The organism is uncultured Methanobrevibacter sp., from assembly GCF_900314615.1.
Lineage (GTDB): Archaea > Methanobacteriota > Methanobacteria > Methanobacteriales > Methanobacteriaceae > Methanocatella.
Genome location: NZ_OMWA01000020.1, coordinates 1 through 86,889, shown reverse-complemented (window position 1 = coordinate 86,889; position 86,889 = coordinate 1). Strand labels below are relative to the sequence as shown.

The window sequence follows — 86,889 nt, the reverse complement described above, 5'->3', positions numbered from 1 at the left end:
AGCATCGAACCTGGAAACTACACCGTAGTTGCAACATACATGGGAGACTCAGTATTCAACACCAACACTACATCCAAAGACGTTGAAATCCTCGGACATCTCATGAAAGACACTCCAATCGACGTAGAAGTTGAAACCAATGCAAACAGAGTTACATTAACTGTTAAAGTTGATGAAAACGCTACAGGATTTGTTGAAGTCAAATCTGGCGTAAGCGTATCCAATATCGCATTAGAAAATGGTGAAGCTACATTAACAATCACCTTGCCTTACGGAAGCTACGCATTAGATGTAACTTACCTTGGTGATGCAAACTACAATAAAAACTCCACCAAAGCAGAATTCACACTTGTAGAACCTGCTAAGGAAAACACTACAATTTCATTAGATATTGATACTGTAGAAAACAATGTGACTATGACTGTTACTGTTGATGATACTGCAACCGGCCTTGTCAAATTCCAGATAACTGGTCCGGAAGAATACACTCTCTATGCAGATGTAATTAACGGTAAAGCAGTTCTTGAATATGTTCTTTTAACTGGTGATTACACTGTAGTTGCAACATATATGGGAGATGACTGGTATAATACCAACATTACTTCTGAAGATTTCACTATCGTAGGCCATATTAAGAAGGACACTCCTATTTCTGCCCGTGCTGATGTGAGCGGAAACAGAGTTACATTGACTGTGAACGTTGATGAAAACGCTACAGGATTTGTAAAACTAACTGTTGGTGGTACTGTTACCAATATTGAAGTACAAGATGGTGTCGCAACACTAACAACCGTATTGGTACCAAACAGTTACTTTGTTGATGTAACTTACCTTGGTGATAACAACTACAATATGAACAGAACCTCTGTGACATTCACTATAACAGATATTACCAAGAAAAACACTAATATCGATCTTAACATTGATGTTTATGAAGATGCTGCATTGGTAATGGTTGATGTGAATGAATCCGCAACAGGACTGGTTAAATTGTATATGGTAGGTAAAGAAAGCGGTGAAGAATATACAATGTACATGGATGTTATAAGCATCGAACCTGGAAACTACACCGTAGTTGCAACATACATGGGAGACTCAGTATTCAACACCAACACTACATCCAAAGACGTTGAAATCCTCGGACATGTAAAGAAAGATACACCAATCACAGCAGATGTTGTTGTTGATGGCAATAACGTGATGATTACAGTTACTGTTAATGAAAATGCTACAGGATTTGTTAAATTCACAACAAGTGGTAGCGACATATTTGCTGAAGTCAAAGACGGTAAAGCTATTGTAACTACTGTTCTTCCAGTCGGAAACTACACAGTCGTTGCAGCATACCTCGGTGATGAAGACTTTAATGGTAATGAAACTGTAATTTCATTTAGCGTAGCGGAGGGTGAAGAAACTGTTGTAAACATTACCGTTCCAAAAGACCTCAAGGAAGGAGATAATGCAACCGTTAAAGTTGAAATCCCTGGTGCTACAGGAAACGTTACTGTTATTGTTGACGGAAAAGAAACTGTTATTGAACTGGTTAACGGCAGTGCTGAAGTTCCTATCAGCAATGTTTCTGGTGGTGAACACGATGTTGTTGTAATTTACTCAGGCGATGATAAACACGCTTCTGCTTATCAAGCATCTACATTTAATGTTGCTAAAAAACCTGAAAAACGAGGTACTGAAATTTTAGCCAAAGACTTCACACAATATGCTTGCGAATACTATGAAGGCGAAAGAGGCAGAAATTTCACTTTCCAATTGGTTGATTTAAACGGAACCCCACTTGCAAACAAAACAATCTACATCGGTTATAATGGAGTAATATTAAACAGAACAACTGATGCAAACGGTTATGCAAGTGTCCAGATTAATCTGAAAAACGCATGCCTCTACACATTTGTACTTGTATTCTTGGATGATGATAATTACAATGCATCTTTGGCTGTACAAAAAATAACCATTAACAAGAAAACTACTTCAATAACTGCAAGTGCAAAAACATTTAAGGCAACTGCAAAAACCAAAAAATACACAGTGACTTTAAAAACCATCAAAGGAGCATCCATTGATGGAAAAACTTACTTGAAAGCAGGTAAAAAAGTCACATTGCTTATTAATGGAAGAATATACACTGCAAAAACCAATTCTAAAGGAAAAGCAACATTCAACATTAAATTGACCAAAAAAGGTAAATTCACAGCTAAAATATCATTTGCTGGCGATGTAACCTACAAAGGAACAAGCAAAAAAGTAAAAATAACAATTAAATAGAAGAAATAATACATTTCTTCTCCTTTTTTTATTTTTTAAAAAATTTTATAACAAAAATAGTTTTTAGTCATTTAAACTAAATGTAAAATGTTTAATTTTACAAACAACACTTATTTTTAACACTAAATCAGTTATCCCATTTGGAAAAATACCATTTTCCATCGATTTTTTCAAAACCCACTGTAGTATCCAGTGTCCATTTGCCCTTAATACCATAAACTTTAGCTGTTAATGTCACATCAGCGACCAAAGTCGGCCTTTCACTGTCATCCCACAAAACAGTAGGATCAATTATTTCGGATTCATAGTAGTTTAATGTGCCGTCCATGATTTCGGAAATGAATTCCTCTTTGGTCTGCCTTTTACCTGACATGTGAATCAGCTCATATTTTTCAGTAAGGATTTCATTCAGTTTGTCTTCATCCTTATCAATTAAAGCCTGCTGAAATTCTATGAATCGGTTTAAAATTTCACTGTCTTCATCTGAAAATGATTTATTGGAATTGAGTTTTACGTCTGACATACAATTAATATATAAATTAATAAGTACATATTAATTTATGTATGAACGAATAGGTTGGTGATAGTATTAGTGAAATTCCGGATATAGACTTAGAAAAAACTAAAAATACAATTGTAGATTTCATAAAAGCCAAAGTCAAACAATCCCATACCGACGGTATTGTAGTCGGTTTGAGCGGAGGAATTGACTCAACATTGGTAGCTTATCTTGCCTGTGAAGCATTGGGAAGCGATAAAGTATTTGCAATTGTAATGCCATCCACTACAACACCAACAGATGACAAACTTCATGGAATATCCATAGCACAGCAATTAGGAATCGACTATAAGGAAATAGGTATTGACAGCATTTTAAATGAATTTTTATCCATGACACAGCTTGAAGAAAATGAGCTGGCTATCGGAAATTTAAAGGCCAGAATCAGAATGTCAATCATTTATTACTATGCAAATGCTAAAAATTACCTTGTCAGCGGAACAGGTAACAAAAGCGAAATTCTGATTGGTTACTTTACCAAATACGGTGACGGTGCATGTGATATGGAACCTATTGGAGATTTATACAAAGGAGACGTTTACAGATTAAGCGAATATTTGGGCGTTCCCCAGGAGATTATTGACAAGCCTCCCCGTGCAGGATTATGGAATAATCAGACTGACGAAGAGGAAATCGGAATGTCTTATGACTTAATTGATCAAATCCTTTATCTATACACTGAAAAAGATATGAATAATGGTGAAATTCAAGAAAAATTAGATATTTCACTTGACGACGTTGATATGATTATTAATAAAATTATCAGGAGCGAACACAAAAGCAAAGTTCCTGAAAGTCCTCAAAAAACAATATTATAATGGTGATTTAGTGAGCGAAAATATTGAAAAGAAATGGCAGAAAAAATGGGCGGATGCAAAGTTATTTGAATCCAACCCAGATGAGAGAAAAAAATTATTCCTTACAGTGGCTTTCCCATATCCTAGTGGTGCAATGCACATAGGTCACGGACGTACATATACTGTACCTGATGTTTATGCAAGATTTAAAAGAATGGAAGGCTACAATGTACTGTTTCCTATGGCATGGCACGTTACCGGTGCCCCAGTTATTGGAATAGCAGACAGAATAAAAAGAAAAGACCCATGGACACTTGATTTGTATGAAAGAGTCCACGGAGTTCCAAAAGAAACCTTACCTAAACTTGAAGACCCTGAATACATCGTCAAATACTTTTCAACAGAATATCACGAAGTGATGGAAGAAATGGGTTATTCAATTGACTGGAGAAGGGAATTCAGGACAATTGACCCTACTTACAAAAAGTTCATAGAATGGCAGATTACCACATTATACGAAAAAGGACTGGTTGCAAAAGGAGAACACCCTGTAAAATACTGCCCTAACTGTGACAATCCTGTTGGAGACCACGATTTACTTGAAGGTGAAGGTGTCGGCGTTAATGAACTTACACTTCTGAAATTCAAAATTGATGATAAAGTTCTCGTGACTGCAACATTAAGGCCTGAAACCATAGTCGGTGCAACCAACATCTGGCTGAACCCTGATGAAGAGTATGTTGTTGTCAATGCCGAAGGTGAAAACTGGGTAATTTCAAAAGAGGCTCACTATAACTTATCCAATCAAATTAAAGATTTAGATATAATTGAAGAAATTGACCCTAACGACTTAATTGGAAAAATGGCTACAAATCCATTTACCGGAGATGAATTGCCAATATTCCCTGCAAGCTTTGTAAGCGCATCATACGGAAGCGGTGTTGTATTTTCAGAACCTGCTGATGCACCGGCAGACTACATTGCTCTTCAGGATTTAAAAAATAACGATGAGTTAATATCCAAATACAGTCTTGAAGGCATCATCGAAAATGTTGTACCAATTCCTGTCTGTACCCTTAAAGGCTACGGAGAAATCCCTGCTAAAGACATTATTGAAAGATTAGGAATTACAGACCAGAACGATGAAAAATTACACGAAGCAACCAATGAATTATACAAACAGCAGCACAGTAAAGGTAAAATCATCGATTCAATTCCTGGTTTTGGAGGAATGAAAGTCCGCTTTGCACGTGAAGAGTTAAAAGAAAAATTAATATCAGAAAACATGGCCACAATCATGTATGACTTTGCTGAAAGGCCTGTTGTATGCAGATGCGGAAACAACTGTGTTGTTAAAATCATGGATGACCAGTGGTTCATGAAATACGGAAACGAAGAATGGACCGAAAAAACCTTAAAACTTCTTGAAGGCGAAACCGTCATTCCAAAAGAAATCAAAAACAACTTTGAATATTACATCAACTGGTTAGACGACTGGGCATGTTCCAGAAAAGTGGGACTTGGAACAAAACTCCCGTGGGACAATCAGTGGCTTATTGAACCTTTAACAGATTCTACAATCTACATGTCATACTATTCAATTGCAAAATACCTGAGAGACATGAATCCTGATGATTTGAACAGAGCATTCTTCGACAAAGTATTTTTAAACAAGGATTCCGATGAAATCACAGTTCCTGAAGATAAAGTTAAAGAGATTCAGGATGAATTCAACTACTGGTATCCTCTTGACTGGAGATTGTCCGCCAAGGATTTAGTAGGTAACCACTTAAGTTTTTTAATGTTTACCCACAGTGCAATATATCCTGAAGAAAAATGGCCAAGAGGTACTGTAGTATTCGGAATGGGGCTTCTCGAAGGAAACAAAATGTCCTCATCAAAAGGTAACGTTATCCTTTTAAAAGATGCTATTAACGATTACACAGCAGATGTTGTAAGACTATTCCTGATGGCATCAGCTGAACCATGGCAGGACTTTGACTGGAGAGAAAAAGAAGTTCTCGGAACCAAAAGAAGACTTGAATGGTTTAGAGAATTTGCAGCAAATGTGGAAGAAATCAAAGGTTCACCTTTAGATTTAAGCAATATTGAAGAAGTTGAACTTACAAGAACCATAGACTTATGGATGATAAGCCAGCTCAATCAGCACATTAAAAATGCAACAGAAGCTTTAGAAGTCTTCCAGACAAGACAGGCTCTTCAAGATTCCCTTTTCCTTCTTAAAAAAGATGTGGATCACTACTTGTACAGAGTTAAACATTTACTTGATGCACAGGACCCTGCAATCATTTATGTCCTTTCAACCGTCCTGGAAGCATGGATTAGACTTTTAGCTCCATTTACACCACACACCTGTGAAGAACTGTGGACACAATATGGCGGAAAAGGATTTGTCAGCCAAGCAAGTTGGCCTGAAGCAGATGAAGAATGTGTAAGTGTTGAAATCGAAAAATCAGAAGAATTAGTGCAAAACATTATAAAAGACATTACACACATCAAAAAAATGGTCAAAGGAGATATCAACAAAATCCATGTTTATCTTGCACCTGACTGGAAATGGGACTTGTACAAAATTGCAGATGAAGTAGGAAAACCTGATATCGGCCAGATTATGGGCAGAGCAATCGGAGCCAACATCTACGATGATAAAAAAGAAATAGCAATGGTGGCTAAAAAAATCGGAAAGGAAATGACCAAAACAAGATACATCGGTAAAATCAACGAAGAGGAAATCTTAACCGATGCTATTGACTACATCACTGAAGAAATTGGAGATGAAGTCGTCATACACACCGATGATTCCTACGACCCACAAAATAAGGCAAGAAACGCAATGCCTTACAAACCGGCTATTTTTATGGAATAATTAACTTTATTCCACTTTTTTTATATTTTTAAATTGTAAAAACAAGAATTATTATTTTTCATGAGTTGAATTTAATCGAAAACCGTCAATTATTCTATATTCAACCGGCTTTTTAACATCATAGTGAGAACATATTCCCAGTTTATAATCTTCAACATCAAAGAGATTAAATTTAAGATTATCTTTATCGTTTTTTAATGTTATTTTATCCCCGATGCATATCTGAAAGCTGTCAAGACTTAAATTAAAGCCCAAACCAGTATATTTCATGTATGATTCCTTTAATACCCAGTAGCTGAAAAATTCATCAGCCGAATTGGATGAATTCATGATACTTTCATATTCCTCGTTGAAGAAGTAATTCTTAGCTATGTCTAAATCAATTGTAGGGTCATTTAATTCAACATCTACACCAACTTCCATATCAGATATTGCGCATGCAACCATTTTACTTGAATGACTCATGTTAAAATAGATATCTCCATAGTTGGATATATATGCTTTCTCATATTTTGAAAGTTTAAATTCAGGTTTAGTAATTCCAGCCTCAGACAAAAGCTTTTCCAAAAGAAGATATGCACCGCAGCTCAGTTTCTTATCTTTGATGAACCTGAAACGGTCAACCTTATCTTTTCTGCTTTGGGGCAATAATCTATAAGCTTTTCCCAAATCCAAATTTTCCACATTACAGTAAGCCAGTTTTATCATGTTTTATCTTTCAAAATTAATACGGTCATATCATCAAACTGTTCTGCACCATCACAGAACTCATCGATTTTATCAAAGAGCAAATCAATCTGATTATAATTATTAGTAGTGTTGAAGAACTCTATAAGATTCTCTTCACCATACATTTCACCATCAATGCTTTTTGCATCGGTTATTCCATCAGTAAAGACTACAAGTTCGCTTGAAAATGAAATTTCCTCACTGACAAATTCAAAGTCTTCCATAATTCCCAAAACCAGTCCTCTATTAACTTCCAATAAGCGGAATTCACCATTATCCTTAATCAATGGAGGATTATGTCCCGCATTTGAAAATGTTATGGTTTTTTTGTTTTTGTTATAAATTCCAACCCACAATGTTATAAACATTGTCTCGGAATTTTTCTCACATAACTGATTGTTGAGAAGATATAATACTTTTGAAGGGTTTCTTTCATTTTTGATTATCTGACTAGTCATTTCCTGAGTAATGACTGCAAGAAGTGCTGCTGGAACGCCTTTACCTGATGCATCACCTATTACAATTGCCAAATTATCATCATCCAGCATATAGTAATCGAAAAAGTCTCCCCCAACCTCTTTAGCCGGCCTGGAAGAACCTTCAACTATAAAATCATCATTCTCAATAGCTTCTGTCGGAAGCCTTGCTGCCTGAATTCTTTTAGCAATATCAAGTTCTGCCTTGATGCGCTCTTTTTCCCCTTCGATTTGAGCAATATTATCAATATAGCGATTATTATAATTAATCAAATCAGTGTAACTTCTTGCCAAAACCCCCACTTCAGTAGGTTCGTCAAGATAGTCAGAATAAACATTTACCAAACCGTCTGATTCGATTTTTTCTCCTTCCCTGACAAAATTTTCAATTTGAGAAAAGTCCAGCATAGGTCTGATAGCTCTTTTTTCAACAACCCTTAAAACTGCAAGGGAAGGTATCATAAACAGTATTAGTAAAATATCAGTAAGTATAAATGTTGAAATTACTATTTCCATAAAACTTAATGGAAGAAAATCATCAACAGCCATTATAATCACCTGATCAAATGCAAGAATGACACTGATCAGCAGCATGAAAAAGATTGAAAGCAGAAAGATATTCATAATCTTTTCCGGAATGGAATCCTCCCGTATCGGAGACATTTTTGATGTAAACGGCTCAAATAGACAAATGCATATTACAATGATATATGCAACTGTCTGAATTATACAAAAAATACTGTTATCCGAAATGCTGAAAGGAAGAAAAATGTCAAATATTGCTGAAAAAACCAGCAGATAAAATACAATTTTGAAAAATTTCTTGCTGATTCTACTTTTAGAGGTTTTAGGAGTATAGATAAAATCAATTTTCTTTGAAAGCCACATTCCAATAATTCCAACAACAAATGACGAATTGACATAGTTTAAAAAGTATCTAACACCAATTGTAGCATTTTCATAACCCATACTTGAATAAAGCAGATTATAAATATTCTGATGAATGGATGAATATAAAAATCCTGTGCCGACTACAATAGCTAAAAACAGCAAAAAGTTTGAAGTACTGTTTAATCTAGGCTTTGTTATTTGAGACCTGCCTCTGTAATCTCTATACCATAATTTAAAACCTAAATAAGATATCAAAAAACCGGTAATATTTGAAATAACAGTAAAATCAACCGGATAACCCCTAATCAAATCGGAAATCAGGTTTCCTAAAGAAGCTCCTAATGCCCCATACGGACCGAAAAGCAGACCGGAAATTAAAAGCGTACCTATATGAGCATTGATTCCCTGACTGACATTTCTGGAAGAGAACAAATAAAAAAACCCTAAATTAATCAAGACCATTAAAATAAAAGGAATCAGTATTTTTTTTATCTTATTATTCATTATTCCACTGTTTTAATAATTTTTAAGTGATTCTCGCCATTGACATACTGATAATCCAAATCATCAGCAAGCTGTTTTGATAAAAATATTCCAAGACCCCCTATACGTGCATCCTCAATGCTGTCAGGCTTTTGAGGACCTTCAGACAATGTAGGGTCAAATTCCATTCCGTTATCAACAAATTCAATTGTCAATGTCTGGTCATCATAATCAGCATTAATATGAACATAATCCGCATTAGAATAGTTAACAATATTTACAAATATCTCCTCAACTATCAAATCTACTTTAAAATCCTTTTTTTGAATGATTTTTTCTATAAACTCTTTTAATTTATAGATTTCTTTAACATCCAAATTTAGTTTTAATGAGTCCATATTATCAATGAAAAAATTTTAATTAATTTAAATATTTACTATTGAATATATTTTTTATCTATAAAATAATTTTTCAAAATATAATTTTTTAAACATTAAAATATAATAATTAAATATAGAAAAACCGTTTGGTGACATTACATGGGCAAATCATTTATTGCAAAAATCGAAGAAAAAATTTTGAAATTTACAAAACCTGATTATATGACTTCACAGGAAAAAATAGACTCCTATCTACTTGAAAAGTCAAGAAAAACTGAGGAGACTGTGAAATCCAGTTTTAAAAGTACTGACTTTAATGGAATGCAGGTATTTACCTTTGGAGAGATAGAGTCAAAAAACACCATTCTTTTCATTCACGGCGGAGCATATGTTAATGAAATAAATTATCAGCACTTCCTTTTCTGCAGTTTAATGTCAAAAAGACTTGATGCATATGTACTTGCCCCGGTATATCCTCTTGCGCCGTTGCATGAAGCAGAAGAAAGTTTTGAAAAAATTACAGAACTGTATAAACACATGCTTGGTTTTGACTCCAAAATAACATTGATGGGCGATTCTGCAGGAGGCGGATTTATTTTATCATTCTGCCAGTTTATAAAAACAATCGGGCTTCCTCAGCCGGAACACATCATTACATTTTCCCCATGGGTGGACATTTCAATGAGCAATACTCCATATGATGATGAAGATGATCCGATACTGGGAGAAATAGGCCTTAGGCAAATCGGCAAGTCATGGGCAGGAAAACTGGACACCCGTGACTATAAAGTAAGTCCCCTTTTCGGTGATGTAACCGGTCAGGCCCCAACTTTAATCTTTGCAGGAGATAACGAAATATTTTATAAGGACATCATATTATATGTTGAAAAACTTAAAAAAAGCAACGTTAACGTCAGATTCATTGCAGGTGAAGGACTGTTCCACATCTATCCTCTTTTCCCAATACCTGAGGCAAAAAAAGCGTTTAAAGAAATAAAAAAAGAGATAATGGATTAATTATCTCATATACAATACGAATTTTCCAAGTCTTGGGATTCTATAGATAATAACTGCCGCAGCATAACTGAGCACTATTAATAAAACCCAAAGAATTAAGGCTTTTACAGGTTCTGTGAACGGCAAATAAACAATGAAAGGCAATAATGGGAATCTGAATAAGTTATGTATCAGGAATACTGCAAATGAGTATTTGGATAAGAATTGAACACCCCTATACGCCCTTACTGTTTTCATTCTTGAACATAACTCAAATAATGCAAATGAACCGGTTAAAATGAATGGGAATTCATACCAGAGGAAAAAGTTATATCCTTTTAAAAATGCATAGTACTGGAACGCTACACAGATTATAAATGAAACTATAGCCAAAAGCCCCATACTTGCAGATGAATACTTCTTAAAGTATCCTTTTTTAACCAGATATCCTAAAAGAATATATATTCCGTAAACTCCTCCACTGAAACCGAGACAGTATTGAATATTTACGTTTTGAATACCGTTCATGTCCAATAATGTTGTAATAAATGGTAGCAAGAATGCTAAAAGTGCAAATACAACTGTTGCATTGTTAATAGTCTTAACATCATAATGTTTAAGAGCACTTGTTACAAACGGAATTGAAAGATACATTCCAATAATCATCGGCATATACCACATGTGAGAATAGAACAGGTTTCCGGCTTCACCTGGATTTACAACATCATAGAATACTGTAATGAACTGTAGACTGATAGCATAAAGAGCTGACCATACTACTGTAACAATTATCAAATCCCTTACGTTTTTTGTCCAGAACCTTTTAACCTTCTCATCATCATAAGTCCTGTCCAACAACAGATAACCTGTAATCATTAAAAAGAACGGAACACCAATACGTCCAATAAATAATGCAACGAATTCAAAAATCCTTGAAGTAAATGTAAAATTTAAAATAGCGTCTGAAGATATTATAAAAATCCCATCGGATGCATGAACAAACAATACAGTTAAAATTGCTATTGCACGTACCAGATCAATCCACTGAATTCTAGTTTTACTCATTAATTTTCACCAAAAAAATATTACGATAATAATATTATGTCTTTTTTAAAATAAATATTTTGAATGAAAATGCAATTTCAATATATGTTGTTTAAAAAAATAGAAGTTAGGAAAAAATCCTAATGATTAAGATAAGCAATCTTTAAAAAAATACTTAAAAAAGTTATAATTTCCTTGCAAATACAAGATAACCGCTGTGGCCGACCATACGTGTTTTCGGCCTGACACCCTGAGTTCTGACCTCAAGGCCTCTTTCGAGGATTTCAACAATGTCAATGTCATAAAATCCAAGTTTTTTAGCTATCCTATATGAGATTTCAGCCTGATCAATATATGGAGCGTAAACGCACAGCCATCCCCCAACATTCAAGGATTCTAATACATCTTCAAATATTTCAAAAGGCTTCGGCAAATCAAGAAATACCAAATCGATGTTATCTTCATCAATTCCATCCTTAATATTCTGGTTCTTAACTGTGATGTTGGTAATTCCAAATCTTTCAATGTTTTTACGGGCAACTTCAGCAAAGTCTTCCCTTATCTCATAGGTAAATACCTCACCTTCAGGACCTGCAACATTTCCAAAATTAAGAGCGATTGCACCTGCACCGGTTCCCGCATCAACTACACGTGACCCAGCTCCCAAACCAGTATGGGCCAAGACCTGTCCAATATCCTTTTGAAGAAGTATTGAACATCGTCTGTCCATTATATCAATGAAATCGTTGATGTTAGGTTTCATGATTTTAAATGTGTGGTCAAGGTGGCTTTTAACCTCATCACCTACTTTAGCGTTATCCAAAACTTCAGCTTTGACAATGCCAAGGTCACTTTGAAATTCCTCTCCAGGTTTTAAAACATATTTTTTTCCACGTTCATCTAAAATCATCTTCATATTTACACCTAATTTTCAAGTTCCGCTAATCTTTTTACTCTTTTTAGGGAATCAGGATGAGTAGAAAAGAGCTCCATGATTCCGTTTTTCTTAGAAATTTTAACATCTGAATTAGCTAATCTTCTCAGTTCTTCATCAGTTATTTTTCCATCGCCGTCAAAGTCTATCTGCTGGAAATCAGTGATATCGTTTCTTGCATTGTTTACATCATTTACAAAGAATGCCCTGTTGGTATTTACCTCATCAATTGTTTCCTTGCTGCATCTTGAAGCACCGTAGGACAATTTATACAGTGCTGATACAAGTGCTGCCGGACGGTTTCCGAACTCCACACTTGCCGCATCAGCATAGTATTCCCTTGTTCTTGAAATAAACAGCACCAGCAATTGACCGACCAAATAAAAGACATAACCTAATATACCAATTATTATTCCGCCGCCGTTTTCGCTGTCTCCTGAAAACATAAAGGACAATGCAATGTAATAACAAATCATCGGAATAACGCTGACTGCTGCAGTCACTGCCATATCATTGTGTTTGATATGACCCATTTCGTGGCCCAGTACTGCCCTAAGCTCATCATAGTCAAGCAAGCCTAAAATCGGACGAGTTATTGCAATGTGACCACTTCTGCTAGTTCTCCCATAAGCGAATGCATTTGGGATATTTATTTCTGACAATCCCACTTCAGGTTTTGGAACTCCCGCTTCCTGGGCAAGTTCTGCAACCATTTTATGAATATGAGGAGCTTCCGCTTCGGACAACGGCCTTACATTCATGGAACGTTTAACTAATGACGGACCAAACCAATACTGTAAAAATACTATTACTAAACTCACACCAGCATAAAGTCTCCAAGTACCTATTCCCAAGTATCTCGCAACAAGCATTATCAGGAAATAAATAATTGTAAACATCAGTACTGATGTCAGAATCATTCTTAACCTAAGTTTCCATGTGCCTTTCATTTTTTACACCTTAAAATAATAGTTATCAAACGCTCACTTTAACTATATATTTATTACTTTTCATATATTAAAAAAGTTAATCAAAAAATAATTTAATTACATAATACATAAATGTTACTAGTAAAAAAATGGTGATTAAATGAGCGGACCATGGGTAGAAAAATATAGACCACAAAAATTAGACGACATTGTAGGACAAAAACAAATCATTACCAGACTTGAAAAATATGTAGGCGAAGGAAGCATGCCTAATTTAATGTTTACAGGACCTGCAGGTGTTGGAAAAACAACAACCGCACTTGCACTTGCTAAATCAATCTTAGGAGAATACTGGAGAAACAATTTCCTGGAACTTAATGCATCTGATGCAAGAGGAATTGATACCGTAAGGGATCGCATTAAAAGTTTCTGCAGACTGAAACCGGTTGGTGCTCCATTTAGAATAATCTTTTTGGATGAAGTAGACAACATGACCAAAGATGCACAGCACGCACTCAGACGTGAAATGGAAATGTATACAAAAACCGCTTCATTTATACTTTCATGTAATTACTCTTCAAAAATCATTGACCCTATCCAATCAAGATGTGCAATATTCAGATTCGCTCCAATAAAAGGTGAAGAAATAACTGAAAGACTGAAATACATTTGTGAGAGTGAAGGATTCGAATATGATGAGAAAGGTATTGAAACAATAGTCTATTTCGCTGAAGGAGATATGAGAAAAGCCGTAAATGTGCTGCAGGCAACCACATCAGAAGGTGAAGCAGTCAGTGAAGAATCCGTCTATGAAGTTGTTTCAAAAGCAAAACCTCAGGAAATATCAAACATGATAAATAAAGCCCTTGTTGGAGACTTTTTAGGAGCAAGAACCCTGTTAAGAGAAACAATGGTACTGCAGGGAACCAGCGGAGAAGATATGGTTAGTCAAATCTATCAGGAAGTTTCCAAAAGAGTTGTTGAAGGTAAAATGGAACCTGATTTTTATATTGAATTAATTGAATCAATAGCAGACTGTGATTTTAGAATAAGAGAAGGAGCAAATCCAAGAATCCAGCTTGAAGCTCTTTTAACTAAATTCATTTAAGGTATGGAAATGTTATGGACTGACAAATACCGACCGCAGACTTTAGATGAAGTGGTAGGTAACAATAAAGAGAAAAAGATAATCCAGGACTGGGTTGGAAAATGGAAAAGCGGAAATCCCCAAAAGCCGCTCCTTTTAGTTGGACCACCAGGTATTGGAAAAACCACACTCGCACTCGTTATTGCAAAAGAATTTTCAGAACATATTGAGCTTAATGCAAGTGACAAGCGTTCACAGGATGCTTTAAAAAGCACAATCGGAGAGTCATCCTCTTCAAGGTCACTGTTTGGAGATGAATACAAACTGATTATAATGGACGAAGTGGACGGTATCCACGGAACAAATGACCGTGGAGGAGTAAGAGCCATAGGAGAGATTATTAAAAATTCCAAACATCCCATGATTTTGATGGCTAATGATTTCTACTCAAAACGTCTCCAATCAATCAAACCAAAATGTACTGTAATTAAAATGCCAAAAATAAGAAGTCCGAGTATCAGAAAAGCTTTAAAGGAGATTGCTCAAAAAGAAGGAATTAAAGCCAATCCTAAAGCTTTGGATTTGATTTCTAAAAAATCAAACGGAGACATGCGTTCTGCAATCAATACCCTGCAGGCCTTATCCGACAAGGACGAAGTTTTAGAGCCTAGAGATGTTGAAAATCTGCGTACCAAAGATGACAGATCAGATATTTTCAACGCAATAACCGGCGTTTTAAAAAGTAAAAATCCTGTGCATGTAAGAGAAGCTTTAAGGGTTGATGAAGACCCTACACTGGTAATGGAATATATTGCTGAAAATATTCCTAGAGAATACACCAATAAAAACGAAATCAAAAAGGCCTATGAAAATATAGCCAATGCAGATTTATACTTTGGAAGAGCCAGAAGCAGCAGGAATTACGGTTACTGGAAATATGCAAGCGATTTTATGGGAATCGGAGTAAGTTCATCTAAAAAAGAAACCTACAAGAAATTCTCAAAAATCCAGACACCAACAATTTTCACATTAATGGGACGTAACCGTGGAAAAAGGAACCTTAGAGACGGAATTGCAGAGAAAATGTCTGAAAAAATGCACATTTCACATGCCATTGCAATTTCCATGTTTCCATATCTGGAAATCATGTTCCAGAATGATGAACTTGCATGGGAGATTTCAGACTTTCTTGATTTGGAAGACAATGAAATAAAAAGATTCAGGAAAAAGAAAATACCTAAAAAAGTCGTTACCAAAATGGAAAAGCAAAAGGCTCAGATGAGAGTTGAAGAACGTGACAGAAGATTTGAAGAGCTGCAAAATCAGATAATGAATGCTCCTGAAGAGATCATCATTGAAGAAGCTGAAGAAGAGCTTCCATTTGAAATTGAGGGAACCGAAGAAGAGATTCCTGCAGAAGATGCCGGTGAAGAAAAATCTGAAGCAGAAGAGCTTCCATTTGAAATTGAGGAAAACGAAGAAGAAACCCCTGCAGAAGAAGTTAGTGAAGAAAAATCTGAAGAGAAAAAAGATAAAAAGAAAACAGATAAGCAAGTCTCACTTTTCAGTTTTTAATCATGAATGAATCTTTAGAATAACACCTCACTTAAGGAGATATTATAATGGATATTTCAGATGAAATATTAACAGAAATCAGTTATGTGAGAACTTCAACATATAGATTGAGGGCAATGAAGGCATTAAAGGGTAATTTGAAAATTCCCTCCGAGATTGCAAAGGAAACAGGAATACTGACAAACCACATGTCCAACACCCTCAGACAGCTGAAAGAACATGACCTTGCCGAATGCGTTAATCCCCAATCAAAAAAAGGCAGGCTGTACAGATTAACACCAAAAGGTGAAGAGTTAATGAGACATATCGACAGTATAATGAACCGTTAAAAGATTCAAACTTGAGATTACTCTTCTTTTGACAGCTTTTCATCAATGAACTCGGAAGCGCTGACCACATTTTCCCTGAACTGTGGTGCGACATCTTCTAAAAATTCGGAAAATGAATTCGCCAATTCATTTCCATTTTCTTTTTTAATTAAATCCTGGCCGTCCATCTCTAAAAAGGAATTGATCCATTCCAGAGAAACGTTAGCGAGAGGATAGATTTCATCAGCACTTTCAATTAACTTCAGACCTTCACCGTTGAAAATTCCTTCAAAGATTGTATTGACCTTATCATCCAGAATTAACGGATTGACCTTTAAATCATAATCCCCTTCATAAACAAGATTAACACCATATTTTCTGGTGTAAGGCTCCAATATCAGTTCACAGATAAAGTTATCCTCAGGCATCAGTATTGTTGAGTTAGGCTTGATTTCCAGTGTAAGCAATTTGGCTGATTTGGAGCATATTTTTTGAAACAGAGTATTTCTCACTATTTCGATATCAGGATACTGCTTATAAAATGTTTTTTCACGAGTTCTTGAAAACTTGGAAAACCTTAAGGAATTAATGTAGATTTTTTGAGGAGTGTATGAAATAAAACGAGTATCTACACCTATTATTTTCAAGTATTTCAGTACATCTTTTTTTGATGTTGAAAATTTTTCCTCTTCCTGAGTTAAAGCAGATATATCAAACATTAAATCCATATTATCTTCCCAAATATTGTTTTAAAGCATTTTCCATTACATCAATTGGAGGTTCACTGCCTGTCCAAATTTTAAAGCTTTCTGCTCCCTGATAAAGTAGCATTTTAATTCCGTAAACAGGTTTTGCACCTGCTTTTGCAGCCTCTTTTAAAAGTAATGTTTCATGAGGATTATAAACAGCATCAAATACAACCAGATTTTCATGCATATCATCTGATGAGGCAACAGATCCATCAACGTTGGGATGCATGCCCAAAGGAGTTGTATTGACCAGAATATCTGCATCTTTTAAGCAGCTTGAAATTTTAGAAATTGAATCTGCTTTTACATCATCTATCAAATCGGATGCCAGAATGTCACCGGCTAAACTCTGCGCCTTATCCTCATTTCTATTCAAAACTGTTATTGAACTGGCACCATACTTTGCAAGGTAAAAGGATATTGCTCTTGAAGCTCCTCCAGCACCTGCAACTATAACGTTCTTATCTTTAACAGGACTTACCGCTTCAATAGCCTTTATAGCGCCGATTCCATCTGTATTATATCCTTTCAGATTTTTAAAATCAATCGTATTTACCGCACCAATCAGTTCAGCGACCTCATCCAGTTCATCCAGATACTGCATTACTTCAATTTTGTGAGGAATAGTGACATTGAAACCTTTGATATTTAATGACTGAGCCCCTTCAATAGCTGATTTTAAATCTGAAGGATCAACATCAAATGCAACATACGCATAGTCCATATCCAAAGCTTTGAATGCAGCATTGTGCATTGGCGGCGAGAAGCTATGCTCTACAGGATGGCCTATCAAACCTACAATATTTGTACTACCTTTAATATTCATATAATAATAGTTGATTCATATTATACTAAAAACTTTTTAGTTTCCTCATCAAATTTATTATAATCTGACTTGAAGAGTTTATCCTGAACAGGTCTGAATTTTTCATATTCCAATTTAACAAACTCATCAACTTCTTTTCTTGAAATTTTTCCTTTACCTTTTAAAACTGAGTATTCATAGAACTCCAAAAACTTATCCAGTCTTTCAGCCCAATCTTTCATGCTCATTGGAATTTGACGTTCAGCCCTGTCTTCTGCATAATCAAGATACATGCTTACAACACGATTTAGAGTTTTTAACTCTTTTTCAGTTAAGTAATTTTTAGCTACTTTTGCATCCCTCAGCAATATTTTTCCGTCAGGAGCCTTAGACCAGGTAGTTAAACCCATGTGCTCTTTTTCACTGCTAGCTCTTTCATAGATTATTTCAGGAGCAGTAAGACCAACAACAGCATAATGCAACTTGTTTTGAACTTTAGAATAGAACTCTCTAGTAATTTGAGCATTTTTATTGTAATCATATGCAGTAGCAAACAGATCAGTGACTTTCTCGTACACTTTGCGTTCAGAAGATCTGATTTCACGGATTACGTCAACCAGTTCTTCAAAGTATTCCTCAGTGAACCTTCCACCATTTATCAAAAGCTCCTTATTGATTACAAAACCTTTTCTCATATATTGCTTTAAAATATCTCTAGACCATTTACGAAAGTTTGTTGCCTCTTTTGAATTGATCCTATATCCGATTGAGATAATTGCATCAAGATTATACCATATTTGAGGTCTACCTCCTTTTTTAGAGTTTTGCAAGAAATCCTTGCTAAACTCCAAATCATCTTTAAATAGCTCTTTAGAGGTTATGCTTACTTCTTTTTCTTCAAGCTCTCCTTCATTAACAATATTCCTAAAATGATCAGAAATATTTTGCCCAGTGGTTCCAAAAATCTCAGAAACAATTTTTCTACTGGTCCACATTGTATCTTCACCAATGATGAATTTTCCTTCAACTGCACCTTCTTCGCTTTGATACAAAAGCGTATCTACCAATTTATATTTTACCATAACAATCCCCATTAGAGTTTTTTAATTAAACAATTGGTTTTAATATAGTTAAACCTAATTTAAGTGCAAAAAAGCACAAAAACACATATATGAAACTGTGAAAAATCACACTTCCGAAACATATATAACAATTATACCCAAAATTACTAACAAGTTGCCTGAGAGCATCTGAGAAACAATATTCAACAAAGGTTATATAAAAGCTAAAAAACATAGTTTAATTATAATAAATTTATTCATAGGAGAGCTAAAATGGAATTTACAAGACCAAGAGGTACAAGAGATTTCCTGTTTGATGAAATGAGACAACGTAAACAAGCAGAAGCTACCTTAAGAAATGTTTTTGAAAATTATGGTTATCAGGAAATCAAAACACCTTTATTTGAAGAATTAAAATTATTTACAACAAAATCAGGAGAAGAAATTGTAAATCAGTTATACAATTTTAAAGACAAATCCGACAGAGAATTAACTTTAAGACCGGAAATTACCGCTCCTGTTGCCAGATTATACTTAAATGAACTTGAAAAAACTTCCACAAAACCAATAAAGCTTTATTATTATGGAAGCTGTTTCAGATATGAAAGACCTCAGAAAGGAAGATTCAGACAATTTTGGCAATTCGGATGCGAACTGATCGGAGCCAAAACTCCACAGGGCGAAGCTGAAGTAATTGCACTTTGTACCGATGCAATCAATGCACTCGGAATTACAACAGCAGACGTCAATGTGAACCATCTCGGAATTATCAGAGGTCTTTTCAAGCACTTTGACATCTCCCAGGAAACCCAAAGAGAAATAATGGTCGTTATCGATAAAGGAGATAAAGACCTGCTGATAGAATCATTAAGCGGTGATGAACCGGTAATCAAAAATGATGAACTGAACCAGATACTTTTAAAACTCATTGACCTGGTTGGAGACAAATCCATCATAAGCGATGTTGAAGAATTAGTAGCTCCATATGAAGAGCCAAAAGCTGCACTTGATGAGTTAAAAGAATTAATTAATCTTTTAGAATCATTTAAAGTTGACAATTATACATTAAACCTCGGTGTTGCAAGAGGGCTTGACTACTACACAGGAATCGTGTTTGAGATATATGTTCCGGAATTAGGTGCCCAAAAGCAAATCTGCGGTGGAGGATCATACAGCCTCGTCAAGTTATTCGGAGGTCAGGAAGTGGAATCAACAGGATTTGCACTTGGCTTTGACAGACTTATGAATGCAATCGAAGAGCTTACAGATGCAGAAGAACTGCCGTCACATTTAGATGTTTATGTAGCTCCAATTTCAGACAGCGTAAGACCGAAAGCATATGAAATCACCCAGGAGTTAAGAAAAAACAATGTCAAAGTGGATGTTGATTTGAACGGCAAGAAATTCAAGAAACTGATGAATTACGCAGATAAAATCAAAGTTCCGAAAATAATCATTATCGGTGAAAATGACCTGAAGGAAGGCAAAGTTACCGTTAAAGACATGGAAAGCGGAGAACAGGAACTGGTCGACATCAACAGTATTATCGAATTTATCAAAGAGGAATAATTATGGAAATTAACTTCAGACATGAAATCAACGGCGTTAAAGTCATAACAGCAGTTGCACAGGATGCAGACACAAACCAGATACTGATGCTTGCCAATATGAACAAGGAAGCGTTAATCAAAACAATACAGACAGGAAAAGCTCATTACTGGAGCACTTCAAGAAATCAGTTATGGCTCAAAGGAGAAAGTTCCGGACATTTTCAGGAAGTTAAAGAAATTTTAGTGGACTGTGACATGGATGCTGTTGTCTTAAAAATCAAACAGACCGGTGCAGCATGTCATGAAGGTTATCTTTCATGCTTTTTTAGAAAAATCAACACTGAAAATGACGTGGACATTGATGATTTGAAAGATAACGATTTAGAAATAATTTTAGAAAGACTTGTAAATCCAGAAGACGTGTATTAAGATGAAAAGTATTGTACCAGACACAAGCGCAGTAATAATAGGTGCAGTAAGTGATTTGATTGAAAACGGGGATTTTGACTATCCTGAAATTATTGTGCCTGAAGCTGTAGTTTGTGAGTTAGAACATCAGGCCAATGCCAACAGGGCAGAAGGAAGAAAAGGCCTGGAAGAGCTTAAAAAACTCCAGGAAATGCAGGATGATGGAGAACTGGCAATCAGCTTTAAAGGCAAAAGGCCTACCAATTATGATATCAGATATGCAAAAAGCGGAGAAATTGACAGCATCATCAGAGACCTTGCAAAATCAGAATTTGCAACATTAATTACAAATGACAAGGTCCAGGCAGAGGTTGCTAAAGCTCAGGGAATTCCTGTTCATTACGTTAAGCAGGCGTACAAAGAAAAGTCCCTGTCAATAGAAAGGCTTTTTGATGATGAGACAATGTCTGTTCATTTAAAGGAAAATGTTGCTCCTATGGCTAAAAAGGGAATTCCGGGACATATTAAATTTGTTAAACTGGAAAATAAACCCTCTTCATACTCACAGCTTTCATACATTGTTGAAGAGATTCTTGAAAAGGCTAAAAATGACCCTAAAACCTATCTGGAATCAGATATGGAAGGATCATTTGTTGTCCAGTCAAGAGAATACAGAATTTCCATTGCATATCCTCCATTTGCAGAGGCTTTGGAAATTACTGCAGTCAGACCTGTTGCAAATATAAGTTTGGATGAATATAACCTGTCAGATAAACTGTTGGAAAGAATTAGAACAAGTGCTGAGGGAATTTTAATTTCAGGTTCTCCGGGAGCAGGTAAATCAACATTCGTACAGGCAATTGCAAAATATTACTCAAACAAATTAAACAAGATTGTTAAAACAATGGAGTCCCCAAGGGATTTGCAGCTGCCGGATGAAATAACCCAGTACGCTCCTCTTGAAGGCAGTATGGAAAATACGGCTGATGTCCTGCTGCTTGTAAGGCCTGACTATACAATCTATGATGAGCTTAGAAAGAATACTGACTTTAACATCTTTGCAGATATGAGACTTGCAGGAGTCGGAATGATTGGAGTTGTTCATGCAACCCGTCCGATAGATGCAATTCAAAGAATCGCTTCCAGAGTTGAGCTTGGAGTAATTCCGTCAATTGTAGATACAAGCATTTACATTGAAGACGGTAAAGTAACAAGCGTTTATGAAACAAAAATGACCGTTAAAGTTCCCACAGGAATGAAGGAAGCTGATCTTGCAAGGCCGGTTATTGAAGTAAGGGACTTTGAAACCGGTGAGCTTAAAAATGAAATTTATACATATGGTGAGCAGACCATCGTAATGGATATGAATCTTGTAAACGGCACTTCCGATGGTGAAAAACACAAATCCTCAGTAGACATCATTGCAGAGGCCGAAATCTTAAGAAAAATAAAAAGAATGCTTCCGAAAAAAGCCAAAGTAGAGGTCGAAGTAATTTCACCTGACAGAGCAAACATCTACATTCCCGACAAGTACGTTCCGAAAATCATAGGTAAAAACGGAAAAAGAATTGCTGAGATTGAACGTGACATCGGAATAAGTCTTGGAGTAGAGATAATCGAAGAAAAACCTGTAGACAAAACTCCGTTTGAAGTGGACATCATTCATACCAGAAAACAGATGATTTTGGATTTAGGCAGGGAAAACGGCAGACAAAACTTCGACATTCTTATTGACGGAGAATATCTGCTTACCGCAACAACTTCCAAAAAAGGAGAAATAAAAATTAAAAATGGAATTGAACTGTCTGATTTCATCCTGGAAGCAATTGAGATAGGATTGGAAATTACAGCAGTCAGAAAGGCGTGATAATATGAAAATTGGTGCATCAACACTTGCAGGAATAGAAAACTCACTGGAAGAGACATTGGAATTTATTGAGAATCTGGGAATTGGATATGCAGAAATCGTGCATCAGTATCCTACAGAAAACATCAACATGAACATTTTAGACAGCTATAACCTCAAATACACTATCCATGCGCCGTTTATGGATATCAATATTGCTGCACTGCAATGGAAAAGCAGAAGAAATTCTCTAAAACAGACTAAGGATTCAATCAATCTGGCAAATCACATAGATGCAGAAGCAGTTGTTGTTCATCCGGGACTTGCTCCTTTTTTAGCAAAAAAATATTTCCAAAATAAAGTTTATGATACTGCAATAGATTCCATCAAACAAATAAAGCAATATTCAGATGATTTAGGCGTTTTAACCACAATTGAAAATATGCCTACCTTTGACAATATGATTTATTCCGACATCAATGATTTGAATGAAATGCTGGTTTCACTCGACATGCCTATGACACTGGACATCGGCCATGCAAATCATGCAGGATATTCTCCAGACGAGATGATTTTTGATTCAATTAAACACATACATATCCATGATAATTTTGGTGATGATGACTCACACCTTGCACTTGGTGAAGGCTCTATTGAATTAAAACGCATAGTCAATAATCTTGAGAGTAAAAATTATGATGGCATCTATATCATTGAGGTAAATGATTTCGATTCCATTGAAAAAAGTTATGAATTTATGAAAAAAAACTTTAAAATCTAATTAAAGAAGTTTTTTTTCTTTTGATTCTTTATTAAAATACAAATATTCTGATTCAACTACTTTTCTAATATTTTTAGCAGTTTTCTTACCTATACCTTCAACTTCCTGAAGTTCACTTTCAGAAGCATTCATCACCTTTTCAACACTTCCGAAATGCTGAAGCAGATTTTTAGCGTTGACAGGCCCTATATTAGGTAATGATTCAACTATGAAAAGCTGCTGTTCCCATAAGCTGACAGGTTTTTTATCTGTCCTGATTTGAATATGAGTTTTTTCACCGTTCTGTTCTCGAACAGCAATTCTTTTAATCATTGCAGCAGTATCCTCGGAGTTTCTAGTTGGAATTATACTGATTCCGAAATCAATTGCAATAGCAGCAAGAGTTCCCCTCACAGCATTGGGATGGATCATTCCATTGTAAATGTCATCCCCCTCTAAAATTAAAAGAGGTCTTTTGAACTCTTCAGACAATTCACGTGCCTGCTTGAATAATCTTTTATCAATAATTGAATCAACAAAATCCTTTGCGGTTTTTCTCTCAATTACTACCTCATCACTGACCTGATAGTCACCGACCGCCATGGACCTGACCTTAACGTCAATTTCCATTTCAGACAGATGTCTTATGACTTTGGAGTTTCCTTCCCTGGAATCTGCATAAACAAGAGGATTTGCTTTTTCAGCTTCTTTAGGCCTTTCAATTACCTTAACTCTTTTTTGATCTTCCATTCTCTCTAAAGCTGAAGCATTTAATTCCTCTAAAACATCAGGGTCTATCAGCTGATATTTCATCTTATCTTCTTTTCTAACGCTTGACCAGTAGTAAGCTTCATCCCTTGTTCCGTTTGTAATCAGAACTTTAACACGTCCTGTTCTTTTACGTCCGGTTCTTCCTCTTCTCTGAATCATACGAACTTCGGAAGGAACCGGTTCATATAAAACAACCAGATCAACTGCAGGAATATCGATTCCCTCTTCTGCAACACTTGTGGATAAAAGAACATCATATTCACCCATTCTGAATGACTTGATAATGGCTTTCTGTTCTTTTTGTGTAAGACCCTTCTGACCATCTTTTGCAGCCTGACCAAAGAATTTTGCAGATTTTATTCCTTCCTTTTCAAGTTTTTCATGTATCATTTCCAGAGTGTCTCTGTATTGTGTAAAAACAATTATTTTGGAAGATTTTTCATCCTTGCCTGTAACACGGCTGGACTGGAGTTTTGTCTGACCGTCATCAGTACCTAACTCTTTTTTAAGAATTCTGGTTACTTCCCTGAGTTTCGGATGCTCCCAGCCATGTCTTTCAGCATCACGTGCCATCTTAACAGCTCTTCCAAAGTTATCATCCCACATGAGAGATTTTGCCGCTTTGGTTTTTTTCTTACGCAGACGTGCAATATATTTGTTGAAAGTCTGAATTCCCTGTGTTTCAATAAGCTCCTGAGAATGCTGAATATTGATTACAGCGCTTAAAATGGAAATGGCCTGGAATAACTCCTTATCCGGATTGACGGACCTTGCAATTTCACCCTGAATTCTTCCTCTTGCCTTTAGAATATCGACTTTCCCGACAGAAACTGTTCTGATTATACCCATATTCTTTAAAGCTTTCAGTCTGACTTTTAAAGCTTTATCAACATATTTTTTAATTTTTTCAAGTTCACTGCTCATTTTAACTCTGACCCAGTCTATTTCAACCGGATTAAAGTATGGCCTGACGTCAGGGTCGTCTTCTGTTTTAACCACGATATTTTGAATATAAAGGTTAGCGCAGACTTCTTTGATTTTCGCTTTATCAGACCCAGGTGAAGCAGTAAGGCCCAAAATTAAATTGAAATTGGATTCCTGAACATAACGGGAAGCCAGATATACATAAGAGTAAGATCCGACACCATGATGGCATTCATCAAAAACAATGAGTGAAACACTGCTTAAATCATATCTGCCGTTTAACAAATCTGATTCTACAGTTTGAGGAGTTGCACAGACAATTCTGGACTCTTCCCACCTTTTTACTCTTTCATCGGTTTTTATTGCACCGGTTATGGAAGTGCAGGGAAGATTTAAAAATTCCTTAAAACTGTCTTCATGTTGAATGGCTAAAGGCTTTGATGGTGCAAGAACCAGCACTTTAGAATTTTTAACTTTTTGAAGCCTATCTGCAGCTACCAAAATCGCAACGATAGTTTTACCTAAAGCAGTTGGCGCTACAACCATAGTATTGCCTTTTTTTAATACATCCCCCGCTAAAACCTGCTGATACAACCTTGCTTCAATTGCATCTTTTTTTATTAAAGGATGTGAAATATAATTAGCCATAATTCAACCTTCAAATTTTTAATGAGTATGTAAAATGAGTATACCAATAACCCTTACTATGATATTATTTTTTAGCATTTATAAAAGATTAGTGAGAGCATTTGATAAGTAATGACAGTTACCAAACAGTTACTTAGTTACTGAACAGTTACGAAAACGATTTATATTCATTAAAATAAACTATAAACAACAAATTATAAGGAGATGTAAAAAATGAGCGATGTAATTAATTTTTTAAAAGAAAATCCATTAATATATTTAGCAACTAGCGGACTTGACGGAAATGCAAAAGTAAGACCAATTCTCTTTTACTTTGAAGAAGACGGAAAACCATACTTCTGTACAGCAAACACCAAACCAATGTTCAAGGAATTGGATGCAAACCCTAATTGTGAAATCACAACCGCTACACCAGAATTTGCATGGTTAAGAATTGCAGGTAAAGTGGAATTTACTGACTCTTTAGAGTTAAAACAGAAAGTAATCGATTCAAATGAACTTGTAAAATCATTATACGAAACTGCAGACAATCCAACTTTTGAAGTATTTACAGTTTCCGGAAAAGCAACTATTGCTGATTTTTCAGGAAATCCACCAAAAACTTGCGAATTATAAGTCAAAAACTATAGATTTGTATTTGGTAGCAGCTTCCCCAATAGCTATTACCATCTCACAATCTAAATTTAAAGCTTTTTTAATACCATCACGAACCTGATTTTTAGAAGCGCCTAGAGTGCCTGTCTTTTCAAAATCATCCACGTAATTTAAAAATATCCGATCATTCAGTTTAGGATTTTCAATTAATTTTTCAGAAGCTATTTTTTGTGAAGCGGTTGAAGCCGGAACGATGAATTTTGAAAACTTCAATACACTGTTGAATATGTTCAAATCACCAGTGTATCCGGATTCTGAAGATATTGTTATTACAGTTGTAAAGTCACCATGCAACTTTTTAAATTCTTTTAAAACAGTTTCCACACCTGCAGGATTGTGAGCATAATCAACAAAGATATCTTTGCCTTTCACCTCACCTACCTCTTCCATTCTTCCGCTTACACCGGTAAAACTGGCAATTGTAGGTAAAATCTTATCATAAGGCAGGTCGAGGAATTTATGAGCTGCAATGATTACACCTGTTAAATTGTAAACATTGTGAAGCCCGTCAACACCCATTTTAACTGTTAATTTTTCAGTTGGAGTGTGCAAATCAAAAGTCCTATTAGGCAAATCCACGTTAGTTGCAATGTAGTCTACCTGAGGAGTTGTTATTCCACATTTACAGAAATAATATCCGCAACCGGAGATAATCTCTTTAACTGCAATTTCCTCTCCGCAGACACATTCTTTCATACCAATTGAATCCGGAAGCTCGTCAACACCGAATGTGATAACCTCACCTTTAAAGTCAAGTTCACGTAAAAGTCCCATTATGGTCGGGTCATGACCGTTTACAATCAGCTGGCCGATTCCCAGTTCTTTTATGAATTCACCTTTAACATTTGCATAATCCATAAAACTTCCGAGATCTCTTAAATGATCCGGAGTAATGTTTGTAATTAAACCTCCTGACATTTGAGTATTTTTAACAATTCTTCCAACAGTGCCAGGTACTCCGAATGTTCCGACTTCAAGAATACCTACATCCCCGTTTAATCTTGACTGTAAAATCGGGATGAATTCGGCATTGCCCTGCATGCCTTCCAAATCATGTTCACAAGGTTTAATTCCATTATCATAAGCAATTCTTTTTAAAAGAGTGGTTGAAGTGGTTTTACCGTTAGTTCCGGTTATTCCGAACACCGGCTTTTCAGGTTTAATCATTTCAATAATGTCACATAATTCCAAAATAGGTTTATCGCAATTTTTAAGTATTTCAGAATCTTTAGGCAGACTTGCAGGAGGTATTATGTAATCTGCATCCTTAAAAAATTTTTCAGGAGTTTTGCCGTAATATACTTCAATATCGTAACCTTCCAAAGCATTAGCAAATCGGCAATCTTTTTTGAAGGATAAATCTGTTGCAATTACATCATATCCTCTTTGCTTTAAAATTCTAGCTATTAAATTACCGTTTGCACCGCAAACACCAATAACTCCAAAGGTTTTATTTTTATTCATACTTTTTACTCCCCTCTTCAAGTCCTCTCATAATTTTTTCGACAGTAGTCAGCCTGTCATATGCTATAAGCGGACCCATATGGAGAATTATATCTCCCGGTTCGGAATATCTGAATGTTTCACATGCTGCAATTTCAATGTTTTCCACAGCCACTTTTTCGATTTCAGGATTGGTTATTGCATCTAAAATCTCATTGGCGGCTTCCATTTCCACTTCCTGAGTAACTTCATTAAAACCGCTTGCAATAACTGTCTTTATGTCATATCCGCTTACCAGTTCGCCAACTTCTGCCTTATCTCTAACAGATAATGTATCAAAATGATCCAAGAACAGGACTACGCTTTCATCTTTAAAGTAGTCCAAAGTAATTTTCATACCGTCATACAAGAATGCGGAATCAAGAATAACTTTCCTTCCGTTATAGTCCCCCACATCTTCCATATGAGCAGGCAATCCTTTAAATACTGTTAACGCGTCAATAATGTCCTGCTTTTCAACACCGTATGTCAATGCAACAGCAGATGCGGCAACAGAATTTTCAAAGAAATAGCTCATCATATGAAATGGAGTTGTGAATTCCACATCTTTGGATTTTATTGTTAATGACTTGTCTCCGGCAGTTCCTTTGAAATCAACATCCTCATCCAAAGCATAGTATATTGCGTTGTCCCTGACGTTTTCTATTATGTCACGACAGGAATTGTTTGCTATAAATGTTTCGCTCATTGCTTCGAGAACCAGTTTACGCTTCTGGTATTTTTCAAGTGAGCCTCCAAACTCGGAGAGATGGTCTTCGGCAATATTTGTCAAAAGACCTATTTTAATATCCAATCTGTCAAGAAGACCGATTGTGCCGTGAGGAAGTTCAAAAATAGCAATGTCACATTCTTGCGGCTTGCCTTTAACAATACCGTCAATAATTGCTTCTGAAACAAGATTATTTACCAGGGATGAGCAGGACCATACATTGTAACCTGCCTGCTTAAACAGACTTGTTGTAATGAATGTAGTGGTGGTTTTGCCCATAGTTCCGGTGATTCCGATAATATCAACAGGAATCAAATCATTAACTGTTTGTGAGAATTCTTCATTTGTCAAGACCTTTAAATTTGAATTTTTAATTTGCTGTGCAATAGGAGCTGAATCAGGTAATGTAGGAGGCATGTAAGCTGCATCAAAACCTTCGACTGAAGGTTCTTTATTTGCTAAATCCAAGTTAACTCCTTCTTTTTCCATTTCGATTAAACTTCTTTGAAACTCGATTTTAAATTCAGACAAGTCTTTCAAATCAGTTACAGTAACATCATGGCCTAAATAATTAAGCAATCTTGCAACAGGCCTGCTTGCATTTCCGGCACCAACAATTAAATAATTCATAAAAAGTCTTCCTCACAATTTCTATTAGTTTAATTTATAGAGTTTATGTAATTTAAAGTTTTAACAAAAAATAAGCATATTAATTAAAATTAATTAAATTCGAAAAAAAAGAATTTAAAAATCTTATTCAAACCGAATAAGATTTTCTACATCATTATAAACAACATCAAGTCCGCACATTGATGGAACATAATTTGCTGCTTTTGCGGAATTTACACCGATTACTTCAAAGCCCATATCTTCGATAGGAGCAACAACCATACAGGTGTCGCATACTACGTTTCCGCCTGCTTTTTCAATGGTTTCAGTGTAGCCCATCCTGTCAGCAGTAGCTTTAACACTGACAGATGTACAAATCCACAGTTTATTTTTAATAGTTTTACCTTGTACTATTTCAGCCACTTGTTTAATTTCTTCAAGTGATGCATGAGGACATCCTAAACAAATCAAATCAGGGTCCCTGTCAGTAGTTGTTAATTTTTCACGGGTTTCATTAATTTCCTTATCGGAAATAAACATGATATCTTCAATTTCATCACTGTTTATCAAATCAGCTTCAGGAGTTACGTTTTCCACATGGTAAAGTGCAACTGAACCTGATGATGCCAGTGCCGCACCCAAGGTTTTCAAATCGTTGTTGTTAGGAGTGTTTTGAAGTTTGAAGTATGGAACTCCTCCACCAACAAATTTACCGATAATGTAACCTAATGCACCAAAATCAGCACCTTTCAATTCAGTGGAAACATTAACAACCAAATTTGCCTGTCTGTTTTCAGCCAAATGGAAACCGTATAAAGGAGTTTTACCGACAATTGCTGCTGCAAGAGCTGCAGGACCTCCTTCACGATTGGTTCTGGCCCCTATTACTGAGTTGACATATGCAACAGCAGATGATTCTGACCATGAAACATGATCTCTGAATCTTGGAACGTTACCAACCAAGTATGGTGTACAGGTACATGTTTTAGAAATTCCCAGATTTGCATATGCATCTACAATCTGATTTTGTTTGATTGCAAAATCCCTTGGAAAACCTAATTTTTCCCAATTGTCCAAATCAGTTCCCGGCGGATTGAGTGAAGCGTTTATAGTAGCTTTACCGGATCCGTCTAAAGCCAAATCTTCAAGATATTCTAAACCAGCATCCCCGATAGTTTTGTAAGAAACACCAGATACCTGTGCGGAAGTGATATCAACTAATTTAGAAGCACCATAGATATCCCCTAATGCAACAAGAATATCCATACTTTTTCTAATAGTTTCACCAAACTCTCCGTCACACATTTGTTGTTCTTCGTTTGTTAAAAACATATTATTCACCACTTAACTGATATTCAACCATTTCATCAAGTATGTGCAGGAAATTGTCTTTGCTTTCATAAGGTATCATAGCACCTGCTGCAATATCGTGGCCCCCGCCGGTTCCGCCGAAATTGTTTGAAGAGTCTTTTAAAGCTTTGCCTAAATTAACGCCTTTTTCAACCATGTCTCTTGTTGTTCTGCCTGAAATTTTAATGTCATTGTGCAGTCTTGACATTCCAATGACAGGTTTTGACTCATCAAGTATCTCAACGGACAATCCTATACTTGCAATAGTTCCCATTACAGATTTTAAAACTTTATCTTCACTATACAAATATTGTATAGAATTCAATTGCTGAGCTCCTTCTTTTTTAGCCCACTGAAGGCCTTTAACAATCTGGTCACGGTACTGGCGCTGAAATCTTAAGGCAGCATCCAAAGCCTGATCCTTTTCGCCCAAAGCAATGCTTAAACCTAAGCCCTGTTTTTTATTTTTGCCGCATGCATCAAGAATGTAGGAGAATTCTTCCAAATCCCTAAGCATAGGTACCTGTTTAGGTACAGTGTAACAGTCACCGAAAATATCAGGGTTTATGTTAATAAGTGCATCTTTAAGCAAATCTTTTTCTTCATCTTCCATATCTGTGAATTTGATACCGTAGGACAAATTCATCCTCTCTAAAAATTCACGGGCACCATCCAAATCACCGCTGATTCCAGGAAGAGGCGGTGAAAATGTATAAGCAAGGGATTTGAAAATCGGTTCGGTTGATTTTGAAACAATCTTTAAACCTTCATGAATTTCCAGATTTCCGCTTTCAAGTGCATCATCAAGGATTAATCTGTTAACACCTGTAAAGCCGCTTTGTCCCTGCATATCTCCAAATGCACCGACAAGTGCATAGTATGCCAAATGTTTTTTGTCCAAATCACGAATGGTCAAATAAGCAGAACCTGCACCACATAAATCCCTGCTTCCGTCAACACCGAAAAGGTGAGGATTGACGTGGACGACATTGCTTTCGCTTTCTGTGTCATCCACCTGGTGGTGGTCTGCTACAATAACATCATGCTTATAGGTGTTAAATTCCTTAATGAAAGGACTTCCCATGTCTGTGAAAATAAATAAATCATATTTTTCACTTCTGAGATGATTAACATCTTCTTCTTTTAGACGTGGGATGCTGGAAGTATGAAACTGTACATCTTCTTCAGCCAAAGCATTTGCTATAACAGCAGCTGCTGAAATTCCATCAGCATCGTTATGAGAAATTAATCTTATAACTGAATCATTTTCCATATGCTCTTTGAGCATACTTGTAGCTTCACTAGCTCTATTTAACAAGGAGTGCTGCTTCTCTTGGATTATATCTCCAACCTTCTGGTAATCTACCTTCACTTACGTAGTAGGAAGCTAATCTTCTGATTCTGGATTCAATGATAGTTAATCCTCTTTTTGAGTGTAAGTCTTTTGGGTTTTCTTCTAAGTGATCTCTGATGTTTACTGCTCTTCTGATTAAGTTCATTAAGTCTTCCGGATATTCTCCAGCCTGACCGTTTCTTCTTAAGATTTCAGTAATTCTTTCACCAGTTACATCTTTAACTGAAGGGATTCCGTATTGGTCTCTTAATACAATACCGATTTCGGAAGTACTTTTACCTTCTCTGTTAAATTTTAAAATCATTTCTTCAATTTCTTCATCACTGTAAGTTACCCATTCTGGTCTTGCCATAATATAAACCTCTTTAAATTTTTTAAATCTTAAATAAGCCCAATTATATACTATTCTCTAGAAGAATACCATTTAATGAATTGTTCTAAAGAATTTTTTCTATGTGAAAATTGGTTTTTTTCATCAGTTGTAAGTTCTCCAAAAGTCTTATCCAGACTAGGAACATAGAAAATCGGATCAAAAGCAAATCCTAAATCTCCTCTTTCTTCAACTGCGATTTCACCTGACACCTTGCCTAAAAAAGTCTTGGGCTCAGAATTGGGGGCACAGTACCCAATAACTGACCTGAATTCGGCATAACGGTCATTTGAATCTGCTAATAACTTTAAAATTCCCTGATTTCCTAAAGTATCCTGAACATAATGAGAATATGTTCCCGGAAATCCGTTTAAAGCTTTAATGAATAAACCAGCATCTTCAACAATCACAGGACAGTCAAGTTCATGACAAGCATATTTTGCGCCTGATATAGCCACTTCCTCAAGAGTTCCCTGAGGTTCTTCGTAACCTAAATCAATATGCTTCAAGTTTATGTCATAATCTTTGAAAATGTTCTCTGCTTCTTTAACTTTATGTTCGTTACCAGTTATAAATGTTATCATATTTTTAAATATGATGGTGATTTTTATTATATGTGATGGTTGAATATAATTTGGGTCGATATGAGTTATTTAATTTTAACAAAATTTGATTAACAGTTGACAATTATCACTCGATTAATGAGTGTATCTTCCACGGGATTCAATCTCTTCAATATGATTGGCCACTTTATCATTGCCGTATCCTTTCAAAACCAAATCAAAGTATTTAACCGCTAAATTATAATCTATACTTTGCAGTGATTTCTTTAACACAAGCAAATCAACAGCCTTATCCTCATCAAGAGGAGAATGTCTTCCTAGCCCGAAATCAATGAAAACCAGCTGGTCGCCCCTAAGCATTATATTTGAAGTGGTAATGTCCCCGTGAATAATGTCACCGCTGTGAAGCTTGGATATTTCCACACCGATTTTAAAGGCCAAGTCATCATCAATAATGTCTTTTACCATTACACCGTCAATTTCTTCCATCAGAATTGATTTGTCCTGAAGATTGACATCATATAATACAGGAGTGACTACTCCCACTCTTTTAGCATCAGATAGGAGTTTTGCTTCAAGCTTGCACCTTGATTTTCTGATCTTATTGTCAATTTCAGGAATCCTGTACTTTTTGGAGATTCTATCTTTCAGAACTGCTTTTTCACCAAGATAATCAGCTTTGACGATATTTGACTCGGCACCTTTTGCTATGAGTTCGTCAGGTAAAGTCAGATAACTTTTGGAATTGTCAATCCAAGGAATGTCAACTTCATCAGTTCTGAATTTCTGGATGATGCCAGTATCCTTCAAATCCATAGGTCCGAACTCATTACACATCAAAAGCCCAAGCCATGCAATCATAACTCCATTGTCACCGCACAGCTTCATCTCAGGCATGTAGAATTTGGCTCCATGCTCTTCAGACATTGTCTTGAGCATTTCCCTTAAACGTGAATTTGCAGAAACCCCTCCGCAAAGCATTACTTCATCCTTTTGAGTGTGGGAAAGTGCACGTTCGGTAACTTCTACAAGCATTGAAAATGCAGTTTCCTGCAGTGAAAAACAAATATCCTCCATCGGAGTTCCTTTTTTATGTTCACGCAATGCTGCAGAAAGCAGTCCTGAAAATGAAAAGTCCATACCCTTTACAACATAAGGCAAATCAATATATGATCCTTTTTTTGCAAGTTTTTCAATGACCGGTCCGCCGGGATGACCCAGACCGCTTTCACGACCGAAATGATCAAGGCAGTTACCGATTGCAATATCCAAGGTTTCACCGAATATCCGGTATCTTCCGCTTTCATAGGCAATGACCTGACTGTTACCGCCACTTACATAAAGTGATACAGGATTGACTGCACCGGTGTCCAGTTTTCCAACTTCAACATGACCTATACAGTGGTTAACGCCTATTATAGGTTTTTTTAAAGACAGCGCCAATGTTCTTGCTGATGTTGCAACTATCCTTAATGCAGGTCCCAAACCCGGACCCTGTGAAAAAGAAACTAAATCAATGTCATCATATGAAATACCTGCCTGGTCAACTGCTTCAGGTATCAGTTTAGGAATCCATTTTGCATGATGTTCTGCAGCTAATCTCGGATGAATTCCGCCTTCTTCTGGAAATAGCTGTTTTCCAGCCATAGCTAAAATATTTCCGTCACTATCTACAATTCCCACACCGGTTTTTTCTGCAGTTCCTTCAATTCCTAAACTTATCAAAATAATCACTTAAAATAACATTTTATATTTATTATATAATTTTTATCAATATAAACTTATAACGAATATAATGAATCAAGCTTTTTAGAAATTATCTCTTCAATTTCTTTTTTCTTACTAATATTTAAGAAAACATCATTACCATGCTTAGTTTTCTTAAAACTAATTAATTTAAGTTTATATAAGTTTTTTAATTCCTTTTGATGTATTTACAGGGAATTTGAGATAATTTGTTACAAATATTGACAATTGGAGTGTGGCGCTTGTTGAAATATTTGTCATGGTACAAAAAGAACAATATTTCCTCTTGAATAATGGTGTTGGTTTTCACAAAAACACCCCTTTTCAATCGATATATTCATCTAAAAGATTTTTTAAATCTTTAGCTGTTTTTTTACTAATTACCAATTGTAAATTTGATTCATTAATTATTTTAAATCCATTATCATTACATACTAATTTTTTATCGCAGACGATTATCCTAATTTCATCACTAGACCCGCCTAATCCAAAAGAAGATGCATGTACAACTTTAGAATTTTCATTTATTTTAACTTCTTCATCATATGGTATATCAGATATTTTTTTCATGATTTCACCCCAACAAGATTAAATCAAATGGTTTTTTTGCAGAATTATCCCCTGAAAATGTATAAAATTCTCTTGATTCGATTTCAAATTCCAATTTATCTAAATCAACTTCATCAGGAATGTCACTTAACATTTCATCTAATTCTTTATCAGAATATTCTAAAAATTTCTCTTCAGGAAGATTTGATTGTGTTTCGATCTCAATTTGCACAAGTTTCTTATTTATTTCATAAAACTCTTTTATAAATACAGATTTAGAATTAACAATATATTTTGATCCCTTTTTACACAATAGACCATATTCAAGAAAATCTTCAATGAACCTATCTAATGTGGACCTTGATATTTCAGAACCTACAGCCAACTGCTGTTTAGTCATTTCATGAAACGGACAGGATAACATATAGTCAATTACTTTAATTTGAGGATGTTTTCCCAAAATATCCACTAACATTATATCACCTATGTACAATAATTAGACATTTAATTTATAAATACTTTACTAATGTATCAAAATTAGACAAATTCATATATGAAAAATATTTTTAATTAGAGATACATAAGTAAAAACATGGGATTTTATAGTGCTAATACTCTTGAGCAGAAAAGAGTAAAACAATTAACTGGAGACATCAACATTCATGATATGTTCAAAAACGAATGTAATGCCAGAGGAATACCAATTTATAACGCATACAACATTCAGAAAAGATTAATTCATGAAGTAGAGCAGGAACAGCTTGTCGGCGTTGACAATGTGGATGAAAGACTGATGGAATTATTGGAAGAGCGAGGAAAGAACAAGGTTACACACAGATATGTGGATTTTATCTCTAGAGAAGACAGCGCATCTAGAGGAGTAATTCCAAAAATGCCGAAAGAAGAAAATAAGCTTCCTCCAAAAGAGCAGATTAGAATTCCGCCAAGAGCAAGAGACGGGAAGACATTTAAAACCGATGATGAACTTCCGGAAATGGAAATGTTAAAGAAAATTATGCTTCAAAATAAAAAGATTATTAATCAGAATAAAATCATTATTGATTTGTTGAAAAAACAAGGTGAAAAAGATGATTGATGGAATAAAAACCTACGGATCAGATGAATTAACCAGAAAATTACAGGAATGTGACGATCCGGTATTTTTACTTACAATTGGAACAACTGAAACATCATTGATTGATGGAATTTCAGGTGCAGGCCCTTCAGCTGATTTAACAGAATATACTCCCGCTTCAGATGTAGAATTTATGGTTTTGGGAGAAGTGAGATGCTGTGATGCTCCAGCTGAAACCGTAGTGGGAGATGAAGCTGCACCTACACCAGCAAGACTGACAAAAGCGGCACTTCAACTTTCAAACATCCCATTCGTTATTGTTGATGCAGGTTCCAAAATCAAACCCGATGTGGAATACGTAAACCTTGGAAAAGACTATGGAAGAGATATAAGAACCGGAAAAGGTGTTTTAAATCCACTGGAAATATTTGAAAATGCAAAGGATTTAGGTGCCGAATTATCAAGAAGACATGAAATGCTTTTGATTGGTGAAAGTATTGCTGCAGGAACTACAACCGCTTTGGGAGTCCTGAGGGCACTCGGATATGACGCAAATGAAAAAGTAAGCGGAAGCATGCCTCACAATCCTCATGACATGAAAAGCAAAGTCGTTGATGAGGGACTTAAAAATGCGGGACTTGACCCTAAAACTGATGATATTGATGCAATGCAGGCAATCGGTGCAGTAGGTGATCCTACACTGCCGGCAATAGCAGGAATTGTATTGGGTTCAGACATTCCAATTATTTTAGCGGGTGGAACTCAGATGGCCGCAGCATGCGCTATTATAAAATCCGTACAGCCTACATTTGATTTTTCAAGAATTAATCTTGCAACCACAGTTTATGTGGCAGGTGATGAAACCGCAGATTTATTCGGAATATTAAAACAGATTGACGGCAACATTACCGTTAACGTGGTTGATCCGAAATTTGAAGAATCCGAACATGGCGGACTTAAAAATTACCTCAAAGGATTTGTTAAAGAAGGTGCAGGCGCCGGTGGAGCAATGTACAGTGCACTTGCTTTAGGAAATTCCGTTGAAAAACTTAGAAAAAAAATAGAAAAAGTTTGCAGATAGAGATTTCATTCTCTAACACTTTTTTTATTAGAATCACACCAAATTTTAAATCACCCCTCCATTTCACATCATCGAAATTTTTTAGATATCTTTATTAATTTATTTTTATAAACTACTATCAATAAGAACGTTTTTACATATGGAGGAAAAAATGAATAAACGATGTAAACAAATTTCACTACTTTTAGTAATTTTGTCAATTATAACAACAATAAGTTGTGTCAGTGCTGTAGACGATTTTAACACTACAGTTACCAGTTCTGATACATTTGAAGTGCACATTTCACCTGAAGGTGATGATGATTCAGGAGACGGAAGTCAAAAAAATCCTTTTAAAAGCTTAAGATATGCTATAGATTATACATCGAATGATACTACAGTATACCTGAATGAAGGCAGATATGCAGGTGAAAACAACAGAAACCTCACAGTGGACAAGTCAGTAGAACTTATCGGCAAATCCAAAGAAAATACAGTAATAGACTGCGAATCTCTTGGAAGATTATTTACAATGAATTCAAACAGCAAATTAACTTTAATTAATCTTACTTTAACAAACGGGAATTTGGATGACAACGGAGGACTGATTCATAATGAAGGCGGAGAAATTATAATTAAAAATTGTATTTTAAGCAATTCCCGAGGATATAAAAACGGAGGAGCAATATACAATAACCTCGGAACTTTAAATATTGAAAATACTTGTTTTATAAACAACAGCGCTCACCAATATGGAGGCGTCCTTTACACATATGGAAAAACCAATATTAAAAATTCCAATTTTACCGGAAACTATCTGACTGCAAAGGAAAGTGTAGGAGGATGTATTGCAACAAATGGAATAATTAACCTGGACGGATGCATATTTTCAAAGAATTTTGCAGTATACTCAGCAGCAGCCATGTTAAACCTTGGAAATGCAACAATCAACAACTGCAGATTCGAATATCTGACTACAAACTACACCGCAGGAGGAATAAGCAACCATAATTATGCCCTCATTAACAACAGTTATTTCGGATACAATGATGTTCAATATTATGCGGCTGCAATTCTAGCACCTCCAAGCGGCCAGCATGTTATAACAAAAGTTTACAACACCATTTTTGAACAGAATCATGCAGGATACCACGGAGTAGTGACCAACAATTTCAAAGACACTGAGCTTATAATGGAGAACTGTGCAATTGTGGGAAACTATATGATAAAAGGAAGATCCTACGGAGACATTTCCTTAGATGACAATGCAACTGTACTTTACTGCTGGTGGGGGCAAAACAACATAAGCCCATATTATTACTCTCCACATGACGGAGACCACAGACCGGATAAGATAAATGCTTCCAGATGGCTGGTTATGACATTTTCGGCAAATGACGGCGTTGTTTATATGAATAAAAATAATGTCCTGACTGTAGATTTGAATTATTACTATGACAACGAAACAAAAGAAATCCGCAAATTAGACGGAAGCGTTAATCTACCGCTGGAAGTAACGGTATATACCACTTCAACAAGAATTACGAAAAAACTGGAAAACGGCGTTGCAACTTTCAATATTAAGCCTGAAAGTTATGATGAGTTAGTTTATGCAAAAATAGACAATCAGAAAATGGAATTGGCAGTTAATTCAAAATATTCCACATTGATTGTAAATGATTTTAACAAATATTACAAAAGCGGCAAAAAGCTGTCTGTTAAACTGGTGAACTGTTATAATAAGGCCATAAAGGGTCAAAAAGTTTCCATCAAAATGGCAGGAAAAACATATACCGCAACTACCAACAGCAACGGAATTGCCAGCTTTCAGATTAAGGACACTGTTAAAACTTTCAATGTTAAAGTTACCTACAAGGGAAACAAATATTATACCGGAAGTGAAAAAACCATTAAAGTTAAAGTAGTCAAACCTACTATAAAGGCTTCAAAAACAACAGTCCGTAAAAATAAACAGTTTGTTGTTACTTTTAAAGATGCGAATAAAAAAGCAATAAATAATGTTAAGGTTAAATTTAAAATTAACGGAAAAACAATTTACAAAACAACAAACAGCAAAGGACAGGCAAAACTTACTGTTAACTTAAAAGCAAACAAAAAATATACCGTTAAAGTAGGTTTCAAGTCAACTAAAACTTACGGAACCACCACTTTAACTAAAAAAATTAAAGTAATTAAATAATCAATTATCATATGATAATTGATTTATTTTTTTTTAGAATAAATGAGCGATTGAGCCCATAAATACGATTATACCAACTGCCCAGCAGTAGTATGAAAATATATCCAAACTCTTGTTTTGAATTAAATCCAACATCCATCTAATAGCCATATATCCGGCAATTATTGCTGCAATAAAACCAAGAATTACAGGTAAAAAGTTTACATCCAATGCAGAACCGATATCTTTAGCCTGTACAAGGAAAGCTCCTAATATTGCAGGAATTGCTAATATGAAACTGAATTTTGCAGCAAATTCCTTATCAAGACCTATTGAAAGACCTGCAGCAATTGTAGTACCTGAACGTGAAAGACCCGGCAATATTGCGCATGCCTGACCTAATCCCATCCAAAGCGCTTCTTTTTTAGAGAGGTTATTCATGTCAATGTGACCGCTGGCCATTCTTTGTGACAAGTACAGGATTGTACCGGTTACAAATAAAAAGAATGCCGGAACATACAATGCACCTGAGAATAATGAATCAATCGCATCTTCGAAAAATACTCCTACAATACCTACAGGAATTGTTGCCATTATCACATACCATGCCAGTCTCTTGTAAGGATCTGAATAAAATCCTTCCATGAATCTTCCCTGAATCAAATCCTGTATGCTTAAAATCCAGGACCTTATCATTTTTATGATATCCCATCTGAAATACCATACCACTGCTATTAAAGTTCCTAAATGAAGAAAAGTGTCGAAAGCAATATCTGCTTCAACACCTAAAAGATTCTGAACAAAAACCAAATGCGCTGAACTACTTACAGGCAAAAATTCAGTCAGTCCCTGAACGATACCAATAATAATTCCCTGAAATATATCCATATATTACACCGCTTAAATATAACTTAACCAGCCATATTTGTCTTCAACTTTAGCTTCAACAATGTCAAAGAAGGTTTTTTGTATTTTTTCAGCAATTGGTCCCCTTTTACCTATACCGATTTGTCTGTGGTCAATTGAACGTATTGGTGTTACTTCAGCTGCAGTTCCGGTAAAGAACACTTCATCTGCAGAGTATAATCTTTCTCTTGAAATAATTTCTTCAACAACTTCATATCCCAAATCACGAGCTACAGTCATGATTGAGTCTCTTGTAATACCTTTAAGGTTTGAAGATGACATTGCAGGAGTGAATAATTTTTCTCCTTCAACGAGGAATATGTTTTCTCCACTACCTTCAGAGACATGTCCCGCATAGTCAAGCATAATAGCTTCATCATAACCATGTTCAATAGCTTCGAGTTTAGCCAATTGGGAGTTCATATAGTTTGCACCACATTTAGCAAGAGCAGGGAAAGTGTCCGGTGCAGGTTTTCTCCAGGAGGATACACCTATGTCAACACCATTTGCCATACCTTCTTCTCCTAAATATGATCCCCATTCCCAAGCAGCAATAACTACATTAACAGGACAGTTTAAAGGATTTACACCTAATTCTCCATAACCTCTAAATACAATAGGACGTATGTAACAGCCATCAAGGTCATTTACACGAACTGTTTCTAAGATTGCTTCTTCAATTTCTTCTTGAGTAAAAGGAATATCGATTTTGTAGATTTTTGCTGAGTCGAACAGACGTTGTACATGTTCTTTTAAACGGAAAACTGCAACACCATTTTCATTTTTATATGCTCTGATACCTTCAAAAACGCTTGTACCATAGTGTACAACGTGAGAAAGCACATGAATGTTTGCATCTTTCCAGTCTACCATTTTTCCGTCTATCCATATTTTACTAGCTGTATCATCCCATGCCATTTTATCACTTCTATATTTTTTTATGATAATGATTATGTAGTTATTATTTAATATATTTTTTTAGTAGATGTTGAAAAAGCAAAAAATATATATAATAGAAAAATCATAATAATGTTTGTTGGTTCCGTGGTCTAGTGGTATGATACCTCCCTTACAAGGAGGGGATCACGAGTTCGAGTCTCGTCGGAACCACTGATTTTTCTATTTTTAAGGATTTTTTCAAAATGTTTCAATTTTAGGTTTCATTAATATTTATAATGATTTGTCATGGCTTTTTTTAAAAATTGTCTCTAACACGACCATTATTTAAAAGAAAAAAAAGTTTGCATGCTATAGAACAAAAAATTATTTTTATATAAAAATTTCAAATAATAAAATTTAAATAGTTTCTAAATTAAAGTTTTAATTACAAAAAAGGTATGGTAGTTAAAATTGCTATTATTAAAAGTGGTAATATTGGTACTTCACCAGTAATTGACCTATTGTTAGACGAAAGAGCAGACAGACCAAATATCGATGTAAGAACCTTTGGATCTGGAGCAAAAATGAACCCAGAACAAGTTGAAGACGTTGTTCCTAAAATAGACGCTTTCGAACCTGACTTCGCAATCTTCATTAGCCCAAACCCAGGAGCACCTGGACCAGCTAAAGCAAGAGAATTATTATCTGAAAAAGATGTTCCTGCTATTATCATTGGTGACGCACCTGGTAAAGGTAAAAAAGATGAAATGGACGAACAAGGCTTAGGTTACATCATTGTTATGTCTGACCCAATGATTGGTGCAAAAAGAGAATGGTTAGACCCAACTGAAATGGCTATTTTCAACGCAGACATCTTAAAAGTACTCGCAGAAACTGGTGCATTAAGATTAGTCCAAAAAACCATTGACGGTGTAATCGCTGCAGCAGACGCAGGTGAAGACATCGAATTACCAAAACTCATAATCACTGCAGAAAAAGCTGTAGAAGCAGCAGGATTTGCAAACCCATACGCAAAAGCAAAAGCTATTGCTGCATACGAAATGGCTGGAGCAGTCGCAAACTTAGACATGAAAGGTTGTTTCATGACCAAAGGTTTCGAAAACTTCATCCCATTAGTAGCTGCTGCACACGAAATGGCTGCATGTGCTGCTAAATTAGCACAAGAAGCAAGAGAAATCGAAAAATCCAACGATACAGTCTTAAGAACTCCTCACATGAAAGAAGGAAACCCAGGTTGTAAAGTTGATTTAATCTCTAAACCAGAATAAGTAGCATCCTTGCTACTTTTATTTTTTATTTTTTTAACCGACCATCAAAAAAAGACTATTTACCAAAAAAACTGATTTTATAAAAATTTAAAAAAAAAGAATAGCTAATTTAATAGCTATAAAGTTCCTTTTGTAGAAGGAATTTGGTCATGTTCTATTTTAATTGCATCTTTTAAAGACTTAGCGAATGCTTTAAAGATAGCTTCTGCCTTGTGGTGATCATTTGCCCCTTCAACAGTACCGTAAATGTTTATTTTGGCACTTGATGCAAATGACTCGAAAAAGTGAATAACTATATCAGATGTCATGTCCCCAATTTTTTCATTTTTGAAATTGAGATTCATATTGCAATAACTGCGCCCGCTGATATCAATTGCAACAGTTGCTACTGATTCATCCATAGGAACAATTGCATGAGCCATTCTTCTGATTCCCTTTTTATCGCCTATGGCTTCACTGAAAGCCTGGCCCAGCAGTATTCCAACATCTTCAATAGTGTGGTGATCATCGACTTCAATATCCCCTTGGGCTTTAATATCCAAATCTATCATGCTGTGTTTTGAAAAGGATTCCAGCATGTGATTGAAAAAGTTCACACCTGTGGATATATCATATTTTCCGGTTCCATCCAGATCCATTTTAATACTGATATCTGTTTCTGATGTTTTTCTTGAAACGTTTGAAATTCTAGTCATGATCTAACCTATCTTTAAATTGATTTTACCTTCAACCATTTAACCTTCTTGGCCAGGACGTATAATTTTAATGCAGTTTGTAGGGCATTTCATTGCACATAATGTACAGACATGGCAATATCTTAAGTCCAATATATGTGCAACGTTAGTAATTTTCCAAATTTTAGCTGCCTTTGGACAAATCTCTTCACATTTACCGCAAGCAATACATTTATCTTCATCAACCAAAATTTGCAACATCAAATCACCCTTATAATTTTAAAGTAGCTACAGACATAGCTTTAAATCCAACATAAACTTCCTTACCAATGTTAAGATTTAATTCCTTTTCAGCAGAAACGGTAATGTCACAGCACAGCTCCACACCACCGACACTTACTTTGATACGAATAATTTCCCCGTTAAGTCTCATTTCAATAATTTGACCCTTGAGAATATTGCGTATGCTTGAAGTTTGAGGTTCCAGCATTAAAAATATATTATCATAACTGATTAACGCTAAAATCTTATCGCCGATATGGTAATTTCTGTTTAACGGAGCATTAATATGGAATTCATCCATCTTAATAGTCATTACACCCTTTACTTCATTAATATCAACGATTTCTGCCTCAATTTCATTAACATCTTTATGAAGTTCCATAATTGCATTAATTTTTTTACATTCTTTTAAAATAGAATATCCTTCTTCGGTGAGGGTAGTTCCACCGCCCCCGCCTTTTCCACCTTTTGTTGTATTAACAATTTTTACATTAAGTGTTGATTCAATTTTTTCAATGTAATTTAATGCGGTTCTATAAGAGACATTGATAAATTTTGCTGCGTCTGTTAGAGAACCTGTATCTAAAATGGATTCAAGCAGTTGGTATTTTTTACCATCCAACAGAAAAGAATTACCGTCTACATTGATTTTATATTCAACACCTGCACTCACATCAGCCATTATATAATCCCCCAATCATATAATGTTTAGAAATTTATTTTTTATAACTTAAATAACTTTTCTATTATTTATTTCTAAATTCTATTTTCTCAACAAAGTTAAGCATTTTATTAACTATTTTTGAAAGAGGGCCTAACTTGGAGGAATATTCCCTTAAAGTTGCGATATCGTCTTTTGTGAAAAACTTAACAAGGATTAAAGCGAAGAAATAAACAATCATACAAAGCAGTATTCCCGGGAATAAAAACAATGTAGTTTTAGGAATAAAGTATCCGAAAGCTCCCATAATTAATGTAGCGGCCAATATTTTAATAACAGGTACGGTTGGAGCTTTAGTTTTAGTTAATTTAAATACAAAGTAAACGCAAGGCACCATCATTACAAAACAGGCAATAGTAGTAGCTAAAGCACCGCCTGCAATACCCATAGTAGGAATTAAAGTCCAGCTTAAGATTCCTGTAATGATTGAACCGACAATCAGAATATACATCGGAATTCTAGGATTTCCAATTCCCTGAACAATACTTGTGGAAATTGAAAAGATAGAATAGAATGTCATACCTATTGCCAGTATTGCAAGAGCGGATGCACCAGCAACATAAGCGGGATTTTTGAAATACAGCAAACTTAAAGTAGGAACTGCAAACAATGCAAGACCTACACACATCGGAACAACAAAGAGCAGTGAAATCTTATATGATTCTCCGACATATTTCTGAAGAGCATCAATATCTTTAACTTTAAATGCCTCAGAAGAAGCAGGCAGAATTGTAGTTGCCACAGAAATTGAAATCATCAAAGGCAGCCTTGAAATAGGATCTGCCGCTGCAAAGAATCCGACATCAGCAAATGTCAGGAATTTACCCATAACAATAGTACATACATTATAAATAAGCATTTCAGCAATAGCTGTGATGATAACCGGAATAGAGAATTTGACTAATGTTCCAGCCAATTTTAACTCATCACGACGTGTAAAAGTAAAGTTTTCACTTGGTTTTGGAATATATTTTGGCATGTAAACTTTAAATATGTATATAGCAGAAACAGCTGCAAGAGAATAACCTATAACAGTACCCCATAATGCTCCGACAGTTGAAAAACCTATCAGAACAAAGGCAGTTGCACATAAAATCATTCCCAGTTGCTCTACAGCTCTGGTATAGACAATATACTCCATCTTATAGACACCCTGGAATGCACCTCTAAATGCGCCGACAATTACACTGAAAGGAGTAATTAAACCAACAATCTGCAATGGAACTAATGCCAAAGGCTTGCCCAAGTACTTATAGGCCAAAACAGGTGCGACAACGAAAATCATGAGTATTCCCAAAAATATACCCAGAAATACCATAATCTTTAAAGCCGTATAAATTGTCTGACGGGCCATATCATGCTCATCGACAGCTTCATATTCAGCAACATATTTAGCAATAGCCGGAGGAAGTCCGCCCGCAGCGAGAGTTTGAAAAATACCCTGAAACGGCAATGTTATTCCTAAAATACCATAAGCTGTAGGACCTAACAGTATAGCCATTAAAAAACGGTAGATATACCCGCCGATACGGAAAATAATATTTCCTATAAAAATTATTAAACTTCCACGTACTAACTTATTCGCCATAATATACCTTTAAAAATCAGTTAATATTAATATAAATTAATTTTAGTATTTAAATATACTTATTTAGAAAATTTTTAAATTCATGTAAAGTCCTCATCAATGACTCCATTCCATAAGTGTCATTCATAATATCTTCCATAGAATCATTTGACCAGAATGAAGCTCCCAAATTAGATCCGAAAGGACCTCCGCTGACAGGAATAATTCCATGTATCATGAAATAGGTTATATTTTTTAAGTGAGCAAAATCCTGGCCGCCGGTTCTGTCGCCGCCGACTGCAATGCTCATGCCGATTTTTCCTCGAAGCAAATTGTAATCAACAGCTTCCAAAGCCCTTGTTCTATCCATAATAGCAGATAAATTGCTGCTTATGCCCCCACTTTGAACAGGAGTAGCCAAAATAATGCCGTCAGCATTCTGAAGGCCTTCGTAGACATCTGCCATATCATCATCAATAATGCATTTTTTATTTTCCAGACAGTAATCACAATGCATACATGGCTTTATATCTTTAGCCCGGCAAGTAAAGATTTCTGTTTGAAATCCGTCTGCTTCCAGATTACTTAAAGCTTCTTTTAAAACGTATTCTGTAGTACTGTTTCTAGGACTAGCGCAAATTCCAAAAACTTTCATAAAAAATAGTATGTACTGCAATCATTAAATATTTTAAGAATTCATATTATCCCTTTACTCTTTTTGAATTTATAGGTAAGATTTATAATTATAAACAAACAAAACTTACAAATGAGGATTTAATTATGAAAGTGGGTAAAGGTATTGTAAAAAAATATTCTAGAGAATATAATAGAACATTAAAAAATGGTGAGAGAAAAAAATACACTACAGAACAAATTCAAATCACAGTACCGAAACAAGAAGACATCTACCAGAACAAGGAAGAAGTTTTAATTATACCTCAAGGAGAAATTGAAAATTTTAAAAACATGACTGAGGAAAATCAGGCATTGAAAGTAGCGAATTATTTACATGTTGAGGAAGTGAAAGAATTGGAAAGACAGTTAGAGGATAATCTAAATCCTTCCACTTTAGAATTTAAAAATGAGATTGAAAGTTTAAAAGCCGAAATTACACAAAAAAACAACGATATAGCTGAAATCGAAAATAAATTTAAATCCTTGCATGAAGATAATCTCAATGAATTAAAACATGAAAATAATTTAATCAGAGACAAGCATTCAAAGTTAATCATTGAAAACGAAAACCTCAAAACCAAATTCGTGAATATTAAAACCGAAAACGAAAACCTCAAAACCAAATACTCCAGCATTAAAGAAGAAAATAAAAATTTAAAAACCAAATGCTCCACTTTAAAAGAAGAACACTCCTCAATAAAAGAAAGCTACAATCAGGTAAGCTCAAAATATGATCAGTTAAAACAGGAAAATCTTAATACAAAAACCAGTTATGCTGAAATGTATGAACTTAACGAAGATTTGGAAAAAGATTACGATTCACTTCGTCTGGAATACAATGAGCTGGTTGATAAATATAACGCTTTAGAAGAAGAGCTATATAATATTAAAAACAATAAATCTCACGATGAGTATATAGCTAATAAAGTAAGAGAATTTATTTTAAAAAGTAGAAGTTAAAGATCTTTTATATCTTTATAATCATCCTGAAATTCAGGATTCCACCTTTTTAATCCAGGAATGAACATTGTTGTAATGCCTGTAGCATGGGTTTCAGCAAGCCTTGGATTTTTAGCCATCATTTCTTTTGATTTTCTAATAATCATTTCATTTAGAGTTATATCAGGCTCGGTATATTCTCCATTTTGAAAACAGTCTTTACAGAATTCCGGATTTAAACTTCCGTCCTTATTGGTCCCATAATCTTCTTTAACTATTGGTCTTCCACATGAATTGCAAAATCCCATATTAAAAACTCCTTTTAAAAAAAAATAGTTGTAAATTAGAATAAATCTAATTTACTAATGTTTCTCAGTCTTTTACTTCAATATTTTCATCTTCATCCATAGCAAGTCTCATGTTGTCTGGATCTGGGTCAAAGTGTTCTAAGAAGTCCTGTGCAGCTCTTCTTACGTCTCTTGAACCAATGATGTATCTACCTGCAATAATGATGTTTGCGCCTTTTTCGATTGCTTCTTCAACATTTGTAGGTTTAATACCACCAGCAACAGCAACAAGACCTTTCTTACCGAGAACAGATTTAATATCTTTGATGTTACCCCATTCGGTCATGTCACCAGTGTCTTCACCATGTTCTGCCATGTATGATTCCATATCGACATTTCTGTGTAATAAAACAATGTCAGGTTTTAAGTCATCAGGGAGTAAAGCTAATTTATCAGCGAAACCGTCAACGTTCATCATATCAAGGATGGAATAAATACCTTGTTTTTGAGTTTCATGGATTGCTTTAGCAATTGATTCGATGGTACCTAAACCAGAAATAGCTACTGCATCTGCAGTTTCATCAGCAGCCATTTTAACTTCAACACGACCAACATCCAAGGTTTTTAAATCAGCAATAATGAATGCATCTGGACGTAAAGCTCTGATTTTACCGATAATTCCAACACCGAATTTTTTGACAAGTGGAGTACCTGCTTCAAGAAGGATTCTGTCATTATCAGGCAATTCTGAAATGATTCTTTCCATTGCAGCTTCATTATCTAAGTCAAGAGCAACTTGTAAGTATGGTGGTGACCAAAGTTTTTTGACTTTGAATCCCATGATTGGGTGAGTTCCACGGTCTTTTTCTGCGAGTACTTTATCAATAGATGGGTATCCTTCCATAGCTCTTCTGATAGCTAATTTAGTTGCACCATAGTTGTACTGATAAATTTTTCTGTAATCTTTAGCAGAAGGGTCAATGAATACACTGACATTTATTACAATATCTTCAACAATGTCTTTTGGGATGTATCCGTCTTCCACTGCATCAGCTACTGCTCTTGCGACAGCAGTTTGTGCAGGTCCAAATATTTTACTTGCATCATCCAAATCACCAACAGTTACTTTAGGAATGATTAAAGTAGCTGGTTTGGTCATTAAGTTAGGTCTAATTACACTTGTTAAAGGAGTGTGTCCTACAGAAAGATTAGATAAACCATTAGCAAAAGCTTGACCAACTGGTCCTTGTTTATCACCGATTAATAAATCAACATGTGCTAATTCAGGGCCATCTCCAATAAGAGCTTCTCCAATTCTATACATTGAGTCCATTAAATTTCCTCCGTAATATAATAACAATTTATAGTATATTTTTATTTGTAAATATAATTATTGGAAATTAATCCTTTTTGAAATATCCTTAGGCAAAGGCAATTTTCTGAAAGGTTTTCCTTCACATTTTTCATTAATTTCAGCTATTAATTCATCGACTGTCATGTCAACTTTTTCACCGGTTTCACGTACAGTTACCTGGAACTTGCCGGATTCAACTTCTTTGTCTCCAATAACAAAAATGTAAGGAATCCATTCTTTAGCTGCATTTCTGATTTTTTTACCGACACTTTCATCTCTGTCGTCAATGTCTACACGAATATTTGCCGCATTGATTTTTTGATACAGTTCTTCTGCAAATTCTTCATGTGCTTCTCCAACTGTAAGAATTCTTGCCTGGATAGGGCTTAACCAGGTTGGAAGCATTGGAGATCTTTCATTGATTTCAATAGCGGTTTTTTCAAGCATTGCGCATAAAACCCTTTCAATACTTCCGGTAGGGGAAGTGTGAAGGATTGTAGGATTGTGCTGTTTGCCGTCTTCTCCAAGGTAGGTAATATCAAATCTTTTACCACTTTCAACATCGATTTGAACTGTTGGATTTTCAATTGGACGGCCTAAAGCGTCAATATTAGCTAAATCTATTTTACATACCCAGTAATGATGTCTTTCAGGTAAAATTTCTAAAAGAATAGGTTTATTGAATTTGCGAGCAATTTCATACATCCACTGTTCGTTTTCTTCAAAGAAGTCCTGAGTTGCTCTGAAAATTACTTCAAAGTCCAAATTCAAATCTTTACCTGTTTGCATACACATGTCGGTCTGCTGGGAAAACTCTTCTAAAGATGCATGTACATCGGTACAGAATGAGTGGCAGTCAGGCATGGTAAATGCTCTTAATCTTTTAAGACCGACAACTTCTCCTTTTTTCTCATAACGGAAACTGTATCTGGTCAGCTCAAAAATTTTAGCAGGTAAATTTTTCCAGGTCAAATATGAATCTGACATTAATCTGAATGCACCGAAACAAGCCGCAAATCTAAGCATCAAATTCTTTTTGGTGTCGGTTCTGTATTGTCTTTCACCGAATTTGTAAGCATGCTCATAAATTGCCTGATTGTCCAGATCATAGAAAATTGGAGTTTCAACAGGCATTGCTCCACGTTCAACAGTCAGGTCATAAACATAATCTGCAAGCAAATCTCTGATTAATTTTCCTTTCGGATACCATCTGAGGTTTCCTACATCGGAAGCAGGTTCATAATCACAGATTTCTTTTTCTCTCATCAGTTTAACGTGAGGAGGTTCACCTTCATCAGATGCTCCACGTCCGAGTTCATAATCAACTAACTGTTTGAATGCATGATTGTCAAAATTAAACTCTTCAATTTCAGTGATTTTGTCTCCTTCAAGAATTTGCCATTTGGAAGGTTTTCTTTCAACTTTAACTTCTTCCGCATCAGCAGTTATTGTTCTTGAAAGTTCACTTAACGGGTGGCCTTTACATGAAATTTCAAAGGCCTTATACCATCCGAAAGGTACTCTTTTAACACTTAAATTTTCAGCAAGTAAAGCCTCTTCTGCATCTTTTAAGATTTGAACAGCGACTTTTGGAGAGCTTAATGATGAAGATAAGTGAGCATATGGATATAATACAATATTTTCAGCTTTAACTTGATCATTAGCTTTCATAACTTCACTAACTAAATTTTTAACAATACCTTCTGGATTATTTTCATCATCTTTTTCAACAGCTGTAAATACTACTAAAGAGTCATCAAAGGAACCTTCTTTTTTAGCTTCCTCTATTTCTTCAGCTACAGGTGTCTTATTCTTTACATTGTAATTTAAATAATCAGAATGAATTAGTAAAATTCTCATTTAACCACCATATATTATGATATAAATTTTAGTTTTAATATTATATAAAATAGTCAGTGAACATTAGGGCAAAACAGAAAAAATTAAAATTTGGAAAAAAATCATTTAAAATAATAATACAAAATAACAATTAATTAATATAATAGCACCTACAATCTATTATTATGAGAATTATTCTAGCAGGAACCGGTAGTGCCGTTGGAAAAACAACAATTGCTACCGGAATAATGAAAGCATTAAGTGAAAAGTACAATGTACAGCCCTTTAAAGTAGGACCTGACTATATTGACCCTTCATATCATACGTTAGCAACCGGAAACACCTCCAGAAACCTGGATTCCTTTTTTATGAAAGACGGACAGGTCAGAGATTCTTATCTTAAAGCAATGAAAGATAAAGACATTGCAGTTATTGAAGGAGTAAGGGGCCTTTATGAAGGAATCGATTCAATAAATGACATTGGAAGTACTGCATCAGTAGCTAAATCACTTAAAGCGCCTGTAGTTTTAATAATCAATTCAAGAAGTCTTGTTAAAAGTGCTGCGGCATTGGTTTTAGGTTTTAAAGCACTGGATTCTGAAGTAAATATTGCCGGAGTTATCCTGAATAAGGTAAAAAACAAGGCCCACTATGAAAAGACAAAACGTTCAATTGAAGAGATAACCAAAACAGAGGTAATTGGAGGAATTGTTCGTGATGACAATATTTCTATTGAACAGAGACATTTAGGTCTTGTTCCTGCTGTTGAGAGGGAAAATTCTCTGAAATTTATTGACATATGGTCTGAAACAATAAAAAATTCAATCGATTTGGACCGATTAGTGGAAATTGCAAAAACCGCACCTAAAATAACATCAGACATTGTTCCGATATGGAATAAATTAAATAAACAGCCTGTTAAAATAGGTGTGGCTTTTGATGAAGTTTTTAATTTTTATTATAAAGAGAATATTGAATCTTTAGAAGCAAATAATGCTAAAGTGGTTTATTTTTCACCATTGAAAGATGAAGGACTGCCTGATGTTGACGGATTATACATTGGCGGAGGATATCCTGAGCTCTTTTCAAAACAGCTTAGTGCAAATGAAAATATGCTTAAAGAAATCAAAGACTTCCACCTCGAAAGTAGGCCTATTTTTGCCGAATGTGGTGGTTTAATGTATCTTATGAATTCCATCCACGAAGATAAAATGGTAGATGTATATCCTTACAAGTCAATTTTAACAGATCGCGTGCAGGCACTGAAATATACGATTGCTGAAGTAACCCAGGACAATATCATCTCCAAAAAAGGTGAAAAATTCAACGGACACGAATTCCATTACTCAAAAGTTATTGTTGATAAAAATAACATTAAGCACAACCTTGCCTTTAATATTCTAAGAGGAAAAGGCTCATACAATTTACAGGACGGATTTATGGAAAAAAATACACTTGCAAGCTATGTCCACACACATGTTGCCGCAATGCCTGACTTTGGTGGAAACCTTGCCATTTCCTCTCTGGAACTAGGAGGATAGCATGAACTTTAAAAAAATTGATTTTTTCCAGCCATACATACTCATAGTTGCAATTCTTGCTTTTCTATTGATGGGATATATCGGATCATTTAACTACCGGTTTGAAGACCCGCTGGATTTGGAAGTGATTTTAACTGTTGTATTCGCCTGCATAGTCTTTGGAATATGTGCCTTTATTGTAAAGAAAAAAGTTAAAGTGGAGAATACTGAAAATACTGATTTCATATCTGAAAAACTGCTTGTAATACTTGTTGTTATAGCACTGGTATTGCAGAGCTTAAATCTTTTTTTGATGGGAGGAATACCTCTTTTTAACAGTGTTCTAAAATCAAATGCAACTACAAACATATGGAGAGTTGCCTATCCCCTATTTTTAATAATGATGAATATTTTACTTGCAAAGTATTATGACAGAAAATATCTGCTGCTGGTTGTACTGGGCGCACTGATTTTCGGTCTGAACGGATACAGAACTTCAGTATTGGGAATACTCGGAAGCACATTCATCACCCTTTATTATCTGGAAAAAATTTCAAAAAAAGTGGCAGTCATATTCATTGCCGTCATTGTTGTCGGAATAATGGCAATAGGCTATATCGCATCCCAGTCAATAGCCAATCAGCACTGGACACTTAATCCTTTAGAGCTGATCTTTTACAGAGCAGGATTTACTCTAGAAGTCTTTGAAAGAATTTTAAGACTGGGCGGAACTACACACGGACACATATTAAGCATGATATTTTCATCAGGAAGTCCAAGAACATTCGTTGGCCAATATGTACTCACAGACAATGTATGTCTTACATCAACATTATTCGGGCCGGTCTATCTTGATTTCGGAATAATCGGACTTACAATACAGATGGCATTTATGGGAGCATTTTTAGGACTGGTTCATAAATTAAAAAAAGGAATTGGTGTTGGTATCTATTCTATGATTTTAACACACACATTGATTTGGATAGAAACCGGACCAACAGACATAATGATTTGGTTTTTATACCTAATCGGATTTATTTTGATTATAATTAATTTTAAAAATATTAATCTAGACAAAGATTAATATAATTAATATAATTAATGAAATAAAGAACACAAATGATCCTTTGACAACAAAATCACTGCTTCTTTCAGTATAGAGAGATAAACCGTAAGATAAAAGCAGAGCTACAATCATTTCGATTAATCCTGCCATACCTGCATCCACACCTAAAAGATTACCTAAAAGGTAGGCAAGAGCATAGGATATAGCTACAACCAAAATAATTAATATGATAGGATTGCTGACCAATCTAAAGAAAATAGGCTCGAAATTTGCATTTCTGCGTGATTCATAATTGTATAAATTTGTAGGTTCTCGAGAAAGACTTCCCACAGAAGACCTTCCCCTATTCAATATAGAAGATAATCCTCCTCTGGAGCGTGGCTCATCAGTTTGTCTGTACAGTGAACTTTTATAAACATTAGGATTGGCGTCACGTCTCTGCATAAGATATTCCATATCTGAAGCATCATACTGATATTCAGGATATTCTTCATCAATATAAGCGGATGCTCCGCCGTCATAAGGAGTATTGTCCAATGTAGTTTGAGAAGTCCTGTCCTGATAACGCTTAGCCAGTTCAAGTAAATTGTCCCTATCTACAAGCTTAATGTTTTTTCGCAATGCATAGCTTTTAGCCTGACTGGAAAAATAAGAAGAAGAAACAATCATCACTTTAGACGCTTTTAAACTTGCCTGAACATCTTCCATCTCTTTTAAAACATCCACTCCAATTTCAAAATCTTTGTCATAATTTTTACATGCTACAACAACACCGAAATCGCCTATTGTAGTCGGTAGAATAGCATAAATGTCAACGACTTTCTGAGAGGTTCTAAAATTCTTATAAATCTTGAAACCAGAGTCCTCCATTACTTTTGCTACAAAATTTATCAATTGTGGTTTTTCCAAGTTTCCACCCGTGTGTGTTTTTTCAAAAATTAATATTATATTTTATAATTAAAATTATTATTAAAGTTTTTTATCATTGCCGTTGGACCTAAAATTATTTAAAAAATAAACTGCCTTAATAAATATATGAAAGCACTAATAAGCAATGATGATGGAATAACCGCTTCAGGAATATTTGCTGCAAAAAAAGCCGTTGATGATTTATGTGAAACATATGTTGTGGCTCCTGAAAGACAGCAAAGCGGAATCGGTCATGCATTAACATTATATGAACCATTAAGAGTAAATGATTATACTTTAAAAGATGGAAGTAAGGGATACGGTGTAAGCGGAACACCGACCGATGCAGTCACCTTAGGATTATTCGAAATTCTTCATGACAAACCTGATTTAATGATATCCGGAATCAACACAGGATACAATCTGGGTCGGGCAGAACTTACAACATCAGGCACTTTAGGTGCGGCTATTGAAGCGGCAAGCTTTGGAATTCCTGCAATCGCAATCTCACAGGAGGTAACACAGGACGACATTAAATTTGAAAACGGAGAAAACCAGATTGATTTCAGTTTTGCCGGAAAAATGCTTAGAAAATTAGCTAAAATAATATTAAAAAAAGGGCTGCCTGGAGGAATAGATTTATTAAATGTCAATATTCCGGAAACCCCAATAAATGAAGAGTTTGAAGTCTGCAGACTTGGAAAAAGAATGTATGTTCCGGTAATCGAAACACGCCTGGACCCACGTGGAAAACCATACTACTGGATTGGCGGTGATCCTTATGAATCCGATGTGCCTGGAAGTGATGGTTATGAATTGCGTAAAGCTCATAAAACTACAATAACACCATTAAATATTGATTTAACATGTGATATGAGTTTATTGAAAGAATGGTTAGATTAAGATACTTATAAGTTTAAATCTTTAAGTATTTTTTCTCTTTCTTCTCTGAGCTCGTTTAAAATTTTTTCATCTGTACATCCGTCTTTTTTTAATTGAGCTATAGTACGGGTAATAGCTTCTAAATTACTTTCTAATTGATTTATTGCCATAGTATATATTATAAATCTTAAACTATATAAAGTTGGAACATCAATATTAAAATATAATATATTCAAGGATTTGAAAAAATGAGTCACGAACAAGATAATGTAAACAAACTTTTTACACAATTTAAAAATAAGTACGTCAGTGTTGATTTGAGAGATAATAATCAAAGCGAAGGAAAAGTAATAGCTATTGATAATTATTTAAATATTGTCCTTGAAAATGAAAACGGCCTTGAAACTATCAAAGGCGGAAATGTAGTATTTGTCAGTTTAAAAGAAGACAAAAAATAGGAATTAAATATCAACTTCAATTCCTAAAATCTCTTTTTTACCGTTGTAAACATCCATCGCTATTTGAGCTGCCCCAATAGCTCCGGATTCTTTTGAAATAACTTTTAAATCGTATTTGTTTTTGAAATATTTATTGATTTCATCTTCAAAGTTAAACGGTTCTGTTGAACTTCCGATAGAACCTGTTAAAACAATGCCTTCGATTTCATTTTCACATACGACATCAAGACCTGCTATTTCCATAGCAACTGTCATAATCAATGTATCGATAGCCAGTTTAGCCTTTTCATCACCTTTTCTGTAATTATCCAAAAGCTGATCTTTCATATTGGCAACTTTACCGTCGATTTCAGCTATTTTAATAGCCCCTGCATGTGAAAAACAGCCATTTGCAGATGCATTATTTTCATCAATATCTCTAAGCATTTGTAAATCAAGCGGACCATGAACAATTCCCATTGCGCCAAGACATGCATCAATAGCTCCTTTGATTTTTCCGTCTTCAATCAGAATATCAACGCTGTTAGATGATATGTCCGCTACAATAAAATTAGACCATCCGGTTTCCTTAACTGCATTGTAGGATATGCTTACTTTTTCAGGACTTGCCTGATGAGAATAAGCTGCCCTGAATAATTCATCCAATGAATCAGAATCCTTATGAAGGCCAGGAATCATTATTGATTTGATATTTAACTCTTCAAGTTCAGAAAATACAGATGTTCCTCCACCTGTAACCTTACCCGCTCCATTAATGGATAAGATTCCCCTATCTTCAACCTTATCGGTAGGTACGATTTTGCTGATTCCGTCACCCATGGAATAGGTAATAGACATCAGTTTTACAGATTCAAGGTCTACACGTTTTTTCAGCTCTTCAGCTGCAGAAACCAAACCTTTTTTGCTTTCTTCCCTTCCGATTTTAAAAACATCAATGACTTCGCCATCATCAGACATTATGCAAAAAGAGATACCAGTTGTTCCATGGTCCATTCCAATGAATACCATTATTATCACAAAAAAAATAAAATAAAAAAAAAGAAAAAAAGACTTAATCGTCTTTTTGTAATCCACAAGCTTTTCTAAGTCTTTCACCAACAACTTCAATGTCCAATTGACTTTGTTCAGCTCTCATTTCTTTTAAGTTAGCACCGTCGGTAGCGTTTTCATCAGCCCATTCTTTTTTGAAGGTTCCATCTTGGATTTGTTTTAATGTTTCTTTCATACCTTCTTTTGCTTCATCAGTGATGACTTTTTTACCTCTGGTTAAACCACCGTATTCAGCAGTGTTACTTACATCATGCCACATTCCAGCGAAACCTTTTTCGTAGATTAAATCTACAATAAGTTTTACTTCGTGACAGGTTTCAAAGTAAGCGATTTCAGGTTGATAACCTGCTTCTACTAATGTGGTGAATCCTGCATTGATTAATTCAGTTATACCACCGCATAATACGGTTTGTTCACCGAATAAGTCAGTTTCGGTTTCTTCTTGGAAAGTGGTTTCTAAAACACCAGCTTTGGTTAAACCGCATGCTTTTGCCATACCTAATGCAAGTTGTAATGCATCACCAGTTGCATCTTGTTGGACAGCTACTAAACCAGGAATACCAAATCCTTCTTCGTAAGTTCTTCTTACCATAGATCCAGGTCCTTTTGGTGCAAACATTACGATATTTACATCTTCACCAGGTTTGATTAATTCAAAGTGAATGTTGTAACCGTGAGAGAATGAAATAGTGTTTCCAGCTTCAACATAAGGTGCAATTTGTTCTGCATATACTTTTTCCTGGATTTCATCCGGAAGTAAAATGTGAATAATGTCAGCTTCTTTTGCTGCATCTTCAATGGTTTTTACAGTCATGCCGTCTTCTTTAACTAAGTTCCATGAACTACCATTTTCTCTTACACCAACAATAACATTAGCTCCACTGTCAGCCATGTTTCTGGATTGTGCTCTTCCTTGGGAACCATATCCGATAACTGCTATGGTTTTTCCTTCAAGAGCATCGGTATTTACATCGTCGTCGTAATACATTTTCATAATTAATCACCAATAAAATTAAGATATTAATAAAATATCAATTAATAAATATGATTTTTTATATTTATAAAAGTAACTTAAATATCAATTTTTAAATATCTTAAATGTAAAATATATATTATACAATTTCAAAGGGGTTTTACTATTAAAAACAAATTAGTGAAAATTTTACTGTTTACATTCATTTTAATTTTATGTGCGGGAATCGTCTCCGCTGCAGACAACAGCACTGTTGATGATAATATTAAAGACATTATTGACAATTGTGAGGATGACACAGTCAGTCTTGAAGAAAAAACATATTATCTGAATCCTGAAAGTGAAACACATATCCAATTGAACAGATCAATTACTGTTGAAGGAAGCGGACAAACTGTAATTGACGGAAAAAATACAACACTATACCTGGATGTTTTTGAAGAAGACAAAAACACCAGCGAAGAGGACGTTATAATCGTAAGCCCAGTATTTTTTGATATTAAAAATAACGGAAACCACATTACCTTCAAAAACATTACCTTTAAGGATTTAAACATTATCAGCCGTCATGAAATGGAGTTTGTAGACTGCAAATTCATCAAAACAAATTTTACAAGCAAAGAACTGAACAATACTTTCAGCAATTGTGTTTTTAACCAATCAATGATGGAATTATACTTATATGACATATCATACAGATATCATTCTAAAATTACAAACTGTACCTTTTACAGCTCAGCAATCACATCAAACATCAATATTGCCATCCAGTTAGTTGGAAGTGACAGAGTCTTTATTCAAAATGGATTGAACCTGGCAGATTCTTCCATTATCAATTCAAAAATTTCACTAAGCCATTATGATATCCGCATACTAAACACCAAATTCAGCAATTCCGATTTAAGAGGATATTCGGATACTGTCAATATTAAAAATTCATCATTTAGCAACCCAACTGTTAATCTTGATTATAGTGATTTAAATGTTTATGAGACAACATTAGATAACTCCGAACTTAAATTTCATGCGGGATACTATGCTAAAGGATGCAACGTGCTTTTAAAAGACACTGTGATAAATAACGCTACTGTCAATTTTAGATTAGAAATCGGATCAAGACCGTCCAGTCTGACAATTCAAAATTCTTCCATTGACAAATGTGAAATCAAAGCAGCCGATACAAACATTAAAGTCAACTCTTCCAGTTTCAACAAATCAAGTATAGAGTTATTTTACTCAAATTTAAATATAAATAATTCAATATTTTACAGCAACGGAGATATAAGCAGCGTAATTAAAACAAAAACTGAAAATCCAATGTATCCCGTTATAGACACTAATGGTGAAATATACCATTATCAGGTGAATACAAATTACACCGTGGAAAACTCATATCTAATAAACGGCAGCGGAAGCTACAAAATCAACGCAAGAGACATCAATGTCAATACATTTTACCGGATTACATATAACAAAAAGAGTACTTATTACGTTCATGAAAATATTACATTTAACGTTAAAGACCATAACGGAAAACCCGTTTCAAATTTTACATTATTCATTGAAAACCCGAATGATGACTTTACTGCATTAATTGCTACAGATGAAAACGGAAATGCCAACTACACCCTTGACCATATTGGAAAATTAAATCTTAATTTATACTATTACTGTCCAGGCCCTGATTTATGGTCACAGAAAACTTCACTGAATGTTAATTTAACTGTTAACCCAAAAATTCTTGATTTAATACTAATCAAAGACTTTAAATTCAATAAATATTCAAAAATCAATAGCTTTTTAACAGCACAAATTTTCAGTACTAATGGTGACGATTTAACCGGTTTTAAAGTAATTTTTAAACTATATTCCGGCAACAAATATAAAACTTATTACAGGACTGTATATTCCAACGGAGCAGTGATTTTTAAAATACCTGCAAATCTTGATGCTGGAGTTCACAAAATTGAAGTCAAAGCAGATAATGTCATGAAGAAAACATCCATTAAAATCAACAAGGCCAGTACAATCGTTAAATCACCGAAAATAACTACTAAATTTAAAAAATCAAAATATTTCAAAGTAACCATCAAAAATAAAGAAACAAAAAAACTGCTTTCAAACGTTAAAGTTAAAATAAAAGTGTTTACCGGAAAAAAATACAAGACATATACTGTTAAGACAAACAAGAAAGGATTAGCTAAAATCAATAATAAACAATTAAAAATAGGAAAACATAAAGTTATTATTTCATCCGGAAATAAAAACTATAAAATTTCAGCAAAAAGCTTGATTGCTATAAAAAAATAATATAAAGATGGTTTAATAACCATCTACTAAAACTTTCAACTCACCGGTTACGATATCAATAATAAGACCATGTACGGGTACATCTGGAATCAATGGGTGGTTTTTGATTTTTTCTACAACGTTTTTAACGTTTTCTTCTTCTGATTCAAATCCACCGATCCATTCATCTAAATCATATTTAGCAATGTCTTCTTCTTTAATGCCACGAGCGAGCATTTTTTCTTTTAAAGCTTCAGCATCAGCACCAGCCATACCACATTCAGTGTGTCCAACGACCATTACTTCTTCAGCACCAAGGTTGTATAAAGCTGCACCAATAGATCTGATTGCATCTTCTCCAACAATAGAGTTTCCTGCATTTCTGACTATTTTTGCGTCTCCTCTTTTAAGTCCTAAAGCTGGTTCGAAGAAATCGATTAATCTGCAGTCCATACATGTTAAAATAGCTAATTTTTTAGCTGCATGGTGAGACATTTCTTCGCCTTCAAAGTTTTCTACAAATTCCTTATTGTCTTTTAATACGTTTTCTAATATAGTCATTTTATACTCCCCTCGCCATTGCGGTTAGGCCAGTACGTGAAATCCTTTTGATTCCATAACCTTTTAATAAAGATATAAATGCATTTACTTTCTTTTTATCTCCAGTTATTTCAATAATCAATGTTTCTTCAGTAACATCCAGAATATTGGCTCTGAAGATATTGGAATATTGCATTATTTCAGCTCTTGCTTTTGCATTAGGAATTTTTACCTTTACAAGGCATAATTCCCTTTGAACAGCATTGTCAGTAATATCTTTAATCTTGATAACATCAACCAGTTTATTCAGTTGTTTTGTGACTTGTTCCAAACCTCTTTCATCGGCATGAACTGTTATGACCATTCTTGACAGGCCTTCAATTTCAGATACTCCAACAGTTATGCCGTCAATGTTGATTCCTCTTCTATTTAACATTCCAGCGACTTTCTGTAAAACACCAGGTTTGTCTTCAACCAATGTAGAAATGACATGATAACTAATGGTCATTTAAATCACATCCTTTTCAAGTTTATATTCACCTATCATTTCGTTAATTCCGGCTCCCGGAGGAAGCATAGGAAGTGTCTCTTCTGAATCAATTACAATATCAAGCAATATAGCTTCATTATCTTTAATTGCTTTTGATAATGCTTCTTTAGTTTCACCAGGTTTGGTAATTCTTTCAGCGTTAATGTTAAAACTTTCAGCAAGTTTAACAAAGTCAGGACTATCTTTAAAAACAGTTTGTGAATGTCTGTTATTGTATAACAAGCTTTGCCATTGATATACCATTCCTAAAGTCCTGTTTTCTAAAACTATTGCAATTACAGGCAAATCATAATCATAAACAGTGGCCAGTTCCTGACAGACCATTAAAAATCCGCCGTCACCGCTCAATGATACGACAGGATCCTCCGGACATGCCACTTTAGCACCAATAGCTGACGGGAATCCGAATCCCATGGTTCCAAGTCCTCCTGATGAGAGGAATTTGCGCGGTTTTTGAGTATCATAGAAATGTGCTGCCCACATCTGATTCTGACCGACATCAGTTGTTAAAATTGAATCGGCAGTTAAAACCTCGGAAATTTCTTTTATTACAGTTTGAGGTTTAAGAGGCACATCATCATATGTTACTCTTGGAAGTAAATCAGTTTTACGTTGTTTAATCATGTCTGTCCACTTATTAACATCATCTGAAGTGCTATAACCTTTTAATGATTTATTTAATGAAGATAAAATATTTTTAGCATCTCCTACAATCGGCAAATCAACTTCAACATTCTTACCGATTTCAGCAGGGTCAATGTCAATGTGAATAACCTTAGAATCCGGAACAAAGCTGTCAAGTCTTCCGGTTGTTCTGTCTGAGAACCTGATACCGACAGCAATCAGCAAATCAGATTCGTTTACAGTATCGTTAGAAACTTTTCTACCGTGCATACCAAGCATTCCCAATGCCAAATCACTGGTTTCATCAAAAGCTCCTTTACCTAAAAGTGAAGTCATTACAGGAGCATTTATAGTTTCTGCAAATTCTTTTAGCTCACAGCATGCATTTGATATAATAACTCCTGCACCTGCCAATATTAAAGGTTTTTTAGCCTCTCTGATTAAATTACAGGCTTTTTTAACTTGTCTAAGATTACCTTTAATGGTAGGATTATAACCTGGTGTATCGATTATAGTATCATCAAAAGCAGTAAGTTCTCCTTCCTGAACTTCTTTTGGAACATCAATTAAAACAGGACCAGGTCTTCCGGTTGCAGCTATTTCAAAACTGGATTTAACTATGGAAGGTAATAAATCCGGGTTTTTAGGTTGAAAACTATGTTTTACAATAGGCATTGTAATTCCAATAATATCCGCTTCTTGGAATGCATCATTTCCTATTAAATGGGTAGGAACTTGTCCAGTAATTGCCACAATAGGAGAAGAATCCATATAAGCTGTTCCAATACCAGTTACAAGGTTGGTTGCCCCAGGTCCGGAAGTTGCCAAACACACACCTACACGACCGGAAGCTCTTGCATAACCGTCTGCTGCGTGAGCTGCGCATTGTTCGTGTCTTACCAATATATGTTCAATGTCTGCATCATACAGCATGTCATAAAATGGTATGGTCTGTCCGCCAGGATAACCAAATATAGTTTTGACCCCCATATTTTTGAGGGATTCTATTATTGCTTCTCCGCCTCTCATTGTAAAAACCTTTTTATATATTATACAATTAGATATGAATACAAAAATATATATAATTATTGAAAAATATCTAGTACTTAACTTGTGTGATTAACATGAATCTTACAAAGTACATATGCCATAGGATTCCAGAAAGAAGTTTCTTTATCAAAGGCCATCAGTTTCCGGTTTGTGCCAGATGCACCGGCTTTTATACCGGATTGATAGTTTATTTAGTCTTTAATTATTTTTTCGAGCATAACTATGACATTAATACATTGATTATATCCATAATATTAATGATTCCAGCAGCAGTTGATGGACTCACCCAATATTTTGGCCCGAGAGAAAGTACAAATACTTTAAGATTCATTACAGGATTTATTGGCGGATTAGGTTTAATAATCTTTTTAAAAATTATAATAAGGGGCGTTTTTAATGTATTGTAACAAATGTGGTGAAGAAAATCCTGATAAAGCAAAATTTTGTAAAAATTGCGGAGCATTGCTAAAAAAAGAAGAAACAGTTAAAAAAGCTGAAGTAATTGAAGAACCAATCATACATCAGCAAAAAACATATCAAAATACACAGCAGACAACTACAAGCACTTCATCAGACAATAACAAGGGAAGTAGCTGGCTAGGCTGCTGTTTGTGCCTTATTGCAATATTTATTGTCTTTGCAATATTCGGATCACTTTAGATAGTGATATAAAACCGCTTTTTGGGCATGCATTCTGTTTTCAGCCTCATCATAGATTACAGATTGAGGGCCGTCAATAACATCTGCAGTAACTTCTTTGCCTCTGATTGCAGGAAGACAGTGCATGAAAATAGCTCCATCATTTGCCAGGCTCATTAAATCATTGTTGACCTGGAACGGTGCAAAATCTTTTTCTCTTTGAGCTGTTTCAGCTTCATCACCCATACTTACCCAAACATCAGTAAATACCGCATCGACATTTTCCATTGCAACGCCAATATCATCAGTGATGACTATTTCAGTATTGTTTTCCTGTGCATATTCGCGGGCAGTTTTGATTATTTCCTCAGCAGGCTCATATCCTTTAGGACATGCCAGAGACATATCCATGCCAAGTAATGGAGCAATCAGTAAAAGGGAATTGGACACATTATTTCCATCACCGACAAAACAGATTTTTTTACCTTCCCAGTCACCCAAATGTTCTTTGAATGTTAACATATCTGCAAGTGCCTGGCAAGGGTGTTCTAGGTCAGTCAAACCGTTAATAACAGGAACATCAGAATATTTGGCCAGTTCTTCTACATCTGAATGTTTTATAGCACGAATCATTATTCCATCAACGAAACGGCTTAAAACTTTTGCAGTATCTGAAATCGGTTCGCCTCTGCCCATCTGCAAATCATTGGATGACAAAAAGATTGCCCTTCCGCCTAACTGATACATTCCAACATCAAATGAAACCCTTGTTCTTGTTGATGATTTCTGGAAAATCATTGCCAATGTTTTACCTTCAAGAGGCTTTTCTTCAATTTCGCCTGCTTTAATTTTACTAGCTAATTCTAGAATATGTTTAACATCATCTTTTATATCAGATATAGATAATAAACTACCCATTATTAATCCCCTTTTAGTTAACAAAAATAAATATTTCTTATTTATACATATTAAATGTTTCCATGATTATGTTAAAATCTAGTAGAACCGGTATAACCAAAAATAAGAAAATGAGAAATTATTTAGAATTTCTGTAGCGATAGATAATATCCAAGACTGTAGAAAGGACCGGAATTAATAAGAACAGATATATGAAATTACTTGAAACCAGGAAATCTAGGAGATTTACGATGACAACTAATGCCATGATGCATCCAAGTGTTGTTAAAACATGCTTTTGCTCTTTTTTGGAAGTTTTTTCCTCTAAAAAATCACTCTTATTAGCATAAATATACATCAGAAGGAATGAAATGATTGTCAAAAAGATATTGAGCCCAAATAAAACTTCAGATAAGAAGAAGTGAGAATAGCTTCCAATTAAAGAAGTTGTAAACGGAATAAATGATATTGATATTAAAAAGAATATATTGAACCACAGATAAGGGATATTGAGATTATTGACTTTGATAAATTCATGATGGTAAATCCAAAAAGAACTTATAATTACAAAACTTACAATTGTAATGGCAATTGTAGGAGCTAAAGCTGAAAAAAATGAAATGTAGTCGCCATATGATGAAAATGCAACTTCAGGAACTGCAATACCAAAAACCAGAAGGGTCATTACCATACCGAAAATTCCGTCAGTAAGCCCTAAAAGCCTTCCCGGATCAATTCCGACATTACTCTCAAACGCATCTCTAATACGGCCTAACATACTTATATTTTGAGAACTTACCTCAGCCGTTTCAACCATTGGAGTTTTAACGGCAGGAATACTACTTAAATTCTCCCCGTTAGAGTATTTTTCCTGGAGAAACTCTTTCAGTTCATCAAGAGTCTCCTCATCCCATTCTTCTTTAATTGCATCAAGATGCTTTTTAATCTCTACAAGTTTTACATACTTGTCTTCAACTTCACTGTCACTCATTAAAATCAAAAAAAAGATAAAAGAAATTTAGTTTAAAATTTCTTTCATATGTTCAACACGTTTTTCTACAAGTTCTTTTGTACCGACGTCTCTTCTATGGTAAACATTACCTTTAACGAATTCACATGCTTTTTCAGCTATTTTTTCAGCCTCTTCAATGCTTTCACCGCCGGCAACAATACCTAATGCTCTTGAACCAGATAAGTGAATTCCGTCATCTTCCTGTGAAACTGCAGCATAAAATACTTTGGCGCCCATATCTTCAATGGCCTGTTCATCCACTTCGATTAGCTCTCCAGCATATTCTGTTTCAGGATATCCGTCAGGTACGATGTATTTGCACACACTGGCCTTGTCTTCAAATTCGACTTTATCCAAATTACCATCAACAATAGCCTGACATACATCAACCAGAGGAGTTTTTAAGAGAGGTAAAACGTTCATTGCTTCAGGATCACCAAATCTTGCATTGTATTCAATGAGTTTCGGTCCGTCAGCAGTAAGCATGAACTGACCATATAGGATACCTTTGTATGGTTCTGCTTCTTCAGCAATAGCTTTAATAGTTTCTTTCATTATTTCTACTGCTTTGTCATAGTCTTCCTGAGTTAAAAACGGCAATAAGCCTCCAACATCAGAGTATGAACCCATTCCACCGGTGATTGCACCAACATCTCCTTCAAATGCATGAGGATGGTCCTGTGCTGCAGGCATAGGTGCCAGATGTTCACCGTCACAGAATGCCTGAATTGTGAATTCTTCACCGATTAATCTTTCTTCAATAATTACCTGAGCAAATCCGCCCATTTCATTATCGATTACTTCACATGAATATTCTTTTGCCTCTTCGTTGTCTTTTAGGTGGTCACCTACAATTTTAACTCCTTTACCGCCTGTCAGACCTACAGGTTTTACTACAACGTCACGGTCAAATTCATCTAAAAATTTAGAAACATCTTCAGAGTTGTCAAAGACTTTGTATACTAAAGATCCTTCTATTTCATAATCTTCAAAGAGTTTTCTCATAAATGATTTGTCAGTTTCAATTCTAGCTGCACTTTGAGTTGGTCCGACACATTTAATTCCGTTCTTTTCAAGTTCATCAACAATACCTTTTCCAAGAGGAGCTTCAGGACCAATAAATGCTATGTCAATGTCATTTTCAACTGCATATTCAGCTACTTTTTCAACTTCCCCTTCATCACCTTGCTTAAACTCAGCAATTTTTGACATTCCAGGGTTAATTTTACTCATGTAACAATATAATTCAACATCATCCTTTAAACCGTCAGCAATTGCATGCTCACGAGCACCAGTTCCAACAACTAATACCTTCATAATAAATTCTCCTTAATATAGTAATATATTTTTAAAAATATTTATAAATATCCTAAATGAATTTTTCAAAATTTATACAAACATTTATATCAATGAATACAAAATCATTAACATTGGTGATTATATGAATAGAAATATTCTTGTAGTTCTTATAGTAATTGTATTAATTGTTCTTGGGGGACTTTTAGTATTTTCACATACAAGTGCTAAATCCGATACCCAAATCGCTTTTTTAAGCAACGCCAGTTTAAACAGTGAGGATTCAGTAGAATTTGTACTGAAAGACGCTCAAGGAAATCCGCTTGAAAATCAGAATGTAAGTATCTTATTTAAGGACGGAAGCGAAGTTGAAAGATATTCTATACTTACAGACAGTAATGGAAAAGGATCTCTTGTTTTAAATGAAAGCGCTGGTAATTATAGTATAACTGTAAACTATGGCGGAGATGACAAATATAACAGCTGTTCAGCAAGCGTTACCGTAACTATTGCCGGAGCAAACAACACAGCTGCTGATTATTCAACTGCCCAAAGCAGTCAAAGCGCTTCAACAGGTGCCAGTTCATCTTCTCCATCCCAATCATCTTCAAGTTTGAGTTATGACAGTGAATTGAACGTGAATTATGATTCAAACGGAAGAGTTGTTGGCGGTCAAAATGACGGTGCAAGCTATGAGGATTTAAAAAACAACCGGCCGAACATTCAAGACGGTAATCTAGAATAATTATTTTGATTAATCAAAGATTAATCACTTTTTCTTCTTTTATTTTTTTAAATATAAATGAATTAATTATAACTTTATTTTATTAATTTATATAAATCAATAAAATTTTCTAATTTTTTTCATAGATAATAAAAAGATATATTAATTAAATCTATCTAATATTAAGATAAGGAGGTCAAATATGAATAAAAATATAATTATTGCTATTTTAGTTGTAATCATCATAGCAGTTGTAGCAGCATTTATGTTTACACAACCACAAGCTACTACACAAGATGGTAAACTAAATACCCAAATCAATTTTTTAAGTGAAGCAAACTTAAAAAATGGAGATATAGTGCAATTTGAACTTAAAGATGCAAAAGGAAATGCGATTGCAAACCAAACTGTTAACATTACTTTTGTTGATAATGGACAAAAACAAAATTTCTCCGTTATTACAGACAACAGCGGTAAAGCTGGTCTTTCATTAAACAATGAGGACAAAGGAAATCACGAAGTAAGTGTAACTTATGGAGGTAACAATAAATACAATGGTTGTAATGCTAAAACAACTATTAACATCCAAGATGGAAACACAACAACAACCCAAAAAGTCACTGCAAATTCCACTGCAAGTACTGCAAAATATAATACCCAATCTCAATCAGCAAGCACAACTAGTTCATCCAGTTCTTCCAGTTCAACTGGTTCAAGCCTTTCTGAAGGACCTGGCCCTAATTTATACTATGATGAAGAATTAAACGTATGGTACGATGATAATGGTATTGTTAGAGGCGGACAATCAGATGGTCAAAGGATGATAGATCTAATTAACAACCAACCATATACTGAAAATGGTGGTATGGAATAAACCATTTTCTTTTTTTCTTTTTTTTCAATATTCAAACATCATATTTTATATACCAACACTTGCATATACAAGAGTGTAATTGCATATGCAAGAGAGAGGTAAAATATGGAGAAAAATGAAAATGTTGAAATGATTACAGGTGACCCGAAAAAGGCTATAAACAAATTATCAGTGCCAATTATAGCAAGTATGTTTTTGATTTTTGCAAACAACATCATCGACAGCATTTGGGTTGCAGGACTCGGACCGGACCCATTGGCAGCACTCGGATATATCACACCACTGTTTATGATACTGGTAGGATTTGGAAACGGACTTGGAGCAGGTGGTAACTCCCTGATTTCAAGATACATCGGAGCAGAAGATAAAGCCTCCGCAAACAATGCGGCAATACACAACCTGATTTTAAGTATAATAGTTTCAATAATTATTTCAATAGTATTCATCGCATTTATGAAACCTTTGCTTATAATGATGGGAGCATCATCAGTATTAAGCTATGCAATGGAGTACGGATTTATCATATTTGCATGGACATTCGGACTTTTAATGCCACCAATTGTAGGAGGGGCATTCAGAGCAGAAGGAGACATCAAAAGAGCAACAATACCAATAGCTTTAGCTGCAATAATAAACATGATTTTAGACCCGATATTTATATACACATTCAATATGGGAATTGCAGGAGCCGCATGGGCAACAGCACTCGGACCTTTCATCAGTCTGCTTTTAATGTTTTACTGGATATTTGTCAAAAAGGACACCTACCTGTCATACAACTTTAAAGACTTCCATAACGACCTTAAAATGTATAAGGACATTTTAGTAGTAGGTATTCCGGCAAGTCTGGAGCAATTGGTCTTATCAGTTTTAACAATATTCGTGAATTACATGCTTACAATCGTATCCGGACCTACAGCGGTTGCAGTATATACTGCAGGATGGAGAATAGTCAATATCGGAATGCTTCCGGCAATAGGAGTCGGAACAGCGGCAATATCAGTTGCAGGCGTTGCATTTGGAGCAAGAAAATACGAAAACCTAAGAGTAGTAGCAAGATATGCAGTCAAAGTGGCTTTAATAGCTTCAATTATAGTATGTATAATTTTAAATGTATTTTCAACACAGATTGCATTCATATTTTCATATTCGGAAAGCAGTGCTGAGCTTGCACCGCTTATAGCAAGTTTCCTGCAGATCATGTGTCTGTTCATTTTATATGTGCCATTCGGTGCAAGTGCAGGTAACGTTTTCCAGGGAGTTGGAAAAGGAACAATCTCCTTTATTCTGACAACATTCAGAGAATTCATACTTGTGTTAATCTTTGCATATCTTTTAGGATTCACATTCCACATGGGAGAATTCGGTATTTACTGCGGAATGCTTCTTGGAGGAGGATTAGGTTCCTTAATATGTTATGCATGTATCGAGCTTTACATTAACAAACTGATCAGGAGCAGAGGAAATGCCGTTTGATAGCGATATTCCCACACCACCACTGGTTTCACTGCTTTACAGAAAACAGACCACATTCATTAACCGTGAACTGAAAGATGTTAATCTAAGCTCAGGACTATATCCTTTATTGATCAAAAGCTATAAAAACAAAGGAATCAGTCAGGAAGAACTGGCTGATGCATTAAACATCAATGAAAGTACAGTTACAAGAAATTTGGATAAACTAGAAAAGAAAGGACTGATAACAAGAACTCCTGAAAAAAGGAAAAAGATTATCAGCGTGACCCCTGAAGGCATTGAAATAGCCCAGATTGTAATGGACATTGATGATAAGTGGGACAATACCCTTAAAAAATCACTGACAAATCAGGAGTATGAAAATTTCAGAAATATACTAATTAAAATCGGCGAGGACTTAAAATGAATCAGACAATAGAAGATTTAAAAACAAGAAGAAGTATCAGAAAATTCAAAGAAGAACAAATCAGTGACGAAGAGCTTAAAACAATTTTGGAAGCTGGAACCTATGCACCAACTGCAAGAGGCCTCCAATCACCTAAAATTGTCGTAATCCAAAATCCTGAAACAATTAAGGAGTTTTCAGAATGGAACAGAAGCTATTTTCCTGTAGAAATGCCTGATGATATGGATCCGTTCTATGGAGCTCCAACACTTCTGATTGTATTGGCAGACAGTGATGTTCCTACCTTTGTAGAAGACGGGTCAAGCGTACTGGCAGTGCTTGTAAATGCTGCTCATGCAATTGGAATCGCAAGCTGCTGGATTCACAGAGCCCGTGATGAATTTGCCTCCAAAAAAGGTAAAGCATTACTGAAAGAATGGGGAATTCCAGAAAGCTATGAAGGAATAGGCCATGTTGTTCTAGGCTATCCCGACATGGAAACACCTGAACCTATAGCCAGAAAAGAAGATTATATCCACTATGTGGATTAATTTTTTACTTTTTTTAAAACACAATTACCATCAATTATTTTAACATTGATTGTTTGAAAGTTGATTTTAAACAGCCGAATTTTACTTTAACATTGCCCATATGCAAAAATGATTATTATTTAAAATTAGGATATATATGCAAAAGTAAGGTTGGATGAAAGTAATCAAATTACAGACGTTAAAGTAAAAAAAAGAAATTAAAGATGAGTATGACTCATCTACATTTTTTCAGGTGCTGAAACACCTAAAATATCTAAAGCATTTTTAATGGTTATTTTAGCTCTGTCAACTAAAATAAGTCTTGTATCTTCCACATCAGATCCAATAACCTGTTCTGATTTGTAGAATTTGTTGAATGAACCTGCTAAATCCTGACAGTACTGAGTAATGTTGTGAACTCTTTTTTTGTTTGCACAGTCTTCTACAACCTGCGGGAATTTAGCGATTTGTCTTATTAAGTCCTGTTCTGCTTCATCAGGAACCCAGTCATCTGCCACTTCTAAAGAGCTTATGTCCTTACCTGATTTTTCAAGCAATTTGCATGCTCTCGCATGAGCATACTGGATAGATGCACAGCCTCTCTCAAAGCTTAATGCTTCATCCCATTTAAATGTCAGGTGTTTTTCAGGAGACAGTTTTGCAATGAAGAATCTTACAGCACCTACACCGATTTCTTCAGCCATAGGAGCAATTTCATCTTCAGACAAATCAGGGTTTCTTGATTTGATTTCATCATGTGCTCTTAGAACAGCTTCATCAATCAGCTCATCCACTGATACAAATTTACCTTTTCTTGTAGACATTGAACCTTCAGGAAGAGTGATGAACTCATAGAATATTACTTCAGGAGCTTCTTGCCTAAAGATTTCTTCAAAGATGACTTTAATCTGTTTTGCAGCCAGTTTGTGGTCTGAACCTAAAATATCAAGTACAGTATCACCTAATGTAGCTTTGTATTTGTGATAAGCCAAATCACGGGTTGAGTAAAGTGAAGTACCGTTGGATCTTCTTAAAACAAACTCTTTTTCAATGTTAAAGTCAGTTAAATCAATGTATAAAACATCATCTTCTCTTGTAAATCCTTCTCTTTGGATGTATGTTACAAGATTATCGACTTCGCCGTTTCTGACAAACTGTCCTTCCCATACAAAGTCATCATGGACAATATTCATTCTTAAAAGTGATTCTTTCATTCCGCTGATACATTTGGATACAACATCTTCAAAGATTTTGTTGAGCTCTTCATCAGAACCTTCTTCATATTTTTGGATTAATTCATCAACTTTAGCGTTCAAGGCTTCATCTTCCTCTACAGCCTTATTTGCATCATAGTATAATTTTCCAATTTTATGGTCAAGTTTTTCTCCTTCATAATCTTTAATTTTTAAACCGCATTCGGTTATTCCACATACGATAATGGCAATTTGTCTTCCCATATCATTTACATAATATTGAGTTGTTACATCCCTTCCTGCCAGTTTAAGAAGTCTTGCAAGGGAATCTCCAAAAATAGAGTTTCTGATGTGGCCAATATGAAGTGGACCGTTTGGATTAGCTGAAGTGTGCTCCAATATTAATTTTTCATCATATTTTGGAAGTTGACCATAATTATCATCTACTTTTTCTAAAAGCATTTTAGAAAATTTTGAATAGTCAATGAAGAAATTGACGTATGGTCCGAAGTTTTGGACTTTTGAAAAGATTTCCGGAACTTCTATTTTTTCAACCAAATCCTTTGCAACTTCAGGAGGTGAAGTTCTTAATTTTTTTGTAAGGGCAAATGCAATGGTACTTGCAAGGTCTCCCAATTCAGGATTTGGAGGAAATTCCAATTTAAAATTCCTGTCTATTTCTTCATCATACTGATCTAAAGCCTTATTAATAGCTTCTATAGCTTGTCTTTCAATTTCAAAATACATTAACTCACCTTAATAATCATAAACCTCTTAACCAGAGGGAAAGATAACCTACTTTTGGAATAATAACTAAATTATCACCTAAGGTTACTACTTTTTGTTTAATTTGATCTGCTTTAACGTAATACGGATCTGGAGAACCGTTGTTATCTCCTTTTATCACATACATCGTAGTTCCGTTAATTTCTGTAATATTAATAATTCTGTGAATGACCGGCTGGTCATACCATGCTGCATCATAAACAACAACATCCCCTACTTCAACAGTAGTAGGGTCAAATTCATGTATACCGAGGAAATCGGCTTTTTCAACTAAAACAATATCTCCTCTGTAGAATGCAGGCTCCATACTTCCTGAAACAACTACATTAAGATGCTGTGCAGCAATCAATACAATAACAAGAATAATTATATATGATGCAACTTCTTTAAAGTCTATTTCCATTATATTACCTTCTTCTTTTTTTAAATGCCATTTCCAAAGCAATTTCTATTGCATCAGAAGTTTTCTGTAAATCCTCCATTGTATGTGCATTTGAAATAAAATTACATTCAAACTGAGATGGCGGAATGAATACGCCTTCTTTAAGCAATGCCTTGAAGTATCTTAAGAACTGTTTTCTATCAGACTGCTGAGCATCGGCATAATTGTAAACAGGTGCCGGATTGAAATAAATCTGAAACATTGACGCAAGTCCGACAGGCTGAATGTTATACTCTTCATCTTCAATAATGGACCTGATATTTCCTCTCAGGTAATTGCCTTTTCTTTCAAGTTCCTTGTAAAATGCATCGTCAAGCTGTGCCATTGTGGAAATACCTGCCTGTACAGATACAGGGTTTCCTGAAAAAGTGCCTGCCTGATAAACAGGACCCTGAGGTGCAATGAGTTCCATGATTTCTTTTTTACCACAGAATGCACCCATAGGAAGTCCTCCACCGACAATCTTACCTAATGTGGTTAAATCCGGAGTAACTCCATAGTACTCTTGAGCTCCGCCACGGGATGCTCTAAAACCGGTAATTACTTCATCAAATATTAATACAATACCATTTTCTTCTGTAATTTTTCTGATGAACTCTAAAAATCCAGGTTTAGGCTCAATACATCCGACATTGCCCATGACTACTTCCATAATAATACAGGCAATGTTTTCACCTTCTTTTTCTATTAACTCTGTTAGAGCTTCTTCATCATTGAATGGAACAGATAAAGTATTTTTAGTTGTATCTTCAGGTATTCCCGGTGAATCAGGTAAAGTTGCAGCACCTGAACCGCCTTTAACTAAAACATAGTCATGTGCACCATGATATGCACCTTCAAATTTAATAATTTTATCTCTTCCTGTAAAACCTCTAGCAAGTCTTATTGCACTCATGGTAGCTTCAGTTCCACTGTTACAGAACCTTACCATTTCAGCAGATGGAATTCTATCAATGACCTCTTTTGCAAGAGTTATTTCATTTTCAGTTGGAGTACCATACGCTGTTCCAATAGTAAGCTGATTAGAAACTTCCCTTACAACTTTAGGATCTGCATGGCCTAAAATTAATGGACCATAAGCCAGACAGTGGTCAATATAGGTTTTTCCATCTTCATCAGTAAGTTTGGAACCACCTGCACTTTTAACAAAAAACGGATAAGGCTTAAAAGCTCTTACCGGTGAGTTTACACCACCAGGGAAATAATTTTTAGATTCATTAAATAATTCTTCAGAATTCATTCTATCACGCTATAAATGTTGTATTAACGAATTTACACAAGCAACTGCAATAGGTGTTCCGCCTTTAGGTCCTTCGACAACAATATTTGGAATATTGGAATTCTTTAAAGCTTCTTTAGAATCGGCAGCTCCCACAAAACCAACAGGAACTCCAACAATAGCTTTAAGATTCATTTCGCCTTTTTCGTATAAATCCATTGCTTCAAAAACAGCTGTAGGAGCATTACCTGATACCACAATTCCTTCAAAATCATTCTGTGCAGCATATCTCATTGCCGCAGCGGCTCTTGTAATCTGGTGCTCTTTAGCTATCTTTACAACTTCTTCATTTTTGATATAACACTCAACTTCTCCCTCATACCTTGTAATACCATATTTAACCATGTTGATATCGGTTAAAATGGTTTCTTTGTTTTTAAGGGATGCCATAGCTGCATCTACAAAATCAGGACTCATGTAGACTAATTTTGCATATTCAGGATCTGCAGTTGAATGAACAATCCTTTCAACGATGTCTCTTTCTATAGGTTTTAAATCTTTGACATCATCCCCAATAAGGCCACGGATAATCTCTCTGCTTTTGTTAGCAATGTCGAGACCTTGCTTGGTTGATGCACCCATGAACATTTTGTCTGTCATAAGATAATTTTTAAATTATATTTATGTTAAATATTTTGATTATATATGTAATTTTAAAAATAGTGAACAAAAAAATTACTTTTCACTTGCTGAGAAACCTGCAAGATACCCTGTTGAAAATGCAATTTTTAAGTTATATCCTCCGGTCGGACCGTGCAAATCCAGAACTTCACCGGCGAAATACAAGCCCGGTGTTAATGTGGACTCCATTGTTTTCGGATTTACATTGGCCAAATCGATACCGCCGACAGTAACTTTTGAAAGTTTCCCATTAAAACCGGTTATTTCAAATGTAAATCTTTTGAGATTTTCAATTAAACGATTTTTGCTCTTTTTGTTGATGCGTGAGAGCTGAGTTTCACCGTCAAGATTAATCTCATCCAAAAAGAAATCTATAAAACTGTTAGTCAGATACATTTTGAGGTAATTTTTAACCATTGTTTTTCCTTTAGCCTGAAAATCGCTGTTGAATTTCTCTAAAAGATCTTCACGAGAAAAATCAGGACAAAGGTCAATAGCTATATCAACATCAACATCAGGATTATCCTCTAATAAGTTATAACTTATACCTTCTGATATCTCATTGCTCAGGTTAATAATTCCAGGACCTGTCAAACCGACATGTGAAAAAAGAACATTACCTTTTACCTTTGATTTCTTATAACTTATAACAACATCATAAAGAGTCACACCTGCAATATCAGACAAATCTTTTTTGGTAATCAATGGACTCAAACCATATTTAATGTCTGTTACTGCATGAGAAGTTAAAGAGTAGTTTTTAGGACTGCAGCCTGTCTGAGGATATGTAACGCCTCCGGTTGCAATTATTATCTTTTTGGCTTTTAACTTATCATTTATAACAAAGTCATCTGTTATTGTTTTAACTTCAAAGTTATAACTTATAACAACATCTTTTAAGTAATCAGTTAAAACTTCTAAGATATCACTGGCCTTTTCTGTTTCGGGAAAAATTCTGTTGTCATCCTCTTCAATGAATCCCAAGCCTTTGTCTTCAAAAAGTGACAGCAGCATTTCATTTGTAAATGTAAAAAAAGAGTGTTTTAAAAAATTTTTTTGGGGATAAATATTCAATAGCTTTTTTATTGGCTTGAGGTTTGTGATATTGCATCTGCCTCCGCCGGTCAGCAATAATTTGCGACCAAGTGAGGAGTTCTTTTCAAGCAGTATGACACTTGAGGAACTTTGACTGGCTGCAATAGCCGCCATTATTCCGGCTGGTCCTCCGCCAACAATAGCTATATCATATTCTTCCATATTATCTTAAAAAAGAAAAAAAGATTAAGGGGTTAATCTGTGTCTGTCTCTTGGGAAGAGTACACATTCACGGATGTTTTCAGCACCGGTAAGTACCATAGTTAACCTGTCAGCACCTACACCCCAACCTGCATGAGGAGGCATACCGTATTCAAACGCTTTAAGATAGCTTCCAAATCCGTCTGGGTTTAAGCCTCTTTCTTCGATTTGTTTTACTAATAAATCATACTGGTGTACACGGGTAGCACCTGAAGATAATTCTAAGTTATTGTACATTAAATCGAAAGCGTGAGAGTATTTTTCATCTCCTTCTTTAGGCATTACATAGAAAGGTTTGATTTCAGTTGGCCATTCGGTTAAGAAGTAGAATCCGCCCATAGCATCTCCTAAAACTTTTTCAGCTTCACGGGATAAGTCTTCTCCCCATTGCATTTCAATATCTTTAGCATTGACTATTTCCAATGCTTCATCATAGGTTACAACTGGGAATCTTTTTTCTGGAACTTCAATTTTGTGGTCTAAAATCTCCAGTTCGTTTGCACATTTGTCATTAATGTCTGTAATCACTTTAACGAGCATGTCATTTAAAACGTTCATTACATCAACATCATCCATGAATGAAGCTTCTGCATCGATGGAAACAGCTTCGTTCAAGTGTCTTAAGGTATCGTGCTCTTCTGCTCTGAAAATCTGACCGATTTCAAATACCTTATCCATTCCACTAGCCATCATCATCTGTTTGTACAATTGTGGAGACTGGCCTAAAAATGCTTCTTTTTCAAAGTAAATAATCGGGAATAATTCTGTTCCTCCTTCAGTAGCTGAAGCTACAAGTTTAGGAGTGTTGATTTCATAAAATCCATTGTCATAGAAGAAGTCCCTTATTGAATGGAACATTTGACCTTTGATTTTGAATATAGCTGAAACGTTTTCTTTTCTGATATCCAAGAATCTTGAATCTAATCTTGTATCAATTCCAGCTTTTACTTTTTCTGTAGGATCCATTGGTAAAGGTTGGTTAGCCAAGTTTAAGATTTTAACTTCTTTCGGTAAGATTTCAACACCGTTTGGTGCTTTAGGAGCTTCCTGAGCTAAACCTTTAATTGCAACAACAGATTCTTTTCTTAAACTTCTTAATTCTTCTAAAATTTCTGCTTCTACTTTTTTACTTGGAGCGGTTACTTGAACCCTTCCGGTTACATCACGTAAAATTACGAACATGATTCCACCGAAGTCACGGATTTCATGTACCCAACCCATGACGGTAACGTCATTACCTGCAATTTCGGCAGTGCATTCGTTAGCGTAATTTGTTCTTCTCCAATCATTTAATAAACCTTGCAAAATATTCACCTCGGTTATAAAAATAAAAATAATGATAAATTTTCATTATAATTTTAGTTTATATTTAATATTTAATAAAGATATGCAAAATTACAAAAAATATCTTAATCTGTAAAAAATAATTCAAAAATAGTGTTGTCTAAGTTTATAGGACAAAACCTATAAACTACCGTCAGATTAGACAACTGTTTAATCAGTAGTTTTCTTTCTATTAATGAAAGTGCGAATATGAAAAATCATATTCTGTTAAATTATTAAATATATAAACTTAACTAAACTTAATAATTAATGCATATTTAAAAAACAATAATAAGGAATCGAATTTAGAAAATTAAAGTAAATTTATTAAATTGTTTTAAAAAAAGAAAATTGTAAGGATTTAAAATTTATCCTTATCCAAAGTTTTTACAACTTTTGCAGGAACACCGACAGCAACCTCATAGTCGCCGACATCTTTAGTGACAATAGCTCCGGCACCGACAATTGCATATTTTCCAATGGTTACGCCCGGCAAAATACTTGCACCGGCACCAATCCACGCTCCTTTTTTGATGTGGATAGGTTTGCAGGTTAAAACCTGTCTGTCATATTCATCATGGTTGTTTGAGAGCAGCTGAACATTGGCGGCCATCATTACATCATCTTCGACAGTTATTCCGCCACGGGCCATTAAAAGTGAATTGGAATTAATGAAAACATTTTTACCAATTTTGATATGGTCAAATGCAGCACCTGCAATAGGAGCCATAACCATTGAATCTTCCCCTAAATTCTCACCAAACAACTCTTTTAAAACTTCATTGTACTCATCAGTCATTGGCATTGTATGATTAAGCTTAAAAACTAATTGAGCCTGTTTTGCACCAGTTTTTTGATCTTCCAAAGACATTTCCCTCATGTCAACTCTTTCAAAATCCATAATATCACTATAAAAAAATATTTAAAAAAAGCATTAAGTGTTGTCCAAGCTTATAAGAAATTAAAAAATACTTATAAGCTACTACCCGATTAGACAACTGTTTTTCCATTAAACTTGGTACGATTACATCATAATCAGAATATGAAAAAATCATATTCAATAATATTTTAAAAAAACTAATATATAAAAATAACTAAAATACCTAATTTAATTTAAAATAAGGAGATATTTTGAAATTAAAAAAGAATGGGGAGAGTTACGCAAAACTTCCAGCGGGTAGACCTTGAAAAATCACGACCCATTCTTTTCAAAATTCGACTGTCCTACTTAATTAAAATTCAATCATCTAACCTGTAAGAATAAGTCAATAATTGCAATAATAACTAAGACTATTGTGAGAAGAAGCATCATCTTCTCATACATTCTCTCCCCCCAATAATTATACTGGGAGGCGTATTTAACTACTTCAATAACCATCACCAAGTATAATGGATTAAGTTATTAATTTATCTATTGCTTTTTAATTAGATTTAAAAAATATATAAATAGCTTAGAAAGTCATTTCATAAAATTGTAATGAGAATATACAATTGTTTTTATTTTAAAAAAAATAAGAAAGGTTTATAAGAAAAATAAACTTATAAACATTATTTTAATCTTGTTTTAAAGGAATTTGCATGAGCAAAAAATCCTTCATATTCGGCTATAGGAACTGAAGTTTTTGAAAGCTCTTCAAGACCTTCCCTGGTCAGTCTTTGAACAGTAGGCTTTTTGATAAACGCTTCAGTTGAAAGGCCTGAATACATTTTAGCTCCTCCTCCTGTAGGCAGCACATGGTTTGTACCGGATCCGTAATCTCCCGCTGCTACAGGTGAGTATGAACCTAAAAAGATAGATCCTGCATTGTTAATGTGTGATAGTGTTTCATCATCATCCTTTGTGGTTATGATTAAATGTTCAGGAGCATATTCGTTTGTAACATGAATAGCTTCCTCAAATGTGTCAGTGATAATGATCTTTCCACTTTTTGACAATGATTCCTCAATAATTTCACGCCTTGGTGCAATCTCAGTCAATTGGGCTACAAACTCATCTGTCTTAACTGCCAAGTCTTCACAGTCAGTCACCAAAAAGCATGACGCATTAGGATCATGTTCTGCCTGTGCCAAAATGTCAGTTGCTAAAAATTCAGGGTTTGCAGTTTCATCAGCTAAAATCAACACTTCTGAGGGACCTGCCGGAAACTCGATATCTACTTGACCATATACTAATTTCTTTGCTGCAGTAACAAATATATTTCCAGGACCTACAATTTTTTCTACTCGAGGTATTGATTCTGTACCGTAAGCAAGTCCGGCAATTGCCTGTGCTCCGCCAACTTTATATATTTCATCAGCACCTGCAATGTCAGCTGCAACCAAAATAGCATCCAAAATTTTTCCGTCCTTTTGTGGAGGGGTTACACAAACGACTTTTTCAACACCTGCGATTTTTGCAGGGATTACTGTCATAAGAATTGATGAAGGGTAAGCTGCACGTCCTCCTGGAATATAACATCCAGCAGAGTTTATTGGTCTTACAATTTGACCTGCAACGATTCCGGGATTTACTTCCATTTTCCATTCAGAAGGAATCTGTTTTTTATGAAATTTTTCAATGTTTGATGCGGCCTGTTTTAAAGCTGAAAGCAGTTCATCATCCAAAGTTTCATAAGCCTCTTTAATTTCATCTTTGGATACTTTCAGATTTTCTATTGTAACACCGTCAAACTTTTCAGTATATTCCCTAATAGCATTATCTTTATTAGTTTTAACGTTGCCTAAAATGTCAGATACAATATCTAAAACATTATTTACATCTTCTTCTGAACGTTTAATAGTTTCTGCTAAATTAATGTCATTATAATTTAGTATTTCCATTTTAACACTACCTTAAAATAGCACCAGTATCAGCAGAGTGTACAAGTTTTTGATATAATGCCAACCATCCGGAAACATCACTTTCAGGGTGTTTGACCTCTTTCAATCTTTTTTCAATTTCCTCATCACTTAACTCTACATTAATAAATCTGTTGTTAATGTCAATTTCAATGATATCTCCGTTTTGAATTGCTGCAATCGGACCGTTTTCTCTTGCTTCAGGTGAAACGTGACCGATACATGGACCCCTTGTTCCTCCAGAGAATCTTCCGTCAGTTATCAATCCCACATCTTTGATGTTCATTCCTGCAAGAGCAGATGTTGGATTTAACATTTCACGCATTCCAGGTCCGCCTTTAGGCCCTTCATATCTGATTACAACAATATCTCCTTCTTCGATTTCATGGTCAAATATTGCTTTTGTAACATCTTCTTCTGAGTCATATACTTTTGCTGGCCCTTTAAGATGCATCAAATGGTCTGCAACTGCACCTTTTTTAACTACACTACCATTTGGTGCAAGATTACCTTTCAATATTGCTATTCCACCATCTTCATGAACCGGATTGTCCAATGTGTGAATGACATCAGTGTTTTTATTTTCAACTGTTTCTAAATTCTCAGCAATTGTTTTTCCAGTTACAGTCAATTGATTGGTGTCTATTTTATCCCCTAATGTTTTAAGTACTGCCTGAATTCCACCAGCTAAATGGAGATCCATCATTGAGTCCTCACCAGCAGGAGATATAAGTGCAATGTGAGGAACTTTTCTTGAAATTTCATCGAAAAGTTGTAAATCCACATCAACTCCTTCAATTTCACTTGCAATTGCTGGAATGTGAAGTGCAGTGTTGGATGATCCTCCCAATGCCATGTCAACAGCAATTGCATTGTTGAATGCAGCTTGAGTCATGATATCTGAAGGCTTGATGTCTTCCTCAACGAGTTTAATTATTTGTTTTCCAGACTCAAATGCCATCTGGTTGTTTTCTTCAGTTCTTGCATGAGTAGTTGCACATGTAGGAAGAGATAAACCAAATGTTTCTGTAATGCATGCCATAGTGTTTGCTGTAAATAGTCCTGAACAACTTCCAGCACCAGGACAAGCACATTTTTCAAGTTCATAAACTTCTTCATCAGTCATTTTTCCAGCAGAATTAGCACCGACCGCTTCAAATACAGTAATAAGGTCTGCAGGTTTACCATTGTATTCACCGGACTGCATTGGTCCACCAGTTACAACAATACTTGGTACATTAACACGTGCTGCACCCATAATCATTCCAGGAACTACTTTATCACAGCTTGGAATTAAAACTAATCCGTCAAATGCATGACCTTTAGTCATTGATTCAACAGTTGCTGCAATTATTTCACGTGAAGGAAGGGAATATTTCATACCTTCATGGTTCATACTAATTCCATCACATACTGCCATGGTGTCAAATTCAAATGGAATACCTCCAGCAGCGATAATTCCTTCTTTTACAAATTCGACCAATTCTTTTAAATGAATATGACCTGGTACAATGTCTGTAAAACTGTTAGCGATTCCGATGAATGGTTTTTTAAAGTCATCATCGTCTAAACCGCAAGCTCTTAAAAGAGACCTGTGAGGAGCTCTTTGAATTCCTTTTTTAATACTATCACTTTTCATTTAATCACACAATTTAATTTAATCATTTATATATTTCTCATTAATAATTTTTATATTATTTGAAAAATTAGAAAATATGATTTTTTGATTAAGTGATGTAGATTATGCAATTTAATTTAAAAAAATAGTTTGAATCTATGAAAATAATAGAATATAGAGATGATTAAAATAATAGTTTCACAAAAAAGGTATTTAATTTTAACATGTAACTTCTATTATATTGATGTTATTTTCTGATTAAAAAAATAAAAAAAGTATGGGAAAATTAATTCCCATCGTGTTTAAATTTTTCTTCTTAAGGTTACACTAGCAATAGCCAATAGTGCTAAAAGAACCATTACAATTGGGTTACCTGTAGTATGCATTGTTGGAACTTTATCAACTGGAGGTTTGGAAGGATTTTCTGGATTTACAGGAGGTTGAGGCTTTTTAGGCAATACAGTTATCTCAGCAGTATCATTGTTGTTTGAAAGATCGCTTTCATAAGTATCACAGACAACACCTGCTTTGACAACTATTTTTCCACTTACCAATGCTTCTGTTTCAAGTATAAGAGTTACCTCTTCACCAGGAGCTACATCACCAATTGTCCAAATACCAGTTTCGGGGTCATAAGTACCTTTGGAAGGTTTATAACCTAAAAGTTCTAGTTCTTTAGGAATCACAACTGTCGCACGAGAGTTAACAGCACTATCCGGTCCTTGATTTTTAACTGTAATAGTGTAAATTACTGTATCACCTACTGTAACTTCAGTTACGTCTGGTTCAATAGTAAGTACCAAATCAGCTTCTGGAGGAACAGTAGTTGAATTATTACAGTGATTGTTTGTTTCATTAACGTCATATGTGTCTGAAGTGACATCTGCTAAATTAATTATTGTTTTGTTAGTTGTATCAACTAAGGTTTCAATATTAATTGTTATAGACTCACCACTAGCAAGGTCTCCAATAGTCCAAATACCAGATTCAGGATCATAATTGTTTAAGGAATCATCTGAAAGATAAATTAAACCAGCAGGCAATTTATCTGTTACTATAGTGTTTACGGCAGTGTTTACCCCTTTATTAGTAACAATGAGAGTCCAAATGATTATATCGTTTTTATGTGGGATTGTAGTTGAAACTAGTTTTATTATTTCTAAATCTGTAATTGGAATCGGATTGACAGTACAATCAACTGTGTAATTATCACCATTAGGCCCTACAAGAGTAAGGTTGTTTGTTAACTCGCCTATATCATCAACAAAGACTTTTACAGTGATTACTGCTTCAGATTTAGCAGAAATATTTGTAATAATCCAGGTGATTTTTTGACCATCTGCAGTTTCCTTAATTAAGTCAGCACCAGAAATACCGATAGTTTCGACAAATATCAAGCCATCAGGTAAACTGTCTATAACGGTTAAATTATTGATATAGTTACTATCAGCGATATTTTTAACTGTTAAGTAATATTCTACAAATTCTTTATTGTAAGGAGTTGTAGTGTTTACTGTTTTTTCAATTAAAGGAAGTGCTAAAACATTTACTAATTTATCATCGACATTGTTTGTTAAATTCCATTCGTTTTCACTGCAAGTTGCATTTACCTCATTAACAATATTGTTTTTAACAGCTATAGCGCGAGAAGTGATTGTTAATGTAAGAGTAGTTCCGTTAGCCATTTTTCCAATAGTCCAAATGCCAGTATCTTTATCATAGATAGTGCCTTCTGGAAGAGTGCAGTTAATGAACTCAAACTCATTAGGGAATAAATCTTTTAGGCTTACGTTAGTTGCGTTGGTTCCATTTTCCGCATTGGATATTGTAACAGTCCAAATTGCAACATCACCTATAAAGTAATTATCCTTATCACTATCAATATTAACTGACAAATCAACGATAGGAACAGGATCAATAGTACAGTTAACCATATCAGTAGCACCACGAGGACCAACAACAGTCAAATTATTAGTCAAACTACCTAAAGCATTAACTTTAACCCTAATCACAATAGTAGCATTAGACTTACCAGAAATATTAGTCAATCTCCAGGTAACAACTTGGCCATCTTGCTCTTCACTGAGTAATTTAGCACCATCAATCTTAATGGTTTCAATGAATTGTAAACCAACTGGTAAACTGTCAATAACATCAAACTCACTAGTATAGGTATTATTACCCATATTCATAACAGTTAAAGTGTATTCAACCTCATCATGATAATAAGGAGTACTATTAGACACAACTTTAACAGGCTTATGGAATGAAACAATCTCAACAGCCACATCATCTTTATTGTAAAAGTACCATTAACAACAGTACAATCAATATACTCAAACTCTTCAGGAAGCAACTCACTCAACCTAATATTTGAAGCATTAGTACCATTAGCAGCATTAGTTACAGTTATTGTCCAAACAGCAACATCATCAACAAAATACTCATCCTTATCACTAGTAATATTAACAGAAACATCAACAATAGGAACAGGATTAATAGTACAGTTAACCATACCAGTAGCACCACGAGGACCAACAACAGTCAAATTATTAGTCAAACTACCTAAAACATTAACTTTAACCCTAATCACAATAGTAGCATTAGACTTACCAGAAATATTAGTCAATCTCCAAGTAACAACTTGACCATCAACGGTTTCATCAATTAAATCAGCACCATCAATCTTAATGGTTTCAATGAATTGTAAACCAACTGGTAAACTGTCAATAACATCAAACTCACTAGTATAAGTATTGTTACCTAAATTCTCAACTGTTAATGTATACTCAACAAATTCATGATAATATGGAGTGCTATTGGATACAGTTTTCGCAGGTTTATGGAATGAAACAATCTCAACAGTCACATCATCTTTATTGTTGGTGTAATTCCACTCTTTCTCATCACAAGTTGCATTGACAGCATTAAAAAGTACCATTAACAACAGTACAATCAATATACTCAAACTCTTCAGGAAGCAACTCACTCAACCTAATATTTGAAGCATTAGTACCATTAGCAGCATTGGAAACAGTTATTGTCCAAACAGCAACATCATCAACAAAATACTCATCCTTATCACTAGTAATATTAACAGAAACATCAACTAAAGGAATAGGATAAATAGTACAGTCAACAGTAGTACTATTGCCTCTAGGACCAACAACAGTTAAATTATTAGTTAAATCACCTAAAGCATTAACTTTAACCCTAACAGTAATAATTGTACTGCGTTTAGTAACGTTAGTTAAAACCCAAGTAATCACTTGACCATTTTGTGTTTCTCCAAGTACTTTAGCACCAGTAACGCTAACTGTTTTGATGAATTGTAAACCATTAGGTAAACTGTCAATAACAGTTAAGTTATCCATATAATTGTCACTACCTACATTAACAACAGTTAAATTATACTCAATTTCTTCATGATAATACGGAGTATCATTAGATACGGTTTTGATTGGTTCTGGAAGAGGAACAATGTTTACTAATTTATTTGCTTCATTGTTATCGTAATTCCATTCATCTTCAGTACAATTAACATTAACAGCATGATTAATATTGGTTTCTGGAGCAACTGCTTTTGAATTGATTATGAAAGTAACATTAGTACCATTACCCATAAATGGAATTCCATCATTTAAATCATAAAGATTTCCATTCTTATCAGTACAGTTGATAAATTCGAAGTATTTTGATGGGAATAGATCTTTTAAGTTAATATTGGTTGCATTAGTACCATTACCTGCATTTGTAACAGTTATTGTCCAAACAGCAATATCATCAACAAAGTACTCATCCTTATCACTAGTAATATTAACAGAAACATCAACTAACGGTTTAGGATAAACAGTTTCATCAACAGTGATGCTAGTTCCTTTAGGACCAACAACAGTTAAATTATTAGTTAAATCACCTAAAGCATTAACTTTAACCCTAACAGTAATAGTAGCACTGCCTTTAGTAATGTTAGTTAAAACCCAAGCTCAAGGAATTGTAATCCATTAGGTAAACTGTCAATGACTGTTAAATTATCCATATAATTATTATTTCCAACATTAACAACAGTCAAATTATACTCAATTTCTTCATGATAATACGGAGTAGTATTAGATGCAACTTTAACAGGCTGAGGAAGAACAACAACATCGACTAATTTAGTTGCATTATTGTTAGTGTAGTTCCACTCATCTTCAGTACAATTAACTTTAGCTGTATTTTCAATACCAGTTCCAGGAATTGTAGCTTTAGAGTATACAGTAAATGTGATATTAGTACCATTACCCATAAACGGAATAATCCAATCTTCAGTTAAATCATAAAGATTACCATTTTCATCAGTACAATTAATAAACTTAAAGTTAACAGATGGGAATAAATCTTTCAAATTAACATTTGTTGCATTAGTACCGTTACCAGCATTGGAAACAGTTATTGTCCAAACAGCAATATCATCAACAAAGTACTCATCCTTATCACTAGTAATATTAACAGAAACATCTACTAACGGTTTAGGATAAACAGTACAGTTTACAGTAGTGGTATTACCTCTAGGACCAACAACAGTTAAATTATTAGTTAAATCACCTAAAGCATTAACTTTAACCCTAACAGTAATAATTGCACTGCCTTTAGTTAAATTAGTTAAAACCCAAGTAATCACTTGACCATTCGGAGTTTCACTAACCACCTTAGCACCAACAACATTAACAGTCTCAAGGAATTGTAATCCATTAGGT

82 protein-coding genes and 1 tRNA gene are annotated in these 86,889 nt (G+C 34.9%); 30 read left to right on the top strand and 53 right to left on the bottom strand.

What is annotated here, in order from left to right; translation table 11 throughout:
• Nucleotides 1–2,280: Ig-like domain-containing protein (locus QZN33_RS07730; RefSeq protein WP_296790658.1), on the top strand; the 2,280-nt coding region annotated here is incomplete at its 5' end.
• A 127-nt stretch (nucleotides 2,281–2,407) separates the two neighbouring features.
• On the opposite strand, the gene QZN33_RS07725 is transcribed toward QZN33_RS07730, so the two are convergent.
• Nucleotides 2,408–2,803 carry a nuclear transport factor 2 family protein gene (locus QZN33_RS07725; protein ID WP_296790656.1) on the bottom strand — a complete coding sequence of 132 codons (396 nt, stop codon included), beginning with the start codon at nucleotides 2,801–2,803 and terminating at the stop codon, nucleotides 2,408–2,410.
• Between the two features lie 65 nt (nucleotides 2,804–2,868).
• Here QZN33_RS07725 and QZN33_RS07720 point away from each other — a divergent pair, with 65 nt between their 5' ends.
• Together QZN33_RS07720 and leuS are read left to right on the top strand one after the other, a co-directional pair.
• Nucleotides 2,869–3,657, top strand: coding sequence for an NAD+ synthase (locus tag QZN33_RS07720; protein ID WP_296790666.1), 789 nt, complete (start codon nucleotides 2,869–2,871; stop codon nucleotides 3,655–3,657).
• A gap of 10 nt (nucleotides 3,658–3,667) precedes the next feature.
• A complete protein-coding gene (gene leuS / locus QZN33_RS07715) occupies nucleotides 3,668–6,523 on the top strand; it encodes a leucine--tRNA ligase (protein WP_296790654.1) in 2,856 nt (951 codons plus the stop codon).
• Nucleotides 6,524–6,574: 51 nt separating this feature from the next.
• Here the strand turns inward: leuS and QZN33_RS07710 are convergent, their stop codons facing one another.
• The 3 genes from QZN33_RS07710 to QZN33_RS07700 all read right to left on the bottom strand — a co-directional run bounded on the left by QZN33_RS07710 (nucleotide 6,575) and on the right by QZN33_RS07700 (nucleotide 9,500).
• Complete coding sequence (locus QZN33_RS07710; RefSeq protein ID WP_296790652.1) at nucleotides 6,575–7,231, bottom strand: 4'-phosphopantetheinyl transferase superfamily protein; 657 nt, start codon at nucleotides 7,229–7,231, stop codon at nucleotides 6,575–6,577.
• Nucleotides 7,228–9,051, bottom strand: coding sequence for a SpoIIE family protein phosphatase (locus QZN33_RS07705; protein WP_296790650.1), 1,824 nt, complete (start codon nucleotides 9,049–9,051; stop codon nucleotides 7,228–7,230). The genes QZN33_RS07710 and QZN33_RS07705 overlap by 4 nt, the downstream gene beginning before the upstream one ends.
• Nucleotides 9,052–9,122: 71 nt before the next feature.
• Nucleotides 9,123–9,500, bottom strand: a complete 378-nt coding sequence (locus QZN33_RS07700) for an ATP-binding protein (RefSeq protein ID WP_296790647.1) — start codon at nucleotides 9,498–9,500, stop codon at nucleotides 9,123–9,125.
• 141 nt (nucleotides 9,501–9,641) lie between these two features.
• On the opposite strand from QZN33_RS07700, the gene QZN33_RS07695 reads away from it, so the two are divergent.
• Nucleotides 9,642–10,499, top strand: coding sequence for an alpha/beta hydrolase fold domain-containing protein (locus QZN33_RS07695; RefSeq protein ID WP_296790645.1), 858 nt, complete (start codon nucleotides 9,642–9,644; stop codon nucleotides 10,497–10,499).
• Here QZN33_RS07695 and QZN33_RS07690 read toward each other — a convergent pair whose 3' ends face one another.
• The 3 genes from QZN33_RS07690 to QZN33_RS07680 all read right to left on the bottom strand — a co-directional run bounded on the left by QZN33_RS07690 (nucleotide 10,500) and on the right by QZN33_RS07680 (nucleotide 13,406).
• Nucleotides 10,500–11,543, bottom strand: a complete 1,044-nt coding sequence (locus QZN33_RS07690) for an acyltransferase (RefSeq protein ID WP_296790643.1) — start codon at nucleotides 11,541–11,543, stop codon at nucleotides 10,500–10,502.
• A 163-nt stretch (nucleotides 11,544–11,706) separates the two neighbouring features.
• Nucleotides 11,707–12,438 (bottom strand): tRNA (adenine-N1)-methyltransferase, encoded by a 732-nt coding sequence (locus QZN33_RS07685; protein ID WP_296790640.1) that lies wholly within the window; start codon nucleotides 12,436–12,438, stop codon nucleotides 11,707–11,709.
• A gap of 8 nt (nucleotides 12,439–12,446) precedes the next feature.
• Nucleotides 12,447–13,406, bottom strand: a complete 960-nt coding sequence (locus tag QZN33_RS07680; protein WP_296790638.1) for a zinc metalloprotease HtpX — start codon at nucleotides 13,404–13,406, stop codon at nucleotides 12,447–12,449.
• Nucleotides 13,407–13,545: 139 nt separating this feature from the next.
• Here QZN33_RS07680 and QZN33_RS07675 point away from each other — a divergent pair, with 139 nt between their 5' ends.
• The 3 genes from QZN33_RS07675 (at nucleotide 13,546) to QZN33_RS07665 (ending at nucleotide 16,376) form a co-directional block, all read left to right on the top strand.
• Nucleotides 13,546–14,493: a replication factor C small subunit gene (locus QZN33_RS07675; RefSeq protein ID WP_296790636.1), complete on the top strand. Its 948-nt coding sequence runs from the start codon at nucleotides 13,546–13,548 to the stop codon at nucleotides 14,491–14,493.
• A 9-nt stretch (nucleotides 14,494–14,502) separates the two neighbouring features.
• Complete coding sequence (locus tag QZN33_RS07670) at nucleotides 14,503–16,047, top strand: replication factor C large subunit (protein ID WP_342764147.1); 1,545 nt, start codon at nucleotides 14,503–14,505, stop codon at nucleotides 16,045–16,047.
• Nucleotides 16,048–16,163: 116 nt separating this feature from the next.
• Entirely contained in the window at nucleotides 16,164–16,376 is a 213-nt protein-coding gene (locus QZN33_RS07665) for a winged helix-turn-helix transcriptional regulator (RefSeq protein WP_296790631.1), read from the top strand.
• Nucleotides 16,377–16,393: 17 nt separating this feature from the next.
• Here the strand turns inward: QZN33_RS07665 and QZN33_RS07660 are convergent, their stop codons facing one another.
• The 3 genes from QZN33_RS07660 to rhuM are packed head-to-tail and all read right to left on the bottom strand — an operon-like array spanning nucleotide 16,394 to nucleotide 18,991.
• Nucleotides 16,394–17,083, bottom strand: coding sequence for an ATPase (locus QZN33_RS07660; RefSeq protein WP_296790629.1), 690 nt, complete (start codon nucleotides 17,081–17,083; stop codon nucleotides 16,394–16,396).
• 1 nt (nucleotide 17,084) lies between these two features.
• Complete coding sequence (locus tag QZN33_RS07655) at nucleotides 17,085–17,930, bottom strand: shikimate dehydrogenase (protein ID WP_296790627.1); 846 nt, start codon at nucleotides 17,928–17,930, stop codon at nucleotides 17,085–17,087.
• Between the two features lie 20 nt (nucleotides 17,931–17,950).
• Nucleotides 17,951–18,991, bottom strand: a complete 1,041-nt coding sequence (gene rhuM / locus QZN33_RS07650) for a RhuM family protein (RefSeq protein ID WP_296790625.1) — start codon at nucleotides 18,989–18,991, stop codon at nucleotides 17,951–17,953.
• A 252-nt stretch (nucleotides 18,992–19,243) separates the two neighbouring features.
• Between rhuM and hisS the strand changes: the two genes are divergently transcribed.
• The 4 genes from hisS to QZN33_RS07630 are packed head-to-tail and all read left to right on the top strand — an operon-like array spanning nucleotide 19,244 to nucleotide 23,555.
• On the top strand, nucleotides 19,244–20,539 hold the full coding sequence (gene hisS, locus QZN33_RS07645) for a histidine--tRNA ligase (RefSeq protein ID WP_296790623.1): 1,296 nt from the start codon (nucleotides 19,244–19,246) through the stop codon (nucleotides 20,537–20,539).
• A 2-nt stretch (nucleotides 20,540–20,541) separates the two neighbouring features.
• Entirely contained in the window at nucleotides 20,542–20,949 is a 408-nt protein-coding gene (gene hisI, locus QZN33_RS07640) for a phosphoribosyl-AMP cyclohydrolase (RefSeq protein WP_296790621.1), read from the top strand.
• A 1-nt stretch (nucleotide 20,950) separates the two neighbouring features.
• Entirely contained in the window at nucleotides 20,951–22,795 is a 1,845-nt protein-coding gene (locus QZN33_RS07635; protein WP_296790619.1) for a PINc/VapC family ATPase, read from the top strand.
• Nucleotides 22,796–22,799: 4 nt separating this feature from the next.
• On the top strand, nucleotides 22,800–23,555 hold the full coding sequence (locus tag QZN33_RS07630) for a sugar phosphate isomerase/epimerase (protein WP_296790617.1): 756 nt from the start codon (nucleotides 22,800–22,802) through the stop codon (nucleotides 23,553–23,555).
• On the opposite strand, the gene QZN33_RS07625 is transcribed toward QZN33_RS07630, so the two are convergent.
• Entirely contained in the window at nucleotides 23,556–25,877 is a 2,322-nt protein-coding gene (locus tag QZN33_RS07625; protein WP_296790615.1) for a DEAD/DEAH box helicase, read from the bottom strand.
• Nucleotides 25,878–26,090: 213 nt separating this feature from the next.
• On the opposite strand from QZN33_RS07625, the gene QZN33_RS07620 reads away from it, so the two are divergent.
• Complete coding sequence (locus tag QZN33_RS07620; protein ID WP_296790613.1) at nucleotides 26,091–26,492, top strand: pyridoxamine 5'-phosphate oxidase family protein; 402 nt, start codon at nucleotides 26,091–26,093, stop codon at nucleotides 26,490–26,492.
• Here QZN33_RS07620 and QZN33_RS07615 read toward each other — a convergent pair.
• The 9 genes from QZN33_RS07615 to QZN33_RS07575 all read right to left on the bottom strand — a co-directional run bounded on the left by QZN33_RS07615 (nucleotide 26,487) and on the right by QZN33_RS07575 (nucleotide 35,759).
• The gene (locus QZN33_RS07615; RefSeq protein WP_296790611.1) at nucleotides 26,487–27,995 is read right to left on the bottom strand and encodes a Mur ligase family protein; all 1,509 of its coding nucleotides are present in this window, start codon (nucleotides 27,993–27,995) and stop codon (nucleotides 26,487–26,489) included. The genes QZN33_RS07620 and QZN33_RS07615 overlap by 6 nt on opposite strands.
• Nucleotides 27,988–29,373: a Mur ligase family protein gene (locus QZN33_RS07610; protein ID WP_296790609.1), complete on the bottom strand. Its 1,386-nt coding sequence runs from the start codon at nucleotides 29,371–29,373 to the stop codon at nucleotides 27,988–27,990. Before QZN33_RS07610 ends, QZN33_RS07615 begins: the two co-directional genes overlap by 8 nt.
• 123 nt (nucleotides 29,374–29,496) lie before the next feature.
• Nucleotides 29,497–30,684, bottom strand: coding sequence for an aconitase X catalytic domain-containing protein (locus QZN33_RS07605; RefSeq protein WP_296790607.1), 1,188 nt, complete (start codon nucleotides 30,682–30,684; stop codon nucleotides 29,497–29,499).
• Between the two features lies 1 nt (nucleotide 30,685).
• Nucleotides 30,686–32,020: a DHH family phosphoesterase gene (locus QZN33_RS07600; protein WP_296790605.1), complete on the bottom strand. Its 1,335-nt coding sequence runs from the start codon at nucleotides 32,018–32,020 to the stop codon at nucleotides 30,686–30,688.
• Nucleotides 32,010–32,408, bottom strand: a complete 399-nt coding sequence (locus tag QZN33_RS07595; protein ID WP_296790603.1) for a 30S ribosomal protein S15 — start codon at nucleotides 32,406–32,408, stop codon at nucleotides 32,010–32,012. The genes QZN33_RS07600 and QZN33_RS07595 overlap by 11 nt, the downstream gene beginning before the upstream one ends.
• A gap of 50 nt (nucleotides 32,409–32,458) precedes the next feature.
• A complete protein-coding gene (locus QZN33_RS07590) occupies nucleotides 32,459–33,010 on the bottom strand; it encodes an XTP/dITP diphosphatase (protein ID WP_296790601.1) in 552 nt (183 codons plus the stop codon).
• 114 nt (nucleotides 33,011–33,124) lie between these two features.
• Entirely contained in the window at nucleotides 33,125–34,723 is a 1,599-nt protein-coding gene (locus QZN33_RS07585) for a bifunctional N(6)-L-threonylcarbamoyladenine synthase/serine/threonine protein kinase (RefSeq protein WP_296790599.1), read from the bottom strand.
• 336 nt (nucleotides 34,724–35,059) lie between these two features.
• The gene (locus QZN33_RS07580; RefSeq protein WP_296790597.1) at nucleotides 35,060–35,305 is read right to left on the bottom strand and encodes a hypothetical protein; all 246 of its coding nucleotides are present in this window, start codon (nucleotides 35,303–35,305) and stop codon (nucleotides 35,060–35,062) included.
• Nucleotides 35,306–35,309: 4 nt separating this feature from the next.
• Nucleotides 35,310–35,759 carry a hypothetical protein gene (locus tag QZN33_RS07575; protein WP_296790595.1) on the bottom strand — a complete coding sequence of 150 codons (450 nt, stop codon included), beginning with the start codon at nucleotides 35,757–35,759 and terminating at the stop codon, nucleotides 35,310–35,312.
• Between the two features lie 117 nt (nucleotides 35,760–35,876).
• Between QZN33_RS07575 and QZN33_RS07570 the strand changes: the two genes are divergently transcribed.
• The 3 genes from QZN33_RS07570 (at nucleotide 35,877) to QZN33_RS07560 (ending at nucleotide 39,619) form a co-directional block, all read left to right on the top strand.
• Nucleotides 35,877–36,380, top strand: a complete 504-nt coding sequence (locus QZN33_RS07570) for a hypothetical protein (protein WP_296790593.1) — start codon at nucleotides 35,877–35,879, stop codon at nucleotides 36,378–36,380.
• Nucleotides 36,373–37,440 (top strand): nicotinate mononucleotide-dependent phosphoribosyltransferase CobT, encoded by a 1,068-nt coding sequence (gene cobT / locus QZN33_RS07565; protein WP_296790591.1) that lies wholly within the window; start codon nucleotides 36,373–36,375, stop codon nucleotides 37,438–37,440. The genes QZN33_RS07570 and cobT overlap by 8 nt, the downstream gene beginning before the upstream one ends.
• A 151-nt stretch (nucleotides 37,441–37,591) precedes the next feature.
• Nucleotides 37,592–39,619: a hypothetical protein gene (locus tag QZN33_RS07560; RefSeq protein ID WP_296790589.1), complete on the top strand. Its 2,028-nt coding sequence runs from the start codon at nucleotides 37,592–37,594 to the stop codon at nucleotides 39,617–39,619.
• 33 nt (nucleotides 39,620–39,652) lie between these two features.
• On the opposite strand, the gene QZN33_RS07555 is transcribed toward QZN33_RS07560, so the two are convergent.
• Complete coding sequence (locus QZN33_RS07555; RefSeq protein ID WP_296790587.1) at nucleotides 39,653–40,486, bottom strand: undecaprenyl-diphosphate phosphatase; 834 nt, start codon at nucleotides 40,484–40,486, stop codon at nucleotides 39,653–39,655.
• A 12-nt stretch (nucleotides 40,487–40,498) separates the two neighbouring features.
• Nucleotides 40,499–41,422 carry a branched-chain amino acid transaminase gene (locus QZN33_RS07550; RefSeq protein WP_296790586.1) on the bottom strand — a complete coding sequence of 308 codons (924 nt, stop codon included), beginning with the start codon at nucleotides 41,420–41,422 and terminating at the stop codon, nucleotides 40,499–40,501.
• 120 nt (nucleotides 41,423–41,542) lie between these two features.
• Here QZN33_RS07550 and QZN33_RS07545 point away from each other — a divergent pair.
• Nucleotides 41,543–41,614: transfer RNA gene (locus QZN33_RS07545), tRNA-Val, on the top strand.
• Between the two features lie 227 nt (nucleotides 41,615–41,841).
• Entirely contained in the window at nucleotides 41,842–42,672 is an 831-nt protein-coding gene (locus tag QZN33_RS07540) for a F420-dependent methylenetetrahydromethanopterin dehydrogenase (RefSeq protein WP_295600058.1), read from the top strand.
• Nucleotides 42,673–42,788: 116 nt separating this feature from the next.
• Here the strand turns inward: QZN33_RS07540 and hisB are convergent, their stop codons facing one another.
• The 5 genes from hisB to QZN33_RS07515 form a co-directional block, all read right to left on the bottom strand.
• On the bottom strand, nucleotides 42,789–43,367 hold the full coding sequence (gene hisB, locus QZN33_RS07535) for an imidazoleglycerol-phosphate dehydratase HisB (protein ID WP_296790584.1): 579 nt from the start codon (nucleotides 43,365–43,367) through the stop codon (nucleotides 42,789–42,791).
• A 39-nt stretch (nucleotides 43,368–43,406) separates the two neighbouring features.
• A complete protein-coding gene (locus tag QZN33_RS07530; RefSeq protein WP_342764146.1) occupies nucleotides 43,407–43,607 on the bottom strand; it encodes a 4Fe-4S binding protein in 201 nt (66 codons plus the stop codon).
• A gap of 10 nt (nucleotides 43,608–43,617) precedes the next feature.
• Nucleotides 43,618–44,310, bottom strand: coding sequence for a TOBE domain-containing protein (locus QZN33_RS07525; protein WP_296790582.1), 693 nt, complete (start codon nucleotides 44,308–44,310; stop codon nucleotides 43,618–43,620).
• Between the two features lie 64 nt (nucleotides 44,311–44,374).
• The gene (locus QZN33_RS07520; RefSeq protein WP_296790579.1) at nucleotides 44,375–45,937 is read right to left on the bottom strand and encodes a flippase; all 1,563 of its coding nucleotides are present in this window, start codon (nucleotides 45,935–45,937) and stop codon (nucleotides 44,375–44,377) included.
• A gap of 49 nt (nucleotides 45,938–45,986) precedes the next feature.
• Entirely contained in the window at nucleotides 45,987–46,571 is a 585-nt protein-coding gene (locus QZN33_RS07515) for a flavodoxin family protein (RefSeq protein WP_296790577.1), read from the bottom strand.
• 125 nt (nucleotides 46,572–46,696) lie between these two features.
• Between QZN33_RS07515 and QZN33_RS07510 the strand changes: the two genes are divergently transcribed.
• Nucleotides 46,697–47,551, top strand: coding sequence for a phosphoserine phosphatase (locus QZN33_RS07510; RefSeq protein WP_296790575.1), 855 nt, complete (start codon nucleotides 46,697–46,699; stop codon nucleotides 47,549–47,551).
• Here the strand turns inward: QZN33_RS07510 and QZN33_RS07505 are convergent.
• The 3 genes from QZN33_RS07505 to QZN33_RS07495 form a co-directional block, all read right to left on the bottom strand.
• On the bottom strand, nucleotides 47,548–47,838 hold the full coding sequence (locus QZN33_RS07505) for a zinc ribbon domain-containing protein (RefSeq protein WP_296790573.1): 291 nt from the start codon (nucleotides 47,836–47,838) through the stop codon (nucleotides 47,548–47,550). The two genes, QZN33_RS07510 and QZN33_RS07505, sit on opposite strands and share 4 nt — an antisense overlap.
• Nucleotides 47,839–47,902: 64 nt before the next feature.
• The gene (locus tag QZN33_RS07500) at nucleotides 47,903–49,141 is read right to left on the bottom strand and encodes a bifunctional 5,6,7,8-tetrahydromethanopterin hydro-lyase/3-hexulose-6-phosphate synthase (protein WP_296790662.1); all 1,239 of its coding nucleotides are present in this window, start codon (nucleotides 49,139–49,141) and stop codon (nucleotides 47,903–47,905) included.
• Nucleotides 49,142–49,207: 66 nt separating this feature from the next.
• Nucleotides 49,208–51,031, bottom strand: coding sequence for a threonine--tRNA ligase (locus tag QZN33_RS07495; RefSeq protein WP_296790571.1), 1,824 nt, complete (start codon nucleotides 51,029–51,031; stop codon nucleotides 49,208–49,210).
• A gap of 164 nt (nucleotides 51,032–51,195) precedes the next feature.
• On the opposite strand from QZN33_RS07495, the gene cfbB reads away from it, so the two are divergent.
• Nucleotides 51,196–52,551 carry a Ni-sirohydrochlorin a,c-diamide synthase gene (gene cfbB, locus QZN33_RS07490; RefSeq protein WP_296790568.1) on the top strand — a complete coding sequence of 452 codons (1,356 nt, stop codon included), beginning with the start codon at nucleotides 51,196–51,198 and terminating at the stop codon, nucleotides 52,549–52,551.
• A gap of 1 nt (nucleotide 52,552) precedes the next feature.
• Nucleotides 52,553–53,614: an oligosaccharide repeat unit polymerase family protein gene (locus QZN33_RS07485; protein WP_296790566.1), complete on the top strand. Its 1,062-nt coding sequence runs from the start codon at nucleotides 52,553–52,555 to the stop codon at nucleotides 53,612–53,614.
• On the opposite strand, the gene QZN33_RS07480 is transcribed toward QZN33_RS07485, so the two are convergent.
• Entirely contained in the window at nucleotides 53,600–54,505 is a 906-nt protein-coding gene (locus QZN33_RS07480; RefSeq protein ID WP_296790564.1) for a restriction endonuclease, read from the bottom strand. The genes QZN33_RS07485 and QZN33_RS07480 overlap by 15 nt on opposite strands.
• Nucleotides 54,506–54,631: 126 nt before the next feature.
• On the opposite strand from QZN33_RS07480, the gene surE reads away from it, so the two are divergent.
• Nucleotides 54,632–55,408 carry a 5'/3'-nucleotidase SurE gene (gene surE, locus QZN33_RS07475; RefSeq protein ID WP_296790562.1) on the top strand — a complete coding sequence of 259 codons (777 nt, stop codon included), beginning with the start codon at nucleotides 54,632–54,634 and terminating at the stop codon, nucleotides 55,406–55,408.
• A gap of 5 nt (nucleotides 55,409–55,413) precedes the next feature.
• Here surE and QZN33_RS07470 read toward each other — a convergent pair whose 3' ends face one another.
• Complete coding sequence (locus tag QZN33_RS07470; protein WP_165814077.1) at nucleotides 55,414–55,557, bottom strand: hypothetical protein; 144 nt, start codon at nucleotides 55,555–55,557, stop codon at nucleotides 55,414–55,416.
• A 78-nt stretch (nucleotides 55,558–55,635) separates the two neighbouring features.
• Here QZN33_RS07470 and QZN33_RS07465 point away from each other — a divergent pair, with 78 nt between their 5' ends.
• Complete coding sequence (locus QZN33_RS07465; protein ID WP_296790560.1) at nucleotides 55,636–55,845, top strand: LSM domain-containing protein; 210 nt, start codon at nucleotides 55,636–55,638, stop codon at nucleotides 55,843–55,845.
• 3 nt (nucleotides 55,846–55,848) lie between these two features.
• On the opposite strand, the gene QZN33_RS07460 is transcribed toward QZN33_RS07465, so the two are convergent.
• The gene (locus tag QZN33_RS07460) at nucleotides 55,849–56,853 is read right to left on the bottom strand and encodes a methanogenesis marker 12 protein (RefSeq protein ID WP_296790558.1); all 1,005 of its coding nucleotides are present in this window, start codon (nucleotides 56,851–56,853) and stop codon (nucleotides 55,849–55,851) included.
• Nucleotides 56,854–56,896: 43 nt separating this feature from the next.
• Nucleotides 56,897–57,889, bottom strand: a complete 993-nt coding sequence (gene ilvC, locus QZN33_RS07455) for a ketol-acid reductoisomerase (RefSeq protein WP_296790556.1) — start codon at nucleotides 57,887–57,889, stop codon at nucleotides 56,897–56,899.
• A 159-nt stretch (nucleotides 57,890–58,048) separates the two neighbouring features.
• Between ilvC and QZN33_RS07450 the strand changes: the two genes are divergently transcribed.
• A complete protein-coding gene (locus QZN33_RS07450) occupies nucleotides 58,049–60,178 on the top strand; it encodes a hypothetical protein (RefSeq protein WP_296790554.1) in 2,130 nt (709 codons plus the stop codon).
• A 12-nt stretch (nucleotides 60,179–60,190) separates the two neighbouring features.
• Here the strand turns inward: QZN33_RS07450 and QZN33_RS07445 are convergent, their stop codons facing one another.
• Genes QZN33_RS07445 through QZN33_RS07435 form a run of 3 tightly spaced genes read right to left on the bottom strand, consistent with a single transcriptional unit; the run spans nucleotide 60,191 to nucleotide 62,900 of the window.
• Complete coding sequence (locus QZN33_RS07445; protein ID WP_296790552.1) at nucleotides 60,191–60,718, bottom strand: carbonic anhydrase; 528 nt, start codon at nucleotides 60,716–60,718, stop codon at nucleotides 60,191–60,193.
• Nucleotide 60,719: 1 nt separating this feature from the next.
• Entirely contained in the window at nucleotides 60,720–61,205 is a 486-nt protein-coding gene (gene ilvN, locus QZN33_RS07440; RefSeq protein WP_296790549.1) for an acetolactate synthase small subunit, read from the bottom strand.
• Entirely contained in the window at nucleotides 61,206–62,900 is a 1,695-nt protein-coding gene (locus QZN33_RS07435) for an acetolactate synthase large subunit (RefSeq protein ID WP_296790547.1), read from the bottom strand.
• Nucleotides 62,901–62,995: 95 nt separating this feature from the next.
• Between QZN33_RS07435 and QZN33_RS07430 the strand changes: the two genes are divergently transcribed.
• Nucleotides 62,996–63,328 carry a DUF2085 domain-containing protein gene (locus QZN33_RS07430; RefSeq protein ID WP_296790545.1) on the top strand — a complete coding sequence of 111 codons (333 nt, stop codon included), beginning with the start codon at nucleotides 62,996–62,998 and terminating at the stop codon, nucleotides 63,326–63,328.
• Complete coding sequence (locus tag QZN33_RS07425; protein ID WP_296790544.1) at nucleotides 63,318–63,581, top strand: zinc ribbon domain-containing protein; 264 nt, start codon at nucleotides 63,318–63,320, stop codon at nucleotides 63,579–63,581. Before QZN33_RS07430 ends, QZN33_RS07425 begins: the two co-directional genes overlap by 11 nt.
• Here QZN33_RS07425 and argF read toward each other — a convergent pair.
• The 3 genes from argF to purD form a co-directional block, all read right to left on the bottom strand.
• The gene (gene argF / locus QZN33_RS07420; protein ID WP_296790543.1) at nucleotides 63,573–64,478 is read right to left on the bottom strand and encodes an ornithine carbamoyltransferase; all 906 of its coding nucleotides are present in this window, start codon (nucleotides 64,476–64,478) and stop codon (nucleotides 63,573–63,575) included. The genes QZN33_RS07425 and argF overlap by 9 nt on opposite strands.
• Before the next feature lie 118 nt (nucleotides 64,479–64,596).
• Complete coding sequence (locus tag QZN33_RS07415) at nucleotides 64,597–65,448, bottom strand: TMEM175 family protein (RefSeq protein ID WP_296790542.1); 852 nt, start codon at nucleotides 65,446–65,448, stop codon at nucleotides 64,597–64,599.
• A 27-nt stretch (nucleotides 65,449–65,475) separates the two neighbouring features.
• The gene (gene purD / locus QZN33_RS07410; protein ID WP_296790541.1) at nucleotides 65,476–66,786 is read right to left on the bottom strand and encodes a phosphoribosylamine--glycine ligase; all 1,311 of its coding nucleotides are present in this window, start codon (nucleotides 66,784–66,786) and stop codon (nucleotides 65,476–65,478) included.
• Nucleotides 66,787–66,910: 124 nt separating this feature from the next.
• Here purD and QZN33_RS07405 point away from each other — a divergent pair, with 124 nt between their 5' ends.
• From QZN33_RS07405 to QZN33_RS07385, 5 genes are all read left to right on the top strand, one after another.
• Nucleotides 66,911–67,510 (top strand): Ig-like domain-containing protein, encoded by a 600-nt coding sequence (locus QZN33_RS07405; RefSeq protein ID WP_296790540.1) that lies wholly within the window; start codon nucleotides 66,911–66,913, stop codon nucleotides 67,508–67,510.
• Nucleotides 67,511–67,691: 181 nt separating this feature from the next.
• Nucleotides 67,692–68,363 (top strand): Ig-like domain-containing protein, encoded by a 672-nt coding sequence (locus QZN33_RS07400; RefSeq protein ID WP_296790539.1) that lies wholly within the window; start codon nucleotides 67,692–67,694, stop codon nucleotides 68,361–68,363.
• A 105-nt stretch (nucleotides 68,364–68,468) separates the two neighbouring features.
• The gene (locus tag QZN33_RS07395; protein ID WP_296790538.1) at nucleotides 68,469–69,839 is read left to right on the top strand and encodes an MATE family efflux transporter; all 1,371 of its coding nucleotides are present in this window, start codon (nucleotides 68,469–68,471) and stop codon (nucleotides 69,837–69,839) included.
• The gene (locus tag QZN33_RS07390; protein WP_296790537.1) at nucleotides 69,829–70,245 is read left to right on the top strand and encodes a MarR family winged helix-turn-helix transcriptional regulator; all 417 of its coding nucleotides are present in this window, start codon (nucleotides 69,829–69,831) and stop codon (nucleotides 70,243–70,245) included. The genes QZN33_RS07395 and QZN33_RS07390 overlap by 11 nt, the downstream gene beginning before the upstream one ends.
• A complete protein-coding gene (locus QZN33_RS07385; protein ID WP_296790536.1) occupies nucleotides 70,242–70,775 on the top strand; it encodes a nitroreductase in 534 nt (177 codons plus the stop codon). Before QZN33_RS07390 ends, QZN33_RS07385 begins: the two co-directional genes overlap by 4 nt.
• 218 nt (nucleotides 70,776–70,993) lie before the next feature.
• Here the strand turns inward: QZN33_RS07385 and argS are convergent, their stop codons facing one another.
• From argS to QZN33_RS07320, 13 genes are all read right to left on the bottom strand, one after another.
• Nucleotides 70,994–72,694, bottom strand: a complete 1,701-nt coding sequence (argS, locus tag QZN33_RS07380) for an arginine--tRNA ligase (RefSeq protein ID WP_296790535.1) — start codon at nucleotides 72,692–72,694, stop codon at nucleotides 70,994–70,996.
• Between the two features lie 16 nt (nucleotides 72,695–72,710).
• Entirely contained in the window at nucleotides 72,711–73,136 is a 426-nt protein-coding gene (locus tag QZN33_RS07375; protein ID WP_296790534.1) for a signal peptidase I, read from the bottom strand.
• Between the two features lie 4 nt (nucleotides 73,137–73,140).
• On the bottom strand, nucleotides 73,141–74,415 hold the full coding sequence (gene hemL, locus QZN33_RS07370; protein WP_296790533.1) for a glutamate-1-semialdehyde 2,1-aminomutase: 1,275 nt from the start codon (nucleotides 74,413–74,415) through the stop codon (nucleotides 73,141–73,143).
• A gap of 9 nt (nucleotides 74,416–74,424) precedes the next feature.
• Nucleotides 74,425–75,054 (bottom strand): cobalt-precorrin-8 methylmutase, encoded by a 630-nt coding sequence (locus QZN33_RS07365; protein ID WP_296790532.1) that lies wholly within the window; start codon nucleotides 75,052–75,054, stop codon nucleotides 74,425–74,427.
• Nucleotides 75,055–75,129: 75 nt separating this feature from the next.
• Entirely contained in the window at nucleotides 75,130–76,332 is a 1,203-nt protein-coding gene (locus QZN33_RS07360; protein ID WP_296790531.1) for an aminoacetone oxidase family FAD-binding enzyme, read from the bottom strand.
• A gap of 24 nt (nucleotides 76,333–76,356) precedes the next feature.
• Entirely contained in the window at nucleotides 76,357–77,676 is a 1,320-nt protein-coding gene (gene aspS, locus QZN33_RS07355) for an aspartate--tRNA(Asn) ligase (protein ID WP_296790530.1), read from the bottom strand.
• A 379-nt stretch (nucleotides 77,677–78,055) separates the two neighbouring features.
• Entirely contained in the window at nucleotides 78,056–78,595 is a 540-nt protein-coding gene (locus QZN33_RS07350; protein ID WP_296790529.1) for a DapH/DapD/GlmU-related protein, read from the bottom strand.
• 647 nt (nucleotides 78,596–79,242) lie between these two features.
• Nucleotides 79,243–80,514, bottom strand: a complete 1,272-nt coding sequence (gene hisD / locus QZN33_RS07345; RefSeq protein WP_296790528.1) for a histidinol dehydrogenase — start codon at nucleotides 80,512–80,514, stop codon at nucleotides 79,243–79,245.
• 7 nt (nucleotides 80,515–80,521) lie between these two features.
• Nucleotides 80,522–82,171 (bottom strand): dihydroxy-acid dehydratase, encoded by a 1,650-nt coding sequence (gene ilvD / locus QZN33_RS07340; RefSeq protein WP_296790527.1) that lies wholly within the window; start codon nucleotides 82,169–82,171, stop codon nucleotides 80,522–80,524.
• Between the two features lie 281 nt (nucleotides 82,172–82,452).
• The gene (locus tag QZN33_RS07335; protein WP_296790526.1) at nucleotides 82,453–84,438 is read right to left on the bottom strand and encodes a hypothetical protein; all 1,986 of its coding nucleotides are present in this window, start codon (nucleotides 84,436–84,438) and stop codon (nucleotides 82,453–82,455) included.
• Nucleotides 84,348–85,091 (bottom strand): isopeptide-forming domain-containing fimbrial protein, encoded by a 744-nt coding sequence (locus QZN33_RS07330; protein WP_296790525.1) that lies wholly within the window; start codon nucleotides 85,089–85,091, stop codon nucleotides 84,348–84,350. Before QZN33_RS07330 ends, QZN33_RS07335 begins: the two co-directional genes overlap by 91 nt.
• Nucleotides 85,078–86,019 (bottom strand): hypothetical protein, encoded by a 942-nt coding sequence (locus QZN33_RS07325; RefSeq protein ID WP_296790660.1) that lies wholly within the window; start codon nucleotides 86,017–86,019, stop codon nucleotides 85,078–85,080. The genes QZN33_RS07330 and QZN33_RS07325 overlap by 14 nt, the downstream gene beginning before the upstream one ends.
• 104 nt (nucleotides 86,020–86,123) lie before the next feature.
• On the bottom strand, nucleotides 86,124–86,889 hold a 766-nt coding region (locus QZN33_RS07320; RefSeq protein WP_296790524.1), incomplete at its 5' end, for a DUF11 domain-containing protein.

Coding starts and splice junctions, on each gene's coding strand:
- QZN33_RS07710 (WP_296790652.1), bottom strand. CDS start 7,231: ATGATAAAACTGGCTTACTGTAATGTGGAAAATTTGGATTTGGGAAAA.
- QZN33_RS07635 (WP_296790619.1), top strand. CDS start 20,951: ATGAAAAGTATTGTACCAGACACAAGCGCAGTAATAATAGGTGCAGTA.
- QZN33_RS07620 (WP_296790613.1), top strand. CDS start 26,091: ATGAGCGATGTAATTAATTTTTTAAAAGAAAATCCATTAATATATTTA.
- QZN33_RS07625 (WP_296790615.1), bottom strand. CDS start 25,877: ATGGCTAATTATATTTCACATCCTTTAATAAAAAAAGATGCAATTGAA.
- QZN33_RS07445 (WP_296790552.1), bottom strand. CDS start 60,718: ATGACTATATTAGAAAACGTATTAAAAGACAATAAGGAATTTGTAGAA.
- hisD (WP_296790528.1), bottom strand. CDS start 80,514: ATGGAAATACTAAATTATAATGACATTAATTTAGCAGAAACTATTAAA.
- hisS (WP_296790623.1), top strand. CDS start 19,244: ATGGAATTTACAAGACCAAGAGGTACAAGAGATTTCCTGTTTGATGAA.
- QZN33_RS07575 (WP_296790595.1), bottom strand. CDS start 35,759: ATGTTAGTGGATATTTTGGGAAAACATCCTCAAATTAAAGTAATTGAC.
- QZN33_RS07690 (WP_296790643.1), bottom strand. CDS start 11,543: ATGAGTAAAACTAGAATTCAGTGGATTGATCTGGTACGTGCAATAGCA.
- QZN33_RS07550 (WP_296790586.1), bottom strand. CDS start 41,422: ATGGCATGGGATGATACAGCTAGTAAAATATGGATAGACGGAAAAATG.
- purD (WP_296790541.1), bottom strand. CDS start 66,786: ATGAAGGTATTAGTTGTTGGAACTGGTGCTCGTGAGCATGCAATTGCT.
- QZN33_RS07390 (WP_296790537.1), top strand. CDS start 69,829: ATGCCGTTTGATAGCGATATTCCCACACCACCACTGGTTTCACTGCTT.
- QZN33_RS07590 (WP_296790601.1), bottom strand. CDS start 33,010: ATGATAACATTTATAACTGGTAACGAACATAAAGTTAAAGAAGCAGAG.
- QZN33_RS07485 (WP_296790566.1), top strand. CDS start 52,553: ATGAACTTTAAAAAAATTGATTTTTTCCAGCCATACATACTCATAGTT.
- QZN33_RS07365 (WP_296790532.1), bottom strand. CDS start 75,054: ATGACAGACAAAATGTTCATGGGTGCATCAACCAAGCAAGGTCTCGAC.
- argF (WP_296790543.1), bottom strand. CDS start 64,478: ATGGGTAGTTTATTATCTATATCTGATATAAAAGATGATGTTAAACAT.
- QZN33_RS07580 (WP_296790597.1), bottom strand. CDS start 35,305: ATGAAAAAAATATCTGATATACCATATGATGAAGAAGTTAAAATAAAT.
- QZN33_RS07385 (WP_296790536.1), top strand. CDS start 70,242: ATGAATCAGACAATAGAAGATTTAAAAACAAGAAGAAGTATCAGAAAA.
- QZN33_RS07405 (WP_296790540.1), top strand. CDS start 66,911: ATGAATAGAAATATTCTTGTAGTTCTTATAGTAATTGTATTAATTGTT.
- QZN33_RS07610 (WP_296790609.1), bottom strand. CDS start 29,373: ATGAATTATTTAATTGTTGGTGCCGGAAATGCAAGCAGGCCTGTTGCA.
- QZN33_RS07515 (WP_296790577.1), bottom strand. CDS start 46,571: ATGAAAGTTTTTGGAATTTGCGCTAGTCCTAGAAACAGTACTACAGAA.
- QZN33_RS07675 (WP_296790636.1), top strand. CDS start 13,546: ATGAGCGGACCATGGGTAGAAAAATATAGACCACAAAAATTAGACGAC.
- QZN33_RS07400 (WP_296790539.1), top strand. CDS start 67,692: ATGAATAAAAATATAATTATTGCTATTTTAGTTGTAATCATCATAGCA.
- QZN33_RS07570 (WP_296790593.1), top strand. CDS start 35,877: ATGGGATTTTATAGTGCTAATACTCTTGAGCAGAAAAGAGTAAAACAA.
- QZN33_RS07415 (WP_296790542.1), bottom strand. CDS start 65,448: ATGAGTGACAGTGAAGTTGAAGACAAGTATGTAAAACTTGTAGAGATT.
- QZN33_RS07665 (WP_296790631.1), top strand. CDS start 16,164: ATGAAGGCATTAAAGGGTAATTTGAAAATTCCCTCCGAGATTGCAAAG.
- ilvD (WP_296790527.1), bottom strand. CDS start 82,171: ATGAAAAGTGATAGTATTAAAAAAGGAATTCAAAGAGCTCCTCACAGG.
- QZN33_RS07470 (WP_165814077.1), bottom strand. CDS start 55,557: ATGGCAATAAATCAATTAGAAAGTAATTTAGAAGCTATTACCCGTACT.
- QZN33_RS07630 (WP_296790617.1), top strand. CDS start 22,800: ATGAAAATTGGTGCATCAACACTTGCAGGAATAGAAAACTCACTGGAA.
- cfbB (WP_296790568.1), top strand. CDS start 51,196: ATGAGAATTATTCTAGCAGGAACCGGTAGTGCCGTTGGAAAAACAACA.
- cobT (WP_296790591.1), top strand. CDS start 36,373: ATGATTGATGGAATAAAAACCTACGGATCAGATGAATTAACCAGAAAA.
- hisB (WP_296790584.1), bottom strand. CDS start 43,367: ATGACTAGAATTTCAAACGTTTCAAGAAAAACATCAGAAACAGATATC.
- QZN33_RS07595 (WP_296790603.1), bottom strand. CDS start 32,408: ATGGCAAGACCAGAATGGGTAACTTACAGTGATGAAGAAATTGAAGAA.
- rhuM (WP_296790625.1), bottom strand. CDS start 18,991: ATGGTAAAATATAAATTGGTAGATACGCTTTTGTATCAAAGCGAAGAA.
- QZN33_RS07375 (WP_296790534.1), bottom strand. CDS start 73,136: ATGGAAATAGACTTTAAAGAAGTTGCATCATATATAATTATTCTTGTT.
- QZN33_RS07525 (WP_296790582.1), bottom strand. CDS start 44,310: ATGGCTGATGTGAGTGCAGGTGTTGAATATAAAATCAATGTAGACGGT.
- QZN33_RS07555 (WP_296790587.1), bottom strand. CDS start 40,486: ATGGATATATTTCAGGGAATTATTATTGGTATCGTTCAGGGACTGACT.
- QZN33_RS07395 (WP_296790538.1), top strand. CDS start 68,469: ATGGAGAAAAATGAAAATGTTGAAATGATTACAGGTGACCCGAAAAAG.
- QZN33_RS07350 (WP_296790529.1), bottom strand. CDS start 78,595: ATGGATTTTGAAAGAGTTGACATGAGGGAAATGTCTTTGGAAGATCAA.
- QZN33_RS07430 (WP_296790545.1), top strand. CDS start 62,996: ATGAATCTTACAAAGTACATATGCCATAGGATTCCAGAAAGAAGTTTC.
- QZN33_RS07495 (WP_296790571.1), bottom strand. CDS start 51,031: ATGAGAATTTTACTAATTCATTCTGATTATTTAAATTACAATGTAAAG.
- QZN33_RS07435 (WP_296790547.1), bottom strand. CDS start 62,900: ATGAGAGGCGGAGAAGCAATAATAGAATCCCTCAAAAATATGGGGGTC.
- hisI (WP_296790621.1), top strand. CDS start 20,542: ATGGAAATTAACTTCAGACATGAAATCAACGGCGTTAAAGTCATAACA.
- QZN33_RS07615 (WP_296790611.1), bottom strand. CDS start 27,995: ATGAATAAAAATAAAACCTTTGGAGTTATTGGTGTTTGCGGTGCAAAC.
- QZN33_RS07465 (WP_296790560.1), top strand. CDS start 55,636: ATGAGTCACGAACAAGATAATGTAAACAAACTTTTTACACAATTTAAA.
- QZN33_RS07680 (WP_296790638.1), bottom strand. CDS start 13,406: ATGAAAGGCACATGGAAACTTAGGTTAAGAATGATTCTGACATCAGTA.
- ilvN (WP_296790549.1), bottom strand. CDS start 61,205: ATGACCATTAGTTATCATGTCATTTCTACATTGGTTGAAGACAAACCT.
- QZN33_RS07695 (WP_296790645.1), top strand. CDS start 9,642: ATGGGCAAATCATTTATTGCAAAAATCGAAGAAAAAATTTTGAAATTT.
- QZN33_RS07530 (WP_342764146.1), bottom strand. CDS start 43,607: ATGTTGCAAATTTTGGTTGATGAAGATAAATGTATTGCTTGCGGTAAA.
- QZN33_RS07510 (WP_296790575.1), top strand. CDS start 46,697: ATGAAAGTGGGTAAAGGTATTGTAAAAAAATATTCTAGAGAATATAAT.
- QZN33_RS07360 (WP_296790531.1), bottom strand. CDS start 76,332: ATGGAAGAATATGATATAGCTATTGTTGGCGGAGGACCAGCCGGAATA.
- hemL (WP_296790533.1), bottom strand. CDS start 74,415: ATGAATTCTGAAGAATTATTTAATGAATCTAAAAATTATTTCCCTGGT.
- surE (WP_296790562.1), top strand. CDS start 54,632: ATGAAAGCACTAATAAGCAATGATGATGGAATAACCGCTTCAGGAATA.
- QZN33_RS07655 (WP_296790627.1), bottom strand. CDS start 17,930: ATGAATATTAAAGGTAGTACAAATATTGTAGGTTTGATAGGCCATCCT.
- QZN33_RS07660 (WP_296790629.1), bottom strand. CDS start 17,083: ATGGATTTAATGTTTGATATATCTGCTTTAACTCAGGAAGAGGAAAAA.
- QZN33_RS07520 (WP_296790579.1), bottom strand. CDS start 45,937: ATGGCGAATAAGTTAGTACGTGGAAGTTTAATAATTTTTATAGGAAAT.
- QZN33_RS07505 (WP_296790573.1), bottom strand. CDS start 47,838: ATGGGATTTTGCAATTCATGTGGAAGACCAATAGTTAAAGAAGATTAT.
- QZN33_RS07670 (WP_342764147.1), top strand. CDS start 14,503: ATGTTATGGACTGACAAATACCGACCGCAGACTTTAGATGAAGTGGTA.
- QZN33_RS07605 (WP_296790607.1), bottom strand. CDS start 30,684: ATGTTTTTAACAAACGAAGAACAACAAATGTGTGACGGAGAGTTTGGT.
- QZN33_RS07330 (WP_296790525.1), bottom strand. CDS start 85,091: ATGGTACTTTTTAATGCTGTCAATGCAACTTGTGATGAGAAAGAGTGG.
- QZN33_RS07425 (WP_296790544.1), top strand. CDS start 63,318: ATGTATTGTAACAAATGTGGTGAAGAAAATCCTGATAAAGCAAAATTT.
- QZN33_RS07540 (WP_295600058.1), top strand. CDS start 41,842: ATGGTAGTTAAAATTGCTATTATTAAAAGTGGTAATATTGGTACTTCA.
- QZN33_RS07725 (WP_296790656.1), bottom strand. CDS start 2,803: ATGTCAGACGTAAAACTCAATTCCAATAAATCATTTTCAGATGAAGAC.
- argS (WP_296790535.1), bottom strand. CDS start 72,694: ATGTATTTTGAAATTGAAAGACAAGCTATAGAAGCTATTAATAAGGCT.
- QZN33_RS07700 (WP_296790647.1), bottom strand. CDS start 9,500: ATGGACTCATTAAAACTAAATTTGGATGTTAAAGAAATCTATAAATTA.
- QZN33_RS07460 (WP_296790558.1), bottom strand. CDS start 56,853: ATGGTATTCATTGGAATGGACCATGGAACAACTGGTATCTCTTTTTGC.
- QZN33_RS07500 (WP_296790662.1), bottom strand. CDS start 49,141: ATGTATAGAATTGGAGAAGCTCTTATTGGAGATGGCCCTGAATTAGCA.
- QZN33_RS07560 (WP_296790589.1), top strand. CDS start 37,592: ATGAATAAACGATGTAAACAAATTTCACTACTTTTAGTAATTTTGTCA.
- ilvC (WP_296790556.1), bottom strand. CDS start 57,889: ATGAAAATGTATTACGACGACGATGTAAATACCGATGCTCTTGAAGGA.
- QZN33_RS07685 (WP_296790640.1), bottom strand. CDS start 12,438: ATGAAGATGATTTTAGATGAACGTGGAAAAAAATATGTTTTAAAACCT.